The 99,797-nt window shown below is 40.2% G+C and carries 88 protein-coding genes (1 of these 88 cut by a window edge); 19 read left to right on the top strand and 69 right to left on the bottom strand.

Annotated elements, in window-relative coordinates; genetic code table 11:
• From I6N95_RS16590 to I6N95_RS16610, 4 genes are all read right to left on the bottom strand, one after another.
• Positions 1–787: the 5' portion of an FAD-dependent oxidoreductase gene (locus tag I6N95_RS16590; RefSeq protein ID WP_245249591.1), read on the bottom strand. The gene continues 563 nt to the left of window position 1, outside the view; the window shows 787 of its 1,350 coding nt (coding positions 1–787); it begins with the start codon at positions 785–787; its stop codon lies beyond the left edge, outside the window.
• Positions 788–900: 113 nt separating this feature from the next.
• Positions 901–1,536: an RpiB/LacA/LacB family sugar-phosphate isomerase gene (locus tag I6N95_RS16600; protein ID WP_209529999.1), complete on the bottom strand. Its 636-nt coding sequence runs from the start codon at positions 1,534–1,536 to the stop codon at positions 901–903.
• A gap of 92 nt (positions 1,537–1,628) precedes the next feature.
• Positions 1,629–2,426 carry a hypothetical protein gene (locus I6N95_RS16605; protein WP_209530001.1) on the bottom strand — a complete coding sequence of 266 codons (798 nt, stop codon included), beginning with the start codon at positions 2,424–2,426 and terminating at the stop codon, positions 1,629–1,631.
• Positions 2,427–2,536: 110 nt separating this feature from the next.
• Positions 2,537–3,394 (bottom strand): helix-turn-helix domain-containing protein, encoded by an 858-nt coding sequence (locus I6N95_RS16610; RefSeq protein ID WP_209530003.1) that lies wholly within the window; start codon positions 3,392–3,394, stop codon positions 2,537–2,539.
• 262 nt (positions 3,395–3,656) lie between these two features.
• On the opposite strand from I6N95_RS16610, the gene I6N95_RS16615 reads away from it, so the two are divergent.
• Both I6N95_RS16615 and I6N95_RS16620 read left to right on the top strand, forming a co-directional pair.
• A complete protein-coding gene (locus tag I6N95_RS16615) occupies positions 3,657–4,847 on the top strand; it encodes an MFS transporter (protein WP_209530005.1) in 1,191 nt (396 codons plus the stop codon).
• Between the two features lie 152 nt (positions 4,848–4,999).
• Positions 5,000–5,887, top strand: coding sequence for an AraC family transcriptional regulator (locus I6N95_RS16620; RefSeq protein ID WP_209530007.1), 888 nt, complete (start codon positions 5,000–5,002; stop codon positions 5,885–5,887).
• 52 nt (positions 5,888–5,939) lie between these two features.
• On the opposite strand, the gene I6N95_RS16625 is transcribed toward I6N95_RS16620, so the two are convergent.
• From I6N95_RS16625 to truA, 16 genes are all read right to left on the bottom strand, one after another.
• The gene (locus I6N95_RS16625) at positions 5,940–6,572 is read right to left on the bottom strand and encodes a YfbR-like 5'-deoxynucleotidase (RefSeq protein WP_209530009.1); all 633 of its coding nucleotides are present in this window, start codon (positions 6,570–6,572) and stop codon (positions 5,940–5,942) included.
• A 100-nt stretch (positions 6,573–6,672) separates the two neighbouring features.
• Complete coding sequence (locus tag I6N95_RS16630) at positions 6,673–7,590, bottom strand: anti sigma factor C-terminal domain-containing protein (RefSeq protein ID WP_209530011.1); 918 nt, start codon at positions 7,588–7,590, stop codon at positions 6,673–6,675.
• Positions 7,575–8,066 carry an RNA polymerase sigma factor gene (locus I6N95_RS16635; RefSeq protein ID WP_209530013.1) on the bottom strand — a complete coding sequence of 164 codons (492 nt, stop codon included), beginning with the start codon at positions 8,064–8,066 and terminating at the stop codon, positions 7,575–7,577. Before I6N95_RS16635 ends, I6N95_RS16630 begins: the two co-directional genes overlap by 16 nt.
• Before the next feature lie 121 nt (positions 8,067–8,187).
• Complete coding sequence (locus I6N95_RS16640) at positions 8,188–8,568, bottom strand: DUF956 family protein (protein ID WP_209530014.1); 381 nt, start codon at positions 8,566–8,568, stop codon at positions 8,188–8,190.
• Between the two features lie 224 nt (positions 8,569–8,792).
• A complete protein-coding gene (locus tag I6N95_RS16645; protein WP_209530016.1) occupies positions 8,793–9,704 on the bottom strand; it encodes a PTS system mannose/fructose/sorbose family transporter subunit IID in 912 nt (303 codons plus the stop codon).
• A gap of 19 nt (positions 9,705–9,723) precedes the next feature.
• Positions 9,724–10,527 (bottom strand): PTS mannose/fructose/sorbose transporter subunit IIC, encoded by an 804-nt coding sequence (locus tag I6N95_RS16650; protein ID WP_209530018.1) that lies wholly within the window; start codon positions 10,525–10,527, stop codon positions 9,724–9,726.
• A gap of 31 nt (positions 10,528–10,558) precedes the next feature.
• Positions 10,559–11,545: a mannose/fructose/sorbose PTS transporter subunit IIA gene (locus I6N95_RS16655; protein WP_209530020.1), complete on the bottom strand. Its 987-nt coding sequence runs from the start codon at positions 11,543–11,545 to the stop codon at positions 10,559–10,561.
• 139 nt (positions 11,546–11,684) lie between these two features.
• Positions 11,685–12,179, bottom strand: a complete 495-nt coding sequence (locus I6N95_RS16660) for a PTS sugar transporter subunit IIB (RefSeq protein ID WP_209530022.1) — start codon at positions 12,177–12,179, stop codon at positions 11,685–11,687.
• A 157-nt stretch (positions 12,180–12,336) separates the two neighbouring features.
• Complete coding sequence (locus tag I6N95_RS16665; RefSeq protein ID WP_209530024.1) at positions 12,337–15,150, bottom strand: sigma-54-dependent transcriptional regulator; 2,814 nt, start codon at positions 15,148–15,150, stop codon at positions 12,337–12,339.
• A 621-nt stretch (positions 15,151–15,771) separates the two neighbouring features.
• On the bottom strand, positions 15,772–16,533 hold the full coding sequence (locus I6N95_RS16670; RefSeq protein ID WP_209530026.1) for a hydroxypyruvate isomerase family protein: 762 nt from the start codon (positions 16,531–16,533) through the stop codon (positions 15,772–15,774).
• 142 nt (positions 16,534–16,675) lie between these two features.
• The gene (locus I6N95_RS16675) at positions 16,676–17,077 is read right to left on the bottom strand and encodes a VOC family protein (protein WP_209530028.1); all 402 of its coding nucleotides are present in this window, start codon (positions 17,075–17,077) and stop codon (positions 16,676–16,678) included.
• A 105-nt stretch (positions 17,078–17,182) separates the two neighbouring features.
• Positions 17,183–19,807, bottom strand: coding sequence for an HAD-IC family P-type ATPase (locus tag I6N95_RS16680; protein ID WP_209530030.1), 2,625 nt, complete (start codon positions 19,805–19,807; stop codon positions 17,183–17,185).
• 83 nt (positions 19,808–19,890) lie between these two features.
• The gene (locus I6N95_RS16685) at positions 19,891–20,352 is read right to left on the bottom strand and encodes a hypothetical protein (protein WP_209530032.1); all 462 of its coding nucleotides are present in this window, start codon (positions 20,350–20,352) and stop codon (positions 19,891–19,893) included.
• Positions 20,353–20,375: 23 nt separating this feature from the next.
• Positions 20,376–21,413 carry a SepM family pheromone-processing serine protease gene (locus tag I6N95_RS27500; RefSeq protein ID WP_209530034.1) on the bottom strand — a complete coding sequence of 346 codons (1,038 nt, stop codon included), beginning with the start codon at positions 21,411–21,413 and terminating at the stop codon, positions 20,376–20,378.
• A gap of 349 nt (positions 21,414–21,762) precedes the next feature.
• Positions 21,763–22,875: a YcjF family protein gene (locus I6N95_RS16695; protein WP_209530036.1), complete on the bottom strand. Its 1,113-nt coding sequence runs from the start codon at positions 22,873–22,875 to the stop codon at positions 21,763–21,765.
• 156 nt (positions 22,876–23,031) lie between these two features.
• Complete coding sequence (truA, locus tag I6N95_RS16700; RefSeq protein ID WP_209530038.1) at positions 23,032–23,775, bottom strand: tRNA pseudouridine(38-40) synthase TruA; 744 nt, start codon at positions 23,773–23,775, stop codon at positions 23,032–23,034.
• A 320-nt stretch (positions 23,776–24,095) separates the two neighbouring features.
• On the opposite strand from truA, the gene I6N95_RS16705 reads away from it, so the two are divergent.
• Genes I6N95_RS16705 through I6N95_RS16715 form a run of 3 tightly spaced genes read left to right on the top strand, consistent with a single transcriptional unit; the run spans position 24,096 to position 26,159 of the window.
• Positions 24,096–24,464 (top strand): ArsR/SmtB family transcription factor, encoded by a 369-nt coding sequence (locus I6N95_RS16705; RefSeq protein ID WP_209530040.1) that lies wholly within the window; start codon positions 24,096–24,098, stop codon positions 24,462–24,464.
• Positions 24,461–25,396: an ABC transporter ATP-binding protein gene (locus tag I6N95_RS16710; RefSeq protein WP_209530042.1), complete on the top strand. Its 936-nt coding sequence runs from the start codon at positions 24,461–24,463 to the stop codon at positions 25,394–25,396. The genes I6N95_RS16705 and I6N95_RS16710 overlap by 4 nt, the downstream gene beginning before the upstream one ends.
• Entirely contained in the window at positions 25,389–26,159 is a 771-nt protein-coding gene (locus tag I6N95_RS16715) for an ABC transporter permease (protein WP_209530044.1), read from the top strand. The genes I6N95_RS16710 and I6N95_RS16715 overlap by 8 nt, the downstream gene beginning before the upstream one ends.
• Before the next feature lie 154 nt (positions 26,160–26,313).
• Here the strand turns inward: I6N95_RS16715 and I6N95_RS16720 are convergent, their stop codons facing one another.
• Both I6N95_RS16720 and I6N95_RS16725 read right to left on the bottom strand, forming a co-directional pair.
• Positions 26,314–27,822 (bottom strand): muramidase family protein, encoded by a 1,509-nt coding sequence (locus I6N95_RS16720; protein WP_209530046.1) that lies wholly within the window; start codon positions 27,820–27,822, stop codon positions 26,314–26,316.
• Between the two features lie 167 nt (positions 27,823–27,989).
• A complete protein-coding gene (locus I6N95_RS16725; RefSeq protein ID WP_209530048.1) occupies positions 27,990–28,325 on the bottom strand; it encodes a MazG nucleotide pyrophosphohydrolase domain-containing protein in 336 nt (111 codons plus the stop codon).
• 455 nt (positions 28,326–28,780) lie between these two features.
• Here I6N95_RS16725 and I6N95_RS16730 point away from each other — a divergent pair, with 455 nt between their 5' ends.
• The 3 genes from I6N95_RS16730 to I6N95_RS16740 all read left to right on the top strand — a co-directional run bounded on the left by I6N95_RS16730 (position 28,781) and on the right by I6N95_RS16740 (position 30,952).
• Complete coding sequence (locus I6N95_RS16730; protein ID WP_209530050.1) at positions 28,781–30,097, top strand: LPXTG cell wall anchor domain-containing protein; 1,317 nt, start codon at positions 28,781–28,783, stop codon at positions 30,095–30,097.
• Between the two features lie 291 nt (positions 30,098–30,388).
• Positions 30,389–30,577: a hypothetical protein gene (locus I6N95_RS16735; RefSeq protein ID WP_209530052.1), complete on the top strand. Its 189-nt coding sequence runs from the start codon at positions 30,389–30,391 to the stop codon at positions 30,575–30,577.
• A gap of 81 nt (positions 30,578–30,658) precedes the next feature.
• On the top strand, positions 30,659–30,952 hold the full coding sequence (locus tag I6N95_RS16740; RefSeq protein WP_209530054.1) for a DUF3784 domain-containing protein: 294 nt from the start codon (positions 30,659–30,661) through the stop codon (positions 30,950–30,952).
• A gap of 309 nt (positions 30,953–31,261) precedes the next feature.
• Here I6N95_RS16740 and I6N95_RS16745 read toward each other — a convergent pair whose 3' ends face one another.
• The 9 genes from I6N95_RS16745 to I6N95_RS16785 all read right to left on the bottom strand — a co-directional run bounded on the left by I6N95_RS16745 (position 31,262) and on the right by I6N95_RS16785 (position 42,407).
• On the bottom strand, positions 31,262–32,674 hold the full coding sequence (locus I6N95_RS16745; RefSeq protein WP_209530056.1) for a glycoside hydrolase family 32 protein: 1,413 nt from the start codon (positions 32,672–32,674) through the stop codon (positions 31,262–31,264).
• 31 nt (positions 32,675–32,705) lie between these two features.
• Positions 32,706–34,154, bottom strand: coding sequence for a sucrose phosphorylase (gtfA, locus tag I6N95_RS16750; protein WP_209530058.1), 1,449 nt, complete (start codon positions 34,152–34,154; stop codon positions 32,706–32,708).
• A 48-nt stretch (positions 34,155–34,202) separates the two neighbouring features.
• A complete protein-coding gene (locus I6N95_RS16755) occupies positions 34,203–35,882 on the bottom strand; it encodes a glycoside hydrolase family 13 protein (protein ID WP_209530060.1) in 1,680 nt (559 codons plus the stop codon).
• Between the two features lie 31 nt (positions 35,883–35,913).
• Positions 35,914–36,747 carry a carbohydrate ABC transporter permease gene (locus I6N95_RS16760; RefSeq protein WP_347340573.1) on the bottom strand — a complete coding sequence of 278 codons (834 nt, stop codon included), beginning with the start codon at positions 36,745–36,747 and terminating at the stop codon, positions 35,914–35,916.
• Positions 36,747–37,631, bottom strand: coding sequence for a carbohydrate ABC transporter permease (locus I6N95_RS16765; protein WP_209530062.1), 885 nt, complete (start codon positions 37,629–37,631; stop codon positions 36,747–36,749). Before I6N95_RS16765 ends, I6N95_RS16760 begins: the two co-directional genes overlap by 1 nt.
• Positions 37,632–37,734: 103 nt before the next feature.
• Positions 37,735–39,024, bottom strand: a complete 1,290-nt coding sequence (locus I6N95_RS16770; protein WP_209530064.1) for an ABC transporter substrate-binding protein — start codon at positions 39,022–39,024, stop codon at positions 37,735–37,737.
• A gap of 163 nt (positions 39,025–39,187) precedes the next feature.
• Positions 39,188–40,180 (bottom strand): LacI family DNA-binding transcriptional regulator, encoded by a 993-nt coding sequence (locus I6N95_RS16775; RefSeq protein WP_209530066.1) that lies wholly within the window; start codon positions 40,178–40,180, stop codon positions 39,188–39,190.
• 354 nt (positions 40,181–40,534) lie between these two features.
• Positions 40,535–41,305, bottom strand: a complete 771-nt coding sequence (locus tag I6N95_RS16780; RefSeq protein ID WP_209530068.1) for a Fic family protein — start codon at positions 41,303–41,305, stop codon at positions 40,535–40,537.
• A gap of 784 nt (positions 41,306–42,089) precedes the next feature.
• Positions 42,090–42,407 carry a GNAT family N-acetyltransferase gene (locus tag I6N95_RS16785; protein ID WP_209530070.1) on the bottom strand — a complete coding sequence of 106 codons (318 nt, stop codon included), beginning with the start codon at positions 42,405–42,407 and terminating at the stop codon, positions 42,090–42,092.
• Positions 42,408–42,690: 283 nt separating this feature from the next.
• Between I6N95_RS16785 and I6N95_RS16790 the strand changes: the two genes are divergently transcribed.
• Together I6N95_RS16790 and I6N95_RS16795 are read left to right on the top strand one after the other, a co-directional pair.
• Complete coding sequence (locus I6N95_RS16790; RefSeq protein WP_209530072.1) at positions 42,691–43,113, top strand: RNA polymerase sigma factor; 423 nt, start codon at positions 42,691–42,693, stop codon at positions 43,111–43,113.
• A 43-nt stretch (positions 43,114–43,156) separates the two neighbouring features.
• Entirely contained in the window at positions 43,157–43,483 is a 327-nt protein-coding gene (locus I6N95_RS16795; RefSeq protein ID WP_209530074.1) for a zf-HC2 domain-containing protein, read from the top strand.
• A 184-nt stretch (positions 43,484–43,667) separates the two neighbouring features.
• Here I6N95_RS16795 and I6N95_RS27130 read toward each other — a convergent pair whose 3' ends face one another.
• The 5 genes from I6N95_RS27130 to rlmH form a co-directional block, all read right to left on the bottom strand.
• Entirely contained in the window at positions 43,668–43,826 is a 159-nt protein-coding gene (locus tag I6N95_RS27130; RefSeq protein ID WP_245249594.1) for a hypothetical protein, read from the bottom strand.
• A gap of 10 nt (positions 43,827–43,836) precedes the next feature.
• A complete protein-coding gene (locus I6N95_RS27135; protein ID WP_245249595.1) occupies positions 43,837–44,316 on the bottom strand; it encodes a transposase in 480 nt (159 codons plus the stop codon).
• 10 nt (positions 44,317–44,326) lie between these two features.
• Positions 44,327–44,713, bottom strand: coding sequence for a hypothetical protein (locus tag I6N95_RS27140; RefSeq protein WP_245249597.1), 387 nt, complete (start codon positions 44,711–44,713; stop codon positions 44,327–44,329).
• 182 nt (positions 44,714–44,895) lie between these two features.
• Positions 44,896–45,666, bottom strand: coding sequence for a hypothetical protein (locus I6N95_RS16805; protein WP_209530076.1), 771 nt, complete (start codon positions 45,664–45,666; stop codon positions 44,896–44,898).
• 42 nt (positions 45,667–45,708) lie between these two features.
• On the bottom strand, positions 45,709–46,188 hold the full coding sequence (gene rlmH, locus I6N95_RS16810) for a 23S rRNA (pseudouridine(1915)-N(3))-methyltransferase RlmH (protein WP_209530168.1): 480 nt from the start codon (positions 46,186–46,188) through the stop codon (positions 45,709–45,711).
• Positions 46,189–46,641: 453 nt separating this feature from the next.
• Here rlmH and I6N95_RS16815 point away from each other — a divergent pair, with 453 nt between their 5' ends.
• The gene (locus I6N95_RS16815; protein ID WP_209530078.1) at positions 46,642–47,940 is read left to right on the top strand and encodes a S1C family serine protease; all 1,299 of its coding nucleotides are present in this window, start codon (positions 46,642–46,644) and stop codon (positions 47,938–47,940) included.
• Between the two features lie 100 nt (positions 47,941–48,040).
• Here I6N95_RS16815 and I6N95_RS16820 read toward each other — a convergent pair whose 3' ends face one another.
• From I6N95_RS16820 to yycF, 5 genes are all read right to left on the bottom strand, one after another.
• Positions 48,041–48,847 (bottom strand): MBL fold metallo-hydrolase, encoded by an 807-nt coding sequence (locus tag I6N95_RS16820; protein WP_209530080.1) that lies wholly within the window; start codon positions 48,845–48,847, stop codon positions 48,041–48,043.
• A gap of 174 nt (positions 48,848–49,021) precedes the next feature.
• Positions 49,022–49,837 (bottom strand): two-component system regulatory protein YycI, encoded by an 816-nt coding sequence (locus tag I6N95_RS16825; protein ID WP_209530082.1) that lies wholly within the window; start codon positions 49,835–49,837, stop codon positions 49,022–49,024.
• The gene (locus I6N95_RS16830; RefSeq protein WP_209530084.1) at positions 49,837–51,147 is read right to left on the bottom strand and encodes a YycH family regulatory protein; all 1,311 of its coding nucleotides are present in this window, start codon (positions 51,145–51,147) and stop codon (positions 49,837–49,839) included. Before I6N95_RS16830 ends, I6N95_RS16825 begins: the two co-directional genes overlap by 1 nt.
• Positions 51,144–52,964 (bottom strand): cell wall metabolism sensor histidine kinase WalK, encoded by a 1,821-nt coding sequence (gene walK, locus I6N95_RS16835; RefSeq protein WP_209530086.1) that lies wholly within the window; start codon positions 52,962–52,964, stop codon positions 51,144–51,146. Before walK ends, I6N95_RS16830 begins: the two co-directional genes overlap by 4 nt.
• A gap of 181 nt (positions 52,965–53,145) precedes the next feature.
• Positions 53,146–53,853 (bottom strand): response regulator YycF, encoded by a 708-nt coding sequence (gene yycF, locus I6N95_RS16840; protein ID WP_209530088.1) that lies wholly within the window; start codon positions 53,851–53,853, stop codon positions 53,146–53,148.
• A 229-nt stretch (positions 53,854–54,082) separates the two neighbouring features.
• On the opposite strand from yycF, the gene I6N95_RS16845 reads away from it, so the two are divergent.
• A complete protein-coding gene (locus tag I6N95_RS16845; protein ID WP_209530090.1) occupies positions 54,083–54,724 on the top strand; it encodes a hypothetical protein in 642 nt (213 codons plus the stop codon).
• A 126-nt stretch (positions 54,725–54,850) separates the two neighbouring features.
• Here the strand turns inward: I6N95_RS16845 and I6N95_RS16850 are convergent, their stop codons facing one another.
• Positions 54,851–55,369 (bottom strand): methylated-DNA--[protein]-cysteine S-methyltransferase, encoded by a 519-nt coding sequence (locus I6N95_RS16850; RefSeq protein WP_209530092.1) that lies wholly within the window; start codon positions 55,367–55,369, stop codon positions 54,851–54,853.
• 16 nt (positions 55,370–55,385) lie between these two features.
• Positions 55,386–56,285, bottom strand: coding sequence for a DNA-3-methyladenine glycosylase 2 (locus tag I6N95_RS16855; protein ID WP_209530094.1), 900 nt, complete (start codon positions 56,283–56,285; stop codon positions 55,386–55,388).
• A gap of 348 nt (positions 56,286–56,633) precedes the next feature.
• Between I6N95_RS16855 and I6N95_RS16860 the strand changes: the two genes are divergently transcribed.
• Both I6N95_RS16860 and I6N95_RS16865 read left to right on the top strand, forming a co-directional pair.
• On the top strand, positions 56,634–57,101 hold the full coding sequence (locus tag I6N95_RS16860) for a DUF6323 family protein (RefSeq protein WP_209530096.1): 468 nt from the start codon (positions 56,634–56,636) through the stop codon (positions 57,099–57,101).
• A complete protein-coding gene (locus I6N95_RS16865) occupies positions 57,079–58,338 on the top strand; it encodes a DUF6179 domain-containing protein (protein ID WP_209530098.1) in 1,260 nt (419 codons plus the stop codon). The genes I6N95_RS16860 and I6N95_RS16865 overlap by 23 nt, the downstream gene beginning before the upstream one ends.
• A 245-nt stretch (positions 58,339–58,583) precedes the next feature.
• Here I6N95_RS16865 and I6N95_RS16870 read toward each other — a convergent pair whose 3' ends face one another.
• Positions 58,584–60,743, bottom strand: a complete 2,160-nt coding sequence (locus tag I6N95_RS16870) for a HelD family protein (RefSeq protein ID WP_209530099.1) — start codon at positions 60,741–60,743, stop codon at positions 58,584–58,586.
• A gap of 302 nt (positions 60,744–61,045) precedes the next feature.
• Here I6N95_RS16870 and I6N95_RS16875 point away from each other — a divergent pair, with 302 nt between their 5' ends.
• Both I6N95_RS16875 and I6N95_RS16880 read left to right on the top strand, forming a co-directional pair.
• Positions 61,046–61,543 (top strand): LURP-one-related/scramblase family protein, encoded by a 498-nt coding sequence (locus tag I6N95_RS16875; RefSeq protein ID WP_209530102.1) that lies wholly within the window; start codon positions 61,046–61,048, stop codon positions 61,541–61,543.
• Positions 61,544–61,652: 109 nt separating this feature from the next.
• Positions 61,653–61,994 (top strand): DUF1622 domain-containing protein, encoded by a 342-nt coding sequence (locus tag I6N95_RS16880; protein ID WP_209530104.1) that lies wholly within the window; start codon positions 61,653–61,655, stop codon positions 61,992–61,994.
• A 37-nt stretch (positions 61,995–62,031) separates the two neighbouring features.
• Here the strand turns inward: I6N95_RS16880 and I6N95_RS16885 are convergent, their stop codons facing one another.
• Positions 62,032–62,358: a winged helix-turn-helix transcriptional regulator gene (locus I6N95_RS16885; protein ID WP_209530106.1), complete on the bottom strand. Its 327-nt coding sequence runs from the start codon at positions 62,356–62,358 to the stop codon at positions 62,032–62,034.
• 165 nt (positions 62,359–62,523) lie between these two features.
• Here I6N95_RS16885 and I6N95_RS16890 point away from each other — a divergent pair, with 165 nt between their 5' ends.
• The gene (locus tag I6N95_RS16890) at positions 62,524–63,279 is read left to right on the top strand and encodes a class I SAM-dependent methyltransferase (RefSeq protein ID WP_209530109.1); all 756 of its coding nucleotides are present in this window, start codon (positions 62,524–62,526) and stop codon (positions 63,277–63,279) included.
• A 36-nt stretch (positions 63,280–63,315) separates the two neighbouring features.
• On the opposite strand, the gene I6N95_RS16895 is transcribed toward I6N95_RS16890, so the two are convergent.
• A complete protein-coding gene (locus I6N95_RS16895) occupies positions 63,316–64,467 on the bottom strand; it encodes a trans-sulfuration enzyme family protein (RefSeq protein WP_209530111.1) in 1,152 nt (383 codons plus the stop codon).
• A gap of 355 nt (positions 64,468–64,822) precedes the next feature.
• On the opposite strand from I6N95_RS16895, the gene I6N95_RS16900 reads away from it, so the two are divergent.
• Positions 64,823–65,116, top strand: coding sequence for a hypothetical protein (locus I6N95_RS16900; RefSeq protein WP_209530113.1), 294 nt, complete (start codon positions 64,823–64,825; stop codon positions 65,114–65,116).
• A 300-nt stretch (positions 65,117–65,416) separates the two neighbouring features.
• Here I6N95_RS16900 and I6N95_RS16905 read toward each other — a convergent pair whose 3' ends face one another.
• The 6 genes from I6N95_RS16905 to I6N95_RS16930 all read right to left on the bottom strand — a co-directional run bounded on the left by I6N95_RS16905 (position 65,417) and on the right by I6N95_RS16930 (position 77,913).
• Positions 65,417–71,461, bottom strand: coding sequence for a SpaA isopeptide-forming pilin-related protein (locus tag I6N95_RS16905; protein ID WP_209530115.1), 6,045 nt, complete (start codon positions 71,459–71,461; stop codon positions 65,417–65,419).
• Between the two features lie 167 nt (positions 71,462–71,628).
• Positions 71,629–73,128: an AcpB/EbpR/MafR family transcriptional regulator gene (locus tag I6N95_RS16910; RefSeq protein ID WP_209530116.1), complete on the bottom strand. Its 1,500-nt coding sequence runs from the start codon at positions 73,126–73,128 to the stop codon at positions 71,629–71,631.
• Positions 73,129–73,284: 156 nt separating this feature from the next.
• Positions 73,285–74,307, bottom strand: a complete 1,023-nt coding sequence (locus tag I6N95_RS16915) for a LacI family DNA-binding transcriptional regulator (protein ID WP_209530118.1) — start codon at positions 74,305–74,307, stop codon at positions 73,285–73,287.
• A gap of 190 nt (positions 74,308–74,497) precedes the next feature.
• Positions 74,498–75,769 (bottom strand): PTS sugar transporter subunit IIC, encoded by a 1,272-nt coding sequence (locus tag I6N95_RS16920; RefSeq protein WP_245249599.1) that lies wholly within the window; start codon positions 75,767–75,769, stop codon positions 74,498–74,500.
• A 74-nt stretch (positions 75,770–75,843) separates the two neighbouring features.
• Positions 75,844–76,575 (bottom strand): 6-phosphogluconolactonase, encoded by a 732-nt coding sequence (locus I6N95_RS16925; protein WP_209530122.1) that lies wholly within the window; start codon positions 76,573–76,575, stop codon positions 75,844–75,846.
• 18 nt (positions 76,576–76,593) lie between these two features.
• Positions 76,594–77,913, bottom strand: a complete 1,320-nt coding sequence (locus I6N95_RS16930; protein ID WP_209530124.1) for a 6-phospho-beta-glucosidase — start codon at positions 77,911–77,913, stop codon at positions 76,594–76,596.
• Positions 77,914–78,117: 204 nt separating this feature from the next.
• Between I6N95_RS16930 and I6N95_RS16935 the strand changes: the two genes are divergently transcribed.
• Positions 78,118–78,873: a MurR/RpiR family transcriptional regulator gene (locus I6N95_RS16935; protein WP_209530126.1), complete on the top strand. Its 756-nt coding sequence runs from the start codon at positions 78,118–78,120 to the stop codon at positions 78,871–78,873.
• A gap of 97 nt (positions 78,874–78,970) precedes the next feature.
• Here the strand turns inward: I6N95_RS16935 and I6N95_RS16940 are convergent, their stop codons facing one another.
• The 17 genes from I6N95_RS16940 to I6N95_RS17020 all read right to left on the bottom strand — a co-directional run.
• The gene (locus I6N95_RS16940) at positions 78,971–79,171 is read right to left on the bottom strand and encodes a cold-shock protein (RefSeq protein WP_209530128.1); all 201 of its coding nucleotides are present in this window, start codon (positions 79,169–79,171) and stop codon (positions 78,971–78,973) included.
• Between the two features lie 273 nt (positions 79,172–79,444).
• Positions 79,445–80,242 (bottom strand): sugar phosphate isomerase/epimerase family protein, encoded by a 798-nt coding sequence (locus I6N95_RS16945; protein WP_209530130.1) that lies wholly within the window; start codon positions 80,240–80,242, stop codon positions 79,445–79,447.
• Between the two features lie 37 nt (positions 80,243–80,279).
• On the bottom strand, positions 80,280–81,236 hold the full coding sequence (locus tag I6N95_RS16950; protein WP_209530132.1) for an aldo/keto reductase: 957 nt from the start codon (positions 81,234–81,236) through the stop codon (positions 80,280–80,282).
• Positions 81,237–81,264: 28 nt separating this feature from the next.
• Positions 81,265–82,542, bottom strand: coding sequence for a PTS transporter subunit EIIC (locus tag I6N95_RS16955; RefSeq protein ID WP_209530133.1), 1,278 nt, complete (start codon positions 82,540–82,542; stop codon positions 81,265–81,267).
• 48 nt (positions 82,543–82,590) lie between these two features.
• Entirely contained in the window at positions 82,591–82,929 is a 339-nt protein-coding gene (locus I6N95_RS16960; protein ID WP_209530135.1) for a PTS sugar transporter subunit IIB, read from the bottom strand.
• Position 82,930: 1 nt separating this feature from the next.
• Entirely contained in the window at positions 82,931–83,248 is a 318-nt protein-coding gene (locus I6N95_RS16965; RefSeq protein ID WP_245249601.1) for a PTS lactose/cellobiose transporter subunit IIA, read from the bottom strand.
• Between the two features lie 12 nt (positions 83,249–83,260).
• Positions 83,261–85,294, bottom strand: a complete 2,034-nt coding sequence (locus I6N95_RS16970; protein WP_209530137.1) for a BglG family transcription antiterminator — start codon at positions 85,292–85,294, stop codon at positions 83,261–83,263.
• 235 nt (positions 85,295–85,529) lie between these two features.
• Complete coding sequence (locus I6N95_RS16975) at positions 85,530–86,795, bottom strand: glycoside hydrolase family 125 protein (RefSeq protein WP_209530139.1); 1,266 nt, start codon at positions 86,793–86,795, stop codon at positions 85,530–85,532.
• Positions 86,796–86,824: 29 nt separating this feature from the next.
• Positions 86,825–89,950: an alpha-mannosidase gene (locus I6N95_RS16980; RefSeq protein ID WP_209530141.1), complete on the bottom strand. Its 3,126-nt coding sequence runs from the start codon at positions 89,948–89,950 to the stop codon at positions 86,825–86,827.
• A 112-nt stretch (positions 89,951–90,062) separates the two neighbouring features.
• A complete protein-coding gene (locus tag I6N95_RS16985; protein ID WP_209530143.1) occupies positions 90,063–90,668 on the bottom strand; it encodes a YesL family protein in 606 nt (201 codons plus the stop codon).
• A gap of 19 nt (positions 90,669–90,687) precedes the next feature.
• Positions 90,688–91,512, bottom strand: a complete 825-nt coding sequence (locus tag I6N95_RS16990) for a carbohydrate ABC transporter permease (RefSeq protein ID WP_209530145.1) — start codon at positions 91,510–91,512, stop codon at positions 90,688–90,690.
• Positions 91,512–92,423: a carbohydrate ABC transporter permease gene (locus tag I6N95_RS16995; protein ID WP_209530146.1), complete on the bottom strand. Its 912-nt coding sequence runs from the start codon at positions 92,421–92,423 to the stop codon at positions 91,512–91,514. Before I6N95_RS16995 ends, I6N95_RS16990 begins: the two co-directional genes overlap by 1 nt.
• Before the next feature lie 92 nt (positions 92,424–92,515).
• The gene (locus I6N95_RS17000; protein ID WP_209530148.1) at positions 92,516–93,772 is read right to left on the bottom strand and encodes an ABC transporter substrate-binding protein; all 1,257 of its coding nucleotides are present in this window, start codon (positions 93,770–93,772) and stop codon (positions 92,516–92,518) included.
• 102 nt (positions 93,773–93,874) lie between these two features.
• On the bottom strand, positions 93,875–95,530 hold the full coding sequence (locus tag I6N95_RS17005; RefSeq protein WP_209530150.1) for a DUF4091 domain-containing protein: 1,656 nt from the start codon (positions 95,528–95,530) through the stop codon (positions 93,875–93,877).
• A 27-nt stretch (positions 95,531–95,557) separates the two neighbouring features.
• Entirely contained in the window at positions 95,558–98,395 is a 2,838-nt protein-coding gene (locus tag I6N95_RS17010; RefSeq protein ID WP_209530152.1) for a glycoside hydrolase family 2 TIM barrel-domain containing protein, read from the bottom strand.
• A gap of 29 nt (positions 98,396–98,424) precedes the next feature.
• Entirely contained in the window at positions 98,425–99,291 is an 867-nt protein-coding gene (locus I6N95_RS17015) for a metallophosphoesterase family protein (RefSeq protein WP_209530155.1), read from the bottom strand.
• Positions 99,292–99,585: 294 nt separating this feature from the next.
• Positions 99,586–99,797, bottom strand: a 212-nt coding sequence (locus tag I6N95_RS17020) for a transposase (RefSeq protein WP_209530157.1), incomplete at its 5' end; no start/stop codon positions are given.

The following is a 99,797-nucleotide window of genomic DNA, read 5'->3' on the forward strand; positions in this document are numbered from 1 at the left end:
TCATCCCATTAGGCAATAGCTCTAATGATTCTTTAAGCCAGGCTGTATTTGGTCGAACACCGGCAGACATGACCACTAGATCAGCTGGATATTCTCCCTTATCAGTGATCACCGAACGAACAGACTCTTCTCCAGTAAAGCTTACCACTGATTCTCCCATAGCAAGCGTGATCCCATTGTCCGTCATCTCTTTTTCAAGAACATCGGTAAATTGTCTGTCGAGATAGACACCTAAAGGACGTTCAATAATGTCTACCAGTGTGACATTTTTTCCTGCCTTTGCAAATGACTCGGCTGCTTCAATCCCGATATAACCGACACCGATAACCACGACGTTTTGAATGTCCGGATCAACAGATTTCATCTTCAAATCAATGGTGTCCTGACGGCCACGCATCGTTTCAATGTTCTTTAAATCCTTGCCTGGTACAGGTAAAATAAACGGATTTGCTCCTGGACTTAAAATAATTTTATCATAAGTCTCGACACGTTCTTGGCCTGTCACATGATCCACGACTTGCACCTGATGCTTGTCAGCTTCCAGTTTGGTAATTTCTTGATTAACGTAAACGCGAACCCCGCGTTTTTCCATCTCTTCTGCTGTCATATAACGAATTGAATTAACGTCTTTGACAACTCCTTCGAGATATAGTTGCGTTCCTCAACCCATGAATGAGATGAAGTCGCCCTTTTCATACCACTGAATTTCCGCACCTGGGTGGGACAACAGTAATTCTTCGACAGCTTCATAGCCGCCGTGTGAAGATCCTAAAACGATTACCTTCATAATAAATCCCTCCTATATTATAATAGTTACAATCTAAGTATAGCCTACATTCGTCTAAAAAAGGAGTGATATGCTTACAAAAAAGCAAAAATATTAGCTGAGCTGCTAATTGGCTAACTCTTAAGGTCTAGCAACACCTTTTTTAATCCTTGATCATTCCCTTCTTTCACCACATACTCATAAAAAAATGGCCGTTCCAGAACTGGTAAAAGCAATGATTGCTCTAGCTGAGGCAAGACAGTTATTAACGATTTTTGTGCGATTTTTTTAAGGGTCTTTAGTTGAGCCGTATCAGCTAACTTCCTGTCAGCTTCTGCCAGAGGATAGCCAATTCCAAAAGGTTCTGCGAATAATTTTTCCAACGTATAACGCAAATTCAATTCGCCAGCCCAACCATCAATTGAACCGAAGGGAAATGAGATAGCATTGCCATCATTAATACGCCCAAACAAATAAGCATCGGTTGGATTAGCGAGATAACCGCAAACAACGTCTGGCATCCCATTACATGCCAGCATCATCCCTGTTCCTGAACTGCAACCTGTCACAACAAAATCAACTGCACCAGAGCTCAATAACAGGCTGGTGGCAATCGCCATTTGAATGTAGCTATAATTCCCTGGTTCCTGATCAGTAATGCCAAAATTAATCACTTCCATCGAGTGTCCCTTTACTGCCGCTAATAACTCTTTTTCAATTAATCGGTTTTTGTCTCGTTGAGAGCTTGCATTTACAATGCCAATTTTCATTTTCTTCCTCCTCTTTTTTTTATTATATCAACTCATTACTTTTATAACAAAAAAACACCTGCCACTAAAATTATGACAGATGTCTCATTTGCCTATTTAACGACGGTATACTCGTCAATACTTTTACCGGCAGCATCCAGTAGCTCCAACCAGCTGTTGGTACCACCAAAATACAAGAACAAACCAACTTCATTTACACTTTTTAGAATGATGTCTTCAGTTGTTGTAAAATTCTTGATTTTATCCTGATGATCAAAGCGAATCTTTTCGCCCATCTTGGCAGAAAAACCAACAGAACCATCTTTATTGAGCTCCGCTTGTGGTTTCATTTTAGCCCCTGCTTTGAGTAACATCTCATTGCGTTTTTGCCACATAACCGTCGCTTTGCTTTCACGAGAATCAATGTAAAACTCAACTTGACTGACTTCTTTGTTCCAACGATGTTGAGCTTTAGCTGGTTTCTTTTTGACTGGTTTCGTTTCTATAGGCGCTAATGGATAACCAAAGGTGGCCAATATCCTCCCAATCAGAGTCACGTAATCATTAACCGTTTTAAAGGCACTTGCCGGTACTTTAGTAACCTGTCGAGTGTTAGTAAAAACAATCCCATTGGCCTCTATCTGCTCAGCAAGTAATTGCTCAACGTAGTCAATTTCGACATCCCAAGTCGGCATGATCGTGATTATTTGATCGAAATCGACGGTCGATTCAAACTTATCTTTAGCAGTATGCCCGATATCGACAAGCGCTTTGGCCTTCAATAAGACATAAATCAGAGGCTTGTCTGAACTGATCGTTTTTTCATTTGATAGTTCGATAATGCCTTGATTGTCCTTTAATTGAATAACAGTTTTACTTTCATTAATAGTCACATCTAATTCAATCGCCATAATGATCTCCTTTTACTTAAACACAAACTACTGTGTTGTTAATTAGCATCCGCTATTTTCATGATAATAATAACATAGTTAGGGGCAACAATAGGAGCAAAACGCCTGATTTATTCTTTTTGATGTTGGTCTCTAGCACCAGAATTGCATAAGTTTAAATGATTAGCAGTTTCTTGATAACCTAAGAGTTCTAAAACTGATAGATAGCTTTCCAACTGTTCTGCTTTGTCCCCGGCTATGATGGCTAAATAACTAGCGCAGATAAGTTGGTTATAAACATGATTAAAAGAGTTAGCATACTCTTTTCCTCGTTGAAAGTATTGCCGACTCTCATCAAGCATCCCTGCTTCAAAGCAACGACTACCAAGATTTATTAAGAGGTTAGTTTGAAGATTGGTTTGAACCTGAAAGTTTTGATATTTTTCAAAACTTTTTAGCGCCCGGTTAGCTAAAAAACGCGCATCTGCCAAATCAAAAATTGCCAGAGCATTATTCAAAAAACGTAAATCTTTGATATACCACTCCTCTTTACTTTCAAAATAAGGTAAAATTGCCCCTTTAATTACCCCTTTATCCAGACATTCATCAGGTTCTCCCAAATTAAGACAGGATAGTTGAGTGAATAAATATAAAATCTGATAATCCCAATTACCTGTGTTCTGGTAGCCTTCTTTAGACAGTCGACTGACTTCTTTTAATCCTTTGAGATTGAATTGATTTTCATATTCGACTAAACGGCGTTCCAGTTGCTGGAGAGGATTGGCTTGATAATCATTGGCTATGTATAAGATTTCCTCCAAGCTCAGTCCCAACTTGGCAATGATGCTGATGATTTTATCGTAACTAGGATAGTAATCCCCTTGCTCAAATCGTGATAAATTGGAGCGACTCATAATCCCCTTGGCTAGGACTGTTTGCGAAAGCCCTTGGGATTTTCTAATCTGTTTGATTGTTTCTCCGAATTCCATACGACCTCCTTAATGTGAGTATACGGCACAGTTTTTCTTCTTTAAGAGTAAGCCATGTTACATTTTATAGCAAGTCCCGATCATTTAGATGTCGACTAAAATTGCATAATATATACATCATGTTAAATAATCAAACATATAGTTCCATTGGATAATTCACATAATCATCCGCCAAGAGTGGTACTTTCTGCTTTTTTCTGGCTGAAAGTTTAACGGGAAAGGCTGATTATTTAATGGGAAGTATATAGAAGGAGAATGTTCCATGCGTCAATTACTAAAAAAACTAACCCCACCCACAACTACTATTTTATTTGGCACTTTTTTTACTCGAACTGCTTTTTTTATGAGCACTCCTTTTTTAAGTATTTATTTAACCTCAGTTCTCCATATCCCCCTTCCGCAAACAGGGATGGTCCTCAGTGCCTTTCCACTTATCATTGTGTTGTTAAGCGGATTTATTGGGAATTTTACAGATAAACTTGCTTTACGATCTGCGCTAGTCTTTGTTGCTTTTTTTTGGGGAATCGTCTTTGTCCTATTTTATTTTGCCACCACTTTTTGGCAATTTCTCTTGCTCAATAGTCTCAACGGTTGTTGTTACGCTTTTTTTGAACCAGCCGCAAAAAAAGTCCTCTCGCTAGAAACAGCTCCAGACCAACGGTTAATGGTCTACAATATTCGCTATATGGGAATTAACCTCGGTGGTTTTCTTGGTCCCTTGCTTAGTCAACTTTTCCACATCCAGCAGTCCTTATTCGCCTATCTCCCTTTAGGTATCTGTTACATCCTCTATTCCTTTGTGCTCTTAAGGACTTTAGCTAAACCTGCTCCTAAAATCGCCATAAAAAAGCTAACACAACCCAAAACAGTTCGCTGGCGTCTAGTCTTAGCTGATTTTCCTTTTATTTTCTTGTTAATCGGGGTAGCTTTTTCTTATTTTGGCTACTCACAGTTCAATTCAACATTAGCTCAATATCTGTCTCTGGCTCCTTTCTTGACTGACGGATCACAAACTTACGCTTACATCATTTCCTTTAATTCGGCCTGTATCCTGTTATTGCAGTTTATCATCTTACGTCTCACACAAACTTTGTCAGCCACTACCATCCTAATTGTCAGCAATCTTTTACTTGGTTTTAGTGTCCTACTTTGCGGGATCATGACGACAATCTGGGGATTTATTCTAATCGCTTTGGTCTACAGCTTAGGAGAACTATTGTTAGGCTCGCGCTTCGATACAGTTGTCGATTCGATGGCAGGAGAAGAGTTGAAAGGCATGTACTTTGGTTTTGCTGAATTAATAAAAACAGGGAGTGTATTTGGTCCCATCATCGGTGCCTATCTGCTGGACAGCCTTGGCATTGAAAAAGGGGGCATGATATTTTTCATTTTAGGCCTCATCACCTTATGGGGAAGTTTTTTTCTTTTTTTGACGAAAAAAAAGGCAGTATGACCCTATCAGCTTGAGATTTCTGTTCTAAGGATCGCTTTTTCACTTGGAATGATTGGGTGCATCAGCAATCACTCGCGGACAAAACTCGGCAAAGGAAGACAGGCTTATGCTACAATTATCCTATATACTTGACAGTGAAAGGAAGGGAAAAGATGAATTGGTTTGAATTACTACAACAAGCGATTGATTATATGGAAGATCATCTGTTAGACGACATCAATTATGAAGACGTGGCTAAAAGCGTCCAGATGTCCAGCTATAATTTTCATCGAACCTTTAGCTTAATGGCCGGCATGACAGCTAATGTGTACATTCGTAATAGAAGACTCTCATTAGCTGGACAAGAACTGCAAACCACCAATCATAAAATTATCGATCTGTGCTATAAATACGGATATGAAACACCTGAGAGCTTTGCAAAAGCCTTCACGCGCTTTCATGGTGTTTCTCCAAAATCTGCCAAGCTTAGTGGCACTCCACTCATTTTATTCAACCCCCTCCTTATCAAACTCTCACTGGAAGGTGGAAAAGCAATGGATTATCGAATCGAAACAACTGGAAAACAACGGTTTATGGCCTCTGTACGTCCCTTTAAAAATGACACTATTAATGATGAGAACAATCAGGAGATCGCTAATTTTTGGAGCGACCTTCAGGCTAACCAAGGTCTGGCTCCCTTAGAGAACTTGCGACCTCATGGAAAAAAGGATTTTTATGGTCTTTGTAGCCCAACTGTCGCAACAGAAACAACCTTTGATTACGGTATTGGAGTACTTCTGGATGATGAGACACTGCCCTTCAATGAGGCTCAATTATTAAAGGCTGGCTTTCAGCTTTGGGAAGTAGCACCTACCACCTACGTGGTCCTAAACTGTTACGGCGACAATGGCGATTGTATTGGCGAGATGTGGGAGAAGTTTTTAAAGGAATTTTCCCCGCAAACGGGCTACACCCAAACAGATGAAACGGACTACGAGCTCTATTTCGAAAAAAGTGAACCCGGTTTGTTTTGTGAGCTATGGATTCCTGTCACCAAATAATACGAAAAAACCACATAAAAAGAGAGTGACGGGTTTAATCGTCACCCTCTTTTTATTCAGCTAATACTTGGTCGATCACTTCAAGGAAATCCGCTTTCCCATAAAAGTCTACCTTTAATAACTCTGGGAAAATCTCTTTGAAAAAATAACTGACTGATGGTCTGTGAGAATAAGCTTTAATGGTTTGAACCGATTCAACAAACATTTCTTTGTAGACGGGTTCTGGATTATTTTTGACGATTTCTTCAAAGGATTCATACAATAAATCAACTTTATCGGCAACTGCTAAAATTTCTCCCTCGAGGCTATCGTCTTTGCCTTCGAATAATCGCCGACGATAGATCTCTTGAAATTCCCTTGGAATTTCTTGATTGATAAACTCATCCGTCATTTTTTCTTCCACGGTCTGCAACATTCCCCGCAATTCTCGACTGGCATACTTCACTGGCGTTTTGATATCGCCGATAAACCGTTCAGTGTAATCATGGTTTAACGCTTTTTCATACAGCATCTTCCAGTCGACGTCAATTCCATTAACCTCTTCAATATCACCTAATACTTGGGCAATCGAAGCTACCCGATAAGAATGAGCTGCAACTGTGTGTTCAGTAAATTTGAAAAACCCTGGCGCTCGGTTAATTTTTTCCAAATTGGTAAGCCCTAAAATAAATTCGTTTAAGCCCATGGACATCCCCCTCTGAATTTTTTACTATCATACCATTAATCAAGGGAGAGGCAAAGTATTAGCTCAGTATTATGAGAGCAATTTTACTTTTTTTTAACGATTATTCGTCGAAACTTTCGGGCGTAATATAAGGCACAATCTCGGCGGTTACCCCAATTGACGAGCCGCGAATAAAAGGGAGATCCTTGATCTTAGCTAATTCGCTAGTTTTACCTGTAACCATCACCCCTAAGATCTTAGCTTCATCCCCTTTTTTGCCTTTCTCTTTCGCTAAAAACTCCTTAAAGACGCTGTCATCATTTTGATCATAACTCTCAATATCTTCAATAAATTGCTGATAAGCTTCGTCCATATCTCCCTCATTGGCAAAGCCAAATTTCTCCATTCCACTCGGTCCCATGGATTCTTCCTTTATTTCAGAAAACAGATAAAACCACTTAACGCTGATCGTATCTGGTAATTGCTTCGACACCTCTTGCCACGTGTATGGTTGATCGAAGGAGAGAGCCACTTCTGCTACTTGATTGTCCAACTGTTCAATCATTGCTAACTCCTGCTTCACACCATCATAATACGTTTTTACCTCAGGGTGATAAAAACTAGCCACCTTTTGTTTGGTCTGTTTATCGTATTCATAACCATTTACTTTTGAATACTGCCAACCAGGAATCATTTCATTATAATCAACACTTCCCCCAATAACAGAATAGGTGCTAGTTAAGGTACTCCAAGGGATCAAATAACCGGCGACCTCTTTTGAGCGATTGGTAATAACTTCACCACCAATCACCGTACTATTTCGAAGAACTTGTGAATCAATTTGAACATTGGGTTCGGCAATTCGATTATGCAAAAATAGATGCTCATTCAAGCGATCAGAGTGAAAGGCCGCTAATCGATCGCTAGCTATGATCATCAATGGTATCATCACTAAAACTGTTAAGATACTAATGAACAAAATCTTGGCTACTTGTTTTCTTTTGGCTCTTTTGAATGAATGACTTAGTGATTCTTCCATGGCGTATTCCCACTTTCTTTTTTTATAGCGGCTCTAGCACGAGCTAGCTTTTGCTTCACACTGTTAGGCTTAATCAGCAGTAGTTTCGCAATCTCATCGTAAGAGAATTGATAATAGTATTTTAAAATCAGCAGTTCCCCGTACTCTTCTTTAACTCCTGCTAACACAGACAAAATTTCATCTTTTAATAAACTTGACTCAATCCCACCTGCTGTTAGAGGGCTGTCTTGCTTTTCCTCAAAGCTATAAGGCGTTATTTTCCGTTGCAGATCAATATAATCATTAAGGGTTACCCGATAAAACCAAGGGCGAATCCTCTCTGCAGATAAGGTCTCCATAGATATGAGCAGTTTATAAAACGTGTTTTGGACGCAGTCTTGAGCATCATGAAGACCGGCCCCTTTCGACATTAAAAAGTGACAAACCTCTTCTCCCAAGCTTACGATATATGACTCAAAGTCCTCTTCCCTAAGCATCCTCCACCTCCCTAACAACTAGACAACGTTTGACATTGCTCAAATGTATACACTTGACACAAATTATTCTTTATTAATAATAAAAAAACACCTAAAACATCTCGTCTCAGGTGTTGGCTTGCTATTTGGCTTTTTTCTTACCGATAGATTTAAACGCTCGCTTCATCACATCAAAGAATCCCAGTGATTGAACCATATGACTTGGATCAACATACTCTCTGACTGCACGCAAGACTTTTTTAGGTTCTTTTGAAGAGAACGTGTACGTGCCATTTTTTTTGGTTTCGATCGCATAACGAGGAATCCACTTTCCTTTAAATAGTACAGAAGCGATCACTAAATTAACTTCTTCCCAAGGAATTTGGATAAATTTACGTGTGTCTCGGCCATGGTAAAATTCAAATCCTTTATCGCCAATCATAATCTTGCCATAATCCGTTAGTCCAGTAAAAGCGGTCGCATCAATAACCAAATCTACCTTTGTATTAAGTGATTGAACCATTTCATCTGCTCCATTTCCGTTGTAGTCTTCACTTCATTATACTTATCTTTTAAACTTTATGCTAGAAAAATAAGCTAACATATCTGCCCTTAAAATTCCCCGTATCATCAGCAACTAAAAATGTTGCTTCAGCTTTTTCCAGCTGGCTGTTTAACAGTAAAACAATTCTGTCATAAGAAAAGAGACCGGAACCTAAGCTCACGATCTCTTGATACCGACTTGTTTTACAATAGACCGATAACGTGGCCACCTACACCAACTACGAATAGTCCTAGGATGATAACGATTGGGCTAACTTTTTTCTTAAGTAACCACATGCAAAGGAATGTTAAACACAGTGCTGCTAAACCAGGAATTAATTGATCCAAGTTATTTTGCAAAGTGGTCACCTTTGTAGGAGAAAGGGCTAAACCAGAATTAACTTGCTCAAACGCTTTTCGAATACCTTCGCCACCAGCAGGTAGTTTATCCCATTCGATGTAAGCTCCTTTGTCTAGTTGCACTTTGGAGACTGTCGGCAAGAAGCTAATGGATACCCACCGCTGGACGAGAGCTGCTAGGACAAACATTCCGAGAATTGACGCCCCTTTTGTGACATCTTGTAATAAACCGCCAGATAAATCTTCTGTGATTTTAGAACCCGCTTTATAGCCAAATTCTTGTGTGTACCACATGAAAGCCCAACGGATTAAGTTCCAAGCTACGAAGAAAATAATTGGACCTAAGATATTACCACCCATTGCAAGAGAGGCTCCAAGCGCTCCTAACATCGGACGAACAGTAAACCAGAATACTGGATCGCCGACACCGGCTAACGGACCCATCATCCCAACTTTTACCCCTTGAATTGCCACATCATCGATCGGTGCACCATTGGCACGTTCTTCTTCAAGGGCTAAGGTTACACCCAAGATTGGTGAGGCAATGTACGGGTGAGTATTAAAGAACTCCAAGTGACGTTTTAATGCTGCTGAACGATCTTCTTGAGTTGTGTATAATTTTTTAATTGCGGGAATCATTGAAAACGCCCAACCACCATTTTGCATACGTTCATAGTTCCAAGAGCCTTGGATAAAAGTAGAACGCCATGCAACGGCCAAACGATCTTTTTTACTTAATGTAATTTTTTCTGCCATTTTCTCTTCTCCTCCTAAATTAGTAATCGTTCAAGATGTCGCCTAGCGGATCACCGGAGTTTCCTCCACCGCCACCATTTGAAGAACCACCCATTTTAGATAGGTTCAAATAGATAAAGGCTAAAGCAACACCTAACACACCAAGAGCGATCAATGTTAATTGAGAAATCGCTGCAACAACAAACCCAATAGCAAAGAATGGCCATACTTCTTTTGTGGCCATCATGTTGATAACAAGAGCATAACCAACGGCTACGACCATGCCACCACCAATTGCCATCCCATCTGTTAACCAAGCTGGCATTGATTCTAAGACACCTTGTACAACATCTGCTGGGATGAATAATAAAGCACCTGCAGGGATAGCAATCCGAACCCCTTGCATACAAACTGCTGCAATGTGCAACATTTCAACTTTTCTAATATCGCCTTTTTCAGCTGCTGCATCCATCATGTGAACAATTGGTACAGCCAAGGTACGCACTACCATTGTTAAGGCAAGACCAGCTACTGCAAGCGGTACTGCGATCGCAATTGCCGCAGGTACACCTTTCACACCTTGGCCGCCTAAAACTAAAATAATTGCTGATGCAACGGATGCTAAAGCTGCATCTGGTGCCACGGCTGCCCCGATATTTGCCCAACCAAGAGCGATCATTTGCAGTGAACCACCAAGTACGATGCCCGCTGTCAAATTACCAGTTACTAACCCAATTAATGTACATGCCACTAGCGGTTGATGGAACTGGAATTCATCCAGGATTCCTTCCATACCTGCTAGAAAGGCCACGAATATTACTAAAACGATTGATATAATAGACATGATAAACCTCCAATTTATTTATTATTTTTCTCTACCCATTTGCCAATTCTGATTTTGCTTTTTTAAGAATGTCATCCATGTTTGCAGCAGAATCATTTGGTACTTTACGGACATCAAACTTAATCCCTTTAGCTTTCATTGTTTCGAAAGCAGCCACATCGTCTTGTCCCATTGACAACACTTTACTAACAACCACTTTACCAATTGAATGAGCCATTGAGCCAACGTTGACTTCTTTAATATCAACGCCACCTTCTACAACTCGCAATACATCTTGTGGGTTTTCAAATAGTAGCAACGCCTTTGTTCCGCCAAAACGAGGGTCTTTGGCGATTTCAATCATTTTACTGATCGGAATAACGTTCGCCTTCACACCTGGTGGCGTGGCTTGTTCAATTAATTTTTTACGTAAATCATCTTTAGATACTGCGTCTGAGACAACGATAATTCGATTTGGTAACACTGATTTCGTCCAAGCTGTTGCCACTTGACCATGTAACAAACGAGAGTCCACCCGCGCTAAAACAATTTTTAATTTACCATCTCCGACAACGGTTCCGGGAGCTAAGGCCCCTGTTGGCTGTCCTTCTTGAACGGGTGCTGCTTGTTCTGCCGGCTCCAATTCTTCGGGTTTGATTTTAACCCCTTCTTTAGCCGTGCTTGAAATATGTGTGGCAATTTCATGTGCTGACGTCATTGACAAGCGTGACGCGTACGCTTCGATTACCATTGGCAAGTTCATGCCAGCCACGATCGCCCAACTGTCTTTGTGTTCTTCAAATAAACTACTTGCCTGATTGAATGGTGTGCCGCCCCATAGATCGACTAAGAATAATACTTCATCTTGATTGTCAAAAGACGCAATTGCTTCTTTCATTTTAGCTTTAACATCGTCTGGGCCTTCGCTAGGCATTAATGTAATAGCTTTAACATTTTCCTGTTCGCCAAAGATCATTGCACCAGATTGCAAGATGCCTTCAGCAAATTCGCCGTGACTTGCTAGGATAATTCCTACCATCTCTCTACCTCCTAAAATAATTTATACTCATTGTTGTCAAATAGAAGCTGCTAACTGACTAGCCTGTTCCTACTTTAAAAACCCTCTCCATCCCTAACAACACCACATCCCTTCAAGTTTGCCTCTATATTTAAAAGCCTCAAAGCTTGGCTTTTTTTACCATATCCATTAAACTTTGTTTGCTGTCACTGATTACTTTGCGAATTTCCAGTTCGATTCCCAAGCCATCTAAATAACGAAATGCCTGAATATCAGCCTCATCAACAGCTATCGTATTTGAAATCATCTTTTTACCCACCGTATATCCCATAGCACCGATATTAACAGAAGGAATGGGAATGCCAGCCTTGACAATCTTAGCAACTTCAACAGGATTAGTAAAAAGCAAAATCACTCTCACATCATTAAACAATCGATTGGAATAAATCTCAATCATCTTAAACACAGGTATGACATTCACCTTAATACCTGGGGGAGCTGCTTGTTGAAGCAAGGTTTTTCGCAGATTATCCTTCGTCACAGCATCGCTGACAACGATAATTCGCTGAATATCCAGTCGCTTTGCCCAAACAGTGGCAACTTGACCATGAATTAATCGATCATCAATTCTCACCAGACGGATATCAATCCCCACCGAAACCCCTACTCTCTTTTTAGTTTTACTCTATTATATAAGCAAGTTTCGTGCCAACTTTAGTGTATCCTTGATAAAGACGGTTAAATCAATCTTTACCGCAAACAAAACACAAAAAAACAATACACTAATTAGTGTATTGCCTCCGAATAATACACTATTCGAACTGTTCTTCTAGTGTATTATTGATAATTTGTAACAGGTAGTACAACTCCTCATCTGGAATTTTAATAAATAAATCGGCCTCCAGTTCTTCACTACACGTTTTCAACTGCGTGAAATGCGCCAATTGATACACCGCTTGTTCGTCATCAGGCAAGGATAAGCAGTCTCCTGTCAGAATCCGCTCAACCATCCCTCCTAAATGCATGATTAAGTTAATCGTAAAGGCCTGGTTTGTTGCACCTAAAAAGCGCTCCTTAAGCGTTTCTGCAAAAGTCCAAAAAGGTGTCATGACTTTTTCCGGGTTAACAAACATAAAGGTGCTACTTAAATACTCGTAACAAATTTTCCATGTCTGATCGTCATCTAAGGCAACCGGTTCAAATGAAGCCATTTCAGCGTCCATCAGCAATTCTTGCAAAATCGCTTTTGCTTCTCCTGAAAACAGCAACTCCATCGGAATATAGCGAACACCGATCTTCGGATCTACAATCCCTGTAACAGCAATCAGTTGATAGGTCTTTTGGATTTGAGCCAACACCGTCGTCATGTCTATAATTGAAATCGGTAAAACTTCTAATGCCTCTTCTCCAACTTCAGCGAGATAGGTTTCAATTATTTCCTTCATTCGTTTGGCCGTCCCTTGACCAGACGCACAAATTGCCACAATCGCTTGTTTTACCCCTGATTGCGAGACAGGTTCCGGCGTTTCCATCTCCTCTACTAAGCCATTGCCGTAGCCACGAAAGTTTTTTAATGAATGAAACAGTTGATCTAAATCTGTATCCAGTAACTCCGTTTTTCGAGCTACTTCCAGAACTAACGCCGTTGTAACCATATCAATCGTTCGCACGTGAACGCCGGTTCGCCGGTGTATTTCTTCACCAAAGGTCCCTAACGATCCCATATCAACTAATAAAATAACACCACTACCGTTATCAACTTGTTCGACCGCATTGATAATACTTTCTAAAGCGACTCTTGGTTTCATTTCAACAGGCATATCTACGGCCATTAAATTATTACTGCCAAACAATTGCTTAACGACTTGAACCATACTCGTAGCTGTGCTGTTTCCATGTGCTGCTACCACGATGCCAATCCTTCCAGCATCCTTTTCTTTCTTGAGAGATACGAGCAAAACGGTCAAGTATTCCACTTCCTCAAGGGGAATCTCAATTCGGTAGTCAGTTAAAATTAAGTCCTTTATGTCTAAAGCAACCTCATATTCTGCTGGGTATTCTTTGACCATTTTGCGAATGCTGTCATTGCTGCTAATTTCAACCTGTTGATTAAGTTGGTGTCGCTTCAAAAAAGAACTGATATGCAGACTCATGGCATAAATGAAGTTGACTTGAAAGCTGTCGTTAAGTTTTAACTTAGCGACCTCATAAATTTTCTTAGTTAAATCAATCACCTTTTGATCGACAATTTCGGCTAATTTATTCTCGATGTCAAAGGTTAAACCATGATTTTTATAAAAGGATTTTAGATGGACATTAATATCGGCCATAATAAACTGATTAATCGATTCTTGATCGATCCCATCATCTTTTAACAATGCTGCTTTTTCATCAATAATTTCGTACAAATTAAAGGGTAGCTCATATGAATCCACTAAATGCGGCAGTAATTTCTGATCAGGGTAAACCTCCATAATAGGTTCTAGTCCTTGAGCCAGCTCACCCAATATTTGACGATCATTTGCTAGTTGACTAAGCCCCATCTTAACTTCTTCTGTCAGATCATCCAAGGTAATTAAGATGTCATCTTGATCCATATGACTCAAGAAACTGCGCGCACAAATCAACTGAATATTAGACTTTAACTGACCCACGTTACCATAGGTGACACTGCCAATCAGTGCTTTGACCACATCTTCAGTCAATGAAATTTTTCGTTGAATCCGCTCGGCCTCAATTCCCACCATTAATTTAACCAAATCAATTTTTTCTTTTGTTTGACGTTGATTAAAACTCGGTAAATGAATACTAATGGGAATTCGACGAACAAAGGTGCTCAACAAATAAGAAGAGGCATCTTCCGAAGTGGCACATATAATGCGCACATCCGCTTGAGCTTCTTTGGCCGTTTCACCTAAGCGATTATACTTGCCGTGATCCATAAAATAAAAAATCATCTCTTGTCCTTCTGGAGGGAGGCGATGAATCTCATCCAAAAAGAGCATGCCCCCATCTGCTTTGGCAATTAACCCTTCTTTCTCCTTCGTCGCGCCGGTAAATGCCCCCATAGCATATCCAAAAAGATGACTCATTAACAATTCCGAATTATGAGCATAATCCGCACAATTAAAAACCACCAATTCCTGAGCCCCTTTAATCAGGCCTTTACTTTTAGCAAATTCAAACATCAAATGAGCAAAATGGGTCTTCCCCGAACCTGTAGCACCGGTAATTAAGCAATTTAACCCTTTAGGCGGATAAAGAATTGCTGCTTTCGCTTGCTCAATAGGCACCTTCATACTGCCTTTACCACCAATTACCTTTTGGAAAATATCTGTGTGTTCATTTAAAGGCGTAACAGGTACGGCCGCTGTCTTTCTTTTTAACTGCCCACCACTACTTGAAGCCAGACCACTTTCAATATAACGAACAGGCCTTCCATCCAACTTAGCCAGTAAGCCATCTTTGACCAGTTCATTCAAATCTTTACTTGCATTAGTTCGTTGAATCCCAAAGGTTTCAGCTACCTCTTGTGTTGTTACCCCGGCCCCAGAATTAATCGCCTCGGAACTTAGTTTCTTCGATTCTTTACTAACAAATAAATAGATTTTTTCTATCCGTTTCATCCCTACCCCACCTTCATCGGTGTGTTCATCTTGTCAATAAACACGACTAATAATCTCCTTAACCATCAAAAGTATCCCTTATGCTCTCTAGACCTTTTAGGCAGATTTGCCCGCATCATCCCTGTATTGCTCTTTCTATACAGACTTTATATTATCTTTATCCTACCATACCTTTAATTTTTTTTGAAACATTTCGCTAAGTTCTTTGCCATACGTAACGATCTTACACCTAAAGTTTGGCAAAACTTTCACAAAAAAGACGTCTAGGTAACTATTAAGTAATTCCGATCAAACCTTAAACTTCCAGCCGAAAGTCCACTCTTTGCTCGTCATTATGGTGATAATCCAGTAGAGCTATCTGATCAAATTATTTTTACTTTAACAGATCAGATTAGAGTACTTGGTATATCTTTTAGGCAACAACACAATACTTTCACTGATCCCTCAAGTTATAGGGGGTTGATCATGATTAGCGTACAGGTTTCACGTTATTACTGTTGTAAAGTCCAATTATGTCACAAAAAAATCGCTATTCTCATCAGCCCTAAGTCATTCTAAACTTTTTCTTCACGCCTAAAACCCCTAAGAAGTTCTCCTTCTTAGGGGTTGCCTATTGTGAGTTTATTTCAGAGTTGCAAAAAAAGCTTGCCATCTTTTTAACGTCTCAGAGACATCCTTCTGGGGGAAATATTCAAATCCAATATATCCCTGATAATTTAATTTGGCCAACTGGTAAATGACTGCCTGATAATCAATTTCACCAGATTCCGGTTCGTTTCTGCCAGGATTACCGGCCAGGTGAAAGTGACCAATCTCATCAATTAACAGACTAGATTGTCTGATTAAATCACCCTCCATGATTTGTTGATGATAAAAGTCAAATAATAGCTTCACATTAGGACTTGCCACTTCAAAGATAATGTCCCGCGCGACATCAGAAGACCAAAGAAAGTAGTCGGGATGATCGATCTTCGTGTTTAGCGGCTCTATCACTAATGTGATATCTGCCTCTTCCAACAGTTCTTTGGCCAGCCTCAGCCCTTTAACGATACTCCTTTTTTGCAAATCTGTGCTTATATCAAGATGATTTCCTACTTGACTGATGATGAGTGAACAGCCTAACCGCTTGGCCACTTCAATGGTCTCTACCAGTCCTGTCAAATAGCGTTCTCTCTCAGATGAGTCGGTTAAGCTAATAAATTTAGTACATATTCCGACGATCTTCATGTTTAACTCTTGCCGAGCTTGATTAATCGCCTCAATATCTTTATCCCACCAAGACCAAAACTCAATTGCATTGATCCCAAGGGCTTTAACTTGCCTCATAGCCGCTACTGTTTCGCTATTACCAAAAACACTATCCGTGCAAATAGAAAGCTCCATTCCAACACCTACTTCCCCAATTATTGTAAGCCTAGATTAACACAAATGAAGGCGTTTTAACAACAATAAAAATTTAACAGAGACCTCGATAATGCAGGAAAATACTGCGATACGTCAGTCTCTGTTAGCCCTATAAAATTATTTAATTTACTGACATCCATGAAGGTTCCAAGGTGTTGCCATCTAAATCCTGAACTTCCAAACCATACATCACACTTTCAGGGATTCCCATTTCGACATGATGCACAGTTCCCCCATGTTTCTCAGCAATCGCACCAAAGTCTTTAACAGCTTCTGCACTTTCTAAGCTAAAAGCAATTAAGGCGCTACTAACTTTTTGAGTGTCGGCAATCTCTTTGTTTTTCAAAAATTGACGATAAAAATCATGAGTTAATAACATTACCCAAAAAGTCTCATCCCAGACCATTGCTGCCGCATTTTCATTGGAGAACTCTTTATTTTGCTGAAAACCTAATGCTTCATAAAAGGCGGTTGAACGTGATAGATCCTTTACTGGAAAATTAACAAATACAATTCCTGCCATGGTACTTCCTCTTTTCTAAGCTTATTTTTGACTAAATTATGCCACTCTGATCTTACTAGTGTCAATTAACTCGCCTTGTGCATGAGCCTGCTAACTTTTCACTTTTTAGATTTTTTTCCAAATGCGATAAATTAATTTCTCTCCTTCTACAATAAGGAAAACCAACACTCCTGCTAACAAAGCTAAGCTCGTATGATGCCAGCCGATGGACGTCGTTGCTAAGATGCTGTTCATGAAAGGCACATACATAACGGCTAATTGTAAAATGACCAAAATACCTGTTGCTAGCCACAATATTTTATTGGCCAAAATACTTTTGGTAATCGCAAACTGATGGATTTCCCGACAATTAATCATGTAGAAGACTTGCCCACACACAATCGTCAATAACAATGTGGTTTGCATAACAGTCTCACTGGCTCCCTGATTTCCTAAATAAGTATTGATCATAAAGCCTAATGCAGCTAACAATAGCGAGACATACGTTGTTCTGAAGACTGCATAGCCGTTTAAGATGTTTTCTTTAGGATCTCGTGGTTTTCTCGTCATGGCATCTTTAGCAATCGGTTCAAAGCCAAGAGCAAAAGATAAGGTAATCGTCGTGACCATGTTCAACCATAAAATTTGAATCGAAGTCAAAGGTAAAGGTTTATCCAATAAAATTGAAACAACTACTAACAGCCCTTGAGCAAATGCTGTCGGTAAGGAGAAGTAAATCGTCTTCTTTAGATTGTCATAAACACGCCGGCCTTCTCTGACGGCAGCCGCAATTGTGGCAAAATTGTCATCTGCTAACACCATATCAGCCGCATCTTTAGTTACTTCTGTTCCTTTGATGCCCATGGCGATGCCGATGTCAGCTTTTTTCAAAGCAGGTGCATCATTAACGCCATCACCTGTCATGCCAACAATTTCACCATTTTCCTGAATCGCTCGAACTAAGCGCAATTTATGCTCGGGAGTGGTTCTAGCAAATACGTCGTGTGTCGCCACCACGCCCTGAAGCTCCAGATCGCTTAAGTTTTCAATGTCACTGCCGATTAGCGCTTGGTTGTAATTCGTTAAACCAATCTGCTCTGCAATCGCGACGGCCGTATCTTTGTGATCTCCTGTGATCATTTTGACACTAATTCCAGCATCGTGACAAATCCGAATGGCCTCCATGGCTTCTTTTTTAGGCGGGTCAATAATTCCGTATAAACCTAGCATCACCATCTCTTGTTGTAAATCCTCATGGCTGATGGTGGCCATTTCAAAAGGAACTTCCTTGTAGGCGGCGGCTAACATTCGCTGACCTTTACGTGCTTGAATAGAGATTTCCTCTTCCCAGTAAGCCAAGTCAATCGTCTTGTAAGCCTCTTGCTCTAATTGCAAAGAAACCATGTCTAAAACAATATCTGGCGCCCCTTTTAAATAAATAAACTTCTTCTTGCCTATCACCACTAAAGTGGCCATGTATTTGTAGGCCGAATCAAAGGGAATTTTATAAAGAATGTGCTCTTCCTGATCCAATGGATGTTGATTAGCAAATTCCAACAACGCCCCTTCTGTTGGGTTACCGATAATCTCCCGTTTGCCACCTCGATAATTAATTTTCGTGTCGTTACAATACAACGCGGTTTCAATCAAACGATGCCACGCCAAACGGTCTTCTTGAGCAGAATGCTCAAAGCCTTCATCTGCGATTTCAACCACTTGATCTTTTGTCACAATTGACACAACTGTCATTTCATTTTTAGTTAAAGTACCTGTTTTATCTGAACAAATCACGCTCATGCTGCCCAGAGTTTCCACCGCAGGCATCTTTTTGATAATCGCTTTTTTTACCGCCATTCGCGTTACTCCAACCGATAAAATAATCGATAACACTGCCGGCAATCCTTCTGGGACCGCCGAAACCGCTAAAGCAATCATAGCTGATACCAGTTCTCCGCCAGTAAATTCTCTAAACATTAAACTAAATACCACTAAAAATAAAATCAACGCTGCTAAAATATAGAATATCTGTTTATTTAACTGCTTCATCTTTTTGATTAAAGGCGTTTCCCCACTGCCGACCTCTTTCAGATGTTGACTGATTTTACCAAGTTCCGTACCATCACCTGTTTCGACCACAATCCCCTTGCCGCTACCACTATTGACCAGCGTTCCGGAATAGACCATGTTTAAGCGATCTCCTAAATCTGCCGAGCTAGTAATATCGGCCGTATTCTTGTTAACCGGTGTGGATTCCCCTGTTAATATCGCTTCTTCCACCACTAAATTATAGGCCTCTACTAAGCGCAAATCGGCTGGAATAATGGTGCCTGGGTTAAGCAACACCACATCGCCTGCGACTAAGCTCGTGGCTTCAACGATTCCCTTTTCACCATCCGCCAGAATCGTTGCTTGAGAGCCCATCATGGCACTTAAACTGCTCAAGGAGTTGGTTGCCTTACGCTCCTGAACATAGCCGATCAATGAATTTATCAACACCACTGCAAAAATAATGGTCATGTCAATAAAATCACCTGTTACCCCTTTTAAGATTCCTGCTCCAATTAAAACGTAAATCAACAAATCATTAAAGTGATGTAAAAATTTCTTTAATTCGCTATCTTCCTGACCCTTGCTCAAGCTGTTTTCCCCTTGGCTTACGATCCGCTTTTGCCGTTCTTCTGATGAGAGCCCTAACTCACTTGTTTTTGTCACTGATTGAGTTTCCTCAATTGTTCGTTGATACCATTCCATAATCGACCTCCTGTGACCTTTTAATCAGTGAACACCTTTGACTTAAGTGTTCGTCGATACCTTTACTTCTGCTGTCTTTTTATCTAAGGGACAACGATTTTTATCATGCTCATTCCTGGTATTTGAGGAGGTAACGAGCTGGCCACAGGGCTATCTTTAATTAATGTGACTTCTATCGTGGCACCAACCTCGATTTGCTCAACAGAAAGTGCTTTGCCCGCACCATCTACTATTGTTACTCCTTCTGTCAATAAAACGACTTCTTCGAAGGGGGTCGTTTCAGACTCTGTATCTGCTGGTACCAAACTTTCTAAAACTAGGCGCTGATACTCCCCATCTGGTGCCTCTTTAACTTTACCAATCATCACTTCCGATGGTTCTTGACTTCGATCCACTGAACTCTCCTCACTCTTTTCACTAACGCTACTCTCCGCAGTCTTAGTACTCTCAAGGGTGCCTGAGCTCCCCTCTTTTTGGCCACAGGCTGCTAAAAGGCCTATTAAGCTTAATAGTAGTATAGCTGATAATAAATACTTCCTTTTCATTGTCCTCATCCTCTCTTATCTTTTTAAGAACCTGTTTCCACTAACCAATCGATTGCCTCTTGAACCGTTTTGACTGGCACAATCACCATTTCAGTATCCAATTTTTTGACAGCTACTAAAGCTTCTTGATAATTACTTTGAACATCAGGAAAGTAATGACGAAACTCTTCAGAAATCTCATCATCTGGTACTAAAAATGCTTTGGCCTTACCATTTGCTGCCGAATAAACTTTTTCTGCAATCCCACCTACTCGTGTTACTTGACCATCCAAATTAATTGCTCCAGTCCCAGCAATGTCACGACCATTTCTCAAATCATGATTGGAGGCCATGGCATACATCTGCAAAGTGAACATCAGTCCCGCTGAAGGCCCCCCAACTGCTCCCAGTTCAATTTCCACCGGAATATCGCTAGTCAACGTGGTCCGATCAAGCAATTGAATGCCTAATGAATGTCGGCCTGTTACTTCATTAAGATCAACTTTACCCGTTACCATTTTTTTAGTACCCTCACGTTCTATTTCAAGAATCACCTCAGCGCCAACTTCCCGCTCTTGAAGATAATTAATCAAATCAGACGAATGAGTAAAAAAATAATCATCAACTGTTACAATCTGATCCCCTGTTGCTACTTTTCCCTGTAAGCCAGACTCTTTGGCCGCTGTTAAAACAAAAATTCCTTGATAGCTCAATTCAGCTTTTTTTCCTGCCAGATCAAGCGCCAATTTCTTGGCGGCATTTTGAGAGTTATTCATAGCCGTTTGCTGCTGCAAACGTGAAGCTTCTGTTGGCAACCCATTATTGGCTGTTTCCTGGTTCACCACTTCACGAAAAGGATCGTTAACAGTCGTTAAGATCTCCCACAAAGTGGCTGATCTTGTTTGAACCACGGTGACATAAAACTTACCTCCCTGTTCGTCTCTTTGTTGATTAACCTGAACAGTGTTTTCCAAACTAATTAAATTACCTGGTCCGCGAATCAGCAGCGGTGTCTTCCAAAAAATAACAATTAATACCAATAATACAACAACCAGTCCCGATACAACCTTTAACTTTTTCACTTCACATCACTCCCATTTACGCCTTTTCACCTCGAGTCACAGTGCTTATTCTTTCAGCAATATCAGCAAGCCTTTGGAAAACAGATCGCCCTATTCACCAGAACGATCTAAGCACGCTGATCTCTCATTCCACCGTCCCTTAACCCGTAAAAGTTATATGTAACAAAAACATATAATAACGATACCTTTTTTGATGAAATAACACATATAACTTACTTTTATTGTAATTCTTCACTGGAAATATAGCAATTTTAAGCACCTAAACCCAAAGAAAAAAACTCGATCTGGTGAATTTCTACAGATCGAGTCTCCCCTACGTTTAATAACAGTCGTTCAAATAAAAAAAAGATTATTTTTTCAAGACAGATGATGACGCACCTTTGAGTAACCCTAGCAAAAGTTCTTTCATTTCCGATTCATTTAACTCGCTTAACTTAATTTTTTCATCAATTATCAAGTTGATTAATTGAATATAGGCTTCGCCCAAAAGTTTTGTCAGTATCGCTGCCGTACTGCCTGATACCATCCCGCCAGCAATGGTGCCTAACCCTGGAAACAGTTTGAAGATCGAACTGACAATACTCTTGCCCCCAACAGTCGTTCCCGTAATGCCGATGATTCCCCCGGCGATGGTTTCAATTCCCTTTTTCTCAATTTTTATGCCATAAACAGACGTAATTTTCGCCAACATCCCTGTTTGAGAGGCAATCAAGATCGGCGCATCAGAAAAGGGGATCGGAATAAACCCTTGACCAAAAGTGGTTAACACAACCCCATCAATCACCCTTCTGGCTTGTTTATCTTTTAAATCTCTTGAAACCTTTTGGGCGTTCATAAAAGATGTTTGAATCGAATCTGGCAACACGTTACTAGTGGCTACTATTAGGTCATCCAAACCATAAGCCTCCTGCTCAGCTGTCCCTTCAGCACACAGAATGACAATATCTTTAACAGTTAGAGTCATCTCTTGAATGACTTGCTTAAATTTAAGGGCAGAAGACTTGCTGTAAGATTTGGTTAGCACTAAAATCACTGGAATCCCTAATTTAGCCACATCTTCAATAAAGTCTCTCTCCGTATCTTCAAAACGATCACCGTTGCCGGCCACACAATACCACATGCAATGAATAGCCTCATTGCCATCTTCTTTTTTGCGGGAAGCTTTAACTAGCTCTTTAATATCTTTCAGCGATTTTTTTTGCATCTTTTTGTCAAGTTCCAAGCCAACGGTGTCATACAATCTAACTGGTACACCGATTTTTTCAATTAATTCAATTTGCTTCGTCACTGGCTTCCCAATTCCGGTTTCTGCCAGCTCTTCTCTGAAGGTTTGATTAATCAACGTAGATTTACCAACGCCACTTTTACCAGCAATGATAAAATTGACGCTTTTTAACTTTGACTCCTCCATGTTGATTTTTTGAAGTAAATCATCATAAAACGTGTCATTATTCTTACTCATATCTGGCCTCCTAGTTAGTATGTCTCATCGTCAGTTCAATTAAATTATACCATTAGCCGTAACTAAGCTTCTCACTAAGTGCTTACGAAGAAGCTTTCTCACCAAATTAGGCTCCGAAAAAAGGCCTAACTGAATGTTCAATCAATACCAACAACGTTACTCTCGGTAATAAACCTCATCAAGAAATAGCCCGTGTGAAGGGACGGTTTCTCCTGCTTGTTGCCTAATCTTCGTTTCTAAGACTTGATCAATCACTTCCAGTGGCAATTTTCCTGCGCCAATCTCTATAATTGTCCCTGTTATGATTCTGACCATATTGTATAAAAAGCCATTGCCAACAAACCTAAAATGCAGCAAACTACCTGTTTGTTCAATTGACAACTCTTTAATGATTCTGACTGTCGATTTTTTGGTTTTCTTAAGAGACGAGAACCCAAGAAAATCATGCGTCCCGATTAACTTGCGACAAGCCTCGTCCATTTTTTCCTTGTCGAGCTTTTGAGGATAGTGAAAACTATAGTTTCGTTCAAAAGCTGACGGTACAGCATGATTCCAGACATAGTAACTATACTGTTTGCCAGTCCCATTGTAGCGAGCATGAAATCTCTCAGAAGCTTCTTCTACCTCTTTAATGACAATATCTTTTGGTAAATACCGATTGAGAAATTCACGCATTTTAGCTAAGTCCAACGGGCTCATCGTTTTAAAATTGGCGACTTGCCCTTTGGCATGAGCACCTGCATCCGTTCGTCCTGAGCCAATAATCTCGATTGTTTCTCCTGTCATCTGACTCAAAACCCCTTCAATCTTACCTTGAATCGTATTGTCAGAATCTCCTAATCGCTGCCAACCAAGGTAACGCTTGCCATCATATTCGATGGTTAATTTTATGTTTCTCATTATCTTTTCTCCTCTAATGCCGATAGTTTCTGAATTTTCTCAAGACTAAAGAGTCAATAACAACTTTTAGGACTCTCATCACGGCTCTCTGAACTCAGTTTATCACATTGTCGCGATTCAATACTAGAAAAGCTTATCAGAGCTGCCTTAAAAAAGCAGCGTCTAACTACTCCATTTTCTGCTTGACATTACATCGATGTTCATCTATATTAAACATAGTCAACCATCTATATAAAGAGGCGCTTTTAGTTCAGGGTTTGAGTTGTTCCCTGCTTCTTAATACGGAGAACAGACGGACAAAAAGTAGCGGAGGAAAAGACATGGACTACGAAAAAACGTCATTGATACTTAAAGCTATGGCTGACCCCAAACGAATGAAAATTATCGACCTGCTGTCATCTGGTAGTCTTTGCGCCTGTGATGTTTTAGCTCATTTTGACTTTACTCAACCAACTCTCTCTCACCATATGAAAGTACTGGAAAATGCCGGCATCGTGTCCGTCAGCAAAAAAAGTCAATGGCATCACTATACGTTGAAAGAAAACTTTGTCACAGAATTGATGAACGACATGACCCAGCTCCTTGCCTCTAATGGTGAAACTTGCCTCTGCCATCATCAAACTTGCAACTGCAACCAGCAAACAAACAACTCAAGTAACGATACCACTAAGGAGATCACTAAAACATGACCTATGCACTTGAACTAACCAATTTAAAAAAAGTCTATGGAACTGGCGTTAAAGCCTTACGAGGAATTGATTTAACTGTGGAAGAAGGCGATTTTTACGCTTTATTAGGTCCTAATGGGGCTGGCAAATCCACAACCATTGGGATTATCACCTCACTCGTCAACAAAACTTCAGGAAAAGTAAAAGTCTTTGACTATGATCTTGATACTGATTTAGTTCGAGCCAAACAACAGATTGGCTTGGTTCCTCAAGAATTTAACTTTAATCCCTTTGAAACTGTTCAACAAATCGTTGTCAATCAAGCTGGCTATTACGGTGTCCCCCGTAAAGAAGCCCTTAAGCGAAGCGAAACCTACCTTAAACAATCTGGTTTATGGGAAAAACGCCACGAGCGAGCTCGGATGCTGTCTGGTGGAATGAAGCGACGCTTGATGATTGCCCGTGCGCTAATGCATGAGCCTCGCTTGCTTATTTTAGACGAACCAACTGCTGGAGTCGACATCGAATTAAGGCGGGAAATGTGGGTCTACTTAAGAGAATTAAATGAACAGGGGACAACGATTATTCTCACCACTCATTATTTGGAAGAAGCCGAAATGCTTTGTCGCAATATCGGAATTATTCAGTCTGGCGAATTGATTGAAAATACGAGTATGAAAGCTCTTTTAGCTAAATTACAATTTGAAACCTTTATTTTTGATTTGGCCCCCTACGATCGTCAACCAGAAATAGCCGGCTACGAAAGCTTGTTTGAAGATGAGTTAACATTAGCCGTTGAAGTCGAACGCAATCAAGGTATCAACGATATCTTTGAACAACTTAGCCAGCAAGGCATCAAGGTATTGTCCATGCGCAATAAATCCAATCGGTTAGAAGAACTTTTTCTAAAAATCACCGAAGAAAAACATCAAGTGGAGGACGATCATGTTTAATCTTTATTATACGGCACTAAAAAGTCTAGCAGTTAAAGAAACCAACCGCTACCTACGTATTTGGGTGCAAACACTAGTACCACCGGTGATTACCACCTCCCTATATTTTGTTATCTTTGGTAATTTAATCGGGGGACGCATCGGGGAAATGGCCGGATTTACTTATATGGAATTTATCGTGCCTGGTCTGATTATGATGTCTGTTATCACCAGTTCTTATTCCAATGTAGCCTCTTCTTTTTTCTCTCAAAAATTTCAAAAAAATATTGAGGAATTATTGATCGCTCCTGTTCCCACTCATGTGATTATTTGGGGATTTGTGATCGGCGGACTTGGTAGAAGTATTTTAGTGGGGGCTCTTGTTACCATTATTTCCTTGTTCTTTGTGCCACTTTACGTTCATTCTTGGCTCTTTGTCATTGTCACCCTTCTTATGACAGCTGTTTTATTTTCATTAGCTGGGTTATTAAATGGGATTTTCGCCCAGTCTTTTGATGACGTGTCGATCGTACCAACCTTTGTTTTACAACCGTTAACCTATCTTGGTGGGGTCTTTTACTCGATCTCCATGTTGCCACCGATTTGGCAAACAATTTCAAAAGTTAACCCGATCGTTTACATGATCTCAGGATTCCGCTACGGTTTTCTTGGAGTTATCGATGTGCCAATTGTCCTATCTGTCTCGATTTTAATCCTTTTTATCATCGTTCTTTATGGGGTTTGCTGGTACTTAATCGAAAAAGGTCGAGGATTAAGAAGTTAATCAACTAAAAAGGTAAAACCACTTGCCACGACCTAATTTAGCGATTCATTTTGAACACTATTACACTTAAAAGGCCTTGTACCGTTAATTTCAGTTGGAAATCAACGGTACAAGGCTCCTTTTTTGTAAATCGTGTGCCAAGTCAAGCTTAAGATTATTGAACCCGCAATGTTTGACCGACAGACACCACCTCATTTTGTAGCTCATTCCATAAAGAAAGCTGCTTTGCTGAAATATTGTGTTTATTGGCAATCCCCCATAGTGTATCCCCTGAAACCACTTTATAAGTCTGATTATTAGACGAGTCAACTTGATCCTTGTGACTGACGACAAGTGTCTGGCCAACAGCAATCGTCTCGTTTGCTAAATTATTCCAAGCTTTTAGCTCTGATTGACTTACCCCATTCTTCTGTGCCACACTGTATAACGTTTCCCCTGCACTGACCGTATAACCACCTGTCGAAGGACTTGAACCACTTCCTTCAATTGATACACTCAAAATTTGTCCCGCACTAATGCTATCACTTGCTAAATTGTTCCAACTTTTTAAATCAGTCACACTAGAATCGGTTTTTTGCGCCACACTGTACAAGGTTTCCCCTACACTAACGGTATAAGAATCACCTGTTGAGGGATTTGATTGGCTTCCAGTTCCTGCCACCTGTAACAGTTGCCCTGCTTTAATACGATCATCTGATAAATTATTCCAAGTTTTCAACTCTGTGACACTCACACCGTTTTTACGGGCGACACTGTATAAGGTTTCTCCTAAACTTACCGTATACGCTGAACCTGAAAAGTCCGCGCTTGAGCTACCGCTCGATCCAGTTATAACTAAAAGTTGACCAGCACTAATACGATCACTCGACAAATTGTTCCACACTTTCAGATCAGCCACACTGATGCCGTTTTTCTGAGCAATACTGAATAATGTGTCTTGAGAAGAAACCGTATAGTTGGCCCCATTGGCAGTATCACTGACACCCCCACTATGACTAACGCCACTAGTCGGTGTGTCAAAACGTGTCAAATTATTACTAATAATAACGGCATTTAATTTCGTAGCATAACCTGGATCGGTAGCATAACGCCCTGTTAACCAAGCCGTTGCATCTTGATAGGAATTGGTATTGCTTTTCCAAGTCCCCCGATAAAAGTACACACCCGATTGAAAAGAGCGATTTCTCAATAAATCGGCATTGTCTTGGAGTGACTCCCAATGAGAGGCATATTTCTGAAATTTGTCTGTAATGGTAACCCATTTCCCCTTAAAGACTTCTTTCGTCAACCATTCACTATAGGCACCATTCCCAGACCACTTTACACCATACAAATTGTAATGAGGCGCTTGGGATAATCGACTTGTCCCCCAACCACTCTCCAGTACTGCCTGAGCTATCATCACTGAAGCATATAAATCATTGGCTGCCGCTACAGTACGAGCCTGTTCTCCAATGTCCTCAATAAACGAGTTAGCCGAGATATGGCTGCTTAAAATAGTGCTGGCATAATGAGTAACTTCTCCTGCCTCGACTATCAAACTTTTCGGTAAACTTGTAGCCACTAACATCGCAGCCACCCCAATAATAGAGGGGCCTTTTTTGAAATTCCGAAGTAATTTGTACCCTTGTCTCTCTTTACTTTCCCAATATTTAGTATCCATTTATAAACTATTCTCCATTTTTCGTTTATTATCAAATAAAACAATATATTAAGTATACACCATTGTTTCAATTAACAAAATACAAAAATCGTGAAAAAGAGTCCATAAATGAAAAAAATAAAAAGTAGATAAGCTCTACTTTTTTTCATTTTCTTGCTCCAATCAAATCAACTAGTCAATTCATTTGAAACTTGAATAAATTCTTTCAAATTCGGAGATTGCTTATACTTGATTGAAGCAATTTCATCTTTCTCAAGAATCGCTTTCGCCAAATCAATATTATTAATAGCCGCAATGGCAATCGTATAGTGCAAAACATCTACCAACTCATGCTCCAACGAGGTGTCTCCAGCCATTAACTTCCGCCCATCGATGTGATTAATTGCTTCTGCCACTTCACCAACTTCTTCCACTAACTTCATAAAAAAACCTGTGGTTGTCCCTCCTTTACGATATTTTTCAAATAAATAGTCTTGCAAGTCCTTAATGGTTAGTTCCGTCACAATATCCGCTCCTTTCAGCAAATCATTTTTCATTGAATTGCTTAACAGAATATGTTAATACTAAACAGCCCTTCAAAAAAAATGATCTTTCTGTCCTTAATTATATGATGTCCCTCCCTTTTTTTCCATCGTTGCCTAAACCGTTACACTAAAATTCCCCACCGAGACTCAAAAACATGACAATGAGTTTTTTTGACTGAGATAAAGCCACCCTTTGCGAAGAGCCAAAACTTCCCTTTAAGCCGGAAAACTTATCAAACACTCGATCTAAATAAGATAACTAAAAAAAACGTGCATAATACGTTCCTTTTTCGTATAATAAGAATAATAACTGCCGAAAAATTGGTATTGTTATGAAAATGTCTAAATTAATCAGTAAAGGAGAGATAACACGTATCACATAGAAAGTAACTAAATTCAAGAGCAGACAAAACGTTTGGAAAAGGAGAATATTTATGAAAAAAGGGGTATATTTAGCCACTGTCGGAGTGCTTTTAGCAACGAGCTTCCCAACAGAAATTTTAGCTGCAGAACAAGAACTATCAACTGAAAATACGGTTGTCGAAGTAGAGGTCAGCGGAAAGACTGAAGATGTTCCTGCCCTAATTGAGGAAGTCATAACCGAGGTAACTGAAAACGCTGTTATTGAAGAAAATGCTGGCGCTAATCAACCAGAAGTTGCCGTCGTCGAAAACGAAGAAACACCATCGGTTCCTTCTATTAGTCCTGTCATTCCACTAGAAGAGGACGTTAATCAACCTGTGCAAAGAGCGGCCGCCGTAAAGGAAACCTCTGTTACCACAAATGACACACCATTGATTGATCATGAGAAAACTATTACGGATAAAAATGCGGTTATTACTTCTGAATACAACTTTATGCCAAATTTCAATAATCTAGACCAAGTAATCGTCACCGGAGACGTTTTTGCCTCTGGTACCAATAGTAGCTCGTCTATAAATAAAGAGGACTATTATACCTTTGCGTTGTACAATGCTGCAAAAAATTCAATCTCAATTACATATAAAAATGTAGGACTGTACGATGGTAAAAAAATTGATTTGAAAGTGACTGTAAAAGATTGGAGCTTACTTAACTCAAGTGATCCCACTAATCAGTTTGTCACGATCTACGCTAATAACAGTTTCTTTATAAAGGGACTCAGCAACATTCTATTTGATTACGCTTTTCTAGACAATCAAACAGCGAATGCCGTTAAGGTCTCAGGTTTCTTCAACTTTACTGATATTGATATGAACCAAAGTATTGATATTTTTGATAATAATAATCTAAAAAACATTTACACTTCTGATAGTAATAAACTCTATTATCGCAATGAAGATGGTTACCTTACTATAGGAGACCCAAACTTTTACTTTACAACACCTGATGATGAAGACTTTTGGGTGACGTATACCTATGATCAGGTTTCCAATTTTTCCATTCGTTTTAGACAAGATCGTGAAACTCAAGCATACTTTTCTTACGAATATTCAGCACCAGTCGTCATAGAGGAATCTGAGCCTCCTAAAAAAATAGTAGAAAGCAAAGAACCAGCACCAATTTTCCAATCTCTTAGCACAAAAACCAAAGAAGAACCAGTTCAGACTAAAGTCGTACAAGAAAAAGAAGTAACCTTAGCCGCCACTCCAAATGAGTCTAGTCACGATCTTCCAGCAACTGGAGAACATGTGACACCTTCATTTACTACTTATGGTACCATCATCGCTCTTCTTTCTTTGATTTTCTTAAAAAGAGAAAGAAAAAACTAGCCATCTCATAACGATAACTGCTAGTTCTAATAAATAGTCGTCTACGTCTCGTAAAAAGGTCTGACCTTTTTACGGGTTTTTTTGCTTCACTGAAGTAACGCCATAGCCATTTTTACTACGGTCTAACAATGGTATAATAACTATATCTAAACGTGTGAAGAGTTAAAGTAAAGCTAGGTTGATTGATAAACATGTAGTGGCAGTCCCTAGAGAGTGCTCGTTGCTCTCATTCAATCTAGACCACACTTCCAACTTGTTCAATAATAATACAGTAAAAGGTAGGTATCACTAATGAAGAGAAAAACACTAAAAAAATATGCGTCTATTTTAATTGCGTTTATCATGATTGTTCTGTTTCTTAATGAGACTTATGTTCATAGTTCTTATGTTGATAAGTTGTTGGATTATGTGGTCTCCCCTGTTCTTATAGGTGTGATTTTTTCCATGATTGACGGCCTGTCGACTGGCAACAAGGATTAGCTAGCATCTAAAAGAGCCTTTCTTTTATTTTTAATTGGTTTTGATGTATACTTAACCTGTAAAAAATGAGGAGGGACTAGAATGTTCTTGCAACTGCTATTATGCTTCGCTTTATTCGTTATCGGTATTCAATTGTTCAGAGGTAAATGGTTAATGTTAATTGCTGGCTACAATACTTCATCAAAGGAGCAAAGAGCCAAAATAAACGGTCGGAATCTTGGAAAATTAATTGGCAGCCTTATTTTGTTTTGTTCATTTGCTATCATTATGATGAGCTTTGTTCCTCAGCTTGACAGTCTCTTTGCTATTCTCATTCCAATCCTGCTTTTAGTAAGCCTTGTTTTCGCAAACACATCTAAACTATTCAAAATTTAAATCGCTAAAAAGCCCTCTTACGAGGACGTCTTTTAGCGATTATTTTGCCTTTTATAAGTAGCACTGCCTTGCTTATTTTCCGTTTCCTCAGACCTTGAAAATGTCCTAGCAAGAGTTTCCACCAGTTAATAATTTGTGACAAGCATCTTTCCGATAGGCAATAGCTCAGGTAGCGGAAATGTCGAATTGTTCCTCAAAACGGAGACTAGCTCAGCTAGTCACTCCTACTAACTTAAATGACTTATTTATTTAACAATCAAATGACTGCAACAAAAATTCTTATTCCAAAGGATGAATGACCATAGCTAGCTATTTCTTAATCAACAGATTACATAGTGATTCTTGCGGATAGATTCGGGAACTCATAACCCCTTCTCCCTCATTAATAAAAATCTCCACACTTGATGAATCCAAAAATATTTCGAGAGTGATTACTTTTCGCTTGTTAGTTCCCATGCAATAGCTACGGGAACTTACTTGATGGTTTTCTTGGCCGATTATCTTTTGTTTCAAACCTGCTCTCGAAAAAGTGACCTGTTGCTTGTCAGCCTCATAAGTGACGCAAATTTCTTCTTGAGAATGATTGCTGATGATTGTTTTAAAACTGATCTCCGCCTTACCATTAATTCTAATGATCCCTTGTGGCTCCAAACTATCCGAATAATCTGAGTCAATTGATGACAGATCTATACTTAAAGGGTGATAATAATCATAAATAGCAGGTAAAGGCGTTTGAATTAACTGATCCCCTACTATACTTAAGCATCTTGGCAAAACCATACAACCACTCCAACCGTGATTAAGTTCTGCAGTAACATTCGTGCGCTCCCACATATGCATCCAAGCGGTTAATACATACCCCTCAGATGTTGCAAATGTCTGGGGAGCATAAAAGTCCAAGCCTTGATCGATCTCATCGTAATGACTAACATAAAATTTACCAGTTTCCCAGTCAACCTTTCCAACCATATATACGCTAGACGCATAGTTCGTATATTTTTCTGCTTGTCTTGGCATGTTTATCGGTGAAAATAGCAGAACATCTCGACCATCAATTTCAAAATAATCGGGACATTCCCACATCGTACCAAACTCACCCGTACCTTCTAACAAAATAGAAAAGAAATGCCAGTCCTCTAAATTGACACTTTTGTATAAAATAAGTTGCCCCGTTCCTTCTTCGGTTTGAGAAACAATCAAAGCAAAATAGTGTCCCTCCCGTTTAAAAATTTTCGGGTCTCTAAATTCCAAAGGATTAATGCTTTCGTCTAAGTTATTTCCACCAATAACTGGATTCTTTTCAGACTTGTTAAAACGAAGCAGATCCGTAGATTCAGCTAAACACTGAACTTGTCTTGATGGCTGAGCATCGCCAGCACTCCCTGCAGTTCCAGTATACATCAAATAGGTGACACCATTTTCATGAAGACTAGTTCCTGAAAAACAACCACCTTGATCATAGATCTGATCCGGTGCTAAAGCGACCGCTGTTTCTTGCCACTTAATGCCATCCAGCGAACAAGCGTGCCCCCAATGCATCGGTCCCCAAACACTCGAATAAGGGTGAAATTGATAGAAAAGATGAAATTGTCCCTCAATCCAGATTGCCCCATTAGGATCATTCATCCAACCAACGGATGGCATTAAGTGATAGTTTTGGCGAAATTTGAGAGTCACCTTCAGTTTGTTCGTTTCGATAAATCGTTTTGCTCTATTTAGCACAGGTAGCTCCTTTCTGTCAATATTATCTAATCTAGAACGGATTTGTCATAATAAGCGTTGCCGTTATTTCTTTCATCTCTGTTATGGTGAAATGTTGAGTTTTCATATCAATCACGATTTTAGCCAGAACAGATTCTAGTGACCATTGCATCACTAAAATGTTGTCCTCAAGCTCTACACTAAATTCCCCATCAAAAGCCGGCGAACTATTTCTAAATTGTAAAATTTCAAAGACCGCCTGAACAATTGGTCGCTGGACCTCTTTGTCAATTTCAGCTAAGTCATAATAATGACGATTAATATTGCGCCCTTCTTTTGTTTGCTCTAACAATTCGATATCATTCTTACCAGCTAACAAGCCAACATAATAAATTTGTGGAATTCCTGGGGCAAAGCACTGAATCGCCCGTGCCAATATATAAGCCCGATCATTATTTCCAAGGGCACTATAGTACGTGCAATTGATCTGATAAATATCCAAATTATTATAGGCTTCCGAACTGTAAATTTTTTTCACGTTAGCCCCTTGACTATATAAAGCAGCTCTAGTCTCTTCAACTTCCTCATCAGATAATAAATCTTTGACATCTACCACACCAATCCCATCGTGGGTATCCAAGGTTGTAAATTGCTGTCTAGGACATATCTCTAGCCAGTTTTTTAAGCGATGGGCGGTTCCACTATATATAGCATGGAGAACCAACATAGGCAAAGCAAAATCATAAACATAGTAATCTTTTTTGGCAATTTTTTGTTGAATAGTATAATGTTCATGAATTTCTGGCAAAACCGTGCTTCCATGTGGTTTTACCACATCATGACAATAACTTAAGAGGTCCCAAATATTTGGTTCAACAAAAAAGCAGTTAGTTCCCACCTTTTTATTGGCATAAGCAAAAGCATCTAAGCGAATAATATCAGCCCCTTTATTTGCTAAAAAGGTCAACTGATCTGTAATAAATTGACGAGTGCATTCCGTTGTAACATCCAAATCAATTTGTTCTTCATCAAAGGTACACCATACTTTTTCCGTCGTACCATCTTCAAAATCAACAGTCACATAAGGAGCTCGCGGTTTTCGTTTATAAATCAACGCCACATCTTGAGCCGATGGTTCTCCCTTTGGCCAAAAATTTTCATACCGAATGAATAAATCACGGTAATCCGATGCTTCTTTTTTTTTCAAAAAATCTTGAAAATAGGGGGACTGTCTCGAAATATGATTAACCATAAAATCTGTCATAAAATAATAGTCTCGACTAATGGCTTCGAGATCGTCCCAATCACCAAATGCCGGGTCAACCTTGGTATAGTCCATGGGGGCAAAACCACGATCACCACTTGAAGGGTAGAAAGGCAAAATATGAATCCCTCCAACTACACCCTCCAGGTGTCTCTCTAAGACTTCTCTTAATTCCTGCAAATTTTTACCTAAACTATCCGCATAAGTAATTAGCATGGCTTGATTTTTAATCGACATGAACATCCTCCTTCATTCTTGTTTTATTCACAATCTTAGCTATCGTATTTAGTCTGTCGCAAAAATAAAGCACCCATAAGGAGCTAGTAACAGTTCTCCTTTATCATTGACCACTTTTTGTTCATTTGACAGAATTAATTGCAAGTCATCCGTTTCTAACGGAAACGTTTGCGGATTCTGATCAAAATTAATCACAATTAATAGGCCTCTGCCTTGATACTGACGCTTATAGACAATTAAAGTCTCACTTTCAGTCGTTATCGGTTCAAACGTTCCGTAAACAAGGAGCTCTTTGTAAGCCCCCGCTTTTCTCAATGCAATCAGCTGTTGATAATAGCTAAAAACTGAACCTACCTGTCCAACCTGTGCCTCAGCATTAATGTCTAGATAATTGGGATTAACATTTAACCAAGTGACCTGCCCATTAGAAAAACCGGCCTGCTTTTCAGAACTCCACTGCATAGGTGTTCTGGAATTATCTCGACTTCGTTCGTACATCCTCGCAAACGCCTGCTCTTCACTTAATCCTGCTAATCGTGCTCGCCGATACTGATCGTGAGTGGCAATATCATCATAATCATCCATTGAACTCATTTGGATATTGCTCATCCCAAGTTCTTGTCCCTGATAAATAAAGGGCGTTCCCCGTAGACACATAAATAAGGTGGCTAACATTTTTTTACTGTGGTCATTCTGATGCTCAACTGGCAAGTATTTATTAATCGACCTTGGTTGATCATGATTTTCTAGATATAAGGCTCCCCAACCTTTAGCTTGAGTGACCAATTGATTCTTGAAGATGTTTGCCTTCATTTCGCCAATTGTCCATCCTGTCGGCTTAAACCACTCCCCCGTTGTCGGAACATCTATATCGGTGTAACTGAAATCAAAGACCATTGAAAAAAAGCCTTCTTTTCCAATATACTCAGCTAATCGTTCATCTGGCACATCTGCTTCAGCCACTGTCATACTATTGTGTGGAATAAAACAACGACGGTTTAATTCATTTAGCCAGATTTCAATTCCCGGTTGATTTAAAATCCAATCGCCAATGAAAGCTAAACCGTCTTCACCATCGGCTTTAAAATAACCTCTTTCAACCCGTTTTTTTATATTAAGAATCGCATCAATACGAAAGCCTCCAAGCCCTTTATCTAACCAAAAGTTGACCATCTTATACAATTCTTCACGAACTTCATTGTTTTCCCAATTCAAATCAGGCTGTTTCTTTGTAAAAGCATGTAAGTAATACTGATTTTCTTCCCCTGGTACTGGTTCCCAAGCAGAACTCCCAAAATAGGAACGCCAATTATTAGGTGGACCACCTTCAAATCCTTCTTCAAAAATATAATAGTCTCGGTATTTACTCAGCGGATCGGCCAAAGCCTTTTGAAACCATTCATGTTCATCCGACGTATGATTGATCACTAAATCCATCAAGATCTGTTGCTTCTGTTCTTTTGCCAGATTTATCAGGTCATCAAGATCTTGGTTATTGCCAAACATCGGATCGACGGAATAATAATCGGCGATATCATACCCGCCATCATCCATCGGCGATTGATAGACTGGGCTTAACCAAATTACATCAACACCTAGGGTTTTTAAATAAGGTAATTTCTGAGTTATTCCCTTAATATCACCAATCCCATCGTCATTACTATCCATAAAGCTTTTAGGATAAACTTGATAGACGATAGCCTCTTTCCACCACTCTTGTTCTGCCATACTTGTCGTTCCTTCCTAACATCTACTAGTTTTACTTAATCGCACCATCTACAACGCCTGCAATTATTTTCTTTTGCATAATAAAATAAAAAATCAAGACTGGCATTAATACCAAAACCAACGCGGCCATTGCCACATTGTAATTGGCGGTGTATTTACCAAAGAAATAAAAGGTGGATAATGGCAACGTCCGCACGTCATCATTAACTAACACCAAAGAAGGCAAAAGAAAGTCATTCCACACCCATAAAACATCTAAAATAGCGATCGTTGCTGTCGTGGGCTTCAACATTGGCATCACCACTTTAAAAAAGACTTGGAGACGACTTGCCCCATCAATAATCGCTGCTTCTTCTAATTCAATCGGAATACTTTTAATAAATCCATGATACATAAAGGTTGCCATACTAATGCCAAATCCTAAATAAAAGTAAATCAGCATGCCACGGCTATTTAATAAATTTAAATGACCAAAAATAGTCACAAAAGGGATCATCACTGATTGAAAAGGAATAATCATAGAGGCCACCAAAGCCATAAAGATCACTTTATTAATTTTCCACTGCCACCTTACTAAGAAATAAGCCAGCATTGACGAAAAAATGACAATCACGCTGACTGAAACCAGCGTAATAATGATTGAATTAACAACTGCCTTACCATAATTCATCGTCGTAAAAGCTTCAATAAAGTTACTAAAATCAACATTTAATGGCAAGGATAAGGGGTTAGCCATAACCTCCAACCGACTTTTAAATGAGTTGATCAAAATTAAAATAAAAGGGAAGACATAGAGAACAAACATCACACAACACATCGTCACAACCATTATCTTATTAACATGCTTCTGAATTTTCCCGTTCACTAGGCTTCCACCTCTTTCCGTTTCATGACTGCAACTTGAGTAATCGCTATAGTAGCGACAATGATAAAGAGAATAATGGCCTTAGCTTGACCAGTCCCATAGTTTTGATACAAGAAGGCGTCGTTGTAAACATGCATGGAAATCATCTCTGTTGATCGATAGGGACCACCCTTAGTCAAAGACAAGTTAGTATCGTATACCATAAAACTGCGTTGCAACGTCAAGAAAATACTAATAGTAAAAGAAGGAATCATCATAGGAATTTTAATTTTTGTTAAAACCTGCCAATTATTTGCCCCATCTAATGAAGCAGCTTCATTTAAGGACTGGGGAATTCCCGTTAATCCTGCTATATACAATAACATCATGTAGCCTGAATTTTGCCAAATCCCAACAATGATCAAGGCCCACAAAGCTTTCGTTGGGTCTGATAACCATGAGTGACTGATAAACTCAATATTAAAACTTGTGCCTATAAAAACCAGCAGTTTAGAAAAAACAAATTGCCAGATAAAGCCTAAAATGACTCCACCGATCAAATTCGGCGTAAAAAATCCCATTCTAAAGAAATTTTGCCCCTTAAAACCACTGGTAACTAACAAGGCTAACACAAACGCCAGTAAATTAGTTAAAATAAGTGACCAAAAGGTATACTTAAAAGTTAAACCTAAGGATTGCCAAAACAACTCATCTTTAAAAGCATCTGCATAGTTTTTTAACCCAACAAACTGGGTGGAAATATCGGTACCTGTTGAATTGGTAACAGTCATATACAATCCCAAAAAGAAAGGGATAATCACGACGGTTACAAAAACAAAGACAGGAATTGCACCGAAGATTCCAAAGGTTTTTAATTTTTCAAACAAACTTTTTTCCGAATACATGATGTCTCCCCCTTATTTACACAACTAATAATTAACTTATGGTATGATCTTCTAAATTAGAGTCAACTACTGTCATTTCGATGCAATTGACTCTACCTGTTCGTTATTTGCCACTTGTCTTCCAGTAATCCTCAAATTCTTCGGCAAGCTCTTTTGAGTCGATTTTATCATCTAGATACTTTTGTAAGCTCGCGCCCATAGCAGGAAAGGCTGTTGCTGGATAATGGGCATTCATCCACTCAAGACTTTCTTCCTTTTGTAGATAGGCTAAGACATCTTTAGATAGCTCGTCTTTAGGTTCCACTTTATTATGACTAGAGATTGGAATAAATCCCAGTTTGTTAACATAATAATCTTGGCCGACTTCGTCTTCATACATCCAATTCAAAAAGTCCTTAGCACCAGCCTGCTCCGCTTCTGATGACTGACTGCCATCCACAACCCACGTTTGAGGAACGCCAATTGAGATTTGACTGTTGCCGTAACCGCCTGCTTCATCACTCATTGGAACAGGCAGAATTCCAATCTTGGCCTCTGGATTTGCTTCTTTTAATTGAGGATACGCCCAGTTTCCCATGAACCATAAGCCTGTATCACCGTTAGCTAAAGCCAACGTAGCAGAATCGTAATCAGCAGATAACGGTGCTGCTTTAGCAACATTATATTCTTTCATCAAATCAAAGGTTGCCACCCAATTTGTGTATGTCTCATTCTGATTCAAATTGACTTTTCCCTCCATCATTTGATTCATAAAATCCTGACGTTTATTTGCATCATCAGATTGATTTGTAAATAGTAAGTTAGTAAAATGGGCTCCTAAAGACCAATCCATTGGTGAAATCTCCAAAGCTTTTTTATTATCTAAGGTTGCGATTTTTTTCATCAAATCAGCTAAGTCACTACGGGTTGCGACACGACTAGGTTCAAAACTACCACCCGTTGCTTCAGCTAATACGTCTTTATTGTAAAGAAATCCAAAGGCCTCGATCGTAGTTGGTATCCCCAGTTGCTTTCCATTGACTTGCCCTGCTTTCAGGTACTGCTCGTCAATTCCTTTTACTAAAGGCAAATCCCCCAGATCTAAAAATTTATCTTCCCATTGTGCCAATTCCGTATAAACACCGGCATTAACCATAACTGGCGCATTTTTAGATGCATATAGAGAAGTCAATTTTTCAGTAGCATTCTGGCCAGCCAAAGGTATTATCTTAACTGTATATGTTTCTTGTGATTGATTGTATTTTAAAACCGTTTCATCTAATTCTTTGGCAATCTCTTCTTTACCAATTAGTAGACTTACTTCCGTCCGATCACTTGCTCCACCACTGCCACACCCAGCCAAAATTAAAGCGGATACAGCCATGCTCATACTTAATAATTTCATCTTTTTCATAAAGCTTACCTCCAAAGTCAAATTTTATTTTAAGGGAGTTTTCCCTAATACTACCTAGCTTATTAACGCGATATGATATCGATATCATATTTTGCAGAAAAAGAACAAAGACAAGGGTTGTCAAGTCTTTGCGTCAATTCAGCATCCCCTTTAGATCCGCTACTTAAGCAGACTCTCTGATAACCAAACTCATTTGTAATTTTGTTCCATCGATTTGATACGGTCTTTCTTGCAACAAACTCAACATCAAATTAAATGTTTCTTTTCCTAATGTTTGAATCGGTTGTCGAATAGTCGTAATCGCCGGCGTTGTCAATTCCGCTAAAGGTTGATCATCAAACCCTAGAACCGCTAATTCCAAAGGGACTTTAATTCCCAGCTTTTGTGCTTCCACGATTACACCAGCTGCCACCTCATCGCTGCCAGTAAAAATTGCTTCAGGAACATCGCTCATTTTTGATATTTCACGCGCAATTTTCCGACCATCACTAATCGTATGGCAATTAACAAATAGCCACTCTGATTTAATAGGCACTTTTGCATCTGCCATCGCTTGATTAAATCCTTTATTTCGATCGCGGTCTTTGCCTGCTTCTTCGAACTGTCCCCCAGTAGCATATGCAATCTTCTCATAGCCTTGCTCCAATAAGTAATTGACTCCGAGATAAGCACCATTGACCTGGTCTAGACTAACTGTTGGCAATTGATCGTTATCAAATCGCTCATTACACAAAACAATCGGTCCGTACTTAGTAAACTCTTGAATTACTTCTTGATCTTGTTCTACCGCACACATAATGATGCCATCAATTTGCTTTTTGGCCAATAACTCAAGAAAACTTAATTCTTTTTCTGAACTCTCATTGCTTTGGAAAATCATAATCTGAAAAGCATTCTGAAAAGCAATCTGCTGAATCTCATCCACTAAATAGGAAAAAAATGGATTGGTGATTCTCGGCACAATAACACCAATTATTTTGGTGCTTTGACCACGCATCTGTCTGGCCGCAGAACTTGGCTGATAGCTAAGCTCAGCCATCGCTTCGTAAACAGCTTGGCGCTTTTCTTCACTCACATATGGATGATTATTGATAACACGAGAAACTGTCGCTACAGAAAGCCCCGCTTTCTTTGCTACGTCCGAAATGTTGCTCAACGATAGTCACACCTCTTTCTGATATCGATTTCATAGTTGTATTGTAGTCCCCCACAAATTAATTGTCAAGCTATTTTTTGATATCGATATCATATTTTTTGTGTTTTTTCACGATGCTTTCCTATGTTATTGAAATACCCGCACTTTATTTACCCGTTGGTATACATAAAAAAAGTAACGAGATAATGGCATTTCTCACGGATTAATTGTCTTCCTCAGCACCATTTAATAAAAAGGCAATTGTTAGACTGTAAAAGCTAAACGAGAAAAACTAGAATTTGAACACACTAAAATCACTTTCAACACAAATAGAGAAGCTATTTCATTACAGCAAAATAACTTCTTCGTATTAGTTCATTCATCACTTAAGCGTTCACCCATTTTTAAAATCGCAATCATTTTTTCTAATTTCTCGCTGACCAATTCAGTGATAAAATCTGTAAACGGGTCAAGGTTCCGATCAACCTGTGCTGCCTCCAATGTTCGATTGTACCTTAGACGAGAGGATGGTTCAGCTTTAACTATTATTGGAGGATAACCATTCCCCGTTAAAGCAAAATTCATCAATAATCTTGCCGTTCGGCCATTCCCATCAATAAATGGATGGATGGTCACAAATTTCTCATGTAAGAGTGCTGCGTACTCAACAGGATGAATCACATTTTGATTGGTGTTCGCCCATTTGACTAGCTCCTGCATTAGTCCAGGCACATGAAATGGTTCAGGCGGTACAAATGATGAGCCACTGATTTCAACAGGTATTCGCCTATATTGACCAACATTAGATTTATCCATTGCTAGTTTATCGTAAACAATACGATGAATGTCTTTAATTAGTCGCTCACTCAGAGGTTGCTCAGAGCTTACTAGCTCTTCGACAAAGTCTATCGCTTCGTTCAGATTAATCACCTCTAAGTGCTCCCTCATGGGCTTTTCTGAGATAGTAATCCCTTCTGATAAGATCATTTTAGTCTCAAAACGCGTAATAGTGTTTCCTTCCAAAGCATTACTATTATATACTTCGTCAATTCGTTCAATTTCTTTCAGTTTCGCCACTTCATCTTTATTAAGCGGCCTTAACGAATCTAATTGTTGTTTTAACTCAGTTACTTTTACAAACTCCATCAAACCCACCTCTTCAATCACTTTCTTTTAGTCATTATAACATATCCCCATTTGCCTAATACATGTTGTTAATCAAAAATAAATGAAAAAGACGCCTTCGCTACTAGCTAGGGAGACCACTGATTACTGTTCCTTCTTGTCAAAAACCTCTACTTCGTCTAATTTCTCTTAGAACCAGTTCAGCATCTCAAGGTCAGATCCCAAACCAACCTCCCATTTCTAGGAGTCACATTCTAGCTAGTACCATTATCTTTCCCTCAATTCTTTAGCGAAATCACCCCATTCATAACAAATGCTACTTTTCCCCGAGACCCGTTTCCTTCATCCCCTCATATTGCCACCACTGCCCCTTTCCAATGACTGATGGGAGACATAGCTTTCCTCTGTTTTCCCATAAAAATCAAGTTGAGTCACTGATATTCTAATACTTTCAATTCATTTATCATCACTTATATCTTCTCTTATAAATAGTTTAAAGGGGTTAATGGGGAAACAAAAGCCGAGAGTAATACGACCATTGTCTCATCAGCATTCTTCCGTTTTTTCTCTCCCCTATTTTCGACTAGTTAAAAGTGGGAGATCTAGGGGGGACATGGGGTCAACTATTGGGATATAATACTTGCACTTCTAGCTTTCACCTTCTTTTTTAGAATCATCTGAAAAAGCCTCCAAGTCTATTGAATACTCTTCTTTTAAATATTTCACCTTAGCCCCATCTCAGAATCATATGTATTTATTTTTTATTTTTAAACACTGGTCGGTATTTTTCTACGATTGACATAAACTAGATACGACAAACCATTTTAAAATCAATCATCTCTAGGCTCGCATTCATTACTGGATCTGAAACGATTTCAAACTTGCACTTCTTATAAAGCAGCACACCCTCTTCTCGCGCAACTCCCCTAGTCCCGTTGTAGCCTTTGCTTTCTAAAACTTGCCTTAATATTTCAACTAATTTTTGGCCTATGTTATTTCTTTTGCGGCTTGACTTCACCGCAAAAGTAGCCAAATAAGCAACTTGTGAATATTCTTCATAGTAACTTAATATCCGATTAATCGTTCCCTTCAAAAGCGCCACAAAAATCATTATTTTCAGCAAATTATTTCTTAGCTCCAACGATTGATTGTAAATTGATTGGTCCTCTGTACGGTGTGTTGATTGTTCATACGTGCCTCTTGTTATCAGAAAACTCATAATTTACGATCTGAAGTTGCACTTTAACTGGATAAGGGCACAATAAAACTACCGTAATTTTTTTAGACGATTTGATGTGTCATAGTAACATAACGAATCCCCACTATTTTAACATCATTATAAAAATAAAAAATTTATTGAAACGTTTTGCGACTTATGCAGTCTTATAAGTAGAGGAGGTGGTACAGTGGAAAAATTTGATGATATCTATCGGCTTTATTTTAGTGACGTTTACAAATACATCTTGTCCCTAAGTCAAAATGAAAGTATCGCCGAAGACATCACTCAAGAAATATTTTTTAAAGTGATGAAAAACATCAAGAAATTCAATGGTTCCTGTTCACTCTTTGTTTCGCTCTGTCAGATTGCCAAGAACAGTTATTTCACCCTATATAAAAAAGAGAAGCGCTTGGTACCATTGCCCACAGAGAACAATTTTTTGTCAGCAGACAACCTTGAACTTAGCTTGACAAATAAAGAGGTAGCTAAAGAACTTCATTTTTTGTTGCATCAGTTACCTGAACCATACAAAGAAGTCATTACCTTGCGAGTATTCGGCGAATTGCCTTTTAGCCTAATAGGAGAATTATTTGATAAAAGTGATCGTTGAGCACGTGTAATTTTTCATCGTGCAAAATTAAAGGAGGGCTCACATGAAAATCTCTTGTGATGTTATAACCGATTTGTTACCACTTTATTACGACAAAATTTGTAGTCAGGCTACCATTGAACTTGTTGAAGAGCATCTTGTTAACTGTCCAAAATGTCGCAAAGAATTGAAAAATATGGCGACAACGCTGAGTCTTGAACAAACCCAAAGCAACCATCTCAATGATGCAAAACTAGTAACGAAGATCTCTAGACAATGGCAAAAGGACAGGTTACTATCCGTTCTAAAAGGAATCGGACTAACCTTACTTATTTTACTATTTGTCTATATGCTGCTTGGTTTAAAAATTGTTCCATCCATCGGAGGCTAAACATGACGATAATTTTAAGTTCAAAACAAATCACTGATATTGCGTAAGTTTTGTCGGAATATTCTGATTTATTAACTTTCAAAAAAAATGACAAAACAGTCAATACTTACACAACAGATGACTATTTCCATAAATTTTTCAGTCATTTAGTTTTAAAACAAAGGCGCAGCGACTATTTAAACGATTATGTCGGAATAAATGGTTTCAACCAGAGCTCTGCCACATCAAACCGTTGATTATGAGAGGCTCGTGTGAGTTGGAACGGAGTCGCACTCGGCCCTAATTCCAATTTAATCAGATACGTCAAGAGGGTGGCAATTAGCATGAGAATCACGTGATTCATCGCGTCTTGCTCATCTTGTGAGTATAGCTTCTTGATTGTTAGATTTTGCTTTAAGTGTTGAAAAAACAACTATATTTACCACCTTAATTGATACATATCCGCGATTTCCTGTACACTGACGTCCATGCGATTCGTACGAGGGCAGAAGCTTCTGCCCTTTAGTCAAGGTCACCAGTCGAAAACGTGACGTGAGAGAGTTCTTTCCGCCTCCTAAGGCAACGTGCTGGTCACTAATAATTTGTCCGTCAGTCGTTTTATAGTCATCGATTTCCATATGATCAAGCACGCTAACAAGTGTCTTTTTCTTGGTGCGAGTCACGAAAAAGACCCCATCACGGTGCATCTTGTCCAACAACTTATAGCCAAAGCAACCTTGATCTACGATATAAGTCGCTTTGGGTTTATTAACCAATACCTCAATTTGAGCCCGATCTTGGACTTTTGCATTGGTAATCGTAAAGTCTTTCGGCTGCTGATTGTTTTCGCCCATATGACACAAATTAATGATGAAGTTTAATTCCCAACTTGGTGGAAAACAAGTGCTGATTCAAGGGAATAGTCGTAGAATCAATCAATTGGAGACTGTTTCGTTTGGTCGCTGATTGTTTTTGCTGAATGTCCCCAACGAGGTTTCGGAAAATTTCCATGAGGACAGTGGCATCCACCTCAATCAAGCAACGAGATAAACGACTGTGGTTAATGGACTCAATGCCAATTTCGCAGCAAAGCCGTTGATCAAGAAAGGCGCGACTCACCTCGCAGTAGCTCGGGTATTCTTCGTAAACTCCGTGCAATAAGATGTTTAAGGTTGTTTGGAAATCAAGTTTTTTACTGTAATAATCGTAGTTTGTGATAACTGTTTGGGCATCCGTCGATAAATTTTTCAACTTAAGGGACGATACTCATTCCTAAACTGATGTTTTTGAGTTATACTTATCCATGCGATAGTCCTTTTTATTGGTCTTAGGTAAGTCTTTCAAGGCCAATAAAAAGGTTTTTTTCTTTAAAAAGGTTAAGCTAAAGGGAGATACAAATTTTAAATCTTCGCAACAATAGAATCCTTCCCTACTTAATTATAGCTTGCAAGAATTCGTTGAAGCTCATCTTGGGCCACTTTATCTTCCGAAACAATAAAAGGAACCTGTTCACCAGGCCAATAATCAAAATCACCATCGTCATCTGTTACATAGAAACCATCACTAAAGGCTCCGTTACTTTTGAATTCATAGACAAAACCATTATCTGTTAGCAAATACTTCACTATGGGTTGGTCTAAAATAGCTACTTGACTGAACCCAGTGGCAGTACTTGGATTGTTTTCTTGATCATTTATTTCATTCGTTACACCAGTTGTTCCAAATTTTGAATAGTAAAAAACAACTCCTCCAATTGCATTTGCTAAATACTTATTTTTCTCAATATTAATAGTAGGATCTTGTCGTTGCATTAAAATATATTGTCCCTCAGGCGTTTTGGCATACCAATCTCCTCTCCCACTTGCACCATGATTAAAATAAGCACCATTGACAGCCATCCCACCCATTGCAGCTCTCTCGCTAGCCCAAGTAAGAAACTTATCTGATATTTCTAACTGTTCCTCAAATGTATAGGTTCTTTGAGCAACAAAAGTAACTGAGCTCTCATTTGTTTTTTCTGTGGAAGAACTGATAGGGATATCAATAGAGGTTTCACTAGTACTTGTTTTAAAAGATGCTTCTTTTTCATGAGAGCTACTAGTGATTAAACCATCATCTTTACTTTCTGTTTTTCCACACCCTGTAAATAAAAATAACGCTACCGTACTTAATAAAACTATCGTTTGGACTTTCTTTCTTAACAAATCGGTCCCTCCTTTAAATTTAATTGTCTAAGAATAACCTCATCACTTATGATACGCATGCCCATGTACGATCCTAAAACAACGATAAATCTGTTCACTCAAAATCAAGCGCATCAGTTGATGAGGATAAGTCACCCGACCAAAAGAAATCTGCTGATCCGAGCGCTTAAGGACCTCATCCGAGAGCCCTAAAGAACCACCAATAACAAAATTGATCGTGCTTTGTCCCTGAGTTGTCACTTTATCCACAGAAGCAGCAAACTCTTCTGAGCTATAATCCTTGCCATTAATCGCTAAAGCATAAACAAAATCATTATCACCGATCTTGGCTAAGATTTTCTGCCCTTCTTTCTCTTTAATCTGTAGCATCTCTGCCTCACTTAAGGTTTCAGGTGCCTTTTCATCTCCGACTTCAACAATTTCAAACTTACAATATTTGCCTAAACGCTTGGCATACTCTTCAATCCCTTGTTTTAAATACTTTTCTTTTAACTTCCCTACTGCAATAATCCGAACTTTCATCTCATCCACCCTTTAATCTCATCACTATTTTTGATGTCATGTTGTCCAGCGTTTTTTCTCCGCTCTTCTTAAATACTAATCTACTCTGACTCAAAAACCAAGTAAAAAGTTATCCACAGTTGTCCACAGGTTTATCCACAAAAATGTGGATAGTTTGACTTAATTGTTGAGAACTCATCCTTATTATATCAGTTATCCTCAAAAGTTTTGCACAATCCACAGTTTCTGTGGATAAGCTCTGTGGGTAACTAAAATTAAAAAGTCATGAGAAACGTCATTTCTTCATGATTTTCACAAGCTAATTGTTATTTTTCAATAATTGTCTGTCATTTTATACGAGCTTTTTCATAAAATATTCAAACTCAGATATTAGACTATAGGTGTAAGGTAAATGTATAATGAATATAATCAATAATTAACCCAAAGGAGGAAAGGTGCCTAGCACCGCATAATATGAGAAAAGACGTAACCCCATACTCACCAAAAAAACAAAGTTCTGGATTTATTAAAGGCATCGCAGGAGGTGTCCTTGGCGGTTTGTTAACCTGTGGTGTGGCCTTAATGCTCTACAACCCAGCAACCCCGAAAGAAGATTTAACAACTAGTAATACTACTAATAGTACGGCAAATACAGCACAAATCAGCAATATTAAATACGATGTGGAAAGTGACACAACGAAAGCTGTTGAGAAAGTCGAACAAGCTGTTGTTTCCGTTGTTAATTTACAAAAACAACAAAGCACCCAAAGCATGGGTGGTTTAGGTGGGTTGTTCGGCCAATCAGAACAGCAACCAGAAGATAATGCCGATAGTGCTGATGGTTCTGATTTAGAGGCTAGCAGTGAAGGTAGTGGTGTTATCTACAAGAAAGACGGCAAAAAAGCCTATATTGTAACGAACAACCACGTTGTAGAAGGTTCTGATGGACTTGAGGTCATTCTTAGTGATGGCACCAAAGTTGATGCAACATTAGTGGGTAGTGATGTTTATACTGACTTAGCTGTTTTAGAAATCGATTCTGAGAATGTCAAAGCCACTGCTGAATTTGGCGATTCAGATGCGGTTAAATTAGGCGAACCTGCCATTGCCATTGGCTCACCTCTCGGCTCACTTTATGCCAACAGTGTCACTCAAGGCATTATCTCTGGTAAAGACCGTAACATTACCAGTCAAAATGATAGCGGCCAAACCATTCAAATTAACGCCATTCAAACAGACGCTGCCATTAACCCTGGTAACTCAGGTGGTCCCTTAGTCAATGCAGCTGGTCAAGTTATCGGCATTAACTCAATTAAAATTGCCTCTGCTACCTCTGGTGTTTCTGCTGAAGGAATGGGCTTCTCTATTCCAAGTAATGATGTAGTAGAAATCATCAATCAATTGGAAGCCAACAAAAAAGTATCACGTCCAATGTTAGGTGTTAAAATGAGTGATTTATCGGCAATTAGCAGTGAGCAGCAAGAAAAAATCTTAAAAATCCCAACAGATCTGACTGGTGGTGTGATTATTCGCGAAGTTGAACCTGCTTCACCTGCTGAAAAAGCCGGCTTAAAACAATATGATGTGATTGTCGCCATCGATGACAAAGAAGTCGAAACGGGAACAGATTTACAATCCGTTCTGTATAAGAAAAAAGTTGGGGACAGTGTCAAAATTACTTTCTACCGTGAAAGTGACAAAAAGACAACTACCGTTGAATTAACACTGGATGCTGAAAATGTGAAAAGCACTCAAAAAAATTTAGATCAATAATTTAAAACTCTCAATCACGGCTTATGGCCCGTTGATTGAGAGTTTTTCCTTTTTTAAAATCCCTCAAAAGGCTCGCTAGCTCCTTTTGAGGGATTAATTATTAGATAGCAAACATCGCACTGGCAATATCTGGATCAGTATCGTAGACCATTAGATCATGGCCAACACCGAAGTCGTGTTCTCTTAAAGTATGCTCCATGGTCATATGAGCCAGCTCTTTAATATTATTTTCTCGACTTAAATGCCCCAGATAAATTCGCTTCGTATTGTTGCCGATTAATTCGGTCATCACTAAGGCTCCATCTTCATTTGACAGATGGCCTTTATCGCCTAAAATACGCTGTTTTAAACTCCACGGGTATTTTCCCATGCGCAACATGCTTAAATCATGATTGCTTTCCATCAAGTACGCATCAGCATCCTTGACCGTCCCTTTTATTCGGTCGCTGCAGTAACCTGTATCGGTTAAGACGACAAATCGTTTATTATTGCGGTGAAATTGATAAAATTGTGGGTCAGCGGCATCATGAGAAACCCCAAAGCTTTCGATATCCATATCACCGAAAGTCAATGTTTTCCCTCTTTCAAAAATTCGCTTATGTTCTGGGTCGATATTGCCCACATTTTTTGTCATGGCTTCCCAGGTCTTTTCGTTAGCATAGACATCTATCCCATGTTTACGAGATAACACGCCAACACCGTGAATATGGTCTGTGTGCTCATGAGTGACCAAAATGGCATCCAACTCGGCTGGCGATCGGCCAACTTCATTCATCAGACTTGTGATTTTCTTACCACTTAGTCCAGCATCCACCAATATTTTTTGTTTTTCTGATTCGATATAAAGAGAGTTACCAGAACTACCACTGGCTAAAATACTCACTTTAAACGCTTCTTGACTGTTCAAGGCGTGATTCCCCTCTCTACTTTCATACTCTCACATTATAGCAGAAATCCACGGGAAATTCATTGAAAAGAGTTAAATCTTGCGGATAAGGGCGCCTCCCTTCCTTCAATCGCTTGTTTCAAACCACCAACAACCACTAAGTCCTGCAAAAGTAAGCTGACTTAGTGGTTGAGTTTATTTTTTGACTTCGGGAATACTTGCGGAAATCACTGAATTGGTGAAGGCGTTAATTCGTTCCATTTGAATGTTATTTTTATTAGTTTCGATCCAAACGAACCAAGCCGGAATATAGACATTTTTATCCCGCACCGTAAAGAGCCGAGTATAAGCCAGTTCCGTTTTGACGACTTTTGACTCACTGGGAATTCGATTGCTCATGTACAAGGTTTTAATGGCCGCATTTTCACTGACTACTTCTTGTTTTTCACGCAAAGGTTGAATCTCTGATAGATGGGTTTGGGTGTAGCCTTTTAATGTGATCTTTTCCTCAGCGTCTGGAACATCAAAATGCAGTTCTGACGTTTCATCATTAAAGGGAACACCTTCGAACTCCTGTGATAAGACAATTTCATTTTGTTCATTAGAAGGCAATTCTCTGAGACGATAGTCCGCCCCAAAAACGATCGGAGCATCTCCAATCAAAAAGCTCGTTAATTCCTTTTCTAAATTTTGCCGATCGATGGTAATCTGACTGGCTAAAGGCAATGTTCGTGATAAGCGATGATTCTCAATTTTATCATAACTGTCTTGAACCACATCATGAAAATTAGTGGCCTCAGCACTTAAATAATAGCCATCGTAAATCTTGGCCGAAAACGTCCCTTCAAAGGAAATTTTATCCGCCTTTAACCGACTTTCAATATCTGCCGCAGTGGCAATTTCCGACGTAGGCCCTTGATCAACTTGACTTTGACGAAAGGTGTATAAGAGAAATAAATTGAGACTGAGAAATGCACAGAAAAAAATCAGTTCTATTCGTTTAAAATCCATTACTCTTTCCCTCCCATTTCCTGGGCTTTTTGAATCACATTGGCCACATTGTCCCAATAATTATCAAGTTTCACATACCATTCTGGCACTAAATCCACCACTTGTTTGGTTTCCTGATTAGCTTCCCAAGTATAACCAATTTGCAGATCTTCTAACTCTTTGCGCTGAATCCCCGCTGCTTCAAGCTGCGCTACAATTCTTTCTGTATTTGGCAACGTTACTTCTTCATCTGAAGGAATCGGAACTTGGATCGTTTCCTGATTAGTCATCACTTGGATGATTTGATTATTGCGGGTCACTTCAACCCGTCCTTTGGTATGATCACTAAAAATCGGAAAGCCTTCTACAAAATTGCGATAAGTCACTTTATTTCCACGGCCTTCAAAGTAACGAATAGTCCCCATGGAATTTCCAATACTCTGAACATAGTAAAAAGTATCTGTATAAATATTGTGAGTTGGATTGACTAAGACCGTTTCTGGTTTAATCCGCCCGCTAAACTGGGCTTCGCCAGTATCATAGCTAATCTTCAAACTGTCGCCTTCAGCGTTGATCAAATCCACATCTCTACTGTTTCTATTGCTGTCATTTGGCATGATTTCTTGAGGATTATCAAAAAATGCCTGAGAGAACAACGTATAAGATTGGGTTGATAAAATATAACTGTATTTTTTTAAGGTGATGTCCTCGATAAATTGATAAAAGACAGGTAACTCAGAGTCTTCATGAAGAACTTCAATAAATCGGTTATTTGTATCTCGTAAAAGTCGTCTAATTTCACTTAAATCGCCCTTAAACTTAATGCGATACACTTGCTGATTTTTATCATTTAAAACATACATCACATCTTCGTCCAAAGACACAACTAATCGTTGAAAACTCATGTCCTCTTCAATTCCGCGGGTCACATCCTGGTCATTGATCTCCAAAAAATAAGCGAGAGATATTGGACTGCCCATTACCAACTCAAAGGAATTCGGTTTGGTTTGAGACTCTAGGTATCTAGCTCCGTCTTTTTCCGAATACACCGTTAAACGTTCACGAGATAACCGCAGCACTTCTTTGGTGATGGAAGAAATCAAGTTTTCTTTATTGCTGTAAAAATGTTTCCCCTGATCATCATGATAGATTAGCTTAACAGGGCTAAAGACATCTTTCGGTTGCTTCATGTTCATGGTACTTTCTGAGTTTTTACTATTATCCACCAAATCTTTGCTGCCAGAGTTCGTCCAGATTTTCCAAGAAAGAAAGAGACTTAAGACGATCATGCTCACTAATCCGAAACGAATCAATCTGCCGCCTAGTTTCATATCCAATCATCCTCCTCTATTGGTTCATATGGTAGAGAGATATAGAAGGTTGAGCCTTTCCCCTCTTCACTTTCAGCCCAAATCGAGCCGCCGTGATCTTGAATGACCTCGCGTGAAATAGCTAAGCCTAAACCAGAGCCTCCCATGGCACGGGAGCGAGCTTTATCCACCCGGAAGAAACGATTGAATACGCGCTTAACATCTTGCTGGGGAATCCCCATGCCCTGATCTGAAATGGAGATAATCACGTTATTGTGGGTTTCCAACAAGGTACACGTAATTTCACCACCATCAGGTGAATACTTTAAGGCATTATTCATAATATTATCCAGCACTTGAATAATTTTATCTGGATCTACCTCTGTCCAGATCGTGCGACGAGTAAATTCTTTTTTGATCTTATAGTTCTGATTCTGACTTTTAATCATCATCTCAAAACGTTCAAGTACAAAATTAACCATCTCATTTAAATTGACCAGTTCTAGCTGAATTGGGCTTTTTTGAGCGTCAATTCGCGATAGATGAAGCAGATCGTTGATCATGCGAATCATCCGATCCGTCTCTTCTAAGGTAACGTTTAAGAAGCGCGGTGCCAACTCTGGGTCTTGCCAAGCACCATCGGTTAGGGATTCCAAATAACTCTTCATGCTGGTTAACGGCGTCCGTAATTCATGGGACACATTCGATACAAACTCACGGCGCTCGCTTTCGTTTTTCTCCTGTTCCGTAACATCGTGAAGCACACAGACCAAGCCGCTGATAAAACCAGACTCACGTCGAATCATGGCAAAATCCGCCTTTAAAATGGTCTGCTCTTCTTCTGAAATGCTGACATCGATCAACTGCTCATTTTGTTCTTCCAATAATTGGCGCAAGGTGTAATTTTCATGAATGTTTAGAATTTCTAAAATCGATTTATTGACCGCTTCTTCACTGGTCGTGTTTAACAACATTAAGGCCATCTCATTGATAATGATCACTTTGCCACGGCGGTCAGTGGCAATCACCCCATCGGTCATGTGGGACAAGACACTGTCCAAACGATGTCGTTCCGCCTCCAAGGTCTCCTGAGCTTCTTCAACCCGATCGGATAACTCATTAAAGGTCTGAGCCAACTGGCCTAATTCATCCTGACCATGAACTTCAATCTCGCCACTGTAGTCCCCCTGAGCAATTTTCATGGCTTGTTGCTGCATTTCACCAATTGGTTTAGTAATGGTTCGCGCCACTAGCAAAGCCACTGCTAAAGAAATTGAAATGGCAATCATCGACGCAGAAAAGAAGATTAGTGCGGTATCATTGACGTCTTTATAACGGCTTTCAATGTCACTCTTAACATAGAGAGCACCGATGACTGCGTCGCCAGTCGGTGACTTTATTTGCTGAACGTTGATATAGACCCGTTTGTTGGTTGCGGTATCCTTGATCTCTTTTCGTTTTTCGGTAAAATCATTCAGTTCCGGGATGTCGTTCTTTTTGCCAATATCGCTTTGTTTATTGGCATCGCTAGTAGCCCGAACAATGGCCTTGTCATCTACCACTCGTACTTCAAAGACATCCTTTTTGGAAAATTCATTGACGGCCCGCTTAAGAGTAGCATCGTCTTCATCATCTGAAGAGCTTAATTCTGCACTAAGATTAGAAGCTAATTGTTCCACATTGGCGTTCATGCTCTCCTTAAAAGCGGAAATATTATTTTTTTCTAATTCACGAATAAAAATAGCCCCGATGATTTCCACTGATATCAAGAGCAGCAGAACAAACACCATGGCAATTTTGAAATGAACAGATTGGAAAAAACGGATTTTTTTCCGCATGTTCTGAACCTCCTAAATTCTAAAAATGGGGACATTGTCCCACACCAAAAGGTACTTCCCATAATGGTGGTTTTGACAAAATAACGTAAAAATCCGTCCCTCTTTGGTGTAGATAGAAACCCATAGAGATGATGGTGATCATCAGATCTATGGGTCAGTGAAATTCTTGATCATGATTATCTTAGTCTTGGTCTGGATTGCGCAAGTAGTAACCTACGCCTCGACGGGTGACTAGCCAAGCTGGATGGCTTGGGCTGTCTTCGATCTTTTCACGCAAACGTCTAACTGTTACATCGACTGTTCGAACATCGCCAAAATAATCGTAGCCCCAAACGGTTTGCAATAAATGCTCCCGTGTCATCACTTGTCCAAGATGCTTCGCTAAATAATGCAACAACTCAAACTCACGGTGGGTCAACTCAATCTTTTCACCACGTTTAGAAACAATGTACGCATCTGGGTGAATCGTTAACGCCCCTATTTCCAATTCATTGGACTCTTCTTCTTCTTGAACTTTAGTACTGACAGATCCTTGGCGTCTTAAGTTAGCTTTGACACGAGCAACGAGTTCCCGGTTTGAGAATGGTTTCGTGACATAATCGTCTGCGCCTAATTCCAAGCCTAAAACTTTATCAATTTCTGAATCTTTCGCCGTCACCATAATAATGGGCATATCGTAACTTTTACGAATTTCACGGCAAACTTCTAAACCATCAATCTTTGGCAACATTAAGTCTAACAAGACTAGGTCTGGTTCCACTTCTTTGACTTTTTCAATGGCTTCTTCACCGTCATAGGCAGTAAAGACTTCGTAGCCTTCCTTAGTTAAATTAAATTTTACAATATCGGAAATTGGCTTTTCATCGTCTACAACTAAGATTTTTTTCATACTTTATTTCCTCCTCTTGCTACTTAAAGTTTTTCTTCACAAGGCTGTCTCATCCATTATACCTTATTTCCCGCTCAGTTTAAACTATCCATGCTTTTGTCTAAAATTATTTCGATATTTTATTAAAAAACGGTCGATTTTTCTATCAACCTCTAGTAGAATGAGAGGTGAAGGGTTTATTGTATTGTCACCCCTTTAATTATTGGATATTAGAGCGGAGGAAAAAGGGATGTATTCAACTAATACCCTGCAATTTTCACTGATTTTAGCGATTGTGGCACTGGTCGTTTCTCTCATAAGCAGTGTTTATTTCTATTTACAAATCAAAGGGTTAAAACGAGATATTGTCATTTACTACAGTGAAGATGAAGAAGATAATGAGGAGAACGTCGCTCACCACGAACGCCCTCCTAGGCCTGACGCAACAGCTATGGGGGATACCCGGATTGAGTGGATGAATCAAATTACCGAGTATTCTGAGGAATTAATCAATTACACAACGGCCATTTTTAAGGCCTCACGAACGGTGATTCAACAAAATATCGCCATCCAAAAAGATTTGGCAACCGCTGAAACTCATCATCTTAAAACAGAGCAAATTGCCAACTATCATAATAGTGTAGATGAATATAAAGTCGTCACCTCTAAATTAAGGTTGACCTTTTTTGGGGATAAAAAGAACGCGGAAATTCTTTCGACCTTGAAAAAAATTAATTTCGTTGTCGAAGGTGAGTATGAAGCCCAAATGGACAATGATATGAGCAGGCACGATGCACTCGTAGAAGAATACGATCGTTTGATCGAAACCTATATTGATCTAACCCGTAAACACTTAGCAATCGAATGGGAAAAAATCAAACGCGGCTTGTAACAAGAGGCTTAAGCCAAGGCTTACGGCTTTTGCCGAGACAGACAACTAAAAAGAGGAGGCTGTGACAGTTAATTGATAACCGTCACAGCCTCCTTTTTAGCAGTTAAGCGATAATCCCAACGCTATCTATTTACATGAAATTCCTTCGATTGCCAATAAACGGTATTTCAACGGTACCCCCCCTGCATATCCCCCAATGCCACCATCCTTACGTAAAATACGGTGACATGGAACAATAATCGGAATGGGATTTTTGCCCACGGCTGTTCCGACGGCTCGGGTGGCTTGGGGCCGCCCAACAGCTTCTGCCAACAAGCTGTAGCTGGAGCTTTCACCGAAAGGCACTTTTAATAACTCTTGCCACACCTCTTGTTGGAAAGACGTTCCCCGCTCGCCAAAATCAATGGCCATATCAAAAGCTTGCCGCTTTCCTTGAAGATATTCTACTAATTGGGTTTTATAAGGCGCCACTTTTTTTGAATTGTAAACAGGCACTATTGTTTCCTTATACTTAGCAAAAAAAGTTGTAACATTGGCCACCTCATCTGAAATAATGTCCAGGTAAACCAAGCCCTTGTCACTGACAGCCATTAAAAACTTGTAATCAGCAAACTGAAGGGTATCATAATAGATTGTGTCAAACATCTTATTCATTCCTTTCTTAATACAGTAATCGCCATAAATAAAAGGTACTGTAGCCACACCACTGGCCCCAACATTTTTTCAAGTGCAACAAAGAGGATTGGGTAGGTTTTTCAGGTAAGCCCTGAACCACTTTCAACGCATTAAGCAAGCCGACATCGGCTGTCGGAAAAGCCTCACCTAAACGAAAACAGCGCATCATCACATAATTGGCTGTCCAGGGGCCGATTCCTCTAATAGTCGTCATCGCCTTTTCCACTGTCTCAGTATCTGCCATGCTTAAATAAGCCTCTTTTGAAATTTGCCCACTTAAAATCAAACGAGCCACTTCTTGCAAATATTCGCATTTACGTCGACTAAGTTTAAGAGCCAACAAGTCAGCCATATCAGCATCAGCTATGACAGCGGCTGTCGGAAACGCCCAATACACTTGGCCATGGTAGCTGATTTTTTCACCAAATCGTTCGACGAGTCGTCGCTTCAACGTATAAGCAAAGCTTAAGGTAATTTGCTGTCCTAAAATCCCCCAAGAAATAGCTTCAAAAAAGTCAGGCACCCCCATTAAGCGCAATCCATAAAATTGACTTGCCACATTCTTCAAAATCGGGTCAGCCTTAGCCAATTGATAAAACGGTTTTAGATCCCGTGTTAAATCAAAAAAATCCTCAACAAAGATCAATAATTTTGCCACCTGTTCTTCAGTCAGATGCACCTCATTTAAAATTGAGATCCTCAAATAAGCTTCTTTATAGGACAGCCTAATCAAAATCAGCAGGTTGTCAATTTCGACCACACGGGTGATCTTCTGACCTTCAATTTGATACATCACCTCATTGGATTCCCGCAACAAGTAATTTAAATTTTGCTGAAAATCAAATTCCATTGGGACTTTTAAGTGATACTCTTGGGACTCTGACATTTTTGACCTCCACTTTTTCTAAATACATCGATCAGTTAAAATCAGCAAACAGATCATTCCATTGGCTTATTTATGACGAACTTCATGACTTAAGTTTACCAAACATTTTTATCACTATCTTGCTTTTTAATTATCATAAGGCAAAAAAAAACAGGATAGTCAGATGAAACATCCGAAAATCCTGTGACTTTTTTACTCTTTCAGTATCTTTATATTACCACAAAATGACCGAAATTTAAAGACTACTAATCTGACTTTTTATGTGGTATTAAGTATGTACAGCTTTAATTAGCTGCTGTGACCAAGGCATGACTTTCTAACTACTATTACCAAGGAGGCGTTTCATCTATGTTAAACGAATTAGCTGTTTGGCAACTACAAGCAGAACCTGCTTTACACGACTTAACCACCTCACTAAATAGACGGCTAAATCCTTTAGTGCCAAAACTAACAACTCAAGACAGTCAAGAGCTCCTAATTATTCGCCATGAACAATTGGTTGCGACTCATCGCTTGGAATTGTCAACTCTTCCCCTTGAGTCTTTGACTGAACACTTGAGTTTTTCTCCCCACTTAACTCATCATCACTTTTTATCTTTAATCGGGGAGTGTTTGGAAATCTTTTACTGGATTCGCAATGAAAGCCCTAAGACTATCACTGATGATGACTTGATTGATTTAATGATTGAAGTCTTTAATAACCGAACAGAAGGGTCCTTGGAAGGGACGCGAAACTATCTTGAAAGCTGGGTTCGTTTTGCCCCCCCCTTAATCTTAACAAAGGAGCTTAACGATGACGACTCATTATTTGACTGAGACTTTTTCTGGCAATAAAGAAGCTATTTTATCATTGTTACACAAAGAATTAGCCAATTATTTAAGTGGCTCAAGTTCCTTACCTGTAGATGAAGTTGAAAATTTGCTTCAATCGATGCTTTTTGTTTTATCACATGGAAAAGCTGATGGAGTCTCCATACCTTTACAATTCGAAGCTGGAAAAAAGCAGCTTAAACAGCAGTTGGTAGCCACAAAGGAACTTTACCAGCAAGTACTAAACTCAATGTTGCCTTTAAGGGTTGAGGCCTATTGGCAAACCGTTCAAAACATTCAGCATTTTTTTACAGCCTATGATCTTGAGTACCATGCCCATGAGGTGCCTGCTTCAATCGATTATTTACTAGCTGAACCTGTGGATGACCGCCGCTATAAAGGCCTTGATTTTATTCATCATTACTTGCTACAGTTATCTTGGGAAAATCGCTTTTGTGCTCCCTATGCCGATCACCTAGACGAGTTATTTCATTGTTACGAGCAACAACTAAAAGTCAATTATCGGTATGATATCAATAACTTGTTTAGCATAATCTTCAAACAAACCTTGGCAAAACGTTTAATCGATAAAAAGACGACTCATCTTATTCTGAGTCAGTCTGAGAGCAGTCTCCTCTCTCAATTATTAGCAGAGACGTCCGATATTCGGCTTTTATTGGGCCAGGCCTTAACCCACTTGCTCAAGGAAATAAACCTCTCAGATCAGCAATACTATTACAAGTGTTTAGAATCTGTTAGTGTGAACTTGGAGCAGACATTGGCTCATGGCACTATCGACAACTTTTTTCTAACAGACCCACCTGAAGAACTCTCACACATCTTTATCAGCAATACTGGCTTAGTCAACACTGAATTCACTCAGCTAATCGAAGAACTCCCTGATATTTCGTCATCCCAACTGCCCAATTTTTTGGCCGATAAATTTAACTCACTCAACGATTATTGGGATTTACTGACTCTCGATATTTTAAGTGATCAAGACGTTACCGCCATTATTAACCGTTTGGATTGCCAGTCGTTGATCGTGCTTTTAAAAATGGCAGGCCGTGAAGTCAATGAAGCGTTTAGTTCCTTTGAAACCACTTTAGACGCTCTTACTGCCAGCCAGCTTCCTTGGTTGCGGTTATTGGCTCATGAGATTATCAATCGACCAGCAAACAACCAACAAGAACTTAAGCAGCTGTTCCAACAACTGACCCTCCCTCTGGATGATTTTGACTAACCCGTGAAAAACAGGGCGGAACTTAAGTCCCACCCTGTTTTATATGATTGTTAGCCGATAACCACTTGCCAACTACTGCTGGCTTTTAGCTAAAAAACTAACGGCTTGATTAGTTTAACTAAAGTGGATATATACATCCTGTTAAATAATCAAACAGATAGTTCCATTGGATAATGCGCATAATCATCCGCCAAGAGTGGTACTTTCAGCTTTTTTCTGGCTGAACGTTTAACGGTAAAGGATGATTATTTAATGGGAACTATATAGTTGGAAGGTTCGCCAACATATGGCAAGTAGAGTTCATGCATGGCACGAGAGCTAGCCGTATAAAGCAAATTCAAATCCTGGCTATCTTTAAAACGTTTCTTAGACACATTGTGGACTATCACCACGTCAAACTCCAATCCTTTTGCCAAATGAACTGGCATCAGTAAGACTGGGACGTTCAACTCCATCCGCGAAGAATCAGCAATCAAGGTAACCTCTGCCGGCTCTCCCAGTTCGCGATACAGACGCTTGGCTTCATCGCTATCTTTTGTTAAGACTACTTTGCGATAGCCATTTTTAGCAGGCGTCAATTGCTTATTTAAATACTCAAAGTAAGCCTCTTGCGAGCTAAACTGAGGAAATTCTGGGTCTTTTCCTGGTCGATCAATGACCTCGACACCACTGCCTTCGCCACCGAGTAAATGCTTCATAAAATGACTGATAGGTCCACTTGAACGGTAAGATTTTAGTAGTTGAACCGACTTAACTTGGCGGTGACTGGCTTGGAAGATTTCTTCCACTCGTTTAAAGCTTGTGCCTTGAGCAAAAATCGACTGGTAACCATCACCAACCAAGGTGAAGTGAGAGCCACTGTATACCTTTGATAAGAAATACAGCTGTGCTTCACTATAATCTTGGACCTCGTCCAAGATCACAAACTTAGTTTTGCGATTATTGCGACGTTCAATCATCAGGTGGTATAAATAGGCAAACTCGGTCGCCTGATCCAAAGACATCGGCTGATTGATTCGCAGCCCTGTTGCCAAAATATAGTGACTCTCAATGTCAATCCAGCTAAAATTATTAATACTCCCTTTAAGATTGCTGTAACGACGATTAACCAAGCGATTAATTACCTGTTGAATATTCTCGTCTTCTGACCCTTTTTTCACTTTAGCAAACAGTTGATTGTATTCTTCATTGCTCATGTTTTCCAATTCATCGCGCCATTTTGGTTTCTTACTTTCAGTTCGAATAAATTTCGCTAACGCTTCGTTCATTTTTTCTTTTAAGTAATCTAGTTTACGATACAATTCAACTTCTTTTGGCAAGGACATAATGGTTTGTTGCATCCACTTAGTGGAGATGATCAACTCGTCTCCCCGCTTAATAGGTGTAAAGTCCATCAATTCTGGTTTTAAATCAGCCACGTACTCTTCGATGGCTTTCATGTTATCAAGGGAATTTAAGACCAATGGATTTTTTAGCTGTTCTTCCAGATTTTCCACTTCATAATGGCGACCACGATTTCGCATTAGATCACGGTAAGTCATCTGACGAGGATTTTTTTCACCTAAACTCGGTAGAACTTCTTCAATGTATTTACTAAACATCGGATTAGGGGATAATAAAAGCACCTGTTCTGGCACTAGATCATCTTTGTAACGATATAACAGAAACGCTATTCGTTGTAGAATCGTCGAGGTTTTACCACTGCCGGCAATTCCTTCAACAATCAACACATCACTTTTAGTATCACGAATAATCGCATTTTGTTCTTTTTGAATCGTACTCGTAATATCGGTCAACTTAGCCGTTGATTCCTCATTTAACACTTCCAATAACATTGGATCTTCAATAGCCGTACTCGTGTCAAAAAAATCAACTAATTTACTTTTATTTAATTTCATCTGACGACGATTTTTTAAATCAACAGTAACTTGTCCCATTGGTGCTTCATAGCTTGTTGGCCCAAGGTTATTTTCATAATATAAATTAGCAATCGGCGAGCGCCAATCGTAGACATATTGATGGTGATCTTCATCACTAAAACCAGCTACGCCAATGTAAAATTGTTCTATTTCTGACTCATCTGGATATTGGACATCCAATTTAGCAAAATAAGGGCCTTCTAATAGTTGACCGATATTTCGTTTTTGCTTTTCCAACCACTCGCGTTTGTAATTCAACTGAGCTAGCTCTTGATTCTTTTGCTCAACTTCAATTAATGATTCAAAACTATCAGAGGCAGATGACGTATTAATCCGAATATCATCAGATAGATTCTTCAAAAAATTACGGGAATCTAATTCAGCGTCATCGAAATCATTGAAGACTTTCTCCTGCATCTCCAATAACTTACCATACACCATGGTTAAATAATCTTGCTCTATTGCCCATTCATTTTTTTTAGACATAGACTCTCCTCCTAGTTGAAACGTTTGATTTGCTTCTTCATTCAACTGCATAACATTCATGACGATAATCACTTCACGAATAAATAATTTTACGCTGATATGGCGGTCTTGTCAATCTTTTCAAACAAACGTTCTCGTTTTTTGGCAATTTAGTCCTTTATTACCATTTTGCTAGCCAACTAGGACACTAGATAGGGATGAAATGATCTCTTAGATCATTTAGTTAAAAGGGATCATTGTCAGTACAATCGCTTATTTTCCAACGGTTTATTTGCTATAATAACTAAAAGGGGGTCATCGACTTGCAGAAACTGTATATGAAACAAAAAGTTTTTAGTTTACGTGATCGATTTACCATCAAGGATGAACGTGGCAGTGACGTTTACTTTGTCAGTGGGTCTATTTTTTCATTCGCCAAAAAGCTCTACATTCACAACCGACAAGATCAGGAGGTAGCGCGAATCGAGCAACAATTATTAAAGCTCTTACCTAAATTCAGCTTATTGATCGATAACCAAGAGGTGGCTGTTATCAAAAAAGAATTCACCTTCTTTAAGCAAAAGTATGACATTGAAGGGACAGATATTAAGGCCGAAGGTGATTTTCTCGCAATGACCTTTAGTTTAACTCGCCACGGTAAGACGATCGCCACTGTTCAAAAGGCATGGTTTAGCTGGGGAGACAGTTATGAAATAAGCATTAGCAAACAAGAGGACGAGCTGATTGTGCTTGGTTTGGTATTGGCCATTGATTTTATTTCCCATAACGACGATTCGTCGGCCAGTTCCACGTCTCAGTAAACTCTTTCCTTTAATAAGTAAACTTGCTATACTTGTTATAAGATGACAGTATGCCATACTTATTAAGCGTGTTAAGCACATGTAAGCTAAGACCAGAGGAGATGTCGGGATGCACTATTTTGAGCCATTTGTTCACATAATTGTGATGCTACTTAACGCCATTTCAATTATTATTTTAGTATTGGGTGTGGCTAAAGCTACTTGGGATTTTATTCGCAACGAAGCTCGACGTTTACCGAAACTGGAAACAGCTAAACACAACAATATCATTAAAAATTATTTAGCGACTTATATTCTTCTAGGGTTAGAAATTCTGATTGCAGCAGATATCATCGAATCGATCATGAACCCCACTTTAGAAGATATTCTAGTTCTAGCCGCAGTTGTTATTATCCGAACGGTTATTTCTTACTTCTTAGGCAAAGAAATTGAACACACACGGATTGAATAAAAAAAAGAGAGAACCAAGGACGATCTTGATTCTCTCTTTATTTGGCTTTTACTAATTCCTGATAGCCTTCCCCCCACTGTGACATCGCATCTAACACAATATGTAAACTACGTCCCGTTTCCGTTAAAGTATACTCGACACGAGGTGGGACCTCCGCAAAGACTTGCCGACTGACTAAACCATCCGCTTCCATTTCACGTAAATTAGCGGTTAATACTTTTTGACTAATCTGACCAACCCCCTTTTTCAATTCGCCAAAACGTTTAGTACCTGTCATTAACTCTCGCAAAATAATGATTTTCCAGCGATTGCCGATTAAACTTAAGGTCGTTTCTACCGGACATGCCGATCCTATTTTTGTCAAATGCCTCGTCTCCTCTCATTAGTATCTAAAAGGCTGTTCCTGTATTTTAGTAACTTATCCAAGTATAGCGAAAAATCAGCTATTTGTAAATTTAGTCAGACTTTTAATAAGACTTGCCTTATAATTAAAGGATAAGCTAAACTAAACGGAAAGAAGGCGTCCACTATGTTTAAGAATTACGGTCCATTGGCGACTGAAGTTTACGAATTAACTAAACCGGTCGGCAGCTCTTTAAATGGGGACATTGATTATTATAGTCAGCGGTTAGCCGGTATTTCAGGCAAAATATTAGAAGCTGGAGTTGGAACTGGGCGAATGCTTCTCCCTTTATTGGAAGAAGGATTGACGGTCGAAGGCCTCGACCAATCAGCTGAAATGTTGGCTTATTGCTACCAACACTTGGAATCCCATCAGTTAAGCACGCCACTCTATAAGGCAAACTTGGAAAATTTCGACTTGCCCGCTGATTATGAAGCGATTATCATGCCGACTGCAACCTTTTGTTTGCTCGAAACAGAAGCACTAGCAATAAAGGTCTTGCAAAATCTTTATCATCACTTACTGCCAAAGGGGCGACTAATTATCGATTTAGACTTACCTTTTTATCCTGAAGTGGGAGAAGTGATAACCTCAACTCATGCTCTTTCAGAGACCGTCGGCATTACGTTAGAACGGAAAACCGTCGCCATTGATTGGTTGGCTCAACATACCATCACACATCTAAAATACGAAAAATGGCAAGATGGACAATTAATTGGCACAGAACTTCAGCAATTATTGCTGCGTTGGTACGGCCTAACGGAATTCCGCTTATTGCTGGAACAAGTCGGATTTAAAGATGTCAGCGTCAGTGCGGATTATGATTATCTAGTTGCACCTGTCGACAGCAATCAAACCATTACCTTTGAAGCGCACAAATAGAGCAACGATCATCTGAATGGCTGATTTGACCGATACTCAGTGCGATGGGTTAACTTTATCTAAGGCCTGGTCCAAGTCAGCCGTTAAATCAGCCAAGCTTTCAATCCCAACTGACAGTCGCACTAACGCCGGTGTAACACCAGCGGCTAAACGATCTTGCTCTGACATGCAGCCGTGTGACATCTGCCAAGGATAAGACAAAATTGATTCAACTCCACCAAGGCTAACCGCGACAATTGGCAATTTGATGGCATCAAATAAACCATAAACCGCTTCCGTACTCAACAATTCAAATGACAACACGGCCCCGCCACTGCTAGCTTGTTTTTGGTGGACTAGCTGACCAGGATGGCTTGCCAACCCAGGATAGTAGACCCGGGACACCTGGTTTTTACGCTGCAAATGCTCAGCTAATAAAACCGCTGTGGTCACCGATTTTTCCATTCGTAACGCTAGGGTTTTAACGCCTCGTAAAAATAGCCAAGCCTCTTCTACCCCTAAAATCGCTCCTAACATCTTTTGATGCTTTTTGAGTCTCTGATATAGATGATCGTCGTTCATCACTAAGAATCCTGCCACAACATCACTATGGCCATTTAGAAACTTTGTGGCACTTTGAACCACGAGATCCACTCCTAAAGTTAAAGGATTTTGATAAATGGGTGTCATAAAGGTATTATCACAAATCGTTTGAATGTGGTTTTTTTTCGCAATGGAAACAACCGCCTCAATGTCCACAACATTTAACAAGGGATTAGACGGGGTTTCTAAATAGAAAAGCTTCGTTTCTGGTCGAATAGCTTGCTCCCAATTTTTCGGCTCTTGCCCCTTAACAAAGGTGTAAGAAATACCAAATCTAACCAACATCTCCGTCAATGTTTGAAAAGTGCCACCATAAATATCATGACATAAGACAATGTGATCTCCTTGAGAAAGTAAAAATAGCGCCGCATTAATGGCAGCCATTCCCGATGAAAAAGCTAGCCCGTGACGTCCGTGTTCTAATTTGGCCATACAAGTCTCTGCAGCCTCAATAGTCGGATTGCCAAAACGTGTATAGGTGTAACCATCATGCTCTCGAAAATTTTCCTGGTGGAAGGTGGAGGCCTGATATTTAGGAATTGATGAGGCTCCCGTCATTTGATCTATTACTGGATAACCGTGTAACAATGCTGTCTCTAAATCCATCTGATTGCTCTCCTTACTTGATAAACTTTTAATAAACTAAAATACAATTAAAACGCTCCCATTTAACAGTATACAACAGAAAAACAATCAATAACCTTTATAAGTATTTTTTTAGCAACTTCTTAAGCGGCACCCATTCTCTGGACTTCTCGCTGACCATTTTCATCAACCAGCAAATCGTGCTATTCCTCTATGACAGTTCCATTCTTTGCTAATCATTATGTGGTGGGAAGTATCTGATTAAAAAAGAATCCTTTAATTAACAATAAAAACCCACCATATTAGTTGCAGTTAACCCCAACTGCTCTTATACTAAAGGTACCCTAAAGGGAAATTGAGAAAGGTGATGCGTGGCATGATAAAAATTTCTAAAGACGAATTTGAAGATTTAAAAAGTAGTGCTAAGTATTTAACTTACTACTGGCACATCTTTAGAGGCATGGACACAGAAGGCAAGATCAATTTTGAACATTCATTTTTCATTCGTGATTTTATTGCTAATAATCGCTTTGAAGAAGTTACCGATGTCAAGTATTCCAAACATTTTAATAAAGTTATCATAGCCAGAGAACAATATGACTATTTAAATGAGTGTGTTGCGATCACCGAACAACTAAAAGAAGTTGTCACAACCATGGAAAAGCAGTAAGGATAGCTTTTGCTATTTCGTAACACAATCTTCTTGTTAAGGTTGAAGCTTCGTCACATTTTTTTCATATTTACGCGATATAGTATATGTATACCAACAAACAACCCTAACAAAACTTTTTCATGGTTTACGCAAGTTGCACCCTACTTCCTGCGTAAACACAACTCCTTTCAGAGGCTGAGACAATTGTCCAGCCTCTTCTTTTTTCCCCAATTTTTTATTTTTTAACGTCAAAAAGGCTGGGAGCCTCCCAACCTCTTTGACGTTATTTTTATCAATCTCACCTTACTTTTAGCGATCCTATTCAGAAGCCTGGTGTCGTTTAAGCAACATCACCAAGAAGATTAGAAGCAACCCAACAACAAGTAAAGAAGCACTTGGCGCCTCGCCAAATTGTCCCAAAGGACCTTTAGGTAGTGGCGCTTTTTTTACTGGCACCAGTTTCTGATTGGTAACACTAAGTTGAATTTCCTCAGGCTGATGTCTAGACTCCCTTTCAATTGTAAAAGCATGGTTTTCCGTTCCCAATTGGTAGCCATTGGGGGCTTTGGTTTCCCTAAAATAGTAGTTGCCTGGTGCTAACTGCTCATAGACAATCTCCCCCGAATCATTGGTGACCAGCTGGTCTTTGATTAGCCGACCGTCTGCTGTAAATAGGCTAAACTCGGCACCTGTTAATGTAGCTTTCGTTTGATTGTCCCGTTTAGTTAAGCGAACAGAACCTTGATAGTTAGTCAACCTTCCTTGATACAAGGTATTACTGGCCAAGTTGGCTTGCCCCTGACCTTTTTCAGCAATGTCAAAGGTTATTAGTTGCTCATCACTTTCGCGAATATATCCCTCAGGTGCTTTAAGTTCAACTAGTGAATAGCGACCTGGTGCCAATCCTTTAGCCATTATCATGCCATCTAGTGCTACTAATCGTTTGGTTTCAAGGCCTAATTGACCAATCACGCTGACCACTTGCCCTGCATCGTTACGAATCTCAAATTCGCCACCTGACAAATCTCGGCCTTGACTGTCAGCTTTAATTACCTCCATTTCTCCTTGATAATTGACGATATCGCCTAACTCCACTACCAAGTCCTCAGGTTCCCCTAAACTGTCATTAATGACAAAATGAGTGGGAGTTGTATTTAAGATGTAGCCGCTAGGAGCTTTTACTTCGACCAGTCTGTACTCCCCTGCCCCTAAGCCGTTAGCGGTTAACTCTCCTTGTTGATCGGAAATAATAGTCGTGGTATCCTGGCCGTTCTGATCGTAAACCGTTACCTTCTTGCCTGCTTTATCTAAAATTTCAAACTCAGCTCCTGCTAAGCCAACAGGAAAAGGATGTCCTTCCGAGACTTTTCGGGCTTTGATTCCTACTTCATAATTAGTCATGGAGACTTCTTCAACCGGCGGAGCAGTTTGCTCTCCTTCACGTATGACAAAATAAAGGGGTTGAGTGTTAATCACATAACCATTCGGCGCTTTCGTTTCCACTAACTTGTAGTTGCCAGGGCCTAAATTATCAATATTAATATGACCATCGGTTCCTACTTTGATCGGATTTTCTCGATCAGTCACTAAACTTTCTTGTTGACCGTCCCAACGATACAAGGTAAACTCTGCCCCGGCAATTGGCAACTTCCCTTGACCTTTTTTAGTTAACTCGATTTTGCCTTTAAAATTTTGAAACTGACCTAATTCAATCAACTCTGGTTTGCCTTGATAACGATCGGCAACCGTCAACCAAATAGGATAATCATTTTTGACATAGGCTTGGCCGTCCTGACTAATAGGGGCTTTCGTTTCAACTAAATAATACTTACCAGGTGATAGATCTTCATAAGTTACCATCCCCTTGGCGTCTGAAGTTAATCCCGCAGCTACTAAATCGCGAGAAGCGGTGTAAAGAGAAAACTCTGCTCCCACCAGAGGATTGCCTTGGCCATCGACTTTCTGAATAGCAAAAGAGCCTAAATAGTTGACCATATCAACTTTAACTTTCTCTGGTTTACCTTCCACATTTTCAGGAATGACGACTTTCACTTTTTCCGTATTTAAAATATACCCTGTCGTTCCGACACTTATTTCTTTGAAGTAATAAATACCAGGGGCTAGACCCGTCACTTCATACGTCCCGTCAGCCTTCGTTACACCACGACTGACTTCCTTGCCCTGACTGTCTTCTAAACTAAATTCGATACCAGATAGAGGCATTTTTTCTGACTGTTTTAAGCCGTACTTACGGATTTCTGCAGACCCTTGATAATTCACCAGATCCTGACCTATCTCAATTGTACCGAGAGCCCCTTCTGCTGACTCTGGGACCTTAATTTTTTCAAGGACTTGCTTGTTTAAGAGATAACCATTAGGTGCCGCTAACTCTTTAATTTGATAAGTCCCTGGCGCAACTGGCGAGAATAGGACTTTGCCATCTGTCCCAGAAGTTGCTTTAGCTAAGAGCTGATTAGGATTAGTTTGAGCATACAAGCCAAAGGTTGCGCCTTGAAGCCCTTGACCGGTTTCAGTTTTCTTAATAAAGCTTAAAGACGCCTGGTAATTAATAAAGGGCTCAGTCATACCAACCTGGATCAGCTGATGATCCTGATTTTCAATCACTTCAAAGGGAATTGGCGTGCTGTTCACCATATAACCAGCAGGAGCCTTCGTTTCAGTTAAACGGTATTTGCCGGCGGTTAAGCCTTTAATCGTCAACTTTCCATGTTGATCTGAAATCAGAGGGGCTGTTTTTTGCTCCAGCCATGAATCAGTTTGCTGATCATACCGCTCCAACTTAAACTCGGCCTTAGCAAGCCTTTTTCCCGCTTCATTTTGTTTAATCAACTGCACCTGACTTAATTTATTTTGAATGATTAAAACTTCGCCAGCGGTTGTGCCTTCGTTAATGGTGACTAATTTACCATCCACTAGTTCCTGATCAATGGTATAACCTAAAGCAGTTAAAGTTCCTGTTTCTTTCAATAGATAATCACCATAAGGCAGATTGCCAAACGTAATTAGGCCATCCTGACCGACAGTTCCAGAACGTAACAATTGGCTTTGATGGCGATCCCAAAGTTCAAATGTAGCACCCTCGGGTAAAACCTTACCATCCTCACCGGTTTTTTTAAGAGTAATTGCCCCACGGTGACCAGAACTTGAACCGCCACCTTCGGTCACATTTACCTCAGTTTCACCATCCGTATCGGTATCGGTTTCCGTCTTACCTTCACTGGTAATATGAATCGCATTGGAAACAGTTCCTTGGTTCCCTTCAAGAAAAACCATCGCTTTGTATTCCATGATTAAAGGCGCCTCGATTTGTTGGTAACCATTAATAAACTTAATGGTCATCTTTTGTTGCCCAGTCACATTGTCCGTCACCATGACCACGGTATAATCTTGATCTTTGACCAATTCCTGATTGCGATCAATGGAGATGTCTCCTTGTTGATTGACAGTGGTTTGAAAAATATGCAAGCTAGCCACATCAATCGCTTGATTAGCTGAAGGAACGTCTTCAACCGTCACGTCGTACAAAGTAGATTGACTGCCATTTAACGTAACGGACCAGTTAACAAACCCGTCGTCATCTTGCTTCCCAGTCTTAGTTCCCATCTCATCACCATGGTTAACCGTCACCTGACCATGAAGGGAGTGATCTTCGTAATTGTCATTACTAAACACCGCGTCATTATCATACGTTTCATGGATTTGCTGACCAGCTACACTGGTTTTAAATTCAACTACGTATTGACCTGCTTGACCATCGGGAAAATCAATGTTTAAGGTTTGGTTGTTCGTCGCGCTTGGTTCTTGAATACCGAAAGCACGGTATTCAGCTCGACTTAACTCTGCTCCTTTCAGGATGGCTCCCGAACTTGAAACCGTGTAATGATAGATTTTTAATGAACGCCACACAAACTGCTGATCTGTGGAAATCGGATCGGTTAACTTGGCATTTTCAATATCCTGATCACCATAGTTAACGGCGATTGTCCAAGTAATCGTTTTGTCTTTTGCATTATAACTACCTGATTTAGAACCATTGTATTTGGTTGGCTCATTGGGTTTAAAATCTGCATGATCTTCATCAGTGACATGATCACCATCGTCAGTCTCCCAGTCAACTTGAGCCGTATTGCGGAAATATTTATCTGGATCATTGGCTGAGACTAAATCAGGATCATAATCGGTGGTGTAGCTTACTCTAAAAGCGTGATCTGTTTTCTGATAGTTGCCAATAAACACCACTTTAATAACATTAGTCGCCACATCATAATCAAGGGTATAGTCTGTACCAAGGTCTAAATTTTTCTGAGAATCCTTGTCATAAATAACAAACGTTTCAGTTTTTAACCGTAAACCATCACTTAAAGTATCCTTTAACTGCCAATGATTCATACTGTAATGATTCAAATTAACGTCAATATTCCAGGCAGCCGTGTGTTGATTGTAATCGACTTTGCCCAATTTTTTTATGACATTTTGTGGCACCAGATTGCCTGAACCGTGATCTTCCTCACCAGTATCCGTAACCACTGCATTGTTGATGGTTGTATTTTCATCAACAATGCCATCGTAACCTGTTTTATAGGCCACATCAACGGCCGTGTTAAGCTCACCAATAAACTCGATTTTAAAGCCATCAGCCGTTTTAATCAAACGATAATCCGTTCCTTCAACTAATTCTCGCCCTCGTTGGGGATTGCCAGCTTGATCAAAGGTTACCTGATACAACTTGACAGAACCATCCACTAAGAACATCTGATCATCTTGAAAAGTATCAGTGATCGTTCCATTGGAAATCGTCTTTTCACCATAGTTATACAGCAATTTCCAATCGATAGTTTGGTCTGCTGAATTATAATTTCCTTTGACTTTAGTAATTTCAGAACCATATTTTCCTGACACAGTAGCTTCTGTAGTGGCTTCAGCCAGATCATCGGCTGTTAAACTAGCATGGTTCAAAAAGTCAACCATTCCTCCTGAACTAGGTTTCGCCTCTTCCGCAATTTTTGTGGTATATTCAAGACGATAAGCATCCTTCATCTCTTTAAAATGAACTGTGCCATCAGCATCTACTGTATACTCGCTAGGGTCTGCCAAAACTTCAGAACCGGGAACAACCTTGCCAGCAAAATCAACTTGAACTTTGTAGACTTTGACACTTTCATAAATTGTTCCCTTGGGTAAGCTTTCCGTTACCGTGGCATTTGACAAGCTATCCAAAGCTTTATTCACATCCACATCCCAGATAATCTTATCCGGATTTTGTTCCTGATCAAAATGTCCCTTTTTGTCGATGTTATCCCCTGTATAGTTTGGTTTAATCGTAACCGTATTTTCTAAATCTTCATGACCAGGTGGTATAATGGTAATTTCTCCCGGGCCACCAATCGACTCTTTATTAAACCCACCAGTAAAATGACATTCCCCTTCAATTTCTGAGGCATGTTTAATTTCGTCTGTAAAGGTGATTCGTACTTTACCATCAGTGCCAATCGTCACATTAGCATAGGTATTGCCATTAGCATCCTTCAATTCAAATTGTTGAGATTGAGTGATCGTGATGGTATCCGGCAATGACATTTCATAATAATCACCGGCTTCCATAAGTTGACGAACCTCTTCTGACAGACTAAAAGCCAATGAAAAGTGAATAATATCATCAATCGTTGGATTTTCTATCGGATTTCCCTCTGCATCAGTATAATTTAACGTCATATCCGTTAGAAAATCATCCGACAAACCTAATTGATCATATAACTCTTTAATATTCAGCGGATCACGTCGCGCATCCGGCTCAGCAAGTGGCTCTGATGTGCTAGTTCCTTCCGTTGTGGTTAAGGCTGACTCATCGGTTTCTGCACTTGAACTGATTGAAGAAGTTGGCTCTTCTGTCGTTGGCTCAACCGCTAGCCACTGACTGGGAAATGGGACAGTTAACCTTTGATCAGCCAGTGTGACCGCTACACCTTGATCAGCAACCGAGATTACCTCGCCCTTTAAAGAAAGTGATATCAAAGAATTAATCCCTTCAAACAAATTGACCTTCACCAGATTATTGTTAACAGAGACGGTCCCTTGTGGAACTCCCTGACGATCATTCACCGCTTCCTCTCCCTCAGTTAATCGAACAGACTCAGAGACCTGAATCTCATAAGTTCTGTTTTTTGGATCAGGCTGCAAGTCAAGATTGAGGCTAAACTGCTCCTTTTGGCTTTCCTGACTAAATTGAGCCTTAACCACTCCTGTCGAATCATCAGCTAACGCAGCTTCAGCCAAGACTAGTTGTGGCATAAATGCTTGTAAAAGTAAGATGAGTGTTAAGCATATATGAATTGTTTTTTTCATCATTTCCTCCATTTCTTCAGTCAGAACTGCTCAGTGGCAGCACGCTGAAAAACCCTTAGTTATGTCATAACTAAGGGTAACAAATGGCAGCGAATTCAAATCAGCAAAATGTTCCCGTTTTACCGGAACATTTTGACGACTGCTTTTTTTCAAGCCGTATCAGCGATCTACGACTGACTCGTTGAAAATAATTGCCACAAAATGGCATCTAAATCCGCATAGTCTTCCTTGGTCAATTCTGTATCAAAAATCACGTTAGGAACGGCTTGAAGGGCTTTCTGAGTGACTTTGCTGGTCGATAAAATCAACTGATAGCTCTCAGACAGCCTTTCTTCTGTCACAATACGCAAGTGATAATCCTGTTGATAAGCACGCTGTAGTCTAAGAATCACTCGCTGTTCCTCCAAAACTGGCAAGTCAGTCACTAATAAAATCGTCAAAGGACTCTCCAAACGAGGCAAATCAGCAATAGTCGCATACATTATTAAGTAGCGGGTGATTAAAAACGACCGTTCAGCAAAGATCAGATTGCCGGTTTTTTGCTGTAACTCGTCTATTAGCTCACTTAAAGCCTCAATCAATCGCGGGTATTTGTCCTTCGTTCGATTCCAATACAAATGCCCGTTAATATCCAAAGAAAAACCGTGGAATAGTTGACAAAATTGATGAGAACTATAAGCATAATCCAATAAAAGCTGTTCTTTTTCAAATGACATGTTGATCTTTAAACGTTCTTGAAAGGTTTGTTCCAAATAACGTAAAGACTGAAAAAGTGCCGTCCTTTTTTGCCGATGAAACTGTTGAATTTCTGCTCTAATCTTCGGTGACTGATATAATTCATCGCGAGTCATTAACACACAAAATAAAAATCGCCACTCATCATCACACCATTTTAACTCGACAAACTGACTCATTAACTGTTGACAAAACCGCTGAAACAGTGGATTCTCCTCAGTGTTTTCCAGAAGCTCGCGAGTCACCTGAATGCGGTGTTGTTTTTGACTACGGGTAATGATAATCGCCAAATAATAAGCCAAACGCTGCCGTTTTAATTGGGAAAGCTGACAACCAAAAAACGCTTCAATTAAACTAACAGTTGCCATAATCGTCCCTTCACTTAACTGAGGGAAAGGCCAGATCGCCCCCTTAAAAAATAACCACATGACGGAATGGGAATATTGCCGCACTTGGCTCTCTTGGCCGATCAGCTGAAAGCTGCCTTTTTTGATGTCCAAGCCATAAGGCAGAATTCGTTCTCTGAGTTCATTCAAAACACGCCAAACAGTTGATTCACTGACGTAATTGGCTTGAGCGAAGCGAGTCACACTGGTGATGTTTTCAAAAAAAATGCCATACATCAATTTATAAGCAAGGGTTGCTTGCAGTTGCACTAAGATAAAATCAGTTAACATGCCATCTTCTAACATGTAAAGAAAATAGCCCTTCTTTTTATCGTGACGTAGAGCCATATCATTAAGCCGCGACTCGGCTAGCTCTACTTGAATCAGTTTCACATATTTTTCGACAGTCTTAGTGGAAGCTCCACTGGCGCTAGCCATCTCTTGAACTGTTAGCCATTTTTTAGAGGTGCCCAACAGTTTCAGTAAAACAATCATCATCGCAGTTTCTTGATCAAATAATTTTAAATCCTCTGTATTGATGTCCATGGCGCCCCTCCTTTTTGTCTATTTTACACTATTTTATTCCTGAGATCTTCTTTAACCCTCTCAATTAACTTTCACTGGCCGAAGTCTCTTAGCTACAGGCCAAGTAAGGCGTTTACCCGTTCTGATTGGCCTCGCAATAAGTATCTGAAACTGTTTTTACGTCGTTATTTGAGAAGCGAGGGCAACACTTTCACGCTTAATTAATTCTGTCGGAAACATCTTGTTTGGATAGTCGTGATAAGAGCCGGTAATAGCATCCACCAAGATCTCAGCTGCCGCTTGCCCAATTCCGGCCGCCGGTTGATAGACCGTCGTTAATGATGGCGTTAAGTACTGGGTAATGTCCAAACCGTCATAACCAATAACCGAAATATCCTCTGGTATTTTTAAGCCCGCTTCATAAATCCCCCGATAAGCACCGATCGCCATTTGATCATTTCCACAAAAAAGAGCGCTGACATTTGTTTTTGCTAACAACTCTTTCGTCGCCAAGTAACCCCCTTCGATCGTGACCGCGTTATTAACTACCCACTCTTCCTCCCAGACAATCTGATGATCGCTTAAACATTGACGGTAAGCATCTGCCCGTTCATTCATCTTATAAAACCGGCTATCATTGGCCAACATGCCGATTCGTCGATGGCCCGATTCTATTAAGTAAGAGACCGCTTCATAAGCGCCCGCATACTCGTCTACTAAAATATTGCCCCCTTCCCGCTTATTAATCCCTCTGTCTAATAAGACGTAAGGAAAAGAAAAATGTTGTTTTAATTCTAATAAATTATCTAAGGCAATCGAATTAGGTGTGGCCAAGATAATACCTTCAACCGCTCGATCCATCAATTCTGACATGTAATGCTCTTCCTTTTCATCTGAATGATGGGAATCACACAATAAGATAACATAACCTTTTTCATTTAAATACATCTCAATGCCTTCGATGACTTTCGAAAAAAACAAATCAGTAATATCTGGTACAATTACACCAATGGTTTTTGATTGAGGATTAATCATATTTTTAGCAAAATAATCTGGTCGATAATCTGTCTCTGCTACGACTTTCAAAACTTTCTGACGGGTCTCTTCAGAAAAACGTTTGCCTTTACCATTTAAGACTTGGGAAACGGTTGTGATCGAAACGCCTGACAATCTGGCAATATCTTTAATTGTAACTTTCATACTTAATACGAAGCTGAGATTTCCCCTTGCTGTTTAATTTGCAGAAATCCCAATTTCTTCCCCCATTCTTTTTCTTCTTTCATTAAAGTGTAGCACAGCTAGTTAAGAGAAACTACTGAAATCAGTCGTCAAAAATAAGCCCTTACGCCAACTTTCTGACATAAAGACTTATTTTAAAACAATCTGTCAATTAACTCTCCACAGTTTGAGCAATCTCAGCCATCGCTTCCTGCTCACTTTCCCCAGCTTCCAGTAAAACTTGTTTTTTCTCGGCCATTTTAAAAAAAGGCAAATAGATCAGATAGGCAATCACAATCGTACACGCCGACCAAATAGCCGCTCCTACAGAGCCATTAGTTGCTAGATATGGGCCGATAATTGGGGGAATGGTCCAAGGTACTTGGAAGACAATCTTCCCCACCAAGCCAATCTTCATCAAAAGAAAGGTGGCTGTTCCTAAAATCATCGGTGTTGCAACAAAAGGAATCATCATAATCGGATTCATCACAATCGGAAAACCAAAAATAACCGGTTCATTGATACAAAAGATGGCTGATGGCAAGGCCATTTTGCCTAAAGATCGATACATTTTACTTCGCGATCGCAGCATGGCTAAAACCAAGCCTAACGTAGAGCCAGTTCCCCCTAAACACATAAACAAGATCCAAAAACCATCGGCAATTTCATAAGGAATTGGCTGTCCTTTCTGAAAAGCCAAGGTATTAGCTGCCAAATACCCTAGAAAAATCGGCGAAGCAATCCCGGATAAGACATTGTCTCCGTGGATGCCACAACTCCATAAAAAACAAACTAACAAGGTATAAACCATTAAACCTGGCAAGGTGCTTAAGCCAAAGACTAGCGGCTTAAAGATAAATTGAATGACTTCATTGACATCGACTCCCATCAGTACTCTAATAACCCAAATAGTGGCAATAATCGCCCCAGCTGGAATTAAACTTGAAAAAGACTGAGCCACTGAAGGTGGCACCCCATCGGGCATTTTAATCACAATGTTTTTGCTAACAAAAAAACGAAAAACTTCTGTTGTGAAAAGGGATACAATTATAGCGGTAAACATCCCTGTGGCACCTAATGAATCGATATTAATAGCAAACTCGTCTGTCAAAGTCGCCAATAAAAAAGCAATGGTCGTAATGACCGTGTTCGATATCGGATCCACCTCAAACTCTTTTCCCATGTTGTAACCAATACCAATGGCTGAAACTAGTCCCAAAACCCCAAAGGTCACACTGACAGGAGCATTTAACTGCGCTGAAATCGGTTCAATAAAATCGGTCCAAGCGTTAATCGGTAAATTACCAATGATTAAAAAAATACTCCCCACAATCGTAAAAGGAATCGTTAAAGTGATGCCATTCCGAATGGCAATCAGTCGCTTATTTTCGCCAACTTTTAATAATATCGGTAAAAAACTTTGCTCTAATTTAGCTAAAATCATTCTATTCATCTCCCTCAATCTGGTTTAGGCAAGAGCAAGCCCCATCCGTTAGTGACTTGCTCCACCATTAACGCTTAAACTGACACCATCGCCTCTTTGTCAAGGACGACTAAGCAATTTCCGTGATGATACAGACTGGTGACTGGCCACTGATTTGTGACCTCTCCAGATAATAAGTGGCTGATCGCCTTTTGTTTTTTCACCCCGCTAGCTTCGACAATCACCACTTGAGCCTTGAGTAATTGACTGATTCCCAAGGTAATGCCCTGACTGCGATCAACTTCACTAGTAAAGTATTTTTGCCCAACTGTTTGAGTAGCGTCGGCCAAGGCCACTACATGTGCTGTTTCTTCAAAGTCGACACCCGGCTCATTAAAACCTAAGTGCCCGTTAACCCCGACCCCTAAGAGAGTCAGTGTTAGCCCACCAGCATTGGTAATCACTTGATCAGCTTTGCGACACTCTTCTGATAAATCAGCTGCCAAGGCATTAAAATAGTGAAGACGATCTAAAGACACTCCTGCCGGTCCAAACAATTCTCGCTGGAGATAAGCTAGACAACTACCTGGATTTTTTTGGTCCAATCCTACCCACTCATCTAGTTCGATGTAATGAGCTTTATTTAAGTCAATCTCTCCTGCTTGATGAGCCTTGACCAATAAGTTTAATGTCAAAACCGGGGTATCCCCCCCAGCAAAACAATAAAGACCTGTCGGATTTGACTTCATCACTTCGATAATTTTTTGAGCAGCTAACTGACTCAAATCTTGATAATCTTCGCAAACCTCTAATTGAAATGGATACATGCTAAACCTCCGTCATTTTTATTGGTTAAACTGTGGTAAATATTCCCCATGAGCTTGTAAAAGGTCATCTAACATCGCCTTAGCGTCACTGTCACTCGGGACTAATGGGTTAATTGTCATAGCTAAAAGCGCGGTCTGATAATCTCCTGTGACAGCTGCTTCAGCTGCCGTCCGTTCGAAAGATTTGATTTGTTGGACCAACCCTTTGATCGGCACAGGTAATGGCCCTGTCACTAAGGGAATCGGCCCTTGTTTAGTGATCACACAATTTACTTCTACTGCTGAGTCAGGATCAATGTCAGCGATCGCGCCATTATTGCGAGTATTAACCGTCTGAATATCTCGTTTATCCGTGTAGATCGAACAAATTAAGTTGCAAGCCGCCTCGCTGTAATAAGCCCCACCTCGCTGCTCCAATTGAGGTGGCTTAGTGTCCAACTGCTCATCTTTATACAGCTCAAACAACTCGTGTTCAACTCGTTTGACTACTTCAGCCCGGGTTCCCTCTGTTTTAGCTGCCAACTGCTGCTCAGCTAACATTAAAGAAGTCTGGTAATAATAGCGTAGATAGCCGATCGGGACCATGCCTAATTTTTTCAAAAATTCTGGTTGCCAGCCCAACTCCTCAATATTTTTTAACGAAACCGTCTTGCCAGCGTCAGTGGTCATTAAGTTCATCACTTGCTCTGTCACATCCTGGCCATCAAGGTAAATGCCTTTGGCAAAGACCATGTGATTAAGTCCCGTAAACTCCACGTACAGTCTTTCTTGAGCCACTTCCAACACGTCAGCGATGCCCTTTTCAATGCCGATTGGCCCATTGCATAACCCGACCACTTTCTTCAACTTGCTGTATCGTAGGACGGCTTCCGTTACCATCCCAGCTGGATTAGTAAAATTGACTAGCCAAGCTTCTGGGCAAAGTTCTAGCATCTCTTCACAAATGGCCAAGATAACCGGAATGGTCCTCAGTCCTTTAAATAAGCCGCCAGGTCCGTTGGTTTCTTGTCCGATTGTCTGATAGTTTAAGGGAATTCGTTCATCCTTGGCCCGAGCATCCAACTGGCCCACCCGAAATTGAGTTGTTACAAAATCAGCGTCTTTGAGGGCCGCCCGTCTATCTAGCGTTAATATGACGTTAATCGGTAAGTCAGCTTTGGCAATCATCCGCTTGGCCAAAGCACCAACAATTTCCAATTTCTCTTTACCTGCTTCGATATCGACTAACCAAATCTCAGAAACTGGCAACTCATCGTAGCGTTTAATAAAGCCCTCGATCAGTTCTGGTGTATAGCTTGAGCCTCCACCAATTGTGGCAATTTTTATTCCATGCGTCATGTCACGACCTCCATTCAAAATATAGCGTTTTCTTCTTGACACTTTTAGTATAAACACTCCGACAGCAAATGGAAGGTCTTGGCCTGATCTAGGCACGAGTCTTTCACTTGGTTTTTTGTAACATTTAAGTCACACCTTGTGCCCGAAGAGTCCCTTGTGTTAAAATGAAGAGGAACACATTTTGGCTTTTAGGGAGGTTTTAGTATGTTATTTCTTGATCGGACACCAGATTTAACCCCTTTTGACCTGGAAATATACAAATTTATTTCCGATAATTTAGAACAAGTCTCTTATATGCGCATTCGCGATTTAGCTAAAGCGACTCACACAAGTACGACCAGTATTGCTCGCTTTTGCAAAAAATTTGATTGTTCTGGTTATGCCGAGTTTAGAATTAAATTACAACTCTTTCTAAACGAACAGCACCCAGAGGAGCTTACTGCCGTCGATGAAACCGCCTATATGGACTTTTTAGCTCGCACTTCTCAACCACTCTATCGCGATAAGCTGAAAGATGCCGTGTCTTTGTTGCAAAATAAAGAGTTAGTCCTCTTTATCGGCTTAGGCTCCTCAAATATTATGGCTGAATACGGTGCCCTTTATTTCTCTTCCATTTTTAACATGGCACTGAGAATTGAAGACCCTTCTAACTACCCTATCGATTACTTATCTAAAAGTTTGTCTGACAAAATCTGCATTATCGCCTTATCAGTTTCAGGGGAAACCCAAGAAATCATCAACTATTTAAATCACCTTAATTTTAGCAATAGCTCGATTATTTCCATCACTAATAGCTCCAAATCGACCATCGCCCAGCTAGCAGATGTCAATATTCCTTATTACATTGCCCGTGAATCCAGTTCCGGTGCCGATATTACCTCTCAATTACCAGCTCTTTACACCATCGAAAATTTAGCAAAAGAAGTTCGCTTGTCCTTTCAAACTAATAAAAGAAGCTAAACGTAAGTCCTTTAGCTTCTTTTGCGAATTGACTGCTCTACGCCAAAAAAAAGGCCACCATCAATTAAGATAGTGACCTTTCAATAATCAAGTATGATTATGCTTTGAAGATTTTAACAGCTTGTAAGCCACGTTGGCCTTCTTCAACATCAAATGTTACTGCTTGACCTTCGTCTAAGCTTTTGAAACCGTCTGTTTGGATTTCAGAGAAATGTGCAAATACGTCAGTTCCGTCCTCTTGAGTGATGAAACCAAAACCTTTGTCTGCATTAAACCATTTTACTGTACCGTTATTCATATTAAATTCCTCCTGATACGCACTGTTGTACGTTTATTATTGCAATAAATGTGACGCATAAAAGGAGAATTATATTTATTATATATCTGTCCTAATTCGAATCAAAAATACCACTACATATAATATAACACAGATCATCTTCAGTTGCAAAACTTTTGGATTTCCCTATCACGTAAAACTTTAAGATCAGTCCACGACGTTTTATTGTTATCGCTAATTCTCAACGTCAAAAAACAGGCGCTCACTTATTCCCATTAGCAGCGCCTGATTGATTTATTGACTTGTTTCTCTTTGGATTCTTTCCCCGATCTCTAAAAGATTATTAAAGCCAATTTCTAAACTTTTAAAGATGCCAATTCTTGAATAATCTTGTTCAACACAATAATATTCCACCTTATTAGCTTCACCCCAGCGAACAATGCCTTCAATATCGACTTCCCCTTCGCCAACTTCTGCTAAGTTCTGCTTGATATCTGCCAATTCAAAACCAGAACGATAGTCTTTTAGATGAACCACTGGCGCTCTGCCGCTGTACTTCTTAAAAGACTCCAAAGGATTTTCCCCCGCAATGGTCATCCAATAGGTATCGGGCTCCGAATAGACCCCGTAGCCATTGACTGGGTCTGTCAGATAGTCGAGAACCTTGCGACCGTCGATTTGATTGTTGTAGTCATATTCAGGATTATGAACACCAATTCTAAAACCTAAGGGCGCTAATTTGGCCACTGCTTCGATTAATTTAGCCTTCGTCCGGCGATACCCTTCAGTATGCTGTTCCTCATCGTCAATGTACTTATCGTAAATCGTTTTGCAGCCAAAGGCATAACACTCCTCAACAATCCCATCCAGATCGGTCATAAAGCGGTCATGTTTAATGTGCATCCCCGCAATCTCAAAATCATATTTTTTAACTAACTGGCTGATTTTTTCGACTGAATGCCCCCGCATGCCATCCACTTGAATCGCGGTAAAACCGATGCGCTTTAATTCTTTTAAAGTCGCCTCTGGATCCGCTTCAAACTCTTTTCTAACAGAATACATTTGAGCGGCAATTTTTTTTCTAAATGTCATCTATTTTCATCCTTCCCTGGTGATAATTTTCCATCAACTAATCAGCCTGTAAATTTAAATAAGCCATTTCAGCTGCCGTCAAATTGATTTCCGCCCCAGCTATCGAGGTCTTTAGCTCACTTAAGGTTTCTGACCCGATCACAGCTCCAGTCGGAAATGGTTGATTTAAGACATAGGCCAAAGAAATTTGGATTGGTAAGACTCCTTTTTGCTGTGCCAACAGCTGCACTCGGTCGTACTTTTCCCAATTATCGTCTGAGTAATAAACATCCACAATTTCTTGATTATCTAAATTATGACGGTCAAAACGTCCCGCAAAAAAACCTTCTGCTTGAGAGGACCAGGCAATTAACGGCAATTTAAGCGTTTCATGCCAGGCCTTCATTTCAGCATTAGCAGTCACGCAGTTGGGCCAACGAGGTTGTTTAACACTAGCCAAACTCAAGTTAGGACTGTTAAACGATATCGTTGTTAAGTGATGAGCCTCAGCATAGGCCATGGCTTCTTTAATCCTCGGCAATTCCCAGTTAGACAAGCCTACCCCATAGACACGACCTAAGCTAACTTGTTTATGGAGTCCCTCCATAATATCGCCAACTGGCTGTGTCGGATCATCACGATGCAAAGCCAAAAGCTCGACGTGATCCGTTTTTAAATACTCCAAACTTGTCAGCAAGTCTTCCTCAATCGCGCCACTGTTAACTCGTGGGGCTTCGTTCGTGCCTCGTATCGGATGGCAACACTTGGTTTCAATGATGAGACGGTCGCGATTTTGCCGCTCCTCCATCCAAGCGCCCAAGGCTCGTTCACTATGCCGATAATGACGCGCCGTATCAAAACTCGTCCCCCCTAAAGCAACGTAATTATCTAAGATATTCCACGCTTCTTCTTTGTTGTCGAGACGTAAAAAATCACTAGATCCCATAAAAATAGCTGTACATTCAATTTCTATCTCGTGCTTTTCTTTTTGACCTTTAATCACTATTTTTTTCATCTGCTCACTCTTTTCATTTGGAAATAAATTAAAAATCTAAATCTAAATCATCAAATCGTTGATCCTTTTCAGCCGCTAATTCGGTTGCAATGACTTCTTTCTCATAAAGCTTAAAAAAAGGATAATACATCAAGATCGATGCGCCAAAAACGACACCGACCAATAGGAGCGCTCGCCAATCTAGCGTCGCTAAGACTTGGGCTAAAGGCAACGGCAAATCGGCGACATGATAAGCTGGCACATTCACCCAGCCCCACTTAAAGACAAACCACTGACAAACAGCCAAAAGGGGCGTGCCAATCACAAAGGGAATAAAAAAGTAAGGGTTATAAGCAATCGGCAAGCCATAAAGAATCGGTTCTGAAATATGGAAAATACTGGGAATAATCGCAACCTTGCCTTTCGTTCGAAGACTGTCTACTTTGCTGAAAATGGCTAGGACAGCCAAAGCTCCCACTAACCCAGAACCAGACATCCCGGCAAAAAAATCCCAAAAGTTAGGGGTGAAAATGTGCGTTGCTTCTTTGCCCGCAGCAAGTAAATTGGTATTCAACACCAAATTATTAGTGGCGATCGGTAAGACCAGCGCCGCCAAAATCGAATAACCATTTAAGCCAATAAACCAAAACAACATTTCCAATAACACAATTAAAAAGATCATCACCGGCGTATCAAAACCAGCGATAAGCCGCCACCCCCATTGTATAAGCCCACTTTCCACCACGTATAGACGGCAAGCGTAAAATAGTAGGCTAATAAGGATCAAATACGTGCTTGAAATCACTAATTGATAAGCCGTTTTTCGACTGCCCAGCGGTATTCCCTTTAGCCGCGTACTTTCCTTCTTTTTACCCGCTTGATGAATCACTTCAACCGTCAACAAAGGAACTGCCAATCCGATTAGCAGATTAGCAAATTTCAGGTCCGCCATGTTTACTGACCCACTTAAGACTAAATGACTGACAACCACTGCCACAACGCTTAAAAAGATCGAATAAAAGAATGGGGTGTTAAGGTGCTTGCTGTGATGATAACTTACTGAAACCCCTAGATAAATCGCCAACATCCCATAGGTGCTAAAGATTAAAAACTGCCAAAGGTCCTGCCATTGGCTTAAAAAAGCGGCGCCAAACCAATTAAGTCGACTTAAAAAAAGCAACATGGCAAAAATCGACCCCACTAAAAGGACGATGGTCAAGTCCATCATCCCTTTTTTTATGGAAGATAATAAGCGTTGCTTTTCAATTTTTTGTGAGAATGGTGTTAGGCGACGTTGTAATGTTGATATTTTATCTGCATATGACATTCAGCATCTCCCTTTTCAAATGATCGACATAACGTAAACCAACCAATTCTATTGGCTATTTAGTTGTAACGCAATGGCCGCTTTGAGAATATTTCCGCCATTAACAGTGCCATAATCCTGACTGTTAATCACTTCAATTGGCTTGTGGTAAGCTGCGGCGATCTCAGCCAACTCATCAAAACGATGGCTAATTTGTGGCCCTAATAAGACCACATCAAAGGCCTCGATATGTTCTCGCAGCTCGCCAGCTGGATGAGCCTCAATCAGAATATCTTTCCCTTTAAGCTTTTCGCTATTTTTGACAATCTCTTCCATTTTACCTACCATCACACCGGTCGATGCCCCTAAATTACAGGCCAATAAAATATGTAATTTCTCAAAGTTCATCTTACTTCTCCTCTTTCCCCAAACGTTGATATAATAGAATAAATTCTTTGGCTAACGTTAACATTAAAATCGTGTTCATCAAAGTATCTTGAGCGTGGACCAATAAAACCGATAGCTCATTTTTTTCGCCCTGAGCTTCTTTGACGATCATCGATGTCTGAACCTTATGGGCATCATTCATCACTTTTTCCGATTCAGACACTTTTTTATTTGCCGCTTCAAATTCACCTTCTCTTGCATAATTGATAGCCTGTACGAGATAACCAAAAGCATCTCCAGCTTTTGAAATCAATTCAAAGGAAACCTGCTCTACGTTCATGTTAATTCTCCTCTACTTATAAATTGTGGATGTGACAATGCTGTATATGTCAGCCGCATGATTCGATGATAAAATGCTGTTAATCTTGTCTTCATTGAAGGCTAGTTTGGCGATATTTTCCATGACGCGATGGGTCGTTTGATCCTTAAGGGCAATCGTGATAATCAATTGAACCTCCTCTGGAAAATTGCCAGTTAAATTCGTCCCTTCTTTCAAGGTCGTAATCCACAGACCGGCGTGATTTACCCCATCTTCCATTCCGGCATGAGCAATCATGACTTTAGGCGCAATCACCATGTAAGGACCGTGCTTTCTGATATTACTCATAATTCTTTTTTTATAAGCAGCTTGAGTGGCCTTGATTTTTTCTAAACCGTCAGTGCCAATGGCGATCGCTTCTTCCCACCGCAATCGCTGTGGCATAATGGAAATATTCGCCACTGAAAAGTGAATGTCAGGGATTAATTCCTTGGTCGACAGCCGATTCTTTTTAGTTAGTATTTTAATCAAGTCCAATTCCAACTTACTTAGGTTCGTAATTTCATTGGTATTTTCACGAATAGTTTCCATAATTCGATTAAAGTGACTCAAACCATTGTCCTTACTATTTAACAGTCGCGTATCAAAATACGTCTTAAGACGCTCCAAATCATGGCCGGTTAAATAGTTGTTAATTTTGATTATTTTAGGTGACCTTATATCAGGTATCTCCACGGTGCTAATAATAAAATCGTATTGATCCAAATCCTTGGCTGAAAACTTTTTCAGCGAAGAAGTCTCAATTCGATTAAAGTCAAACACCTTTTTTAATTGAGACTGCAACATTTTCGAGACGGCTAATCCTTCGACACAGACGACTAAGACATTCGGTTTTTTCTTTTGCGCAACGTGCCGATTTTCGATTTCCGAGGCAAAGTAAATCACTAAAAAGGAAATTTCATGATCGCTGATCTCGATGTCATAGGTCTTTGCCAGCCTCCCAACTGCTCCTTTAAGCAACTTAAACAAATCCGGATAATCAGAGACAATTTCTTTATAAATCGGGTTAGTGGTTTTGATTCCCAAGCGATTGCGATCAATCATATTCGAGACATGAGCCGTTAGCTGAGTAAAAAAAGTGGCACTAAAACTGGCCATATCTTGATCAAAATAATCCGCAATTATTTCGGTTAACTCATAGACACTTTGCTTTACATCAAGTTGCGTTTTAGCAGCCCGAACGCTGGAAGAGTCATTGATCATCAACCGTAAAAGGGTTTCTGTTTCGGATAATTCCCCTTTGTTCTTCGTCAAAAACTGACGTAACTCCCAACCTTCAGACTCTTCTTGAATGCGGTAAATCAAGGTCAGCAGCAATGTCGTATAAGCATCTTCAAATTCTTTTCCCAAATACTGCTCAAGCTTTTTAACGGCATAATAACTCTCAGATAAGTACTCCAAGTCAAACAAGTTAAAAATAATCAACTCAGCTTTCTTAGAAAACACCACCTCGTCTGTCTCGATAAAGGTGTACAGTTCCCGCAGATTAATCGATTTCAACAATAAATCAGAAAAAGAGAGGCAACGTTCCAACAATTCTCCTGCGATTTGGTACCCTTTTCGTTTGACATGTTTAAGAACTAAGGAACTTCCCCGGAACTGCTCTTCCAATACTTTCATATTGTTCAAAACCGTTGTTCGAGAAATGAATAATACCTCTTCAAAGTAGGAGACTGGCGTTGTTTCCTGAGCTAATAATAAACTTAGTAAGATGAACTCTTCAATTTCGTCTTTTGAATACTTATAGGTTTTTGGTGTCGTGCGCTGTTTAAACGCTTGAATAAGTTGATATAATTCATCTCGCTTGCCAATCATAATGCCTTTTTTCAAACTGCGATTTAAAGGTTCCAACTGATTTTTTTTAAGAAAAACTTCGATTTTCTCAATATCATACCGAACCATTCTTTCGGTAATTCCATGATGATGGGCGATCTCTTTATAGTTAACATATTGCTCTTGTTCCAATAAATAGTCTAAAATAGCCAGTTCTCTATGACTTAATTTCATTTTACATCCGTCCTTCACTTAAATTCTATCTCGCCTTACCGCCGATATCAAACGGTACTATGACACTTTTTGGCAACCTTTTGCTAGAATCTTTTCGTAATCTTAAGTCCTTGACTCCTAAGAAAAGCAGCAGGCTTTCAGGTCACAGATGGATCGTTGTACGCGTTAACATCAGCTGACTATTTTAGTTTATTTAGTTTGAAGCAAAAATGCAATCAAAGGTTTGATCTCAGGACTACTTGACCTTGACCTGATACCCACAATAATCTAAGACTAGCTCACAAAACATGGCATTGGCCCAAGAAAACCATTCGCGGGTATAACGGGTTGGCTGGTTAGGGTCAAAGGATTCGTGCACTTGACCAGTGCCCCCTGTGGTCTGCGTAAGCAATTGAATCTTGGTCCATTTTTCCGCTGAGGTTTGAGCGGTGATCCCTTCAACTGCAATGGCAATTGGCCAAACATAACCAGCTGGAGTATGAGGACTTCCAATCCCAGCAGCCTCTGTTCCTTGATAGTAATAAGGATTTTCATTGCTTAAAACTATCTGGCGAGTGGCTAAATAACAAGGATCGTCAGTTGGGATTGCTGTCAGCATCGGCAAAGATAACAAACTAGGCATATTGCTGTCATCCATCACCAACTGATTTCCCAAACCATCCACTTCATAAGCGTAATAATTCCCTTTAGGTCCAGCTAATTTGGCATAACGATCGACTCCTTGATCAATCGCCCCTTTTAGTTCCTTGATCTTCTCTTCTAAGGCAACTTGTTTAAGTGGGCAGATCGCCAACATCTCCAACATTCGCGCCAAAATATGACTGGCAAAGAGATTACTGGGAACCAAATAATGATACTGACAGGGATCATCACTTGGGCGAAATCCCGACCAAGTCATTCCTGTATAAGTTGTCAAAGAGCCCTTGCCTTCCCGTGATAAATAGTCGCTTGCTGGTCTCACAAAGGTATAAGCAGAGTTAGTTTCATGGTCTTGTTCCCTGATCCATAAGTCAACAACCTGTTCGACACTGGCGACAAAACTAGCATCAAATAAACTGGTGTCCGCCGTCGTTTGCCAATATTGATAAATTAACTGAAAAGGAAAACAAAGGGAGTCAATCTCGTATTTTTGTTCCCAAACATGGGGGCCTTGAGGAGGTAAATCCTCATCCCATCTTTCCGGTTGGGCTGCCATGGTATAAGCATTGGCATAGGGATCAATGGCCATAAAGGCTAGTTGCCTTCTGATAATGCCTTTCACCAAGTGAGCTAATTTAGGAGATTCCTTTAAAAAAGGCAAGATCGGGCGTAATTGACAGCTGGAGTCTCTTAACCACATAGCCGGAATATCGCCTGTCACCATGTAAACAGAGCCGTCCTCTTGTTGTGAAACAGTTCGGTTAAACGTGTCCAAAAAGGCCGTTTCAAAGAGCTTCAGCACCTCTGGGTCAGCGATTTTTTCCTTGACCTTCTGTACAATCTGTTGCAATTCTTTTTCCATCCGTATTTTTCCTCGTTTATTCCATAGTTTTAAGCAAAATCCAATCTAATGGTTTTAATTTCGTAAGGTTTTAATTTAAAGCTTATGCCATTATCGGCTAAGGTCAGATCTTCGTCTGGCAGCAGTTCTTCCATCAGGTTATTGGTAACAGCCTCTTTTATGGTAAACTCACTCCTTAACGAAATACGATCGGTCATCCCACCGTATTCATGGAGCCGCAAGATGTATCCTTTGCCATCTTCTGCGACTTTTAAGGCATCGATCATCACGTGATCCGTCTCCAAAATAATCAGAGATCCCTCATTTCGTGCTTTTCCCACGCTAAATTCCAACGGATTATTGAGATGCCACGCTTCCTCGACAACTTGCCCTTCAATAAAATCACCTTGATGAGGCAGTAAACTATAAGTAAATTGATGGTTGCCAATATCCTGAGTAGCATCTGGGTATTCCGCGCTTTTGACAAGGGTTAAGCGGATGATATTGTCTTTAATATCATGGCCATACTTGCAATCATTTAACAGCGCCACGCCGTAATTCCGTTCCGACATGTCGACCCACTGATGAGCCACCGTTTCAAATTTTGCAAAATCCCAACTAGTATTCCAATGATTAGGCCGTTTCACATTGCCATATTGAATATCATATCTGGCTTCTGTCGCATGCAGGTCAACCGGAAACGCGACTTTTAACAGTTTACTCGGTTCTTGCCAATCTAAGACCGTTTCAAAATCGATCCGTTTTGACTGTTGATAAAAATGAATCTGTTGATCGACCTTTGAACCACCAAAAGTCCAACTCAGACTCACCGTCGTTCTGATGTCCCCTTCCGTTACGTTGACGGCAACCAAGTCCGTGATTTCATCGTGTTTTTCTTGATAAAAGGAATCGATATTCCAAGCATCAAATTGAATCGGCTTGTCCGTAAAGACTTGTAAAACATTCAGCCGTTCCCCGTCTTTGTTAACAAAACGCTCCTGCTCCTTGTCATACAACGCCTTGATGTTGCCTTGGCTATTAAATGTGACTTGGTAATAATCCGTGTCAAGGACGAGGGCTTCTGGCGAGACCGACTTGGTTTCAAGCCTTTGTTCCTCGTCACTTTTGGCAGTAATCGTAGTATAAGCTAGAGGCGTTAACGTTGCTAAAGCCACTAAATAGGTCGTGTCATTAATCCGTTGGGCGGTTAATTTTTTACCCTCTTGATAGAAAGCTGTCCCTTTCGGAGCCACGGCCTTGACTAATTGTGGGCTACTCCACTGACTGGCATTAAAGACGGTCAACTGCTCCTCTTGACTAAGGGCTAGCTCCGTAAAGAGCTCATCCGCCACTTGAGTCATTTCTTGGCCCAATTGTTCATATTCTAACAGGCTGTCTTCATAAACTTCTTTAATGGATGAACCAGGAATAATATCGTGGAATTGGTTTCTCAATAAGATTTTCCACATATCATTAAACCTGACTTGGGGAATCGTCCGCCCCTTTGTCAACGAGGCTAAAACGTTTAACATTTCATTGGTTCTAAAAGCCAGTTCGAACTGACGATTAAATTTCTTATTTGCCCCTTGGCTAGTATAAGTGCCACGATGAAACTCAAAGTACAATTCGCCATTCCAGACATGCTGATACTCTTGTGTCGCGGCAAACCGTTGTTTCAAATTGGAAAAATAATCACGAATTGAGGTTGATTGGATCGTGGGAAAATTACCGACACTGTCCAAAGCGGATTTCATTTCCAACATTTCCCGATTAGGCCCACCGCCGCCATCGCCATAACCATAGGCAAACAACAAATCTTGGTTAAGACCTTTTTCATGGTAATTATTCCAAGTCCCGACAATGGCTTCAGCTGTCATTTGACTATTATAAGTAAAGCCCGGCTGATCAATATCGTCAGGGGTAGTAATAATATGGGTCAAGATCTCACTGCCATCAATCCCTCGCCAAGTAAAGGTATCTGTTGGTAAGCTATTGTATTCATTCCAACCCAGTTTAGTTGTCATAAAGGTCTCAATGTTCGACAGTTTCAAAATCTGCGGTAGCGCCCATGAATAGCCAAAGACATCTGGCAGCCACAGTGTTTTGGATTGATAAGCAAACTCCTCTTGATAAAAGGCTTGCCCCATTAATAATTGGCGAACGAGGGATTCGCCAGAAGGGATATTACAATCCGCTTCGACCCACATGCCCCCTTCGACTTCCCACTTGCCAGCCTTAACTTGCTCCTTGATTTTTTGGTAAAGATCAGGATAGTCTTGTTTAAGGTAGTCATACAACTGAGGCATCGACTGTAAAAACGTATAGTCGTCATACTCCGTCATCAACTTTAAGACACTTGAAAAGGTGCGAGCAATTTTTTCCCGGGTGTGTTTCAAACGCCAAAGCCAAGCCACATCCACATGAGCATGGCCAAAGGCCGAAATGGTAATCTCATTTGTTTGCCTTAGTTTAGCCACTTCAGCGGTTAAGTAATCTGCCGCTTCATAGATCGACTGTCTTTCTTGCTGGTGATCTCGAGAATTCCACGCTATTTTTAAATAGGTTTGATTTAATAATTGTGTTAGCTTAATCCGCTCATAACGATTATCGTCATAGGTTTGAATGATTTGTAAAATCGCCAACGACTGATAATAAAAAGCGTCGATTTTCTCATCTAAGAAACAAATATCACTTTGTTTCAGTTGGTGCAGCATTTCCTTTTTAGCCGAGTCCCCTGGCAAGCCTGACCACAGACGAAACGCCAGTTCATGGCGCTGATTCTCTTGTTCTTTGGTAAAGATGACTTCTTGATGATTGGTATCAATCCCTTGAAGAACTTGATTGTTAAGAAAGGCGAGACCTTCAAAACCCGCATTATTGCCCCCTTCTGTCACACCAAAATCAAATAGCCCAACGACTCGTTGCCCCTTTTCAGCAACGGGCAACTCAATGGTGGCTTTAAGCCAGAGATATTTATCAAGACCTTGCCAAATTGACTGAATGGGCAGCTCATCGCTAAAATCAACTTCATCAGGATGACGACCATTCTCTCCTAAAGGATCATCGGCACTCAAAAAGCGGGAAATACTAAAAACCCTTTGATAGCGCTTTGTGCCAACCTCATTAATGCGACTGGTTAATTTTTCAATCGTCCAAAAATTTTTTGTGAAATCCATTGCTATCTCCTTTGTCTTGCTAAATTGTGTTACTTAACAAAAAATTCTCGACGGTCATACCGTTATAAACCAGGTATTCCCCATCGAGAAACGGTAGTGTGACAATCAGTTGTCACTGATTCTGCGAGGCCAAAACCAGAAATTCCCGCCAAACACTTTTTTCAATTGTCAGATAGGCCCAAAAGACGAGACCGATGACGATGATCATCCCTTGAGGAACCAGTGAGATGGCAACGCCTCCAGCCACAACACTTAAAATCAACAAAAAAGTTTGGGGTAATTTTATCATGACCAAAAGCAATGACTTACGCAATTGCTCGCCGATTTTCTCCTGGGGATTAAGTATCAGTGAAAAAAGCAGATTTCCCATGGTCACACTGCTTAATCCCATAAAAAAGACGGACAAGACACTGACGGTGATCTTCATGGACTGAGGCAGATTCGTCGCCAAAGAAAGATTTAAACCACCAATCGCCATCACTGCCATCCACAGAAGTTGGCAAGCAAGGCTTTTGAGAAAATAGGTTTTAAAAAAATGACGGAATGCTCCTAAAGGAGAAACCCATTCGGCTGTCAAATGATAGAAATAGGTCGCACCCACCAAAGAAACAATCGTTGGAAATAACGTAACAATTGGTAAACTGCCGATAATCAAGATGGCACTCAAAATAACAACACTCATGATTTGTCCTAAAAAATGATTGAACCACTGTTTCATCAGCAATTCCCCCCTCTCTTTACTCTTTAACGGCCCCTGCTGTTAAGCCTGCCATCATTTGTTTACTAAAGAATGCAAAGACAACTAGTAGTGGTAATGTGGCAAGTAGTGAACCTGTAATAACCAAGGAATAATCCGTATAATAAAGGCCTTGTAATTGAGTTAATGCCAACATCAAGGTGTATTTACTTTCGTCGTTTAGCACGATTAAGGGCCACATATAATCATTCCACGAGCCCATAAAGGAGTAGATTGCCAAAAATGCCATGGCCGGTTTTAAAATAGGCAAGGCGATATTCCAATAAACCCTAAAGGTGCTACAACCGTCCATTCGTGCGGATTCAATGATACTATCAGGAATAGCATCTTCCGCGTACTGCTTGATCCAAAAAATCCCAAAGGCGTTGGCCATCGATGGAATGATCAAGGCTTTATAACTGCCAATCCAGCCAATTTTATCCATCATTAAAAACTGGGGAATAATATTTAATTGACCGGGAATCATCATCGTCCCTAACAGGAAGACAAATAAGAAATTCTTTCCTTTAAACTTGAGCTTCGCAAACGCGAAACCTGCCAATGAATCAAAAAATAAAATGAGAATCATCGTCGTCGTTGCGACAAACATACTGTTACCAAAGGATCTAAAAAAGGTGGTCTGCTCAAACACCGTCTTAATATGGGCGATTAAATTAGGACCAAAAGTTAACTTCGGTGGCACCGCATAGATTGCCGACGTATCTTGAGAAGCCATCACAATCATCCAATAAAAGGGAAAGAGTGAAAAAATGACGCCAATAAAAATGACAATTCTAACGAGCCAGACTGACACTTTATTATTCATTACTTCTCCCCCTTAATTCGATAAGTCGTTAAGTACCAGTTTAATAGTGACAATAACAAGATAATAATGACTAAGCCCCAGGCAATTGCCGCACCATAGCCATAGACATTTTGACCGAAAGCGGTCTGATACAAATAATAGACGATGGTCAAAGCGCCACCCTCTGCCGTTGGATTACTCGGCACTAAAATTTGTGCTTCAGCAAAGACTTGTAAGCCACCGATAGTAGACATCATCACCGTAAATAAGATAATCGGTTTTAACAACGGGATCGTGATTAAGCGGAACAACTGAAAAGTTGTCGCCCCATCAATGATGGCCGCTTCATAATAGTCCTTGGGAATTTTTTGCAAGCCAGTGTAATAAATAATCATATTATAGCCCAAATACTGCCACGTTCCGACAAAGGCTATTACCACCTTTACCCAAAATGGGTCACGAATCCAATTAACTGATTCTCTGCCCATCATTTCAAGGACACTGTTAACCAAACCTGTTTGACTTGAAAATGCTAGACCAAATAAAATAGTAACCGCCACAACTGACGTCACATTCGGCACAAAATACAAGGCTTTCAGCATTTCCTTGTGTTTAATAAACTTCAGGTTGATCGTAAACGCTAATAATAAGGCCATTACCAACATGGGAATGGTACTTAATACCCAAATGACCAAGGTGTTCCAAACAGCTCCCCAAAATTCCGTATCCTGAACTAACCGTTGAAAGTTTTCCATTCCCACAAATTCTCTTTTGCCGATTCCATCCCATTTAGAGAAAGCCAGTATTCCGGAAAATACCACTGGAAACAAGCCAAAGATTAGAAATAAAATATAAAAAGGTGAGACAAATACATAAGGGGTAACTCTCTCCATGAGGCGTTGTCTTTTTGTTCTAGAACTTTCTGGATCCATATCCTTTCCTCTTTTCCATTCTGCTTAATCGTCTGTCATAATTAAGATGGAATTAAATAGCTGACTCACTAATTAATTCCACCTCTTCGTCTTTAAAGTTTTTCAGCCTTTGCCACAGCATCTTCCCAGGCTTTTTCTGGGTCTTTTCCTTGGTATTCCACAAGGGTCATCTGTTCAGTGAAACAGTCATTAGCGGCTTTATTCCGTTTGTCTTTGTAGACATATCCAATATGTTCCGCTGCATCAATAAAATATTGATTGATTTCTTGTCCACCAAAAAATTCATCCTCATTAACCATCACCTCTTCGTCGTAGACTTCTTGATTAGCTGGGAATAAGCTCAGCTCTTTCAAGTTAGCTGTTTGACTGTCTTTATTGGTTAAATATTTAACCACCTCAGCTGCTTCTTTTGGATGGCTAGTGGTGCCGATGACTGCTAAAAATGAACCGCCGTAGTTAGAGGGATTGCCAGGGGCAGTGGTAACTCGCCATTTATCGATCCGTTTGTCATAATCATCTTTCATGTCCGTCACACCCCAAGAAGCAGCAATATGAGCCGTATACATCGCATCAGAAAGGGCGACCATGCTGTCGACTGAATTTCCCGTCACTCCTAAGGTATAACCGCTTTCAACCGCTTCAACGACATAATCCCAGGCTTTTCTGGTTTCGCCATCTCCAAGGGTTAACTCGCCTTCTTCGTTATACTGACTTTTCGTGGCTTTCCGCAACTGAGTTGCCAGCAAATCATCGCCTGCCATCCAAGCCGCTTTACCTGTTTTTTCCTTAATCGCTTTAGCCGCAGCCATATAATCTTCATCTGTTTTAATCTGTTCAGCCACTTTGTCGGGATCCGTTGGCAAGCCAGCTTTTTCAAAGGTCTCAACATGATAGATCAAGGCTGTTGGGCCGATGTCTAACGGCATGGCAATCAACTGAGATTTATCTGCTGTCAAGCCACTTTCCCACTTCCAACTCACATACTCTGAGGCCACATCTTCAGCACCATAATCCAGTAAATTTACAAATTTATCTGCATAAGGTAAAAATTCTTCTATATTATCATTAATTGCCGTAATATCTGGGGCAGATTTTGAATTTAAACTGGTTTTTAGTTTTTTATCAAAATTTTCATCTGCAGGTAGAGTTTTAAAATCCAGTTCATAGTCAGGAAACTTTTCTTTTGCCGCTTTTATGCTCTCCTCACTAATGGCACCTGTATAAAAATTAATTGCTAGTTTTACTTTTCCACCGCTAGCCTCATCCTCACTTTTCCCACAAGCTGCTAATCCTCCTAAAAGCCCGACGCTTAATCCTAGGCCTAGACAAACTTTTAAACTTTTTTTCATATCAAAACTCCCTTTCAATGAATTATCTATAGATTAACAAAATAAGTATCCGCTTCCAACATCCTTAATAACATTTTTTGTCACGTCCCTGTCAAAAAAAACCTATTCTGGCACTCTTTCCAAGTGGCACTCGGCTTTCTCCTTAATCCAACGGCTGATTTGCCCATTGATTTTCTCTCTGGTCAGCAATTGCCAGCGAGCCTCTGTTGGATAATTGGCAAAGGTCAACTGGCCAGCCTCTTGACTTAACCAAGCTTGAACCTCTGTCAAACTGGTCAAAGCAGCCAATTTAGCTAGAGCTCGCTGATCCTGTAAGGCATAGTGAAACACTTTAAGTCGCAGAGAGGGCAAGGGCCCTTCCGCTCCCGGATAAACCAAGAAGGCATCCCCTGAGGGAAAGGCCCCTGCGGCATCCGTCACTTCAAAAGGATTAATCAACTGACGGGAGTACTGGGAGTACCAAAAATTGTAGCCCCAATGCAAGAAACCACTAATGCCATATTGAAAAAGTTGATAGCCGATGATCCGATTGCGAGCCGATGGCATATCAAAAAAACGATTGGATACGGCCATTTTCTGCGCGTTGCAGTAGTATGCCCATAAAGGGGTCGCTTGGTGGGCGATAAACGGTTCCAGATGATCGGTAGCCACTACCGGAATGTCCACTAAACCCTCTTGATAAAAAGCATAGTTTGAAAGAGCATCGATAACAGATGCGCCCCTTAATTGCTTTTTAAGCTGCTCACTGAGCTGGCGATAAGTGGCCAAATGCTCCTTAGCCGGTTCATCTGAAAGATGAAAATAAACAGCCTCTTGCCAGCCATTGTCCTCAACCCATTGCAACAATTCCGGGATTAATTGGGCCAGAAAGTCCTGATACGCTTCCCCCGTCGAAGACGTCTGCCAACCAAACAGCAAACCCGATTCCCCTTGGCGTTTCCCGATTATTTTAGGGGCGGCAGCCGCCCCCCACTGAGTATAAAGATGGGAAAATTCCAAGTATTTAACCCCTGCCTGACGACAAATCGCCGACCACCTGTCCAAAAGCTGAAAATCAAAAGCATAGCGCCCATCCTGATAGGTCACCCCAACCAATTGAACCGTCGGTCGTTCACCGCCAACTGGCATATCCAAGGGCGGCGTAAAAAGAGGGGTTAACACCATGTTTTGACCGTGCTCAACACCGAAAGTAATGTAGGCCTCCACCAACTGCCAGTAACGTTCCTCAAAAACCTCCAACTCATAATAAGCAGCCAAACAATCCGTGTGTAACCACTCGGTGTGAATCAGGGTCTGCTGGGGCAAGCTTGTCGGAATAATCCCCAAAGTAAACGTAGCGCTCATCTCTTCTTCATCACTTACCAAAGTTAAACAAACGTCGACCTCCGCGGACTTTAAGGGCCTTTCTGTAGAAAGCTCGACCCATAGGCTATGCCATTGAAGAGCCGTTCCAGAGACGGTCCCTTGAGTGTCAACTGGTTGTAACAGATCTGGAAAATAACCAGGGACACCTGTTAAAATCTGCTCATCATAAACTTCCTTAATCGGCGTTTTAGCAGGAATTTGCTTGACTTCAAAGACCTTTGCCTCTATTTCTTGAGAAAGTGCTAAATGGTACCGATACTCTTCTTCCCCTTGAAAAGCAAATTGAATGGCATATTTTTCGCCAAGTAAAGCCGTTCCCTCTAGCGTTTCTATCTCACTTGTCGGCCCACTGTAAAAGACTTTTTCAAAAGAACTTAAACACACTAACTTCATCCTCAGTTCTCCTTTCGTTACCCGCCCTTAAGCGATGGTAAATTGACCAGTAAATGGCGTACTATAAACCGTATCTTTGGGTAAAGGGACTGGACCACAGCTGTTACTGCCTAATCCACGAACAGCCAGATCGATTCTGATGCCACGGTTTTCCACCGCTTTTTCCTCAAGATGTCGATAGCGCTGATTTTGCTCTTTAACTAAATCAATCACATTAAGATTAAATTTGCCGACAGAACTTAACAAAAGTTCTTGGCCGTTATCCAAGCTTAGCTTACTCTGACTCACTTCAGAACGATTGCCTGTTTCCTGAGGAATAATATAAGGGAAACGCCATTCTTTAGCAGAGAGACGGTAATGGCCGATCAACGTATGCTGCTGACTATCTGGATAAGACTCCCCTGGCCCCTTACCAAACCATGCAATCTGTGTCACTGGCTCTAATAAGGGCAGTTCCCAACCGATCCTTGGCAGTTCTGCCGGTTTCTCGCCTTCAAACCAGCCACGGACTTGATAACTGATGCCTTGATCGTTAACCCAAATTTCCATGCGAATCTTCACACCCCAAGAAGCGACTGGTGGGCAGATGGATTGATTGACAAAAAGAATGACAGTGCCTCGATCTACGACAAAGTCGAAAGACTCGCTTCTGGTATATAACTCATCCAAATAGTCATCATGCCAACTCTTTTGCACCTCAACATCGTTACTAATCGTCATTCTAGATAAGGAAAAGGCCAATTCAGAGGCCAGTAATTCTCGGTTCCCTTTAACAAAACTAGCCAAATTACCAGTATTTTTATTAAAACTAAGGGTAAAAGCCGAGCCAGATATGGTCAAATCGTGACGGGTCTCCACTACTTCCAGCTCATCCTTAACAGGTTGACTGCTGGAAAAAGCAAACTGGTCTTGGGCAAAGACTGTCTCTTTCGGGAAAATCGCCGTTCCTTGCTCGACGATCAGGGAGACCGTCAAGTAGCCAGTCACTACATTTGGGCAATCGATGGCCATAACCTGACTGTAACCTCCTGGTTCGATAAGCGAAAGGGGCTGTTCTTCAGTCAAAACCACCCCTTGTTGAGTCACTACCTCAATCTTTACTCGCAGATCTTTTAGTGGCTGATGATCATACTTATTCCGGATTAACAACTGTCCTTGATTATAATGAAAGGACACCGGTTGTATCACTTGGCGATATTCCAATAGCCCTGGCGATGGCGTGCCATCAGGTAAAACTAAGCCATCTAAGACAAAGTCACCATCGTGAACACTTTCGTTAAAGCAGCCCCCATACAAATAGTTTTGTTGCTCTTCGTTGTAAATTCCATGATCTTTCCATTCCCAAATAAAGCCACCCTGAAGGCTGTCGTATAAATTAAACAACTCTTGATAATCCTGTAAATTTCCCGGGCCATTGCCCATGGCATGAGCGTACTCACATAAAATATGCGGTTTTTTGGTTATTTTTTGACTGGCTCGTTTTTCCAGCTCAGCCAAAGAGGAGTACATCGTGCTGTACATATCGGTTACTTGACAGTGGCGATCTCCCTCGTAATGCAGTAAGCGCGAGCTATCCAGCTTGCGTATTGCCGCTGCCATAGCCACAAAATTTTCACCAAAATGACTTTCATTCCCTAAAGACCATATGACGATTGACGGATGATTATAATCCCGATGAACCATTCGCAGTCCTCTAGCAATAAATTCCGATTGCCAAAAGGGATCTTTAGCTGGCGTCGTTTCTTCTGGAAAACCATGGGTCTCAATGTCACATTCGTCGATTACCAATAAGCCTAGCTCATCGCAGACATCATAGAAGTAAGGCGTATTAGGGTAGTGAGCCGTTCTAATCGCATTGATGTGATAACGCTTAATTTGGCACAGCTCTGCCCAAATATCGGCTCGTGATAAACAGCGGCCCTTCTTTGGATGAAATTCGTGGCGATTAACACCATTAAACAAAATCGGCAAGCCATTTAAACACATCAGCTGATCGATCATTTGAATCTCCCTTAAGCCAAATCTGATCGGAATAAATAACTCTTGATTTAACTCAATCACTAGACAATATAAGTTAGGGGTTTCTTGATTCCACAATAAAGGATCCACCACTTCAATCGCCGCCTGAGGGCCTAACTTGTACTGTGAGACTCTTTCTCCCTGAAAATAGAGATGACTTTTAAAAGAAGCGGCCGTTTCAACTGACATCGCCACATCGATAAACCAGTTATCACCTTTTGAAAAAGGGGTAATCTTTAAATCATTAATCTCTCCTTCTTCCACTATGCTGACATCTCTCATGATTCCCGACAACCACCACATATCTTGGTCCTCTAAATAACTACCAACCGACCATTTACTCACTCTAACGGCTAATTCATTTTCTCCTTCTTTTAACATCTCAGAAATGTCAAATTCGGTCATTAAACGACTGCCTTGACCTTTGCCAAGATACTGCTGATTGAGCCAAACCTCAAACGTCGATTCAACACCATCAAATCGCAGTATTTGCTGGTCTAGTTGTTTATTATAAGAAAATTTACGATAGTAAAGCCCTGTGGGATTCTCATATGGCACATAAGGCGGATCTACAGGAAAAGGATAATCAATATTGGCATAAATCGGCTGACCATAGCCGGCAAATTCCAGCTGACTTGGCACCTGAATCTTGTCCCATTCAAGTGAGTTGTAGGCCCCTTGAATAAACGCATCCGGGGTATCTTGGGGGCTCTTTAAGAATAAAAACTGCCACTCCCCAGCTAGTGTTGTGTAGTAGTCAGACTGCTCCTCATTATAAGCTAAGGCACTAGCCAAATTTTGATAATAATTAAAACGACTTCTCAACGGCATATTCCGTTCTCTCATGTCAGCGACACTCCTTTTCGACTTAACTTCTACCTCTGATATTGCTTAAGCTCTGTCTCAATGCGATCTTTAGCCACTGAGATTAAGCGATAACCTCGTGGTAAAACACCATAACAATTGTAACCGGAGACATTTCCATAAACACACTTAATCCCCAAAAAAGCGCCTTCAAAGTTATTATCGTGATCATGGCCACAAAAAATATGAGTCACATGCTGATTAAAGACCAACCTCGAAAATAAGCCCGTGTTTAGCTTAGGCGCTGCAATTCGCGGATTTTGTTCCCAAAAATAGCCGTCAACGATCTGCTCAGCGGCCTGTTCATATTCAGGTAAGGGAATATGCATAAACGCAAGATCTCGTGTCACCCCGTATTTCTGACGATACTGACTGAAAGTTTTTTCATACCAATCAATTTGTTCCGCTGATACCCAATCGTAACTGTCAAAGTCCATGGGAGCCATCGCCCCTGTGTCAAAAACATACAGCACATTGGTCAACACTTCTCCCTTAAACAATTCAACCGTAAAAGCCTCACGATCTCGGGGGTCGATAAAAACAAACTGTTTTTCCGCTAAATTTTTGATCCTCAGCTCCATCGCTCTTAATTCCTGGCGCGTGATCCCCTCCTCTGAATCATGATTCCCATACGTAACAACAACCGGAATATCAAACCTATTTAATACCTCGATTAAGGCATAATAAGCTTTCTCTGGCTGTGTCACTCCTTCTGACCAGATTTGATCACCTGTCAAACAAATTAAATCCGGCTGCTCCAAGACCAAGCTTTCTTCAATTTTGCGCAAACTTTTCTGATCCTCCTCATTAAAGGGCGTGGCTCCCAAATGAATATCAGTTAATTGTAAAATTTTGAGACTGTCTGTTCCATAAATCATTCAACATACTCCTCTACTATTTGACCTAATTGTACATACTATAACGTTACCAAAATGGCAAAAGAAAGACAATTCCCCCAGTGACAATTTTTGCCAAGTCCGTTATGTCAAAAGATTATATAGTCAATTTGATCCCCCAAAGACCTACTCGTGTCTAACATACCGATAAAAAAAAGACAACCCTTCTTAGAGGCTGCTGAAAAACGAATAGGTTTCTTTCGTTTTTATCTTTAGAGATAAAATAATAAGGGTCCAATCTCTGATTTTGGGATTGGACCCTTATTTTATTCTCTTTTATTCATTCATCAGGGTCATGATTCTTTTTAAATTCGTTACAAACAACGTCGTGGCTGCCTGAACGGTCATGCCAAATAGACCATCACTTTGACTGGTCGCGTATCCATGCCGGTTTTTTATCTCACTATTTTTCGCTTCAATCATATAGCGATTTTTAGCTAATTCTTTGAATTCTTCTGTATTTTCAAACTCAATTTGTTCTTGATGTA

The sequence above is a fragment of the Vagococcus allomyrinae genome (genome assembly GCF_017829975.1).
Taxonomy (GTDB): Bacteria; Bacillota; Bacilli; order Lactobacillales; family Vagococcaceae; genus Vagococcus_D; species Vagococcus_D allomyrinae.

Coding starts and splice junctions, on each gene's coding strand:
- I6N95_RS16600 (WP_209529999.1), bottom strand. CDS start 1,536: ATGAAAATTGGCATTGTAAATGCAAGCTCTCAACGAGACAAAAACCGA.
- I6N95_RS16635 (WP_209530013.1), bottom strand. CDS start 8,066: ATGCTTAGGGAAGAGGACTTTGAGTCATATATCGTAAGCTTGGGAGAA.
- I6N95_RS16995 (WP_209530146.1), bottom strand. CDS start 92,423: ATGGATCCAGAAAGTTCTAGAACAAAAAGACAACGCCTCATGGAGAGA.
- I6N95_RS16865 (WP_209530098.1), top strand. CDS start 57,079: ATGACGACTCATTATTTGACTGAGACTTTTTCTGGCAATAAAGAAGCT.
- I6N95_RS16955 (WP_209530133.1), bottom strand. CDS start 82,542: ATGTCATATGCAGATAAAATATCAACATTACAACGTCGCCTAACACCA.
- I6N95_RS16625 (WP_209530009.1), bottom strand. CDS start 6,572: ATGGGCTTAAACGAATTTATTTTAGGGCTTACCAATTTGGAAAAAATT.
- I6N95_RS27135 (WP_245249595.1), bottom strand. CDS start 44,316: ATGGGCGAAAACAATCAGCAGCCGAAAGACTTTACGATTACCAATGCA.
- I6N95_RS16645 (WP_209530016.1), bottom strand. CDS start 9,704: ATGGCAGAAAAAATTACATTAAGTAAAAAAGATCGTTTGGCCGTTGCA.
- I6N95_RS16945 (WP_209530130.1), bottom strand. CDS start 80,242: ATGACATTTAGAAAAAAAATTGCCGCTCAAATGTATTCTGTTAGAAAA.
- I6N95_RS16735 (WP_209530052.1), top strand. CDS start 30,389: ATGAAGAGAAAAACACTAAAAAAATATGCGTCTATTTTAATTGCGTTT.
- I6N95_RS16615 (WP_209530005.1), top strand. CDS start 3,657: ATGCGTCAATTACTAAAAAAACTAACCCCACCCACAACTACTATTTTA.
- I6N95_RS16950 (WP_209530132.1), bottom strand. CDS start 81,236: ATGAAAAAAATAGTGATTAAAGGTCAAAAAGAAAAGCACGAGATAGAA.
- yycF (WP_209530088.1), bottom strand. CDS start 53,853: ATGAAAAAAATCTTAGTTGTAGACGATGAAAAGCCAATTTCCGATATT.
- I6N95_RS16970 (WP_209530137.1), bottom strand. CDS start 85,294: ATGAAATTAAGTCATAGAGAACTGGCTATTTTAGACTATTTATTGGAA.
- I6N95_RS16855 (WP_209530094.1), bottom strand. CDS start 56,285: ATGTCAGAGTCCCAAGAGTATCACTTAAAAGTCCCAATGGAATTTGAT.
- I6N95_RS16675 (WP_209530028.1), bottom strand. CDS start 17,077: ATGGCAGGAATTGTATTTGTTAATTTTCCAGTAAAGGATCTATCACGT.
- gtfA (WP_209530058.1), bottom strand. CDS start 34,154: ATGTCGATTAAAAATCAAGCCATGCTAATTACTTATGCGGATAGTTTA.
- I6N95_RS16605 (WP_209530001.1), bottom strand. CDS start 2,426: ATGGCGATTGAATTAGATGTGACTATTAATGAAAGTAAAACTGTTATT.
- I6N95_RS16830 (WP_209530084.1), bottom strand. CDS start 51,147: ATGAAACTAGGCGGCAGATTGATTCGTTTCGGATTAGTGAGCATGATC.
- walK (WP_209530086.1), bottom strand. CDS start 52,964: ATGCGGAAAAAAATCCGTTTTTTCCAATCTGTTCATTTCAAAATTGCC.
- I6N95_RS16940 (WP_209530128.1), bottom strand. CDS start 79,171: ATGAATAACGGTACAGTAAAATGGTTTAATGCAGACAAAGGTTTTGGT.
- I6N95_RS16665 (WP_209530024.1), bottom strand. CDS start 15,150: ATGAAACGGATAGAAAAAATCTATTTATTTGTTAGTAAAGAATCGAAG.
- I6N95_RS16695 (WP_209530036.1), bottom strand. CDS start 22,875: ATGAGTAAGAATAATGACACGTTTTATGATGATTTACTTCAAAAAATC.
- I6N95_RS16890 (WP_209530109.1), top strand. CDS start 62,524: ATGTTTAAGAATTACGGTCCATTGGCGACTGAAGTTTACGAATTAACT.
- I6N95_RS16980 (WP_209530141.1), bottom strand. CDS start 89,950: ATGGATTTCACAAAAAATTTTTGGACGATTGAAAAATTAACCAGTCGC.
- I6N95_RS16895 (WP_209530111.1), bottom strand. CDS start 64,467: ATGGATTTAGAGACAGCATTGTTACACGGTTATCCAGTAATAGATCAA.
- I6N95_RS16910 (WP_209530116.1), bottom strand. CDS start 73,128: ATGGACATCAATACAGAGGATTTAAAATTATTTGATCAAGAAACTGCG.
- I6N95_RS17005 (WP_209530150.1), bottom strand. CDS start 95,530: ATGAAGTTAGTGTGTTTAAGTTCTTTTGAAAAAGTCTTTTACAGTGGG.
- I6N95_RS16975 (WP_209530139.1), bottom strand. CDS start 86,795: ATGGAAAAAGAATTGCAACAGATTGTACAGAAGGTCAAGGAAAAAATC.
- I6N95_RS16740 (WP_209530054.1), top strand. CDS start 30,659: ATGTTCTTGCAACTGCTATTATGCTTCGCTTTATTCGTTATCGGTATT.
- I6N95_RS16655 (WP_209530020.1), bottom strand. CDS start 11,545: ATGGTAGGAATTATCCTAGCAAGTCACGGCGAATTTGCTGAAGGCATC.
- I6N95_RS16780 (WP_209530068.1), bottom strand. CDS start 41,305: ATGGAGTTTGTAAAAGTAACTGAGTTAAAACAACAATTAGATTCGTTA.
- rlmH (WP_209530168.1), bottom strand. CDS start 46,188: ATGAAAGTTCGGATTATTGCAGTAGGGAAGTTAAAAGAAAAGTATTTA.
- I6N95_RS16850 (WP_209530092.1), bottom strand. CDS start 55,369: ATGTTTGACACAATCTATTATGATACCCTTCAGTTTGCTGATTACAAG.
- I6N95_RS16710 (WP_209530042.1), top strand. CDS start 24,461: ATGACCTATGCACTTGAACTAACCAATTTAAAAAAAGTCTATGGAACT.
- I6N95_RS16755 (WP_209530060.1), bottom strand. CDS start 35,882: ATGGCAGAACAAGAGTGGTGGAAAGAGGCTATCGTCTATCAAGTTTAT.
- I6N95_RS16965 (WP_245249601.1), bottom strand. CDS start 83,248: ATGAACGTAGAGCAGGTTTCCTTTGAATTGATTTCAAAAGCTGGAGAT.
- I6N95_RS16680 (WP_209530030.1), bottom strand. CDS start 19,807: ATGGAATGGTATCAACGAACAATTGAGGAAACTCAATCAGTGACAAAA.
- I6N95_RS16765 (WP_209530062.1), bottom strand. CDS start 37,631: ATGTATTCGGAAAAAAGTTTGTTTGAAAAATTAAAAACCTTTGGAATC.
- I6N95_RS16935 (WP_209530126.1), top strand. CDS start 78,118: ATGTTATTTCTTGATCGGACACCAGATTTAACCCCTTTTGACCTGGAA.
- I6N95_RS27130 (WP_245249594.1), bottom strand. CDS start 43,826: ATGAATCACGTGATTCTCATGCTAATTGCCACCCTCTTGACGTATCTG.
- I6N95_RS16825 (WP_209530082.1), bottom strand. CDS start 49,837: ATGGATTTTAAACGAATAGAACTGATTTTTTTCTGTGCATTTCTCAGT.
- I6N95_RS16610 (WP_209530003.1), bottom strand. CDS start 3,394: ATGGAATTCGGAGAAACAATCAAACAGATTAGAAAATCCCAAGGGCTT.
- I6N95_RS16715 (WP_209530044.1), top strand. CDS start 25,389: ATGTTTAATCTTTATTATACGGCACTAAAAAGTCTAGCAGTTAAAGAA.
- I6N95_RS16620 (WP_209530007.1), top strand. CDS start 5,000: ATGAATTGGTTTGAATTACTACAACAAGCGATTGATTATATGGAAGAT.
- I6N95_RS16860 (WP_209530096.1), top strand. CDS start 56,634: ATGTTAAACGAATTAGCTGTTTGGCAACTACAAGCAGAACCTGCTTTA.
- I6N95_RS16920 (WP_245249599.1), bottom strand. CDS start 75,769: ATGATTTTAGCTAAATTAGAGCAAAGTTTTTTACCGATATTATTAAAA.
- I6N95_RS16730 (WP_209530050.1), top strand. CDS start 28,781: ATGAAAAAAGGGGTATATTTAGCCACTGTCGGAGTGCTTTTAGCAACG.
- I6N95_RS16770 (WP_209530064.1), bottom strand. CDS start 39,024: ATGAAAAAGATGAAATTATTAAGTATGAGCATGGCTGTATCCGCTTTA.
- I6N95_RS16630 (WP_209530011.1), bottom strand. CDS start 7,590: ATGGAAGAATCACTAAGTCATTCATTCAAAAGAGCCAAAAGAAAACAA.
- I6N95_RS16720 (WP_209530046.1), bottom strand. CDS start 27,822: ATGGATACTAAATATTGGGAAAGTAAAGAGAGACAAGGGTACAAATTA.
- I6N95_RS16815 (WP_209530078.1), top strand. CDS start 46,642: ATGAGAAAAGACGTAACCCCATACTCACCAAAAAAACAAAGTTCTGGA.
- I6N95_RS17015 (WP_209530155.1), bottom strand. CDS start 99,291: ATGATTTATGGAACAGACAGTCTCAAAATTTTACAATTAACTGATATT.
- I6N95_RS16640 (WP_209530014.1), bottom strand. CDS start 8,568: ATGGTTCAATCACTTAATACAAAGGTAGATTTGGTTATTGATGCGACC.
- I6N95_RS16650 (WP_209530018.1), bottom strand. CDS start 10,527: ATGTCTATTATATCAATCGTTTTAGTAATATTCGTGGCCTTTCTAGCA.
- I6N95_RS16925 (WP_209530122.1), bottom strand. CDS start 76,575: ATGTATCCATTTCAATTAGAGGTTTGCGAAGATTATCAAGATTTGAGT.
- I6N95_RS16845 (WP_209530090.1), top strand. CDS start 54,083: ATGTATTCAACTAATACCCTGCAATTTTCACTGATTTTAGCGATTGTG.
- truA (WP_209530038.1), bottom strand. CDS start 23,775: ATGAGAAACATAAAATTAACCATCGAATATGATGGCAAGCGTTACCTT.
- I6N95_RS16795 (WP_209530074.1), top strand. CDS start 43,157: ATGAAAATCTCTTGTGATGTTATAACCGATTTGTTACCACTTTATTAC.
- I6N95_RS16985 (WP_209530143.1), bottom strand. CDS start 90,668: ATGAAACAGTGGTTCAATCATTTTTTAGGACAAATCATGAGTGTTGTT.
- I6N95_RS16930 (WP_209530124.1), bottom strand. CDS start 77,913: ATGACGCATGGAATAAAAATTGCCACAATTGGTGGAGGCTCAAGCTAT.
- I6N95_RS16990 (WP_209530145.1), bottom strand. CDS start 91,512: ATGAATAATAAAGTGTCAGTCTGGCTCGTTAGAATTGTCATTTTTATT.
- I6N95_RS16905 (WP_209530115.1), bottom strand. CDS start 71,461: ATGAAAAAAACAATTCATATATGCTTAACACTCATCTTACTTTTACAA.
- I6N95_RS16880 (WP_209530104.1), top strand. CDS start 61,653: ATGCACTATTTTGAGCCATTTGTTCACATAATTGTGATGCTACTTAAC.
- I6N95_RS16960 (WP_209530135.1), bottom strand. CDS start 82,929: ATGAACTTTGAGAAATTACATATTTTATTGGCCTGTAATTTAGGGGCA.
- I6N95_RS16705 (WP_209530040.1), top strand. CDS start 24,096: ATGGACTACGAAAAAACGTCATTGATACTTAAAGCTATGGCTGACCCC.
- I6N95_RS16915 (WP_209530118.1), bottom strand. CDS start 74,307: ATGAAAGTTACAATTAAAGATATTGCCAGATTGTCAGGCGTTTCGATC.
- I6N95_RS16685 (WP_209530032.1), bottom strand. CDS start 20,352: ATGAAAAGGAAGTATTTATTATCAGCTATACTACTATTAAGCTTAATA.
- I6N95_RS17010 (WP_209530152.1), bottom strand. CDS start 98,395: ATGAGAGAACGGAATATGCCGTTGAGAAGTCGTTTTAATTATTATCAA.
- I6N95_RS16670 (WP_209530026.1), bottom strand. CDS start 16,533: ATGGAGCTTTCTATTTGCACGGATAGTGTTTTTGGTAATAGCGAAACA.
- I6N95_RS16870 (WP_209530099.1), bottom strand. CDS start 60,743: ATGTCTAAAAAAAATGAATGGGCAATAGAGCAAGATTATTTAACCATG.
- I6N95_RS16900 (WP_209530113.1), top strand. CDS start 64,823: ATGATAAAAATTTCTAAAGACGAATTTGAAGATTTAAAAAGTAGTGCT.
- I6N95_RS17000 (WP_209530148.1), bottom strand. CDS start 93,772: ATGAAAAAAAGTTTAAAAGTTTGTCTAGGCCTAGGATTAAGCGTCGGG.